Below are 114,158 nucleotides of genomic sequence, written 5' to 3' on the forward strand. Positions count from 1 at the left end.
TCGGAGTCATCCATCGCACTGGACGTTACATTCGCATTATACTCGGTTCCCAACTGGAGACTCGCTCCAGGGGTAAACACCATTACGTTCATGGCCCAACTAATGGCCCCGGCCACGGGTGTCCATGTTGTAGTATCATTGAGGGAGAAGGAAGCCTCGGTGGCTATCCGGTTCATGCCTTCATCGAACCCCACGCGAATAATTGCAGAAGGAACGACATCCGTTCCGACTGGTTGATTGCTCACGATTATCGGTGGTGCGGAGTCGATCTCGAAATCCGCGGCACTCGTGTCAGAGCCCATCGCCCCGTTGAGATCCTTGACCTCAACGAAGACCCTTGCCTGCGCCGTATTCTCCATTGGCAAGGTCCAAGTATAGACATTGGGACTAGCGAATGTCCCGGGAATCCCTTGTGCACCTAGAATCGGCAGGATGTTCACTCCTCCGTCCACTGAGTAGTTTATCCATATCAGCAGTTGGTCTTTCGGAAATCCCGCGCTTGCGGGTTCGTATTCAATATCGTGAACCGACCCCCCTGTGAGATCCTCTCCACCATCTGGATAAGTCAGGTCGACAGTAGGAGGCGGCACGGGGCCAGTCTCTGGGATTATGTAGGTGCGAACGACCCAGGCGTCACCGAGGGCACTGCCATCACCATCCACTGCAATCGCAGCCACAGTGAAGTTCACGTCTCCCAATCCTACAGGTGGCGCCGTCCACTCGATATCCCACGACCTCTGGTCATTTCCCTGGGCCGTATGCCACGCTTGACTACCTGCGACCTCCACGCGAGGCGGACCGGGCATCGGAGCGAGAGTTCCCGCTGAAACGTTGAGATTGAACCCTCCTTCGGCATTGTTGCCTCCGATTCCTGGGTCCGGACCTCCGGTAACGGTGACCGTTATCACGTAGACCATATCGGGCACATACTGTATAGGCAGGCCGGTGATCTCGACCTGCGCTTCGGGCGTAGCAGGAAGGGTTGGGTGACATGTACAGCCATCGCCATACTGATCCCAAATCCCAATTTCGTTCGCGTCTGCGACATAACCCACGATCCCCACAAGCGCGAGGACCAAAACAGTAACTAGCATAGCTCTGAACCTATCTCTCTTCGAAGTCCCATCTCTTTTCAAAGTCCCACCTCGCGAACTAGAATACTTCGGTCGTAATTGAGTCTTTCTGTGCGGACCAAACCCCTTAGATTTTTAAACGACGCGGCTATATGACCCCCAGGGGAGGACCCAAATGATAGTCATAAGCGAAAGGATAAACGGGCTTTTCAAATCTGTATCGAAGGCAATTGACAGCAGGGACACTCAGTTCCTTCAGAACCTGGCAAGAGAGCAGGTCGCCGCCGGCGCGGACGTGCTCGACATAAACACCGGACCGGGGGTAGACGACCCGTCTGGAATAATGAAATGGATGGTAGAGACCGTTCAGGACGCGGTGGATGCACAGCTCTCGATAGACACGCCCAACGTGCAGGCAATGGAGGCGGGGATAACAGCCGCTAAGAACAGGGTCATAATGAACTCGACCACGGCAGAGGCAGCCAAGATGGACGCGCTCTTCCCGCTCGCGCAGAAGTACGATTCCGAGATTATCTGCCTGACCCTTGATGAGAAGGGAATCCCCAATGACGCCAACAGCAGAGCCGAGCTGGCCATGGTGATGGTCGCGAAGGCAGTGGAGCTCGGGATAAGCACGGACAAGCTTTACCTGGACCCCCTCGTGCTACCAGTGGGCGCGGCGCAGGACCAGGGGATGAAGGTCCTCGATGCCCTTGGGATGTTCAAGGCGATCGCGGACCCGGCGCCCAAGACGGTCGTCGGGCTCAGCAACGTGTCCAATAACACAAAGGAGAGACCGCTGCTGAACAGAACCTACCTCGTCATGCTTCTCGCATATGGACTCGACGCTGCCATAATGGACCCGAGCGATCAGGACCTCATGTACGCGGCCAAGGCCGGAGAGATCCTCCTCAACAAGAAGCTCTACGCGGACGACTTCCTGAGGGTCTAGGCAACGCCCGGTCTCGGAAGGAGCCCAGCGCCCTCCGCGATCTCGGGAACCTTCTCCTCCCACTCGATGGCCATTATGTGGACACCGTGGACGCCCTTCATCTCCTTGAGCGCCTCCACCGTCTCGATGGCTATCTGCACGCCCTCTTTCTTCGCGTCGGAGGCGTTCTTCATCCTCTCGGTGATCTCATCGGGCACGCTCATCCCGGGGACCCTGAACTTGATGTACTTCGCGGCTCCGAGCGACTTGAACGGAATGACACCACCCAGGATGTGCGCCTTCTTGTCCAGACCCCTCTCGCAAACGCCGTCCATCCATTTCTCGAACCGCTCGATGTCGTAGATCCCCTGCGTCTGGATGAAGTCCACTCCGGCGGCGATCTTCTTCGCCAGCCGTGCGACGCGGAACTCGAACGGGTCGCCGAACGGGTTGGCGGCCGCCCCGATGAAGATGCGCGGCTCGACGTCCATGTCGTCCCCGCACTGGAACTTCTTCTCGTCCCTCATCACCTTCACCAGCTGGATGAGCTGTATTGAATCGAGGTCGAAGACGTTCTTCGAGCCGGGGTGATTACCGAACGTCTGGTGGTCGCCCGTGAGGCAGAGCAGGTTCTTTATGCCCAGGCTGGCGGCTCCCAGTATGTCGGACTGGATGGCGAGCCTGTTCCGGTCGCGGCAGGTCATCTGCATTATGGGCTCGAGCCCCTCGCCGAGCATGATGACGCCCGCCGCCATGCTGCAGAGTCTGGCGATGGCCGTCTGATTGTCCGTGATGTTGGCAGCGTCGACTGACCCCCTGAGCAGGTCGATCTTCTTCCGTATGACGCCGGGGTCCGCGCTCTGTGGCGGGCCGCACTCTCCCGTGACCGCGAACTCGCCCTTCTCGAGCAGCTTCTCGAGGTGGCTCTCCGCCTTCACCTAATCCCTCCTCGGGCGGTCCATGAACATCATCTCCTTCGGCGTCCTTCTCGTACCGCCGTGCGTGCTCGTCGACCAGTCCTTGGCGGGCATGATCTCCTCCATCTGCTCCAGCCTGCCGAGGGCCTTCAGGCGGTCGTATATGAGCTGCCACGCGCAGTCGAGCTCCTTGTCCACCTCGCACTTCCCGTCCTGGGACCCGCCGCAGGGTCCGTTGAGCAGGCTCTTGGAGCATCTGGCTATCGGGCATATCCCCGCGGTGAGGTCGAGAATGCAGTCCCCGCACGCGGCGCACCTCTCGGAGACCGTTCCCATCTCCCGCTCCTCCGAGCCCATGAACATCGTGTTCTGCCCGGGGAACACGGGAGCGTCCTCGAGCACGTCGCTGAGGACCTGAACGCCGATTCCGCAAGAGAGCGAAACTACGGCGTCCACACTCTCCATGAGCGGGCTCAGCGTCGAGTGTGCGATCTTGTCGTCGCACTGCTTGATGACCGTCGTGTATGTAGTCTCGACCTTCTCGCCCTTGAGCTCGGAGGCCATCTCGATGAGCAATGCCAGGCTCTTCGCCTCCCTCAGCCCGCGCGGGGGCTGGTCGCAGCCGTCGCACCCGGCGATGAGTATCTTCTTGTGCCCGCCCAGGAAGCTCATGATCTCCTCGAGCGGTTTCTCCTCTGTGACTATCATCCTGTTCCCTCCTCCACCTTCTCGGCGGTGCCAAGCTCCTTCATGTTCTGCTTGAAGTGCTCCAGGGCGTTGGCGAAGCTGCCTATGATGCGCGGCGTGGCCTCCGTCAGCTGAAGCCTCTCCGGGTCTATCCCCGTCTCCTCGAGAAGCGCCTTCAGGCTCTCGGCCCGCCTGTGCGCGTGCTTGCTCCCCTCCTCGAGCCTGCAGAGGTCCTCCGGGCAGGTGACGATGAGGACGCCCTCGGCTCCGTTCTTGAACGCCTCTAGCACGTGCAGCGGGTCTATCCTCCCGGAGCAAGGCAGTTCGATGAACCCGATGTCCTCGGGAAGGTGCTCCTCGTAGATGTCGTCGAGAAGCCTGAACTCGCTCCACTGGCATCCGAAGACCACCAGCTTGGGCTCTGTCCTCTCGACCTCCGCCTCGACCTTCTTCGACAGGGGCTCGTACTCGGACTTCTTGAGCTCAATCGCCATCCCGGTGCAGTAGGGGACGCATATCCCGCAGCCGCGGCACTTCTCAGGGTCTATGTTCGAGATGCCAGGGCTCTCCATCGTGACGGCGTCGAACGGACAGAGCGCGAAGCAGTTGCCGCAGCCGACGCAGGCGTCCCTGTCGACGTCGGCCACGAGCGTGTTCCTCAGCAGAGTGACCGTGTCCTCCGGGTAGCCGATGTCCTCCAGCATCATCTGGGCGGTGAGCATCTTGGTCGTGTTCGTCTCCGCACCCTCTATGAAGCGGCAGAAATCCTCCTCGCATGCGATGACGAAGATGCGCTCGATGCCCATGTTGACGGCGTCCATGTACGTGTCCAGAGGCATCCTGCCTATGCACGGTATCGCCATGGGTATGAACTCCTTCACCCCGACCATCTCGACGAGCTCCTCGTCCGAGGGCGCGCTTCCCCGACAGTATATGACAAGCGTGTCCGCACCGTCGGTCATCTTGCTCTCCAGGTAACCCCTGAGCGCGTCCTTGTCGTAGTAGTACGTGTCGATCGCGTTTATGGGACAGGCGGGCGCGCAGATACCGCAGATCATGCACTTCTCCTGGTCAAGGACGGCGACGTTCCTCTCCGTGTCGATCTCGATCGCCTCGTACGGGCAGGCGGCAGGACATATCCGGCACTCCCCGCAGTCATCGGCGTGAATGTCTATTGGAAAATCCATCTCCGACTCCTCCTCGGTCATACGCCAGTATCATGAAGGCTCGATTTATAAAGCTTGTTAGCGTTATCTACTTATCCAACCTGGAAGTATCCATATCGACCCTGGTGGAGATATGTGGGATGTAGTCATCGTCGGTTCTGGCCCTGCAGGCCTCTTCGCGGCCAACGAGCTAGCGGACGGCAAGAGAATCCTCGTCATCGACATGGGCAAGGGCGTGAAGGAGAGGGAGTGCCCGCTCAAGTACGACTGGGGGTGCGAGAAGTGCAAACCCTGCGACATCATGTGCGGTCTTGGCGGGGCGGGAACGTTCTCTGGCGGGCGGCTGAACCTGAGACCCGACATCGGCGGGGACCTGACGGAGTTGGTGGAGACCGCCGAGCAGGCCTGGCAGCTCATTGAGGATGTTGACAGGGTCTTCCTGAAGCACGGAGCACCGCAGGAGCTCCACACGCCGGACCAGGGCGACGTGGAGAGGCTCAGCCACAAAGCCGCGTCCGCAGGGGTCAAGTTCATCAACATCCCGCAGAGGCACATCGGCTCGGACAACGCCCCGAAGGTGATAGAGGCCTTCGCCGAGGACCTGAGAGGCCGAGGCGTCGAGTTCCTCTTGGACACGAGAGTCACCGATCTGCTGATAGAGGACGGCGTGTGCCGAGGAGTCCGGACGGGTGACAAGGAGATCCTCGCCAAGGCAGTGATCCTGTGCCCCGGTCGAGTGGGTGCGCCGTGGGTGGAGGACCTCGTGGCAAGAGAAGTAATGACTGCGCGTTTCGGCCCCATCGACGTCGGCGTGAGGATCGAGGTCCCCGCGATAGTCATGGACCCCGTCACGAAGGTGAACATGGATCCGAAGTTCCATATCCACACGAAGACGTACGACGACTTCGCCAGGACGTTCTGCACGAACGCACGAGGATACGTCGTCAGGGAAAGGTACGACAGCTTCATCGGCGTGAACGGGCACTCCATGGTCTCAGAGCACTCGAAGAACACGAACTTCGCCCTGCTCGTAAGGGTGGAACTGACCGAGCCCGTGGAGAACACGACCATCTACGGCAGGTCCATCGCCGAGCTCGCGACAACGATCGGCGGCGGGAAGCCCATCATACAGAGGATGGGGGACCTGAGAAGGGGAAGGAGGTCGAACCGGGAGCGGTTGAAGTCCAACCTCGTCGTGGGAACGCTCAAGGACGTCGCACCGGGAGACATCTCCATGGCCCTCCCCGGTCGCATAGTGACCGATATCATCGAGGCGCTGGAGAAGCTCAACGAGATCATACCCGGTGTCGCGGCGAACTCCACGCTGATCTACGCGCCCGAAATCAAGTTCTACGCGATGGAGGTCGAGGTCGACGAGAGGATGCAGACGAGCGTGCGGAACTTGTTCGCGGCAGGCGACGGCGTGGGCCTCTCAGGGGACATCGTTAACGCTTCTGCCACAGGAATCCTGGCGGGAAGGGGAGTCAAGGAGACTCTGAGCTGATGCCCGACCTTCTGGAAAGGAAGAAACCGAGCTCGTTGGACGAGGTCATTGAGGAGGCGTGGAAGGAGCTCGAGTCGAGGGACCGAGCGACCGTGGCCAAGCACTCGCTCGGAGAGCTGAAGGACGGGGTCCTCGAGATACTGTTTCTCGGGGAACGATATCTCCTGGACTTCGATGAGCGTGTGGTTAAGAACGTCGACGGTTCGACCGCCAACCGTTTCTTCGCGACTCTCGTTCTCCACTACGTCGTCGGCGTTGACGAGTCGATGCCCACGGGTGAACTGGTTTCCTTCAGGGAATTCTGGGGCGGGGAATCATATCACGGCGCCTTCGTGAGCAGGGCGATACAGCCCGTCAAGGACGCATTCGCGGAGGCCCCGGAAGAGCTGAAGGCACGCGCGGAGAAGCTGGGAGGGAGGAGAGTTGACCACGGCGATGTCTCCTACGAGATCCCCGTCTTCCCGAAGGTCGCGCTGACGATCATCATCTGGAGGGGGGATGAGGAGATACCGGGGTCCGCGAACATGCTCTTTGACCACCAGGCAGGGCGGATCCTGCACACCGAGGACCTGGCGGCCTTGGGAGAGCTGGTCGCGAGGATGCTTGTCCGGTAGTGTAGGTGAGCGTGGAGGGGAACATTTATGAGCGGACGGACGATTCATCTTTCGGAGTGGATATCTTGTATGGACAAACACAACCGCCGTCACAGTATATGGGACCGCCCCCGATGGTGAGGAGACTTCACACGCCAGCGGGTCTGAAGTACGGAAGTTACGGGATGTTGCTCGGGATAATTGTCTCGATCCTGTCCCTCATCACCGTGGTTCCATTGGCGGCTTCACCGGACATGACGGACATGAGCTTGCCCACTGTCGCCTTCATAGCGGGCATGGGTTGCCTTGTTCTCATACTCGCGCTAGTGATGGTCATCTTCTGGATTCTTCTCCTGTACGAGATGCACGTGGGGAGGCGGGAGTTCGGGCCCAGACACACATCAAGGGTATCGGCGGGCATCATCCTCATAATCCTGGGCATTGTCCTGATGATTATCGGGCTCATCGCGATCTTCGCCGCTGCACTCACCGGCTTCGATCCCTCTGGAGGCATGACCGACATAGATGCTGCACAGTTCAGGACGAGCATGGCCATCGGTCTGGTCTTCACGATCGCGAGCGCCGTCGCAATCAATCTGGCGCTTGTCTATTTCGCGCGGGAGATCATCGAGCCAGAGAAGATGAACCTCCTCTGGGCAGCCTTTGCCCTCGCCGTCGTCGCGCCCATAATCTCGTCACTCATCACGATAACCAGCATCCCTACGTCCGGAGTCATAGACATGGCGGAGGTCGATACCATTGCTCCGTGGGCGAATGTGGCCGAGATCTTCAGTCTGATTGGGACCGCGCTCTTCTTCGTCGCCTACAGAGCGGCAAGACAGAGGATACTGGATGGTAGGTTACAGCCTGTTTTTGTGCAGCCAATGCAGCCGCCACCGCAATACCCACAGCAGCCGCCCGCATGGGGTCAGCCGCCTCCCCCGCAGTCTGAGGAACCACCCAGCTGGGAGGATCTCAAACCGGTCGACAAGCCAGAGGAGTAGCTACTCCCTCTTCATGTACACGTCCCGAGACGGGAACGGGACCACGATTCCCTCGCGCCTGAAGGCCTTGCTTATCAGCTCCCGGATCTGGCCGGCGTACCTGTTGCGCTTGTCGGCGTCGTCTATCCAGAGCTTCATCTTCATGACTACTGCCGAGTCGCCGAACTCCTCGACCCGGGCGTAGGGGGCCTTCCGACCCCCCTGGAGGACGTGAGCATGGCTCAGGGCGGCACCGACCATGGTCTCCTTCACCTTGTCGATATCCGAGTCGTAGTCGACGCCGATCGTCAGGCTCAGGCGATACTCGAGGTCGGGTTCCACTATGTTGACTATCGTCTCCCGCGCGAGCTGGTTGTTCGGGACGACGAGCGTCTTGTGAGCGGACCTGTGATAGAGCGTCGTTGACCTCAGCCCGATCTTCTCGATCCTGCACCGCTTACCGCCAATCTCGATCAGGTCGCCCTCCACGAAGGGCCTGTCGAGAAGCAGGAACATGCCGCTGAAGAAGTTGGACAGGCTCTCCTGCGCCGCGAAGGCTATCGCGATGCCGAGCACACCCATACCCGCCAGGAACGCGGTTATGTCTATCCCGAAGAGGGAGACCAGAGTCGCTATGCCTATGACGAATATCAGTATCCCGCCGATCTTCTTGATCACGGGCACGAGCACGTCATCCAGATTCGTCTGGGTCTTCTGGGCCACCGTTTGACCATAGTACGTCAGGACTCCTGAGAAGATTCTGTACGCGAGCCATGTGAGGATGAGCACAACGACGATGCTCTGGACCAGGGAAACGGGGTCCGTGTACTCGTGAGGTAGGCCCAAGATGACGAGCGAGTTGGTGAAGCCCAAGAGAACGATTATCACGAAGAGGGGCAATCGAATGATGTTCCAGACGATGTCATCCAGCTCGTTCTTGGACTTCTTCGCGAGGCGCTTCACATATGGGTCGATTATCCCTATCACCAGGCCCGCGATTCCCGCCCAGATGAGTATGGTGATGATGAACGTCATCCATCGCTCGTTGAAGGGCTCTGGAAGTGGGTTGTCCCAGAATCCGAATATCTTGTTCTCCGGCTCCGGCACTATCGGGGCCACGAGGAAGTTGACCGTGGCGTTCATCGAATGTGATTCCACTATCACCGGGTCCGCGGCGAGCGTCTCGTTCAGCCACACGTTGAAGGGAACGGTCATTGCGTCCACGTCCGTCGTGGACTCGACGTCAAGCGTGACGTTCGCGGACTCGTCCGGCTTTATGATGAAATACGTATGGCTGAGGGATGCGGACCAATCCTCCCCGCTCAAGGGGGTCCCCTCGACCGTCACAAGGATGCTCGAATTGGCCTTGCTGTAGATCAGCCATTTGAAGGTCACCTTCTCCCCCGCTTCGAGGTCTTTGTCATAGACATCCACCTCGTGGACCTCCGCGAGGTCTTGAGCGGTGACCTGCGCGCAAAGGGACACGGCAATCAGCATTACCAAGGACAACAGCAGAAGCTTCCTGGCCAAGATACTCCACCTCAGTTGAACAAGTGATTTCCGTATAAAACCTATTTGCCCTGTCCCGGACGCGAATGCCGCAGGGATTCGATAACCCTAAATGCAAGAACGGCTATCCCACAAAGGTCATCCAATGAGAGGGTTCCTGGTACTCGAAGACGGAACGGTCCTCGAGGGTGTCTCTTTTGGTGCAAACGGGACGGCGTACGGGGAGATCGTCTTCAACACGAACATGACGGGCTACTGCGAGGCCCTGACGGACCCGTCCTATCGCGGCCAGATCCTCATGATGACGTACCCGCTGATAGGGAACTACGGCGTGGACGCCTCCACGTTCGAGTCGCCCAGGATCCAGCCCAGGGCGTTCGTCGTGAGAGAGAACTGCACGACGCCCTCGCACCGCACGTCGAGGATGAGCTTGCACCAGTTCCTGCTCAGGCACGGCATCCCGGGCATTTCCGGCGTCGACACCAGGATGTTGACTATCAAGATACGGGAGCACGGGACGCTGAAGGCGGCCGTCTGCACCGCCAAGAACGCGAGACCGAAGGACGTCCTTGAGCGGGTCAGAGAGATGGAGCACCCCGCGGAGTCCAATCTGGTCGCGGAAGTGAGCTGCAGGCGGGCGCACCGCTACGGTTCCGGGGGCAAGAGGGTCGTCCTGATGGACTGCGGGACGAAGAGGAGCATAATCAGCAACCTCGCGTCGCAGGCTGAGGTGATCAGAGTGCCCTACGCCACCACCGCCGAGCGTGTCCTGGAGCTCGAGCCCGATGGCGTTCTGATCTCGAACGGCCCCGGGGACCCCGCCCATCCCGTCATGATGGAGAGGACCGCTCAAACCATCAAGCGCCTCGTCGGAGAGCTCCCGATAATGGGGATTTGCCTGGGGCACCAGCTCCTCGCGCTCTCCCTGGGCGCGGAGACGTTCAAGCTCAAGTTCGGGCACAGGGGCGGCAACCACCCCGTCATCGATTCGAGGAAGAAGGTGAGGATAACCTCCCAGAACCACGGGTTCGCGGTGACCGACGGGGTGCCGAAGCAGCTGAAGGTGACGGAGAGGAACCTCAACGACGGGACCATCGAGGGACTCCGCCACAGGAGCCTACCAGTGTTCTCGGTCCAGTACCATCCTGAAGCGTCACCGGGCCCGCATGACAGCCTGAGCCTGTTCGACCGGTTCATGGAAATGATGGAGGCGCACCGTGCCTAGCAAGCTCAGAAGGATCCTGGTCATCGGCTCCGGCCCGATAGTCATAGGACAGGCCGCCGAGTTCGACTACTCGGGCTCCCAGGCGGTCCGCTCCCTGCGGGAAGAGGGGTATGAGACGATACTTGTCAACTCGAACCCCGCCACGATACAGACGGAGGCGGACATGGCGGACACCGTCTACATCGAGCCGCTGACGCCCGAGTTCCTGACGATGATCATCGAGAAGGAGAAGCCGGACGGGCTCTTGGCGGGGATGGGCGGGCAGACCGCCCTGAACATGTGCTCGGAGCTGGCCGAGCTGGGGGTTCTTAAGAAGCACGGCGTCCGCGTCCTTGGGACGAGCGTCGAGGCGATCCGCATATCCGAGGACAGGGACGCCTTCCGCGGCCTCATGAAGGCCCTGGAGGAGCCCGTCCCGGACAGTCAGGCATGCGAATCCATCGAGGAGGCTCTGCGGGTCGCGGACAGGTTGGGCTACCCTCTGATCATAAGGCCCGCCTACACGCTCGGCGGCACGGGGAGCGGGATCGCGAGGGATGGGGACGAGCTCCAACGGACGGTGGCGCTGGGTCTGCACTACTCAAGGATCAAGCAGGTCCTCGTGGAGGAGGGCGTCTTCGGATGGAAGGAGTTCGAGTACGAGGTCATGAGGGACTCCGCCGACAACTGCATCATCGTCTGCAACATGGAGAACTTCGACCCGATGGGATACCACACGGGAGAGAGCATCGTCGTGGCGCCCGCACAAACGCTCACGGACGTGGAGCACCAGATGCTCAGGACATCGGCGCTCAAGATAATCAGGGGACTGGACATCGAGGGCGGCTGCAACATCCAGTTCGCGGTTAGCCCGGAAACGAGCGACTACAGGGTCATCGAGGTGAACCCGCGAGTTTCGCGGTCCTCGGCGCTCGCCTCCAAAGCGACGGGCTATCCTATAGCGAAGGTCGCGGCGAAGATCGCCCTCGGGATGACGCTCGACAGGATCGAGAACCCCGTCACGGGGAGGACGTACGCCGCCTTCGAGCCGACACTGGACTACGTGGTCACGAAGATCCCCCGCTGGCCCTTTGACAAGTTCAGCTCGGCGGACCCGCACATAGGAACGCAGATGAAGTCCACGGGCGAAGTGATGGCCATCGGAAGGTGCATGGAGGAGTCGATCCTCAAGGCCGTGCGCTCCCTGGACATAGGGCTGGACGGGTTCGAAAGGCTCGACATGAGCAGGGAGGAGCTGGAGGAGGAGCTCGGCAACCCGACGGACAAACGCCTGTTCGCCATCGCGGAGGCTCTGAGGAGGCGCATCCCCGTCAAGAGGATCCTGGAGCTCACGAAGTGGGACGACTTCTTTGTCCAGAAGATCAGGAACATCGTGAGGATGGAATCGCGTCTCCGCAAGGGAACGACCGAGGCCATCTCCAAGGCGAAGAGGCTCGGGTTCAGCGACGCGGCGATAGCGCGGTTCTCAGGTATTTCGGAGAGGAACGTGCGCAAGAGAAGGGGCGCTGCCACGTACAAGATGGTCGACACGTGCGGGGGAGAGTTCCAGGCGGCAACGCCCTACTTCTACTCGACATACGACAGCGAGTGCGAGCTGAGCTCGCTCAAGAAGGACAAGGTCCTCGTGATCGGGAGCGGACCAATAAGGATAGGGCAGGGGATCGAGTTCGACACCTGCTGCGTGCAGGCGATAATGGCGCTGAGGGAAGAGGGGATCACGGCGGTGATAATGAACAACAACCCGGAGACCGTCTCGACGGACTATGACATCTCGGACAGGCTCTTCTTCGAGCCGCTCACGCTCGAGGACGTCGTCAATGTCGTGGAGAAGGAGGAGCCCGACGGGATCATCCTCCAGTTCGGCGGCCAGACCTCCGTGAACCTTGCCATTCCATTGGAGGGCTACTTGAAGAAGAGCGGGCTGAAGACGAAGATCCTGGGCACCTCACCGAAGGACGTGAACATAAGCGAGGACAGAGAGCTCTTTCGTGCCCTCATGAGAAAGGTGGGGATAACGCAGCCGGACGCCGCCACGGGGTTCTCCTTCGACGAGGTAAAAGACATCGCGCGGAAGATGGGCTATCCCGTCCTCGTGAGACCGAGCTACGTCCTTGGCGGGAGAGGCATGGAGATAGTCCACGACGAGGACGAGTTGCGGGGCTTCATGCGGGAGGCGGTGAAGATAACGAAGAACCACCCGGTGATAGTGGATAGGTTCCTGGACAACGCGATCGAGGTCGACGTGGATGCCGTCTCGGACGGGAAGGACGTCTTCATCTCCGGCATTCAGGAGCACATAGAGGAGGCGGGAGTCCATTCGGGCGATGCCATGTGCGTCATTCCCCCGCACACGCTGCCGAAGCGCGTGCAGGAGGACATAATCAAGATGACGAGGAAGATATGCAAGGCGCTCAAGGTCATCGGCCTCATCAACCTCCAGCTCGCGGTGAGGAGCGGTATCGTCTACGTCCTGGAGGCCAACCTGCGGGCGAGCAGGTCCGTCCCGTACGTCTCCAAGGCGATCGGTGTCCCGCTCTCGAAGATAGCCACGAGGGTCATGGTGGGCAGGAGCCTGAGGGAGCTCGGTCACGTGGGCGTTGCCCAGACAACGGGGGTGGCGGTGAAGGCCCCCGTCTTCCCGTTCCAGAAGCTGATAGGCATCGATTCGATACTCGGTCCGGAGATGAGGTCCACGGGGGAAGTGATGGGCATGGACAGGTCTCCCGGACTGGCGTTCTACAAGGCGATAGTCGCGGCGGGGAACGACCTGCCCGCCAATGGGAGCGTGTACATCACGGTCAGGGACGAGGACAAGCCCAAGATCGTCCCCATCGCCAGGAAGCTGAGCGGGCTGGGATGGAAGATATTCGCGACCCGCGGGACCTCGTCCGTCCTGAGAGCGTCCGGCGTGGAGGCGGAGACTGTGTATCGGATCAGAGAGAGCAAGAGCCCGACGGCGATAGGCCTGATGAGGGACGGCAAGGTCGACCTCGTGATCAACACGCCCTCGAAGGAGTCCGGTGCGAGGCGGGACGGGTACATGATGAGAAGGCTCGCGGTGGATCTCAACATCCCTTTCACGACGCGGATCGAGGGGGCCGGGATAATTGTCGATGCCGTGGAGTCGGTATCGCGCGAGCGGGTTGGTGTGATCTCACTGCAGGAATTTCACCATTAACAAATAGGATTCTGACAGAAAAAAAGTGGCCGTCCAGAGAGAGACTGAACGGCCCTGTTGTGGAGGGATGCTTAGCTAAGCAACGAGTAATACTCCAACACTCTACATAAACCTTTCCCGCGAGAAATCGTACACCAGAAATGCTGCATTTCACTACGTCTCAAAGGGCATTGAGAAAAATCGAGAACTCTTTCGTGTCGGATTCGCCAATGCAATCGTTTGCTTGCCATTTCGTTAGAACAATGTTCAGAGCTTCTCACGGACGATGCAAACGGGAGCGTACGCTCGGACTATGCGATCGCATAGAAAAGGAGGAGTGTGGAACCCCGGGATTCTACTTCTTGGGTGGGGTCTCCTCGGCGGGCTCCTCGGCGGGTTTTTCCTCAGCAGGCTCTTCCGTAGGTTCCTCTGCGGGTTCCTCTGCTGGAGCTTCCTCGGCGGGTTCTTCCTCTGCGGGTTCCTCAGCAGGCTCTTCCGTAGGTTCCTCTGCCGGTTCCTCTGCTGGAGCTTCTTCCGCGGGTTCTTCCTCGGCGGGCGGCTCTGCCTCTCCACCTTCGGAGACGACCTCACCAAATGCAACGCGCCGCATCACCCTCACTATCTTGATCTTGACCTTCTGACCCACAGTAGTATTCGGAACGAAGACCACGAAGTTGTTTATTCTGGTCATGCCGTCGCCTTCACGTCCTAGATCCTCTATCTCACATTCGTATTCCTTGCCTTCCTCCACAGGGGATTGCGGAGGCCTGAAACCAAATTCTCCAATCAACGTATTCAACCCCAATTCTTGGATTCGAATCTTGTGCGTTCTATATAACACTTCTTCTTATGCCAGAAAACGAAGAATGGGTCACCACGCCCGTCTTTTTGGCTTGTTTCCAGGGACCAGAGGGACGAAAAAGCCTCCCCAGATGCCCCAGCATGGGCTATGGAGCACCCACTTCGTAGTCCTCCTCACTGACGACCTTGGTGAGCCTCAGGGAGAGAATGAGGAAGACTATTCCGATTATGAGGACGATCAGGCCCACTGTCGAAAAGATCCTGTTGACCCATCCGAACTCGTCAAAGGCCTGGCCTATGATAGGGATGCTGAACCAATCGTGAGCGAACGAGCCGAGCGAGAAGAACCCGCCAGCGCCTATGAGCACCAGGCCGAGCCAGAAAAGGATGCGCTCCCTTCTCCCCTCTTCGTACGCGACCTCTTCCTCTTCCAGCACCTTCACTTCTCCGGTGAATGTCTCACCGCACTCCGGACACTCTTCGGAGTCGAGAGGGAGGGACGCGCTGCACGTGGGGCATTTGCCGGTCTCTGAAGCCATGATATACCTGTTTAGAGTTATTTTGTGCTCTCTAATAATCTTTTCTACACGACTATCGAATGCGCCATTCAGCCAAGGTTCTCTTCGATCTCGTCCATGAGCGGGTTGATGTCCAGGCCAGAGAAGCCGATCATCTGGGCCAGCTCGACAACGTCGTACTTCTGGCCATAGGCCCAGAGGTCCTTGATGTAATCCCCGGAGCGAGAGTCGAGGAACCATTCGTCGCCGTACTTCTCCCGCAGGACAGAGCGCAGCTGAGCCTCGAAGATCCATGCCCTGAGATACTGAGCGGTGTAGAAGCCGTCGTCCATGTCTGCCAGGTAGTGATTCGGCGGGTGCCTGTAGATGAGGGTCTCCTCGAGGGTCTTGGCGTAGACATCGTCCATGCCGGGCAGCCCCTTGCTGTGGATCTGCATCTCGTACTTCAGCTTCGCTCCGTACCGCCTCAAGAAGAACAGCTTCGTGAGGTATCCGAACTGGAGATAGGACGAGTAATCGTCCATCTGGATGTTCTTCTTCAGCCAGTTCCTGTCGATGTTGAGGTACTCCAACAGGAACGCGTAGGTCTCGGAGACGGACTTGTCGCCCAGCCACTTGTACTCCACGAAGCAGTCCTCTTCGACGAAGCCATGATGCTCCGCGTGTCCCGCCTCGTGGAAGAGCGAGTGGAAGTCCTGAACGCCTCCCTGGGGCATGATCACGAGCATGATCTTCTGCGGGATCTTTATCGGAGCGCAGAACGCCCTGGGGGACTTCTTCTCCCTCTCCTCCGTATCCAAATGGATGTTGGGCTGCTGGTCCAGGTCTATTCCGATGCCGAGGAGCGTCCGCTTGAGCGCCGGGACGGCCTCCTCCTTCTTGAAGTACGGGTCGAACTCCTTCGCTCTGAATAGGTAAGCGATGTCGTGCTTCTCGGCCTCGGCAAGAGGCACTCCTATCGGCGAGAGAAGCTCCTCCATCTTCTCCTTGTAGAGGTTCGAGGTCTGTGATATGAGGACATCCAGGCTGTCCATCAAGGACTCGAGGTCCAGGTTCCTGATGTCCCTTATGAAGTCCATGTATGTGGGATGACCCATGCTGACCGCGAGATTATGGAACTCCTCCACCCTCCCCTTGAGGACCGGGTTCAGCTCATCGAGGACCTGGTTTCTGGAATCGAAGATCGCCTGGCGGTAGTTCCGGTCGTCGGAGTTGAGCATCTTGACCACGGAGAAGCGGTAGGGCATCTCCTCGTCTCCGACCTTGATCACCTTGGAGGCCTCGATCTGCTCCTTCTTGTCCGTGAGTTCCTTCACGGCGTTCTGCAGGAGGCCGCCGGAAGACGCCGCGTACAGTTGCTTCAACCTTCTCTCGTCCTCCCCGCTCGCTTCCTGGGCCTCGGACTTCAGGAACTTGACAGTGTCCATCGTGAAGAGGTGCTCGTACTCCTTGAATATCGATGAGATATCCATGTCGTCCTTCTGCCCTGACCAGTTCATGTAGTACTCTTCATCTTCCTTCTCGTTGAAGGCTTCCAAGTCGGCCCTTATCTTCTCAATGTCCATGTCATCGACCCCTTCGCCCGATAGCCTTTCCAGATATTATCCTTTCCTATGGGCCTGACCTCAGTTTTAAATCCTATGACCATTATCGGCGAGATGTGGCAAGGATATTCATCGGCGTCGCTTGGCCATATGCCAACGGCGTCATTCACGTCGGAGGAATGGCGGGGTGCTATCTCCCGCCCGACATATTCGCTAGATATCACAGGATGAAGGGAAACGACGTCCTGATGGTCTCCGGTTCTGACATGCACGGAACGCCCACCACCGTCCGCGCGGAAGAGGAGGGAGTGGAGCCCAAGGTGATAGCGGATCGCTTTCATGAGATCAACATGAGGAGCCTAGAGAGGTTCGGGCTAAGCTTCGATCTCTTCCTGAACACGGAGCATCCGACGCACTTGGAGGTGGTCAAGGACTTCATGCTGGACCTCTGGGAGAAGGGGCACATCTACGAGAGCGATATGACGCTGCCCTTCTGCGAGAACTGCAGCCGGTACCTCCCGGACAGGTACGTGGAGGGGACCTGCCCGCACTGCGGGCATGTGGGCGCCAGGGGGGACCAGTGCGATGAGTGCGGAAAGATACTCGACCCCGAGGACCTCGTTGATCGGTACTGCGTGTTCTGCAAAGGCGCTCCGGAGATGAGGACGCGCGGCCATCTCTTCTTCAGGCTCACGGCCTTCGAGGACCAGCTCAAGGAGTACATCAAGGACAAGAACCATTGGAGGCCCAACGTTCTGAATTTCACGAGGAACTGGCTGGAGAACGGGCTCGTGGACAGACCGGTCTCGCGGGACATCAAGTGGGGGATACCTATCCCGATCAAGGGCCACGAGGACAAGATGGTGTACGTCTGGTTCGAGGCCTTCATGGGATACTTCTCCATGGCCGTGGAGTGGGCGAGGAGGCAGGGGGACCCCGACGCGTGGAAGGAATACTGGCAGAATCCCGAAGCCAGGCATTACTACTTCCTGGGGAAGGACAACATACCTTTCCACGCCATCTTCTGGCCGGCCGTCCTGATGGCCCGCGGGGGCCTGAACCTGCCCTATGATATCCCCGCGAACGAGTTCATGAGGTTCGAGGGCGCACAGTTCTCGAAGTCCAGGGGCGTGACGCTTGAGATCGACAAGGTTCTGGAGAGCTTCCCCGCGGACGCGGTGAGGTACTATCTTACGGTCAACATGCCGGAGAACAGGGATTCGGACTTCACGTGGAAAGAATTCGTCACGAGGAACAACACCGAGCTGCTGGCGACCTACGGGAACTTCGCGCACAGGGTGCTGACGTTCGTCAACAAGCACTTCGGAGAGGTCCCCCCGGTCGTCAAGACGACAACGAAGGACGACGAGGCATTGGAGAGAATCGAGGGGACGTGGAAGGAGGTGGACGACAACCTCGAGCGGGTCAAGTTGAAGGACTCGATGAAGAAGATCATGTCCCTTGCGCGATTCGGGAACCAGTACTTCGACGCGGTCGGCCCGTGGACCCTCGTGAAGGTGGACAAGGAAGCTTGCGGGACGTCACTGCACGTCGCCTTGCGGATAGTGAAGGCCCTGTGCGTGCTCTCGGCTCCGTTCCTTCCGTTCTCGTCAGCCCGACTGTGGAAGATGCTCGGGTACGAATCGGACCTGAACAGCCAGAGCTGGGAGGAGGCGGTGAGCGACGTAGAGGCGGGCCAGAAGATAGGGAAACCCTCGCCGCTCTTCAAGAAGATCGAGCTTCCGGAAGGGGAGGCCTCTGTGGAGAACCTGCTCGACATCAGGGTCGGAAAGGTCATCTCGATCGAGGACCATCCTGACGCGGAGAAGCTGTACGTGATGTCCATTGACCTGGGTGACGAGAAGAGACAGATCGTTGCGGGCCTGAAGGGCTACTACACGAGCGAAGAGCTCATGGGAAAGGACCTGGTCATGCTCTGCAACCTTCAACCCGCCAAGCTCAGGGGCGTGGAATCCAACGCGATGCTCATGGCCGCGGAGGACAAGGAGATCGTGTCCGTTCTTCTCGCGGAGGGGTCTGCCCCGGGAACCCAAGTTCTGGGGAGCAAGGGTCTTCCGGTGATCTCGTTCGAGGACTTCAAGAAGCTCAAGATCGTCGTGGCCGAGGGAGAAGGCGGGAAGAAGACCGCAGTTGTCCTCGACGAGGGGAGAACCGTCCCGCTCAAGGCAGAAGGGAGCCCCGTCACGCTGCACAGGGACGTTCCGGCAGGATCTCAGGTCAAGTGATCCAGATGAAGATGGACCTACACATACACTCTGCGTTCTCATCGGACGGCAGGGAGAAGCCCAAGGACATCGTGACCTACGCAAGGAAGATGAGGCTGGATGGGATCGCCATCCTGGACCACAACGAGATCCGCGGGTCCCTGAGGGCCTATGAGATGTGCAAGGGGTTCGACGACTTCCTGGTTGTCAGGGGCATTGAGGTGTCGACCGAGGCGGGTCACATCGTCGCCTACGGCGTGGATGAGCTGATACCCACACATCTGACCATCGAGGAGACGGCGGAGAAGATCAGAGACCTTGGCGGGATCTCGGTCGCACCGCACCCGCATAGATTCTGGTCCGGGATTGGCGGGAAATCCGTCACCGCGGAGAGCTTCGCGGCGGTCGAGGTCCAGAACGCCCGCTGCACTGAGAGGAACAACAAGAGGTCCAGGAGGCTCGCGGACAGGCTCCACCTGGGCCAAACGGGCGGTACGGACTCCCACGCCCTCAGTGAGATCGGAAAGGCGTACACGCTGTTGAAGGGCAACCCTGCAAGCGAGGACGACGTGATCGAGGAGATTGTGAAGCGCAGGACGACCGCTGAGGGGGAGAACAGGCAAATGCGGGAGACACTGGACTACGTCTACTCATCCGTCACAAAGTGGATGAAAAGGGGCATGAAGAAAATCTAGAGGTGCTGCTGAAGCTCCTCGGTCCTCTTGTTCAGCTCGTCGATTATCTTGCTCTCGTCGATGTCCCTGGAGGCGATCACGACATACAGCGCCTTCGGCCCGTCGCTGACGACCAGGACCTGCGTGCTCTCCAAGCAGATCCCGATGTTCCTGAGACCCTCGTTCAGCTCGGAAGTCGCCGTCTCAGCGGCACCGAGAAGGATGGCGAACATGGCGACGAACGTCTCCACGTGCGCACCCTCGGGAAGATCCCCCGCGATGTGCACCCCCGTGCGTGAGACCAGAATCAGGCTCGAGATCCCCTCGAGACTTTTCACTTCGTCCAAAATCTTCTCGATCGCCTCGACGTCTACCATCGAATCCTCAACCCTTGAATCTTCACGAGTCTCGCCGCTGGCTTCCTCCTGAAGGCTCAGAAATGAGAAGGGCAGAATGTAGATAAAGCTTTTCGTCCCCGCCTAGATTTCCTTAAGGCGGCTGTGCAGCTTGACGGCGCTCTCCACGGCCGTCTTCGCCCTCTCTATCCTGGCCTCGGCCTGCAGTCTTCCCATTCCCGGACCTGTGATCCCAAGGCCCACTGGCTTGTCGAACTCAACGGAGAGGTCGGTTATCTTCCTGCTCGCCTGACCCATCACGATCTCGTCGTGCTCCGTCTCCCCCTCGATTACCGCGCCCAACACGACAGCGCCATCGATGTCCTTCCTGGAGAGGAGCTTCTTCAGGGCTATGGGTGTGTCATAGACACCGGGCACCTTCACAACCTTCTTGACCGTGGCCCCAAGAAAGGCCGCGTGGTCCTTGGCTCTCTCCAACATGTCCATGGTGATGTCGAAGTTGAACTCGCTCACGATTATTCCTAGGTTCATTTCATACCTCCAAAGGTCCTGCGTCCTCGAACCCCTGCCTCGCGCCCTTGCCGGCCTTCCGCCTGAGCTTCTCGGGCTTGAAGAGTAGGTTGAAGACGTTCTCGGCATGCTCACGTGTCCTTCTATCGGCGAGCCATGCCAATTCCTTCTCGTTCTTGCCCTCGTCCTCGTGGACGAAGACCTCTATGATGTGGTGATTCGTAAGAAGCTGCGTCTGAATGAGACCCAGCGAGGCCTCATGGGCACACTGCTTGTCGATGGGCTGTGCCCCGGGCATCCCCAGGGCCATTACTATGTCGCAGCTCTGTTCCTCGAACAGCATCTTGGTGGCAACGGGGAGGTCCTTGATCCCCGGGACCGTGTAGCGGATGATCTTATACCCGGCGCCGAGCTGCTTGAGCTCGTCGACCGCGCTCGCGGCCATGTCGAATCGTGCGAACGTCGTGTCCGCTATGCCAATCCGCTTCACATTCGACCCTCGATTGCATCCAGCTTCGCCTTGACCTTGTACCAGGCGACGACCTTCTGGATTATCTTCCGAGTTCCGTCCAGGTCCGTACCGAGCTTGGACAGGCGCACGACCTCGACGCCGAGCCCCCTCTTCTCGAGCTCCGCCCTTATCGCCTCCTCGTCGTGCTTCTGGTCATATCCTAGCGCGATGATGTCGGGCTTGATTCCCTCGACGACATCGAACATGTCGCCTTCCTTTCCCAGGACGGCCTCGTCGACCGGCTTCAATGCGTTGACGAGCTCACACCTCACGTCCTCAGTTGTTATGGGCTCGTGCTTCTCCTTCCTCACGGTCGAGTCCCTTGCCACGACGACGATGAGCTCGTCCCCGAGCTTCTTGGCTTCCTCGAGATAATGCAGATGACCTGTGTGAAGCAGATCGAAAACGCCTGATGCCATTACTCTGACCATTCCTTCCACGCCTCCACTACCTGATGTCCTTCGAGGAAGACCAAATCCCTTTCGTTCGCGTATCGTCTTGCATCTTCCTTGCTGCGCGCCCTTCCCCCGTCGTCCATCATCTCGCATATCGTGGCGCTCGGGGTCAATCCCGCCATCGCTACCAGAGCGGTGCACAGCTCCGTGTGGCCCCTTCGGGACCGGAGTACTGGGTTGGCGACGTTCAGGAGGCTCACGTGGCCCGGCGAGCGGAATTCCCGCCCGAATTCGTTGATTGCCGTCTCCCCGTCGAGCGACTCGACACGCTTGGCGAAATTCGCGAACTTCGATATGGTCAGCGCCCTGTCCGAATCCGTGATCCCAGTGTACGTCTTCCGGTGATTTATCGTGATCCCGAACGCTGACTTCTCATCGTATGGGATGTCGTTCGGTACAAGACTCCTCAGAACTGGAACATCGCTCCCCTCGTTCCACAGCAGGTCCGCGAGAAAGGGCAGACCCAGTCTCTTCTTCGTTTCCGGGGGGACCGTGACGCATATCAGCCCGCCGCCGTCCTTCCTCATCGTCCTTATGATGTCGGGTGTGACGAACTGTGACGCGATCGTGAGGTCGGTCTCTTCTTCCCGCCCCTCGGCATCGAACACGAGAACCACCTTCCCGCACTGCAGGTCCTCGATCGCCTTCTCGACTTCTGGATGCGTCATACTAGGCTCTAATTCCCTCCGTCCATATTAGCTTTGTTGTAGCTACCAATCTCATGGTAGGAAATCGTCAAGCATTATCTATTGGGTGGCGATACAGAACGGGATGAGCGTCGACGCAGACATCGAGAAGATTGACCGATCTGACATGCTCCAGGTCATCTACTCGCTCCCTGACCAGATCGAGAAGGGGCTGGACATCGAAGTGGAGTTCAGCGCACCCGGGAACGTCATCGTGGCTGGCGTGGGCGGCTCCGCGATCGCCGCCGACATCCTCCGCACTTGGCTGGAGCCTTCGGGAAGGTTCCTCCACGTCGTAAGGGGCGCCACCCTGCCGAAATGGGTTGGCGAGGAAGATGTGCTCATCTGCATCAGTTTTTCCGGCAACACGAGGGAGACACTTGCCTGCCTGGACGAAGGCATCAGCAGAGGATGCAGGATTCTCTGCATAACATCGGGCGGGAAGATGGAGGATGTCTGCAGGTCGAAAGGTCTGCCCGTGGCTCACGTCCCTGGTAGCCTGCCGCCAAGAGGTGCGATAGGGTACCTATTCACAGCGCTGGCGAAGGCGGTTGCGGATGAGCAGACCCTCAGATCCGAAATGGAGGTCGTCATTCGTTCCCTCAGGACCCTCAGGGAGAAGCTCGTTCCCGAGTCGGAGGAGAATGTGGCTCATAGCGTTGCGGAGCAGATCGTCTCCCTCTACCCTCTGGTCTACGCGGATGAGAGGTTCCTTCCTATCGCACGCAGGTGGAAGACCCAGCTCAATGAGAACTCGAAAAAGCACGCGTGGTCCGGCTGCTTCCCGGAGATAAATCACAACGAGGTCGTCGGGTGGGATCTGGAGGATGGCGTTGACCGCTTCTGCGCGATCATGCTGAGGGACGAGGAAACGAGCGGGCGAATGGACGTGACCATTGAAGAGCTCAAGGGCAAGACTATGGTCATTGTGGTCGAGGCCGAGGGGGAGAATCTGCTCTCGCGGATGTTCCAGGAGCTCATGATCGGGGACTTCGTCAGCTACTACTGCGCGCTCCTGCGCGGGATCGATCCCACGCCGGTCGAGGCGATACAGCGGATCAAGATGCGCTGAGGGCCCTCTACGATACGGATGTGTTGCAGTGTGCATGGGCCGGGTCGTGACATATCATAGGCAAATCCTAAGCTCCGCCCTAGGTTTCCTGTGACATCCTAGGGACCTACTAGGGACTTACTAGGGTTCTGCTTGTGAGATCCTTGTCAGATCCTTGTGGAATCCTTGCCGAACGCTTGTCAGATCCTTGTGGGAACCTTGCTCCTCCCTTGCTGCTCCTTGTCGGATCCTTGCTCTTCTCCGTGTCTCCGGGTATCGCGCAGAATTGCCCTACTTAAAGGTATGCCTCCGCTCGTCCTCCGTTCTCTCTCCTATGTCTCACTAGGGACCCTCCGCTTCTCCTCCGCTTCTCCTCCACACCCACTCCGTTTCAACTCCGCATAGGAGCCTTCGGCAGATCGCCTTCGAGCGCGTAGGCCTTGAGCTCCCGTCATACTCTCGCCCCGAACCCCACGAGGATCATGGGCGGGCCCGCCAATCCGAGGAAAAGAGCGCCGAGGGGGAGATTCGAACTCCCGAGGCGCAAAGCACCACGAGCTCTCCAGGCTCGCGCCTTACCAGACTGGGCCACCTCGGCATCGGGCTCCGCCAGTCCACCTATTCGAAGCGGGAATAAAAAGATAACTGATTCGCCCGCTCAGCTCTTCCACATCTTCGGATACGTCCCCGGCGACATGAAGACCCGCTGCACGTTGATGGCGACTCCGCGGTCCTTCTCGACTATCTTGCTCGATTTCAACCTTGCCTCCCCGATCGCGATGCCTTCTCCTTTCCGCGTGAACATCGCAACGATATCCCCGGACACGAATGTTGTGTCCAGTCTCGAGACCCCCGGGACAGCAAGGTCCGCCCCGTGGCACAGTGCGTCCACCGCCGAGTCCTTGACAGTAACGCGTGCGAGATGCGAGAGAAGGCTCTCCATGGGAAGTATCACTTCTCTCAGATGCGAGGAATCTCGATCCTCCTTCCAGAATACGTAAGCATCGAGAACGTCCTGCAGCGTGACGCTCTCATCCTCGGAGAATCCCGCGGACCTCGTCCTTCTCAGGTCGGCCATGTGGGCCCCCACGCCGAGGGCTTCGCCGATGTCCACGCAGAGCGTGCGGATGTAGGTCCCCGACTCGCTCCGGACCCTGAAGAGAGCATTCCTTCCCTGGAACTCGAGCGGCTCGAGCTCGTATATCCGCCTTGTCCGCCTCCTCCTCTTCACGGCCGCCCGAACCGGCGGAACCTGGTATATCTCACCCACGAAATCCTTCATGACGTCTCTGACCCTCTCCTCCTTGACATCCTGATGGAGGTGAAGGACGCCAACGTACTCCTTGTCGCCGTACAGCAACGCGCCTAGGGCCTTTGTCGCGCGGTTGAGTGCGATCGGCAGGACCCCGGTCACGCGGGGGTCGAGCGTCCCGCCGTGTCCCGCCCGCTCAGCGTCCAGCATCTTCCTGGTCCATGCGGACACCTGATGCGACGTCGGTCCCTGCGGCTTGTCCACATTGATAACCCCGGAACCCAAGAGCCGCTCCACTTCCTCGGCGGGGTCCTCTTCGCTCATATTCCCGCACATTCCTTCAGACCGTCCACGATTTGCTCCAAGACCTCCCCCGGCGTCAGGTCGGAAGAGTCTATCACGAGATCGTACGCCGAAAGGTCGTCGAGGTCGATACCGTAGATCGAGGAGTACCGCTTCCTCTCAACCTCTTCCCGCTTCTCAATGCGGCGCAGGGCCACGTCCGCGCCGACGCGGTCCCGCCCCGCAATCCGTTGGGACCTGACACCGATGTCGGCATCGATCCAGACCTTGAACGCCTGGACGCCTTCTCGTGAGAGCATCTGACCTGTAAGTCGACCGTCCGCGACGACGTTCATCCCCTGAGAGGATGTCGCCCGGATCCTGTCAAGGACCAGCGAGTCGAGCGTCTTGTCGATGCTGTCGTCCTCGAGCGCCCGCCTGCCGTACTCCTCGAGGTCCACGCCCACCTTCCTTGCCTGGCTTCGGAAGATTTCACCGGCGCAAACCAGCTCAAAACCCAGCTTCTCGGCGACCTTCCGTGCAACTGTCGTCTTGCCGCTCCCCGGTCTGCCGCCGATAGTTACGATCATCAATCCACCGCTGATTCGTCCTCCCACCCCTCGTCCTCATACTCCTCGGCCTCGAGCTTCTTCTTGTAGGAGTAGTACTTCAAAATCCTCGGCAGGAGGAGCGTGAGAGGAGAGGACAACACGGCGTAGAGGAGGACCCATTGCGGTATGAATATCACCACGGCCCTCATGTCCGCATCGTGGCTCCACGGGACCGAGAACTTCGAGCTGACGACTCCTGAGCTGATGAAACTCATGAGCCACGCGAAGATGATTATGACAGCGAACATCGTGACGGCGAGCGTCTTGAGCTGAGCCATCTGTATGCCGCTGAACTCCGCCATGGTCTCCTGGCGGACCTTTTGGAGCTTCTCGACCTTATCGCGGTTGCCGGACATCACCGTCGCCCGATACACCTTGTTGAACTCGCTCATGGCCTTCTGGGACTTCGCCACCGCGATCCAGTCCGTCGTGAAATGCCTGATCAGTATGGATATCGTTCCTGTTATGAATCCGGCGAACATCATCGACACGACGGCCAACTGCCCGTTGAATCCGATGAGCGGCTCGAGAACCAGCCCCACCATGTCCCCGAAGGCCATCCTCAGACTGGGCTGGAGCATGATCATGATGAGGAGTATCACGACCATGATCAGCAATGACCTCTTTATGCTGCTTCCACCGGAACATTGATCGTCAGCCATGCAACCATCAGAAAGAAGCCAGGGATTTAAGGGTTTTCGTGCGGCCTACCCGGAACGCGTGATGGCCTCGCTTATCGTCTTCTGGAGCTCCTGGAACCTGTCCTGCAGGGACTTCTCCTGCTTCTTCAGCCCCTCCAGCCGGATGCCGAGGGTCTCCTTGTGCTCCTCCAGCTCCTTCGCGATGGCCCCTCTGTCGTCGGCCTCCACCAGGAGCGTGCCGATGCTCTTGAAGATCGTCGCGCCCTCCTTGGCGTTCTTCAGCTCCTCGAGGGTGACGTCGATCTCGCGAAGCTTCGCCTCGTACTGGACCCTCTGAGCGGCATGGATCTGCAGTTGCTGCTGAATCTGCTGGAACTGGACCATCTGGTTCTGCAGCTCGGGTGATATCTCTTGTGCCATCCTAACCAACCTCTTCTCCTATACTCTCCGAAATCGCCGCCCATCTCAGATAGGCGTTCATGGCTGCTCTGAGAGCCCCGGTGTCGTCGGCCTCGATGATTATCTCGAGTGCATCGTCGTCACCTTCGAGCCTGACCCTGGCCCTCGGGATCTCCTTCGAGGCTTCGGGGAGCAGCGACTCCCTGATCATGGATGCGTTCGGCCCGTGCAGCGTGATCCTGGTGGACCTCATGCTATCTCGCCTTTATGACCTTCTTGACGTTCGGTCTCTCCTTGTAGAAGATCCTGGACCCGCACTTCTCACACTGGATCCCGATCGTGCTCACGTTCGAGCGGATGGGTTCCTTGCATCGAGCGCACTTGTACATCGTCACTCCTCTTCTGCTTCCTCATCAGGCTCCCCGAATACTGGCTTCTGCGTGGTCCTTCGGAAGTTGCGGGACCCCATGGGCCTGTAAGCACCGCCAGCGAACGTCGTACCGCACCTCCGGCACCGCCAGATGCCAGTATCGACCCGCTTGACGGCCTTGTGGTTGCAGCTCGGGCACAGGTGCTTCTTCACCTTCTCCCGCTCGACGTCCCGTATCCTCTTCCTTATCGTGACTCCGTAGCGGGCTCCGAACCTTCCCGAGATGCCGGTCTTCTTCGTCTTTCGCGCCATCATCCCACAACTTTGGGCCTGATCTCATCTGCCAGTCTTCTCGCTGTCTTGACCACGTGGTCGACTTCATCCAAAGTGAAACTGCCCTTTAAACCTTTTTGCATGGCTCTGATATGGCCATTCTCATCCGTGGCGATCGTCAAGCGCGCATCCGCGACCCTGTCCTCGTCCAGGGACGCGTCAAAGACGATCACGTCCCGGATCTTGGTGGCGGTGATCGATATCGGATAGTGCTCGACCTCGAGCGGGTAGTCCTCCCCGTTGATCTTGGACGCTGGAACGACAGCGTTCGTGAGCGCCGCCAGAGCTCCGAATGAGCTGGCATCGAATAGGTTGCCGCCGTAGTCCAGTACGTGGACGTCGATGAATACGATCCAGACCTTCTCACCCTCGATTATGCAAAGCTTGCCCAGATCGATCGCCTTGGACTCCCGTATCCCTCGGTCGACGACCCGAGCGAGTTCGATCGCCTTCTCTCTCGGGGGGCCCGCCTCGAACGTGGGGCTTGCCATCGGTATGAGCTCCATGGTTGTCACGATGGAGCCATCCTTGGGCCTGTCAGGGTAGGGCTCACCAAGGATCATCTTCACGCCCACGAGCACTTCTGTCTTGCCCAGATTGACGCGGGCAGAGCCTTCCGCGTTCCCAGCGTAGCCCTTCCGAACCTTGATCTCTCTGTACTCCTCGGGTGCCCTTCCGTCGACTCTCTTGCCGCTGGCGGCCATCTTGTAGATGTGATCCCTGAGGAGCTCTGAGACTGCGTCTTTCATCAAGGTCACACCCCCTCCGAGATCGCCTTGACGGCCTCGCGCGTGTCGGTCGTGACGGAGTACCTTCTCCTTAGGGCGTCCCTCTGCATTTCATTGATCCTGTGGCATGCGTCGACGGCCATCTTCAGACCACTGTCGAACTCCTCCTTCGTGATGTGCCCGTCCATCTGCAGCAGGACGACCTCGTTCGTTCGCGGGACGATCGCAATCGGCACGTCCGCCTCGCCATCATTGTCCTCTTCCTTGTTCAGGTCCAGGATCACCTGTCCATCCGCCTTGCCGAATGCGCAAGACGAGATGATGTCCCTCATGGGTATCCCAGCGTCGGCCAGGGCCACCGCGGCAACGGTGAGCGCCGTGCATCGAGTGCCGGCGTTCGCCTGCAGGACCTCCATGAAGACATCGACGGTCGCTCTGGGGAACTGCTCTCTGAGAACCACATGAGAAAAGGCCTCGGAGATCACCTTCGATATCTCGACCGATCTTCGGTCCGGTCCGGGCCTCTTCCTGTCGGAGACAGAGAACGGGGCCATGTTGTACCTGCACTGGACAAGCGCCCTTGCGGGGTCCTGTCGGTGCCTGGGATGGGCCTCTCTCGGCCCGTAAACAGCAGCAAGAACCTTGTTCTCCCCCCACTCGATATATGCACTCCCATCAGCGCGGTTGAGGACTCCAGCCTCCAGCTTGATGGGCCTAAGCTCGTCGACTCTTCTTCCGTCGACCCTGATACCCTTTTCATTCACCATTTTACCTTCTTCCATTATAATCCTCCTTACATACTGCACCTAGGCCTTCTTGGCGGTTCCTTCACGGAGCATAATTTCAATCGACTCCGTGAGACCAAGTACCTGTGCGTCTTCTTCTATTCTCCTAATCGCCTTCACGGCGAGATACATTCCATCCATAGATCCATCCAACCATATTCTTCCATTCTGACCGACAAACATTCTACACTCCGTATACTTCTTGATCAAGCCGATCATGCTTCCTTTTCTTCCAATGATCCTCGGGACCTTGGCGTGTGAGACGTCGATTATCCGCCCGCCCCTGAGCCTTCTTAGATCCCGTTCCTTCATCGTCACCTGGACCCGCTTCGCCTCGTCGACGGAGAGGACTTTGAGCAGAACGACGTCCTCGACATTGAGGAAGCGGGAAGTGTCCCCGAAATCGACCTTCCACGGCACTTCCGAGGCGTGAAGCGGGGCTGGGTAAGGGGCGTTTATGTCCACCAGCCAGTATGAAGCCGCAATGTCGGTGATCTCACCGATGACGGTATCGCCTGGTCGCGGCATGTACCTCCCGCTCAGTGGGATTATGTTGACGTGGTCCCCTCTCACCTTCTTTATTCCGAGCTGGAAAGCGTATGTCTTCTCTCCCACGCTGAACGTGCCCGGGCCGGGCTTGAGCCCAGTCCCCAAGAAATCTCCTGGTACAACTACCTCCCGTTTCGGAGGCCCATGTCCTCTCAAATTATCAGGTCCTTCTCCTCACTTAGCCTGAGGGATTTGAAATATTCAATCCCAGGAATCTTTCAACAAGTTTCCTCAGGGCTTCCTGAATCAAATCCTTTGTCGCTAGTTCGCCCTCTCAATCAACAACTCGGTTATAAAGCTTTTGCGTTCCAGCTACCCATCCTTGAGTATCTTCATTTCGACGTTCCCGCGAGTGCGCTGGTTCACCCGCTCAAGGAATTCCGTCTGCATGCCCGCGGGCATCTCGACAACGCCAATCCAAGACCCGTCCTTCTGATACTCCTCCTGAATGATGTCACCGAAGGCTTTGATGTCGCCGTAGCACCGGGGGCAGTCCTCGGCAAGAAGCTTCACCGCGACCTTGACCTTTTCGATGCTGATCGGGATGATGGGCCGGAGAGCGTCGAGGATGCTCTTCAGCTGACCATCGACGCTCTTGAACGGGTCGATGTGCACTCCTGCCTCTGACATGGCGTTCTCGATCCTCTGGGGCGGATGGGGCGTTCTCGTCTGGGGGTTGACAGCGTTGCGCGAGATGTGGTTGACAATCGCTTTTCTCTTCTCCTCGGTCATGGCCCTCCGCTGGTCCGTCGTGACCTGGATATCGCCCTTTCGCACAATCGTGCCTGCGACCTCCTCGGGGTCCTCGGTCCCGAAGATCTCCAACATCTTCTCCTCGGAGGCCCTCGCTCCTTTTTTCACATCCCGAAAGATCTTGTCTATGGCGATGTATTCGGAAACGCTCGCCTCAGGGTTGCCCCTGATCTCGTCCACGCAGTCCGGGTCGATGAGGATCTCGAACGTCTCCCCGCCCTTCTCCAATCGGGCGATAACCATTTCTTTGAGGATATCGGTGGTATGCTCCTTCTGGAAATCCCTCTTTCCCATCACTCCACTCCTAGGATGCGTTTGGAATCTTCTCGAGGTAGACGCCGACCTCGTCATCTGTGAGTCTCTTGAACTTCTCGCCTTTCTTGACGATGCCTATCTCAACGGCCTGATTGTTGAGCTTCTCTTCGGTTGACTTCGAGAGCCCTTCCAATCCGAGAATGATGGCCGCGTCCATGAGCATGTCCTCTTCGAACTTCTCCTCGAAGAGCTCCATGACGGTGTTACGGCCAGAGCCTATGCTACCGGCCTTATAGGAGACAAGTGCGCCGCTGGGGTCCGTCTCGAAGAGATGATTCCCCTGAGTGTCCACTCCCGCCACGAGAAGCGCCGTACCGAACGGCCTGACGCCTCCGTACTGAGTGTAGTTCTGCTTGTAGTCGCATATCTTCTTGACAAGAAGGTCGATCGAGATCCTCTCGTCATAGGTCACCTTGTTTATCTGGGCCACAATCCTCGCGAAGTCGACTAGAGCCCTCGCATCGGCGACGAGGCCCGAGGTGGCACAGCCCACGTGCTCGTCTATCTGGAAGATCTTCTCAACGGATGAGGGCTCCATCAGCTTGCTCGCGATCTTCTTGTCTGCCATCAGCACGATTCCGTCCTTGAACTTGAGCCCTGCGGTCGTCGTTCCACGAGTGACTGCCACCCTTGCATACTCTACCTGAAACAATCTCCCATCGGGAGAGAAGACCGTGATTGCCCGATCATAAGCCATCTGTCCTGGTTGCATAAATTCACCTTTTTACGGTTAACGCTAGTTGGTGTTATAAACTTTGTGAGATTGTCCTCACCCGCTGGCCAGGCCTTTCGCGATTGTCCTTGCCTTGCGCAGAGTCCCTGAGGTTTTGACTGTCTCCACGGTCACCTTTGCGCCCGCTACGACTGTCAGGGCATTGAGAGTGCCTATCGCCTCGTCCTTTCCCGTGTGAGCACATCTCAGTATGCCCGCTCGACCGTCGAAGTCGATGAGCTTTGGTCGGACTGAGCGGAGCGCTCCCTTCTCTCTCAATAGCAGGACGGCTGCCCGTTCGAAATCGCCGTGAGATAGCTCACTCTCTGTGTGAACACTGAAAACGATATACCTCTTCCTTCCGACCTTATCCCGGACGACCATGTGCGATCGCTGTCAAAGACCCTCTACTGGACCACGTCTATGTCGTGCTCCTCGACGGCCTGGGGACCTTCCCTGCTCAGGATCTGTTCGGACTTCACGCCCGTGATGACTATCAGCACTCTGACCGTCTTCTGCAGCGACGGATCGACGGAGCATCCCCAGATTATCTGGGCATTCGGGTTGACCTTTTCACCGATTATCCTCGCGGCACTCTCTGCCTCGGACACGGTCATGTCTGGGCTACCGATGATCCGCACAAGGGCGCCCCTCGCATGCGAAAGATCGACCTCGCCAAGAAGTGGAGACTCAAGAGCTTCGCCCACCGCGAGCGCCACCCTGTCCCGATCCTCATCGTTCTCGCCGATTCCGATCATCGCCACGCCGCCGTTCTTCATGATGGTCATCAGGTCGCTGTAATCCAGATTGACGAGCCCGGGTTTCGTGATTATCTCCGTCATCCCCTTGATGGACTCCATGAGGACCTCATCGGCGACCTTGAATGCCGCATCGATGGGCAACCTCGGAACCAGGTCAAGTAGCCTGTCGTTGTATATCACGATGGTCGTATCGCAGTGCGTTCTGAGCCTGTCGAGACCTCTCCTGGCCACTTCCAATCTCTGCTTCCCCTCGGCCTGGAAGGGCATCGTCACTATGCCCAGCGTCAAGCAGCCCTGAGCCCTCGCGAGTCTTGCCACATAGTGCGCTGATCCGGTTCCTGTGCCTCCGCCCATTCCTGCAGTGATGAAGCATATGTGTGCTCCTTTCAGGAACTGACGTAGCTCTTCCTCGTTCTCTGCCGCGGCTTGCTCACCGACCTCTGGGATGGCGCCAGCGCCAAGGCCTTTGGTCAGTCTCTTTCCTATGAGCAGCTTCTTCGGCGCGTGAATCGAGAGAAGATGTTTCGCGTCCGTGTTCAGAGCCATCAGCTGAGCTCCGACAATACCGGCCTCGTTGAGCCTGTTGATGGTATTGGACCCTCCACCACCGCAACCAAGGATCTTGATGCTTACATGAAGGGACTTCACTATCTCTTCAAGCTCTTTGTCATCTCCCGCAGGGACCGGTGCTACGATCTCCTCCGGCAATTCTTCCTCGCGCTTCTTTTCGTCTTCGTGTCTAGACAAAGCAGTATCTACAATCGACTTCATTTTTCCATCCCATCCTGCTCTGGGTGAATATGATTATGGCTATTTAAAAGTGTGGATGGCTCGGAATATGGCGTCCGTCGAGAGGGCAGTCCGAGTCCTCACGAGAAGCTCGCACCGCACGTCGGGCAGTCCGCAAGATCCTCGCGGAAGGTCTCACCGCAGCTCGCGCATTGATAGAGCACGGCCTCTTCCTCGACGAATCGAACGCCGCAGGACGTGCATCGATCGTTGTCTTGCACCTGGAACTCCCCGCACTGTGGGCAGTGGAACCCGAGCACGACCTCGTCAGAGAACTTCGCCCCGCACTCGCACGTTCCCGTATCCAGATCGAGCTCCCTCGAGCAGATGGGGCAGACGAACGTCCCGTCCTCGACGAACCTGACACCGCAGGACTCGCAGAACTGGGCGTCCTTTGGGACAAGCGAGCTGCATTCCGGACAGACCAGGGCGTTGCCTATCTCCTCGTCAGAGAAGATCGCCCCGCACTCGCACGATTCGTCCTCCACGTCGATGAAGCGACCGCAGCAGGGGCACTGATATCTGACGGCCTCTAGCTCGGTCACGAGCTTCTCCCTCAGCTCTCGGAAGGTCCCCTCGGATATCTCCCCCAACAGAAGCCTCTCCTCGAGCAGTTCGAGCTTCTCCTCGGATGTCAGCCTGAGCTTTGGGATGGGGATGTTCTCGAAGTCGACCTCGGGCTCCTCCTCGGACCTGAGCCCTGGGACCATCATGCGGTCCTCGATTCGAGCCCCGCAGTTCGGGCAGTCCTCCAGCCTCGAGGCGCAGCTCACGTGGAAGACCTTCCCGCAATCGCACTTAGTAGACGCCAGACCCTGCTTCAGGTGGCCCAGGCAGGCGCTGCACATGATGATCTCCTCTGTGTCCATCCTGAGGACCTGTGGTTTCCCGCATTGCTGGACTGGTCTGACGCTGGTGTCATTCAGACGTGTCATTCTCTCCCCCGAGGCCTGCAGAAGTCGGCGGGCCTTCCGCACGATATGTGCGTAGAATAGCGGGGCCTGGATTTTCAGTGCTCGTGCCCTACGACACCGAGCGCCTTTGAACCAGGGATCTCCGGGTTATGAGCCCGACGGGATTTCCTAGCTACCCCACCCCGCTATCGAGGGTAGAAAACATTCGAGAGAAATAAAGCTATCGTCTTGTGCTAGAAGAACTTCCGCAACCTGAACATATCCTCCAAGGACGCTTTCATCTTCAGCTTCCTCGTGGCGATGGCCTTCATCGGACCCATCTCCTTTGTCAGAAGCGCCGTGAACGTCTCGGTGCTCGCCGCGATCACGATGTCGGGAGACTCGATCTCGCCTTCACGAAGATCCGAGACGCGCGTGTCCTCGAGGACGAAGTTGTAGCCCTCGCCGTCGGTCACGTCGACCTGAATCTTCCTCGTTATCCCTTTGAGCTCCTTCTTGAGTTTCTCATCGATCTCTGCCTTCTCGTTGAACTTCCTGATCGCATCCATGAGAAGCATCTTCACCATTCCACCTCACTGGAATTCATCGAGTTTCTTCACCTTCGATTCGGCGAGCATTCTTCGTGCGGTCTCCCAGCTCCTCCGAGTATATGGCGGCAAATCCCCTTTCTCGCTTATCCACTTTTTCATGAACTCGACCGTGATGGGGTCCGCAGGATAGCCGCTCCCGGTCTCCTCGCCCAGCTCCTCCCGGATCCTCCGCATCTCCTCCTCTCTCCTCTCCTTCGCAATCACGGACGCCGCGCTGACGACCGGGTAGGCCTCATCCGCCTTGTGCTCGCTGACTATCTTGAGATCGAAATCCAACTCATTCCTCACGAGGCGTTCGAACGTCTCGCAGTTCGCGTCAGCTGAGTCCAAGTACGCGAGTTCGGGCCTCAGCTTCCTGACCACGGAGGCGAATACCCTCGCCTCGAGCTCATTGATCGTCATCAGCTTCCGCGTCTCATCGATGTCCTCGGCGGGGACGACCTGGATCTCGCATTCCGCCACCTTTAGAATCTTTCCGGCGAGCTCCTCACGCCTTCTCGGGGACAACTTCTTGGAGTCCCTCACGCCCATCTCCCGGAGCGCCTGATCATCCTCCACGAGGACACCAGCAACGACCATCGGTCCGATCACCGGACCTCGACCCGCTTCATCCACCCCGCAGATTCTAGTCATCGCCCTCACCGAAGATCTCGTCCGCGTGCTCCTGAAGACTCCTGACAACCTCATCCTCGTCGACGTTCTTCGGTCGCGAGCCCTCCATGACGATCCTCCCGTTCACGATCGTGTGGGACACGTCGCCCCCGTTGCAGGAGTAGACCAGATGTGACGGGATTCTCGACCTGAACAGCGGAGTTGACTTGGCCTTCTTCATGTCCACGACTATGATGTCGGCCTTCTTCCCGACCTCGATCGACCCGAGCGACCGCTCCATCCCCAGGGCACGGGCGCCCTCGATGGTGGCCATGTCAAGGGCCTTCTGTGCGGGCACGACCGTGGCATCCCAGCGGGACGCCTTGTGCATGAGCGAGCAGAACTTCATCTCCTCGAACATGTCGAGGCTGTTGTTCGACAGGGGGCTGTCCGTACCGAGGCTGACGGTCATCCCGTTCTCGAACATCTCGGCGAGCGGGGCGAACCCGCCCGATGCGAGCTTCATGTTGGACACGGGACAGTGGACCGCGCTGACCCCTCTTTTCGCGAGCGTCCTGATCTCGTTTATCGTGAGCCAGACGCAGTGCGCGGCGATGCCCCTTTCACTGAGGAAACCTATCTTCTCCAGCCACTCCGGCGGGCGCAGACCGTACTTCTCGACGTGGTCGTAGACCTCCTTCCTCGTCTCCGAGAGGTGGAAGTGTACGGGGACGTCCTCCCGCTCGGCGAGGTCCCTGGCACCGAGGAACGTCTCCTCAGAGCACGTGTACACGCCGTGAACCGCCACGAGAGGCCTGACCAGCTCCTCGCCCTTGAGGTCGCGTATGAAGCCCGCGCAATTCTTGAGCGGGTCTCCCTTCTGGGTCGAGATCTCCCTGTCTAGGACCACCCATCCGAGGAAGCCTCTCATCCCGGTCTGCCGGACCGCCCGGGCGACCTCGTTCTCCCAGTAGAACATGTCCAGGAAGGAGGTCGTGCCTGTCCTTATCATCTCCACGCAACCCGCCAGACTGGCGACCTGCATGTCCCTGGTCGTGATCTTGTCGTCCACCGCGAAGGCCTTCTCCAACATCTGCTCGAGATGGACGTCGTCCGCGTAGCCCCTCATGATCGTGTTCGCCACGTGGTTGTGGTTGTTTATCAGCCCGGGCATGATCACGGAGCCGCTGCAGTCGATCTCGCGGTCCGCCTCGGCGGTGACCTTCCCGACCTCGGCTATCCTGTCGTCATCGACGAGAACGTCGCCCGCGAGTATCTCCCGCTCGTCATTCTGTGTGAGAACATAGCCGCCCCTCAGCAGTATGGACATCCAATTCGCGGGAAGGAGGTGTCGCTATTTCATTTTATTGATAAGCTACTTAACCGCCCCGCCAATATCAAACAACAGGGGCAGCGGTTCCATGAGGTTCAGTCACGAACTGGAGGAGGTCCTCTCCCAGATTCCTGAAGGCCGTGTGACAACGTTCGGTGAGGTGGCGAAAGCCCTTGGGGACGTGAGAGCCTCGAGGGCGGTCTCCGACTTCCTCGCGAGGAACCGCCAACGATCCCACCGCGTTGTCAACGCCCAAGGGAAGGCGAGACCGTGGCAGATCGAGTCCCTCAAGAACGAGGGTATCGCTGTCATTGATGGGAGGATCCGCGACCTGGACCACGTGGTCTTCCGCGATTTCCGGGCCGAATGCCCGCTCAAGCTCCTCCGCAAAGAGCAGAGAGAGGTTGCGGATGGCGTGGTGCTCGAAGACGGCTTCGAGGACGTCAAGAACGTCTGCGGGTTCGACCTCGCATACGAAGATGACCGTGCCGTGTGTGCATTCGCAGTGGTCGACGTCAAGAACCTGGACGTCATCGAGAAGGATGTGGTGGTCAGGGAGATCGACTTCCCCTACATCCCGAGCTATCTGACATACAGGGAGTATCCTGCGATCAGAGCCGCATACGAGAGGGTGAGGAGCGATGTGGACGTCCTTCTGATTGACGGACATGGGTACTCGCATCCGCGAAGGGCGGGGATTGGCTGCCATGTCGGCGTGAAGCTGGGGAAGCCGACGATAGGCGTGGCCAAGAGCCTCCTCGTGGGAAAGACCAGGACCCCCTCCAAAGTGGGCGATTCCGAGCGGGTGCTGCACAATGACGAGACAATCGGATACGCGCTGAGGAGTTCGAGCTCCAAGAAACCGATCTACGTATCGCCGGGCCATCTTGTCTCATTTGAGTCGTCCGTACGGATCGTGAAGAGCCTGTGCAAGACCAGAATCCCAGAGCCGCTGAGGCAGGCGCACCTGGCCGCGACGGCGGGAAAGCGAGGATAAGCATAAGAATCTGGAGGCGATTCTCGCTGTGATGAGAGTCCTCATCTTCGGGGCGGGAGCACTCGGTAGCCTGATAGGAGCACTCCTTTCAAAGCGGAATGAGGTCACCCTCGTTGGAAGGAAGGAGCACATGTCCAGCATCCAAGCGAAAGGGCTCGGGATTTCTGGTCACACTGAGATGCTGGCCAGACCGAGTGCCGTGGAGAGCGTAGAGGATCTCTCGGGCTATGACTACGTTATCCTGACAGTGAAGTCCTACGATACGAGGAGCGCGATGAAGTCGCTGACCGAGCTGCCAGGATCGAGCACGGTCGTGACGATGCAGAACGGCCTCGGCAATCTCGAGACAATCGGGGAATACGCGAACAGCGTCATCGGCGGGACGACGAGTCACGGGGCCACGCTGAGGGGGCCAGGAGACGTTGTTCACGCGGGAACGGGAGACACCGTGGCGGGAATCTACAAGGGCGTTTCAGAGGAGAACCTCGAGTCTCTTGCGGGAGAGCTGACCGCCTGCGGGATGACGACGAACATCACCGAGAACTTGAGCGGAGAGGTCTGGGCGAAGGCGATAGTGAACGCTGGCATCAATCCGCTCACCGCCATCCTCGGAGCAAGGAACGGATATCTTCTGGACAACGCACACGTCACACGGATGCTGGAGAACGCCTGCAAGGAGGCGATCGAGGTGGCGACGACGTGTGAGATCCCGCTCCCTGAGGAGGACCTGGTGGAGAGGACGAAGAGGGTCGCGAGGATGACCGCGCAGAACATGTCGAGCATGCTGCAGGACGTCGTGAGTAAGAGGAGGACGGAGATCGGTTCCATCACGGGGGTATTCGTCAGCCGGGGGGACGACAGAGGCGTTCCGACTCCCCTCAATTCCGCACTGCTGGCAATAGTCAAGGGCATGGAGAACTCGTACGGCGTCTAGCACGTTCTCGACCGCGATAGCTTTATAAGGGGGTATTTAAATACCATCGGATAAGAGAGGCAGTTTTTCCACTGTCTGGGTAGAGGGAGGAATTCTACTGGCAAAAATAAAAATCGAGAATGTTGTTGCATCGACTTCTCTCGGAGAGGAGTTGGACCTGCAGGCGATTGCCCTGGCGCTCACCGGTTCCGAGTACGAGCCCGAGCAGTTCCCGGGTCTAATCTATAGATTGAAGGAGCCCAAGACCGCTACCCTGCTTTTCCGTAGCGGCAAGGTTGTATGCACTGGAGCGAAGAGCCTGGATGACGTTCACAAGGCCATAAGGAAAGTCGCAAAGCAGATCGAGGGCGCTGGAATCAAGGTCAATACGAAGCCAGACGTTACGGTCCAGAACATCGTGGCCTCTTCCGACCTTGAGACGGAGATCAACCTCAACGCCATCGCGATCAGCCTAGGGCTGGAGAAGGTGGAGTATGAACCCGAGCAGTTCCCAGGACTCGTGTACAGGATCGACGACCCGAAGGTCGTGGTTCTTCTTTTCGGATCTGGTAAGCTCGTCTGCACGGGGGCGAAGAAACCGGACGACGTGAAGAGAGCGGTGGAGAAGATAACCGAGGAACTCCAGGCGGCAGGCCTTCTTCACTGACCCAGTGAGATAATGCAGATCTTGGACAATCACTTCCACATCAGGGCAGCTGGCAGAAACGTGGAGGCGGCAAAGGAGTTCGAGCGGGCCGGTGGAACGCATCTGATCATCGCTCATCTTCCCCACAAGGAGCACAGGATTGAGAAGGACCGGGACCATGGACCCGCCTTCGAGCTAACGCTGTCCTTGGCGGAGGGAGTCGGGCGGGGAACGGGGTTGAGTGTCTTCGTCACGGTTGGACCCTACCCGGTGGAGCTGATACGTCTCGTGGAGCACATGCCCCTGCCCGATGCCGTCGAGATAATGAAGAGCGGTATGGAGACGGCCGCCCATCTGGTCGAGGAGAGGAGGACAATCGCCATAGGAGAGATCGGGAGACCGCACTTCCCGGTTGACTCGGAGATCCTGGAAGCCTCGAACGAGATTCTGAGCTATGGGATGAAGCTCGCGGCGGAAGTCGGATGTCCGGCCGTCCTGCACACCGAGAGCGCCACGCCAGAGGTGTTCAGGGAGCTCGCTCTGATGGCGGACGCGTCGGGCTTGGAAAGGGGGAAGGTTGTCAAGCACTTCTCCACCCCCTTTGTGGACACGGATAGGAACTCGGGGCTGTTCCCCTCCATAGTCTCAAGCCGCAGGAACATCGCGGAGGCGATCTCTCAGGGCAACAGGTTCCTGATGGAAACGGACTACCTGGATGACCTCAAGAGACCGGGCGCGGTGCTGGGTCCGGCGACTGTCCCGAAGAGGACCAAGGCCTTCCTCGGGAACGGCACGTTCACTGAAGAGGACGTTCTCAAGATCCACAAGGACAATCCAGAGCTCGTGTACGGTGAGAGGTTCGACTAGTACCTGACCTCGAAGGAGGAGAACTCTCCCTTGTAGTCCTCCCAGTGGATGTCGGCATCGGTCACCTTTCCGTACGGCTGGGAGGTCTTGCACCATTCGATCGCTTCCTCGATTGCCTCCCGAGGCCCTTCGAAAACGGACTCGACTGATCCGTCGGGAAGATTCTTCACCCATCCCACGAGACCGAGCTCTCGGGCCCTGCTCTCCGTGTTTGCCCGGAAGAAAACGCCTTGGACTCTCCCGCGAAAAACCACACGAGCCCTGGCTTCATCGACCAAACCGTCACCCTTCCAGACCCTAATGACTTCCGTTTACTAAAAGCTTTTAACAATGGCAGACCTTACTCCTGAGAGCACGATGAAGGACGTCGACATCAACGAACTCAAGGCAAAGGACATCATGTCAAGCGAGCCGGTCGTGGCCTCCCCAGAGGACAGCCTCTCCGAGGTCCTGGGTAGGATGAAGAAGCACAATGTTCACGAGGTCCCTGTCGTCCAGAAAAAGAAGCTGGTCGGGATCGTCAGCTACAACACGCTAACGAAGAGAAGGAGCCTCCCGATGAGCACGAAGGTCGAGAGGATAATGGTCGCCCCGCCCAGAATCAGGGAGACGGACTCCGTTCCAGAAGTCGCGGAGATGATGATGTCCACAGGATCGAGGGCCATTCCAGTCACGTCGAAGAGGAAGCTTCTCGGGATCATCTCGAGAATCGACCTGATAGAATCCATCCGCGGAATGAAGATGTTGTTGGATGTGGATGTGAGCGGCATCATGTCCCACTCACCGCAGTGCGTGTTGGAGACACATACGCTACACGATGCCCGTGACTTGATGAAGGACTTGGATGAGAGGTCAGTCCCCGTTTGTGAGAGCAGCGGGCATCTCGTCGGTGTTGTTGGAATCAAGGACCTCGCCTACTACTTCGCCCGAGAAAGGGAGAGCGAGACTAGAGGAGAGGTCGTTGGCGAGAAGGAGGCTCTCGAGATCGAGGTGGGCAGCCTGATGAGGACCCCTCCTATCACTGTCCCGCCAGATGCCAGGTTGTCCGAGGCTGTCGACCTGATGGTTGAGAAGGACGTATCCAGCATCCTTGTCGTGGACAATAGGGAGCCTGTGGGTATTGTCACCCAAGTGGACATCATAGAGTTCATCGCCTCATTTGGGAAGGCCGAGGAGGTCTTCGTCCAGATCACGGGGCTTGAGGAAGAACCCGAGATATACGACGCCATGTACGAGCGCATCCAGAAGACGATGGACAAGACAGGCGAGATTCTCACGCCCAAGATTCTGAACATACACGTCGCGCAACACCACTCGAAAGGGGACACGAGAAAGTACACGATGAGGGCAAGACTGGCGACCGACAGGGGGTTGTTCTACGCACGGCACTTCGACTGGAACATACACAAGACACTGGACGGTCTGATGGACCAGATCGAGGATTTCGTCAGAGAGGACAAGGAAAGACGGTTGGATGCGAGGAAGCACTCCCGCAGACTCTGAGGAAAACGCGTTAATAGTCGCGGACGGATTACGTATCGCATGGCAGATATCAAGATATCACTGGATATTGTGAGCGTGATCCTCTTCGTTGTCACAGTGCTCATCGTGATGCTGTTTCTGTACATAGCGACAAGATTGGTGACAAGGGAGGAGGTCCTGACCGCGAGCTATGCGCTCAGGCTTTTCATCACGGCCGTCATGGCTGTCGTCATCGTGCCACTTCTTGCCGGCCTCCTCACGGATGCGGTCATAGGGATCCTCGTCGCCTTTCTGGCGCTGATGATCGTGGTCAGATTCCTAATAATCTCGGAAGCAAGCCTAGGTGACGAGTGGCTGGAATCGTTCATAGTCACATTTCTGATCATCCTGTTTGTGTACATCTTCAACCTGGTGCTTGTGAAGGTCATAGGGATATCGCCCTTCATCGACATCGGTGTTTGATGATGAGCCGCTTCGAGCTGGTGTCGGGGGACATCACGCTGGAGGGAAGAATCACGGACGAGAATCCGCAGACGTCGGAGGTCGTCCTCGACAGCCTGCCAATCGAGGGCGAGGCGATCAGGTGGGGGGACGAGTTCTATTTCGCCACGGCCCTGGAGATTCCGGAGGAGAACGGTCGTCAGGACATCGAGGTCGGAGAGGTCGCCTTCTGGCCCGCTGGAAAGGCGATAGCCGTATTCTTCGGAAGGACCCCGGTCAGCGTCTCGGACAAGCCCAGAGCGTACGAGAACGTGAATGTCTTCGGCAAACTCGAAGGGGACACTGGGTCCCTGGGCAAGGTCCTGAGCGGGAATCGCATCCTCATGCGAGCGGTCTGACCAACGGTCATATGTAGAAAAGCTTATCACTCACGAATCCGATAGGTTAAAGGGGTACTGGGGGAACCGCATGAAGAAAATCGCCACGATGTCGGTGTTCGCGATACTGCTGCTTTCGTCCGCGATTGCAGTGTCGGAACCCGCAACCGAACCGAGTGCGAGACTGGAGGATCCATTGATACCACAGCCTATGCCTGACATGATCAAGATCTGGGAAGCTTACGCCAAAGGATGGGCCCAAATCACATCGGAGCCCGATCCGACGATATTTAGGGTGACCAATTCCGGAAGCTTCAAGGTCAACATAAACGAGATGATAATGCTCTTGAGCCCTCATCCTCTGGAGTCTGGAAACCCTCAGTCGACTCAGGATGGAACTCTGACAAATGGACTTGTGAGTCCTTATTCATACGAGGACTACTACTATGGCCTGAACACCATTCCACCCGGCCCAAATCAGGGCGAGAAGCCGTGGTGGTGCACGGAGGCTAATCAAGTCACACAGTCCGGAGCTACAGTAGTCCTTGGAGGAGAGATAGCGCCTTATGCGATCGAGGACCTCACCAATAATCCAAACCAGCAAACGAATTACGACGTCTGGGACTACCTTGAGGAGAATCCCACGCTCGTTGTGGGCAAAACCCCTCTGTGGAAGAGCGTCGAGGATGCAACAAACCACGACATCGCCATCACGCTTGCCGTCACCAACTTGGCAATCTACGACGGCCCCGGCGCCACGAATCCCCCGCACGCCATAAACTCAGTGATTGAGGACACTATCCCAAGGTACTACTCCTACGTTCCGGGGTCCATCGTTCCGGCACCTGACGCAGTTCTGGACAACCTAGATGGATCGCAGACAATCAGATGGAAGGTCAACGTGCCCGCAGCAGACGTCAGCGGTCACTACAATATCCAAGATCCCACGCCATACAACACTGTCGTGCTGAGCTACACGCTTGTCACTCCCAAGCTGTTCGCTGGAAGGTACTTCCTCCCGCGAGCATATGCGGATGTGGACCACGATGGGTCGGATGACTCTCATTCGGCGAAACCGCTGATCGAGGTGTATAGAGTGAACAAGCCGCCCGCCGCCACCGCGGGAGGTCCGTATGAGGTGGATGAAGGGACGGACATACTCCTGGATGCGAGCGGCAGCTCAGACCCGAACGGCGACGCACTCAAGTACCGGTGGGATCTAAACGATGATGGTGCTTGGGACACGAGTTGGTCCTCTTCTCCCATGATTACGATGATGTGCGGGGACGGCGACTACGAGACGGATGTCACGGTGGAGGCTTCCGACGGCGAGATGAGCGATGTGGACACGACGCACTACCGGTGCCTCAATGTCGCACCGATCATAGACACAATCACTCTGCAACCGTCGATGGTCGATGAAGGGCAATCATTCTCCGTCCACGTGACCTTCTACGACCCTGGATGGCTTGACACGCATACGGCCCTTATTGACTGGAATGACGTTCAGACCAGTGCACCGGCAGTCAGTGAAGAGAACCAGAAACCTGATGCAACGGGCGACTTCGTGGATTCGCATGTCTACGGAGACGACTTCGCCCTCGGAATCCAGATCACGGTCGTGGACGATGACGGGGGCTTGGACATAGTGGATGTGCCTCTGGTGGTGCGGAACGTAGATCCGACGGTTGGTAACTTCGCCTATTCTGTCACGGTGCTCGAGCCCAGGACGCAGGGATACTGGAACCATCAGTGCACCGTGATCGATCCTTACGGCGACCACCCGGGCATTACGGACGACCAGATACTCTTCATAAGCTCGAACTCCGCCCTCTTCGCGTACGTCAGTACGGGGGACGATGTCTGCACGGTGCTCGAATGGGCGTCCGAGGAGGAGATCTACTACCGGGCCCAGGGTCAGCTGATGGCCCTGTGGTTGAACACAGCGTCCGGAAAGCTGAACTTCACGACCCGAGTGAAGCTCCCGGGTCAGAACGAGACGACCCTCGGGGACATCCTTGCGTGGGCGGAAGACGTCCTCCTGAGCTCGACGAACGAGAGCGAGTTGGAGGGTGTGAAGACGGTGGCTGACGAGATCAACAACGGGAATTACATTGCGATTGGCGAGATCCTCCTTTCAGCTGACGTTCACGATCCCGGAAGCGACGACATAGTCGTCTCTGTTGACTGGGGCGATGGATCGAGCTACGCTGACACATACTTCAATGATGGTTTGGCGCCAGACCCGCCGAACAGCCCGTACGGCAGCTACCCGTTCGAAGTTCACATGAGCGCCCGTCACTCCTACTGGTCAGAGGGATCGTACAGCTTGATCATCACGGTCACGGACGATGACGGCGGTGAGACGCTCATAAACGTCACGGTGGACGTTTACGCACCCTAGCCTCGCGGAATGGCCGTTAGGTTTTTAATGCGTGTTGCCAATCCGATTTCGGAAGTTTATGGTCAAGAGGGGAGAGTGGCTCACTCGGAATGGCCTGACCGCCAAGGAGAAGATAATGCTTCATCTGAGGGAGACCCCTCAGCCGAGAGATCTCCTGGATGTGCATGCAGGACTCACGCAGGAGGGCATCGGGAGCTCCACGGGCATCCGTGTCAATCACGTTTCGAGGGCGGTCTCCCAGCTGAAGAATGAGAACCTGGTCACCGAGGCCATGGGAAGAGTGAGAGGACAGCTGAGGAAGCGAAAGGTCTACGGCTACACGGAGGACGGATACAGTCTGGCCGAGCGAGTTAGGGATGAGGTCCTGAAGAAGAAGGTGAAGATACGGAAGGGCGATGACTCCATCACGGAAGTGTCTCTCCGCAACATCGGCAAGCACGTCGGGGTTCGTCACACGCTCACGGAAGTCATCTGCAAGATGGATGACAGCGGCATAGTGGACCTGAAGGACCTAGAGATGAGACCTTCAGAGAGGAGGGAGAGGTTCTTGTCCTTTGCGGAGGGTCTTGTTCTCACAGAACCGTTCTATGGAAGAAAGAAGGAGATGGAGGAGATTGATGGCTGGGCGAAGGCGTCCGAGAACAAGATACTAGCTATCCGCGGAGCTGAGGGGATGGGCAAGTCATCGCTTGCGGCTCGTTTCTATGCCGCGTCCAAGAACCGAACGAACCTGTTCTGGTACTCCTTCAGGCAGTGGGACACGCCCGAGACGCTTCTGGGCGCTCTCTCTTCGTTCCTCGGACAACTGGGAAAACCCGGCTTGGGCGACTATCTTACTGGCGAGGCAAAAGACTTGAGGAGTGCTTTGGGCGCACTCGCAACGAGGCTCAAGGACACACCTGCCATGCTGTTCTTCGATGATATTGCCGAGATGTCCCCTGAACTGGCAACGGTGTTCTACCATGTCCTCGAGGTTGTCGAGAGGAGCTCGGATGCAAGAACGGTAGTGGTCTCCGACAACGGGGACATACCGAAGGAAAGGGAGCTCCTTGCGAGGGGGGCGCTCTACGAGATCGTCCTTGACGGACTTGACAAGGGGAGCTGCAGGAAGCTCCTCACAAGGAAGGTCGAGAAGAAGCAGTTCGAGAGGATTTTCCGATTGACGGAGGGGCATCCGCTGTCGTTCAAACTGATTTCGACAAAGGGCCTGGAAGGGCTCGAGAAGAAGAAGGACTACACGCCTGAGGAGCTCGCCGTGATAAGGTACATGAAGCTCTTCGAGGAGCCCTAGATCACCTGAGAGACCTGGAACCTGTCCTGCTTGTACTCGAGCGTGAAGAACCCTGTGTTGTGGTTCACTCCCCTGAGCTTCACGACCCTAATCCGCCGGTAGACGTCGATATCTCCGACTTTCTCCATGATTACATGAATGACCCCGTCAGCGAGATAGTCCTCGTCGTGGACCTCGCCCATCTGAGGCGATGTCTCTGTGATGACTAGCGTGGTCAGCCCTAGGTCCCTGAGCCACTCGAAGAAGTGGAAGAGCTGAATCCTCCTGTCCTTGAGCTTTGAGATGATCTCGAGGATGGGCAGAGAGTCTATTGCGAGGAGTTCGTACTTCTCAGTCTCTCTCATGTCTTCGAGGATCTTCTTCAGAACCTCCAACCAGGGGCGCTCGGTCTCTCTGCCGAACCTGGGCCTTCCCCTGACCTCGTCGATCCCTTTTCTTATCCTAGACAGGTCCTGTACCCTGAGAGTGTCCGTGACCGTCTTTGGATCCATGTTCAGACGCGACATCTGGAACTCCAAACTCTTCCTGCTCTGTTCGAGCGTGAAGTACATGCCACGAATCTTCTTCTTGGCGGCGTTGTGGAAGAGCATGCTGTACGCCAAGCTCGACTTCATGGTCCCTGGAGGACCCGAGATTAGAATCACATGGCCTTGGGGGATGCCTCCTTCGATCTCCTCATCGAGACCTTTGATGAAGGTTCTGTAGGATTTCATGCCGTCCATCAGCTAATCGTGTGCGGATATTAAACCCTTCACTCTATTAGCTCCAGGTCGCGGGTCAGCAACGCCTGCCTGGATTCCTCCAGCGCGACCAAGTTGAAGGGGATGAGGAGTTTGGACCCGGCCACGGAAATCGTATCCTTCAAGGTCTGAACGAACTTGATGACCTTGGAGAAGTCGTTCTGGACGATGAGGTACTCGAGGCCATCGAGCATCATGATCGTATCCTTGCCCTCTTCCTTCTTGAGAAACCTCTGCGCCTCAAGGACTATCGCGCCCAGGTTCGTGGGGCTTATGTTGGCCCGCCTGGAGTCTCGTGAGAGCCACAGGATCGGGGCATCTGCGACGTCGTATTTTTCGGAGACTTCGTCAGGATACGTTCTCGTGACGCACAGTCCGCTGGCTCCGTCTTTGATAGCATTCGAGAATATGCCGAAGGCCAGGTCGGGTTTCTCCCCCGCGACGAGATAGCTCGTGCCCTTCTTGAGAGTATAGTCAGAGGGCTTTCGGACCTTCTCTTCGAGGGCGGGTTCCTCTTCCTCCTTTCCCCTCCTTCGGACTAGGATGGCGGCAGCGACCACGGTCGCGATGACGATCAAGAGGATCATTAGGAGAAATGGATCGAGAACCTGCTCCCATATGTCTTGAATGGTTTCCGTAGCGAGGAAAACCTCCAGACGGGACATGGACATATTGACGGTCCTCTCGGGCTCCACGACGTCGTATCCATCCTTTCTGATCTTGATCGTTATGTTGTGCTTTGTTGGCGTGTCGGTTCCGTCGAATATCCTGTCAGTGACGGGAATCCATCTGACCCTGCCGCTCGAAGGTGTCCTCGAAGAGAAGACACTGGAGCCATCATCCAGGATCTCCACAAAGGCGTTCCCGATTGGATCCCCGGTGCCCTCGTCTGCAACCTGCACATCCAGGAAGTACTTCACGGTGAGCCGCGAAGCTGGAAGCACCTGGACCTTGCTGTCATTGAGCGTGCAGTTGAGCGCGATCACTGAGCTTCCACCTTCCAACGTGAAGTCGAAGTCCACGGAGTTGAGGATGCTCGTGTTGACTAGGTCTCCCTGCCCGTCGTTCGCCCTGACAGCGTTGTCGTTCATGAGTAGGCTGCTCTCGTTCAAGTAGAAGGTTGATGAGAAGGCATCGACGCCGTACCAGCTATTCTCAATGACAGATGATTCGATGATCGCATGCGACTGGGACTGCAGTCTGATCGCGCTACCGCCGGAGAGCGAGATGTTGATCTGGGAAGCGGAAATAGAGCTGTTGAATGCGTGGATTCCGAATGATGTCGAATTGAAGATGGTGTCTCCGTGTAGCGTGGCGCTGGAGTCGATCAGGGCCAAACCCATCATGACGTTGGAGAATGTATTGAACCTCATCTCGATGTCCGAAGCCGATGCGGATATCCCTCTGCCAACGTTGTCGAACGAGTTGAACTCAGCATTCGCAGTGGCGTTATCGAACTGGATGGCCGCTATGCTCGTATTCTCGAACGAGCTTCTCTCGATGGTTGGGCTTGCAGAGGTTATCAGCATGCCGATTGATGCGAAGCTCACGCGGGAGTGGGTGAGGCTACTGGAGGTTCCGCTGGAGGGGTTCACGATGATGCCATCCCAGTAACCCCTTGGCGGGAAGAAGCCGAATGCGGTGAAGTTCACGAAAGAATCCAGAGATCCATCGGAGACCAGCGCGCCGTCCACGGTCATGTGAGTGTCTTCGCAGAACCTCACGGTGACGCCCGCTTCAATCGTGAGCGTCAATCCCGCCTCGATTGTGATGTTCTCACAGACACCGTACGGCTCTCCAGCCAAGTCCCAGACCTCATCCACGACGACACTGAAATTGTGCCAGGTCCTCACCCTCGTGGGAAAGACCTGGAAACTGACGAACTTCGAGACAGGGTCGTCTCCCGTGTAGTTGGCGTACACGATAAAGGAATCGCCTTCGATGTCGGATTGCCAAGTGTCAAATGCAACGCCTGTGGAATTAGGGATGACAGCCGTCTCCAACACAATCGCACCCAACGGATCGATCCATGTGAAGTTAACCGGCTTGAGGATGCTCACATTGCCCGCGTAATCAAGCAAGGCGGTTGCGACAACAACCTCCGTGAGTTCGAAATAAGGGGCATTCAGCCCTAGAATCATGTCCGTCACAATGACGACGTCCCCCGCGCTCTGAACCTCAAAGTATGTAATATTGGACTGATCTGGCTGATCCACATACGTAGCATTGACAGTCCAATTGCCAACCATGTCTACAACCAACGAGTTAGTGGCATTTCCATCGACGACTGCCGAATCTAACCCTACAGCCGCTATGCTCAAGTCTGGTCTATACCAAGTGAAGCTTACATTATCAAGGTCGAACTTGTTCCCATTGTATTCCAGCACTGCTGTTGCGGTGGCGACAGACTCGTTGACGAATGTGGAACGATCCATGGACACTGTGACGTTTGTCACATCCACCGCCGCTGACACATTCACGGCATGATTGGAAAGGATGAAGAGGACCGTCAGGACTAGAAGTGCTCTGTATCTCATGCCCACACTTGGCTAATGATTGGCTAGGCTGAATATATTACTTTCGCATTGCCGGAAGGGCGAGGCTGGGCTTCTATGCCGCAATCCAGATTTCAACCGCGTGGTACGTGGCCTGGTATGTGGTATCATTCAGGATGGTTTCCAGTCCGCATTTATATACCTCCCAGGTCAATTCGTGAACTACATAAACTTCCAAAAAAGGGGGAGGCCGCCCAACGAGGCGTCGAGGAGGGGCGTCTTTTTGCCCACACGCGCGCTCCAACTCGGCGCGGACACGGCCTCTTGGGGTTTGGAGGAAGGTGGAAAAATGCGAGAGTACGCGAAGAGAACTCTAGCTCTAGCCTGCGCTTCTATGATGATTGTATCCCTGCTCCCGGCAGCTCTTGCGGGCGGTGGTGCCCACATCTGGCTGAACGCTGATCCTGGAGAGAGAGCGAAAGGTGGAGGATGGAAAGCTGGTGGATGGGTCACCCATTGTGATTTTGGCCCAGACGTTGTGTGCACATTTGAGATGATTGTCGAGAACAGAGGAAATGATGATCTCACCGACCTGAGAATCGCCATTGCCATTCACAACTGGACGACATCGGACGACTTTGTGAGCATCGACATTGAGGGTGAAACCTCATACCTCCCTGACTTCGGGAACACGGAGTTCAATCCGTTTGATGAGGACTGGGGAGGGAAGCATCATGTATACTCAGGAGACGAAGCAATCTGGGACATATACTTCTACGAGCCTGAGGTACTTCCTGGCAAGACCACGGTAAGACTCGACACGACAGTAACGCTGGGCCCGGACCCGGATGATTACTTCGAGATCCACTTCGACGCGTTCGACCCGATTGCCGACTACAAGACCCCGAACGGTCATGATCTGACATTCATTTCCTCGGCAATGATACCCGAGGATGAGGAGCCGCCAATACCGGATATCGTCATAACCCCTGAGACAATCTACGAGGGCGATCTGGTCACTCTTGACGGGTCCGGTTCGTCCGACCCTGACGGCACGATAGTCAGCTACGAATGGGACCTTGACGTGTTTGTCGACAGTGATGGTGATGGCATCTATGACAATGATGTCGATGCGACTGGCCCGATCGTGACATTCATCTGGTACGATGACTACTACACCGAAGTGAAACTCACCGTGACGGATGATGATGGCCTGACAGGGACGGCCTTTGGCTACGTGGAGGTACTGAATGTGGACCCGACCCCGACGATAGAAGGGGCGTACATCGAGGTCACGCTCTTCTTGAGAGTCGCTGGAGAGAAGTGGCACAACGTGGAGCTAACTCTCTACGAGAACTACGACAAGGAGACCGGCCAGTACGATGACATAGCCGCCTACATCGAGGTAGAGAGGTGGCCTGGGGACCCGTCGCTCAATCCGAGCTCTGGGGATCAGGGCATCACGATCCGCCTAGATGCGGCTGACTCCGTCAACTACACTGCGGTGGTCACATACGATCCGTACGAGGACCTCGCCGACGCGATAATGGGCGATCAGCCCATCAACGGACAGCTGTGGGGAGCCAATCCCATCTGGATAATCCTGGACTACGCGGAGGGTGGACAGTGCAAAATCCACCACACCTTCAACGTGCAGCAGTCCATCGAGCGGGACAGCGAGCACTTCATTCACGTGGAGCCCTGGATTGTCGACATAAACATCGGGGCACTCGTGGGTGCGCCTTTGACCTTCGTCGGGTCAGCAACGGACCCGGGTAGCGATGACCTGACATTCACGTGGGATTGGGGAGACGGCAGCAACGTCACGACCACGACCTACTACTACGATCCCTCCAGAGTGCCGCCTAACGATCCAGATCCGAGCCCGTACGAGCCCTACTTCGGAGGAACTACTCCGCCACTCAGTGTCCAGGACACTCAGACTCATATCTACAGCTCACCTGGAACTTACGTCGTGACCCTCACTGTAACCGATGATGATGGGGGAACGACAACCGTAACGACCACGCTTACGGTCGGGGAAGGAAATATCTGTCCCAAGGGGGGAGGAGGGGGAGGCAGAGGCGCCAACCAGGGGGAGTTGGCCCTGCTTCAGATCACAGCTTGGGAATACAACATCGACAGCGGGACTGTAGGTTCCGATGATGTTGTTACCTTCCCCGACGGCACTTCGATGACGGCCTCGGAAGCGCTAGACCATCTGATGGACCTGTACGATAATGGCGAGTACGCGACTGCGACGGAGATAGCTGACCACCTGAACAACGAGTACGGGTACAGCATTGGCTACTGGGGACTCGTTCCAGGGCGAAAGTAGGCCTGACCTCTAGCTGTTAGTGGCCATTCAGGAAACGAATATATAGTGCAATCCATGGTCTTGGTCACATGAAGAACCGCGTTGCCATCACCATCATGGCAATCCTCGTTACAAGTACGCTCGCCGGCGTGAACGTGAGAGCAGCTGTTACTGTGAACGACGTCGTGACCGTCGTCTCAGATTATGTGAACGAATCCAAGGTCGTGGCGGGTGCGCTGCTGAACTTCACGGGATCCCCGCCAGATGCGCTCTTGGATGTGGATTTCCAGTGGTACGACCCTGGCGGTTCGCTCGTCTATACAGTGGCATCCGATCCTGACGATGGCGGACTCGCAAGAAGCAATTACACCGTTAACCAGACGGGGACATGGTGGGTCAACGCGAGCTATACGCAACCTCCTGATGTGTTCTACCACAATGTGTCCTTCGAGGTCGTTGACGACCACTGGAACTCTTCCGCGAGGGTCATCAAGCGGGATTTGGTCGTCGGTGCTAACGCGACGCTCACCATCGATCCGGGAGCGACTATCGCGTTTGACAATGGAACCAGGCTCTCTGTTGCAGGAACCTTGGTTGCTCAGGGCTCGTGGAACCAGATGATAGCCTTCACCTCGAACTCCTCGGCGCCCCAGAAGGGGGACTGGGAAGGCGTGTACTTCGACACGGGCAGTGAATCGTCAGCATTCAACTACGCGAGGATCGAGTACACGGAAAACGGTGCATACATCCGGAACACGAACGTTACAATCCAGAACAGCACTTTCATGAACAACACTCACGGGATACGACTGGAAGCCTCAACTTCGCTTGTCTACAACAACACGCTGGAGAACAACACATATGGACTGCGGTCCTTTGCTTCGCAGCCCGTCCTGATCTCGAACACCGCCATCAACAACGTAGCTGGATACTACTCCTATGGCAGCGGCCTCTTGATCAGCAGGATGAATGTCGCCCGGGGAAACGAGCAGGTGGGCTTCCACCTGGATTTCACCAATGTTCAGTCCCAAGGTGATGTCTCGGAAGGCAGCATTGTTGGCCTGAGACTCGGAGTTTCGTCTGGCACCATCGAAGGTGCAAACATATCGGGTGTGGATGATGGCGTGTACGCCTACGAAGGTGACGCGACTTTCTACAACTCGACGATTAGTGGGGGGTTGAGGGACTTCTTCCTCGAGTCGGGTTCTGCTCTGGTCGTGGTCAACTCCACTTTTGGCGGGAAGGTCTCCGCGGGATCTGGTTGTCCAGTCTGTCATCTTCTCGTTAGGAACTACTTGACCGTCCACACCATCGAGCACCAGACGTCGGATCCAGTCGAGAATGTCACCGTTGAGATTACAGACAACGGTGTATCCGTTTTCTCCAACGTCACCGACGTCCAGGGATACTTGCAAGACATCACGGTTGCCCACGAGACCTACGAAGACGGTGTGAGAGTGCACAATACCACGATGGTGACGGTTACTCACCCCACTCTGTTCTTCGCGTACCACAACAGGAGCGTCGACATGAGCCTCTCACATACGGAGGTCTTTGAGGGAGATACCCTGGACACTGACGGAGACGGTGAGCCAGACTTCAGCGATCTGGATGATGACGGTGATGGGTTGTCCGATGAGATGGAGAATGGACTCGGGACGAATCCGCTGTCCAACGACACCGATGAGGACACTATGCCCGACGGCTGGGAGCACTCGAATTCTCTTGATCCCTTGGATCCCTCCGATGCCGATGAAGATCTGGATGGGGATGGATTCTCCAACCTCGTCGAGTATCAGAACGAGACCGACCCCGACGATCCGCACAGCCATCCGCCCGTGGAAGATGAAGGAGATGACAAGTGGTTCGACTACGTCCTGTATGCGGCGATAGCGCTCATGGTGGTTGCGGCCCTCGTGGTTGTGCTCCTGCTCGTCAGGCGCAGGAAGAAGGAAGAACCACCGGTCGAGTAGTTATAGCCGGGAATGCGTTGGTGGGTCGTGCTTGTCAGAGTGATCAGGCCCCACGGCGAGACATTCGATTACGAACAGGAACTGGTCGAGGACCGAGGGGACCTTGTCATAACGCGGTTCGACTTCGTCGATTTCAGAAGGCCGTTGATCATACACGGTCAGGAAGTCGTGGCAGAGGGCTATCGTGCCCTGTTGTTCGAGTTCTTCCACCCTCCACTTGAGATCATCGTAGTCACAGACAAGGATGGGAACCTCACGGGCTACTTCTGCAACGTGAACACTGAGCCTTCTCGCGTCGAGGGAGGGTATGAGATCGTCGATCTGTACCTCGACGTGTTTGTCCTGCCTGACATGCGGTACGAGGTTCTTGATGAGGACGAGTTTCAAGAGGCTATCGAGAAGGGTTGGATAACTGAGGAGCAGGTGTCGCTGGCAAGGGAGACCGTCGCCCGAGTAATCAAGGATGTCGAGACGGGGCGCTTCCCGCCAAGAATCGTGCAGGAGTTCCGGGCCTAGATCTCGATGAAATCGCGGTCGGCCGTCGTAAGAGACTCGCAGCCACCCTTCGTTACGACGATATCGTCTTCGATCCTAACGCCACCATATCCGCGAACGTATATCCCTGGTTCGACTGTGAAGACCATGCCCTTCTCGAGCTTGAAGTCCGAGAACGGACCAAGACCCATCCCATCATGGACAGACAGCCCGATGCTGTGACCGAGCCCGTGGGTGAACTTGCCTCTGAATCTCGTCTTGTCTATCATCCTCGCCGCTGCGTTGTGCACCGTTGACGCCTTCACACCTGGCCGTATTCTCCTCATGGCGCTTCTCTGGGTCTTCAGGACGATCTCGTACATCTCCTTCTGCTTCTTCTTCGCCTTTCCCAGGACGTAGGTCCTGGTCAGATCCGAGACGTATTTCTTGTAGCGGGCGCCGAAATCGAAGAGGACGAAGTCCCGCTTCTGAAGCGTCCTGTCCGCCGCCGTGTAGTGCGCCTCCGCCGAGTTCGGCCCCGAGGCGGGTATAGTCTCGAACGCGGGTTCAGACGCTCCCTTCTTCTGCATCAGGAAGTTTATCCTCGCCGAAAGTTCGTACTCCTTCACTCCGACGTCTATGTAGGGAATAATCTCCTTGGCGACCTCGGATGAGATCTTGCACGCCCTCCTTATTGTCGCGATCTCCTTCCTGTCCTTCACGACCCTGGCTTTCATCACGGCTTCGGATACGTCAATGAGCTCCGCTTTGGGGGCGAGCTTCTTGAGAAGCAGGTAGTTCCGATACGTGAGCTCTGGCGGGTTCACTCCGATTCTCTTGCAGCCTCGAAGCGAGGACTTGAACATCTTCTCCCTCTCCTGGATGCTCTTGAATATCCTCACTGGGAAATCCGCCCTTCTCGCACTCTCCTGCTCAAGGAGCGATGTCACCAATCTCAGCGATTTGTCTGGATAAGTGAAAACGGCGCTGCCCTCGAAGAGGCCTGATGTGAACCCAGTAACATAGAAGAACGTCATGTCGTGCAACGGCTCGGTTCCGTTCATGAACACAATGCAGTCGATGCCCTTCCCGGCATTTCGGAATATCTTCCCCACTCTCGATTTCATCATAGTCGGTAATATCTCATAGCCTAAATCATATTTGCTAGTAAGTGTTCATCCCTAGCTGACGATGGCAAGAAGAAGAAAGAAGGGTCTCGAGCGGAGAATCGCGCGGGAGAGGATTCTGATCCTGTTCCAGCAGGCCGAGAAGGAGTCCCTCCGGGGCAACTTGAGGAGGTCGAACAGGTACGTCCAGCTGGCCAGGCGCATCGGCATGAGGTACAACACGCCCTTCCCTTCGGCCCTGAAGAGAAGGTTCTGCCGGAAATGTGGCTCCTTCCTGCTCCCGTCCGAGAACAGCAGGGTGCGGCTCCGGAGTTCAAGGATAACGATAACGTGCGGAGAATGTGGCCATATAATGAGGATGCCCTATCTGAGAGAGAAGTCTAGTAGGCGGTAGTCATATCGATTTTTCCCGCCCGCCTGGCGAGGTAGTCGCCCAGTCTGAAAATGAGTATTGACAGGAAGTAGAAGAATAGGGCTGAAACCGCCAGCAGCGCAACCAGCCAGAAGTTCTCGATGCCCTGGAGCCCTGTGCCTTCCAGCTGCTGTGCGGGGAGCAGGGCCTTTCTCATCGCTTCCAGCCAGTATGTCACTGGAATGGCATATCCGAGGGATTGGCCCCACGCGGGGAGTTGAGTTATGGGGAAAACGACGCCGCAGAAGACGTAGAATAGACCCGCGATGCCTTCGTTGATTCCCCCACTGTGCTTGGCGGTCAGGAAGGTTATCCCCGCCAGAGCGATACCGATAGAGACCAAACATGCCATGCCCACAGTCAAGCAGAGGATAAGAAGGCCCCAGTCCATCGTGAACGCGTCCACGGGAATGCCCAGGACAAAGACACCGAAGAGCAGTGTGACCACGACAGCTATCGTCGCGATGAGAATCTTGCTTCCCGCTCGACCTATGATGTAGTAGTAGAAGCTGATCGGTGAAATGTATATCAACTTCAGAGTCTGGAAGTGCTCCCTGTCCTCGTGGATGACCCAGGTCACACCGAAGAGCACCTGCCCTACATAGATGAAGAAAGCGTTGCCCAGGAATATGAAAGCGAATGCATCTCTTTGAGCAGCGACCCCGCCGAGTATGACGATGTACATGAAGACAAGGATCAAGGCACCAGAGACAGGCTTCGCTACAGAGTAAACCAAGAACAGGAACGGATCGGTCCAGTTGGCTTCCATCTGCCAGCCGAGCCATCCGGCCCCAAGAAGGGTCCTGAGGTTCTCCTTCATTGCCATCTCATCGTCAACCTCCCGGTCTTTCGGCCCAAGTTCTCCATGAAGCGGAGAGAGTGTCTAGCAAGGAAAAGGAAGAGAACGGACAGAACCGCAAGTGCGACCAGCTCCACTTCCACAGGAAGGAAGCCGTGGATGTCGGCGGTTTCGGTGAACATGAGCTGCCTGAGAGCGTCAAGCCCGAGTGTGATGGGAATGATGGATGCGGACAACGCGACAATGGATCCCAGGTACCTCACAGGGAAGTAGAACCCCGAGACGAGGTAGATGGGCTCGGTGAGAAGACTGGACATGTGCCAAGCTTCTCTTCCGTAGATCATGTAGAGCGATGCGAAGAGCATCCCCATCCCGTACAGAGCTATCAGAGTGAGGAGGAACACGAGAACCAAGTATATCGGCGGGCCGAGGGAGAAGGTCACTCCGAATATGAGCACACCTATGACTATCGTGGAGACCGCCCGCACGGTAGTGTAGAACATCCCGCCGACCGCCATGCCTCCGAGAACCGCCATCCTCGACATCGGAGCGATCATATAGAGCTGAAGGTTGCCTATCTCCTTCTCCCAGTAGAACTGAGCTGCCATGCTCCACAGGACGTTCATCCAGTAGGCTGTCATAGCACCTCCGAGGATGACATAGCCGACGAACTGACCGATGTATTCCTTCTGTGGCCCTTGAGCAAGGCTGCCGAGATATTGATAGACGAAGACGTAAGCAGCGACGGTGAGCAGTGGCAGGATCGTATCGAAGAATATCCAGCTGAGTTCCCGGGTGCCTCCAACTACCCTTGGGTACGCTCGGCCCTTCAGGGCCCTCAGGTTGAGCAGCACGTAGTCCTTCATGCCAGCCCCCTGCCCACGAGAGAGACGAAAACATCCTCGAGCGTGGGCTCTCTCTTTTCAAGCGAGTGGATTTTGGCGCCCTGTTCCACGATCCTGGAGACGATGTCGGCAACCGCGGATTCGTCCTGTACTATGAAGGTGAGCAACGTCCTGTTCATCTGACCGTCGTGCTTGTAGGTGAAGTTCTGGATGCCTTCGATTCCTTTGAGCTTGTCAGGATCCCTAAGGTAATCCGTCTCGAACGAGAGTGATGAGGCCTTGCTGACCGTCTTCTTCAGATTCCGAGGCGTGTCGCACGCCACTATTCCGCCCTCGTCTATGATCGCTAGCCTGTCGCAGAGCTCATCCGCCTCCATCATGTAATGGGTCGTGAGGAGAACCGTCCTTCCGCTCACCTCCCTCACCCAGTTGCTGATGAACTTCCTGATTATCCGACTCGCGTTCACATCAAGCCCTAGAGTGGGCTCATCGAGGAAGATTATGCTCGGGTCCGTCATGAATCCCCTAATTACGTTCGCCTTCTGCCTCTCGCCCGTCGAGAGCGTCCTGACCTTCGCGTTCCTCTTGTCCCAGATCCCGAAGGCCTCCAACATCTCATCTATCCGTTTCTTGGCCTCCTTGGAGGGGATTCCGTAGAACTGGGAGAACATCCACAGGTTCTCACGGGTCGTGAGCAGTCCGTAGCCAGATGTTTCCCCGCCAGAGACCATGTTGATGATCCTTCTAATCGGATACGGGTCCTTCTCAACGTCGTTCCCGGCGACATATGCCTTTCCAGAAGTGGGAAGAAGAAGCGTGCAGAGGATCTTTATCAGTGTTGTTTTTCCTGCGCCGTTGGGACCTAGGAGACCGAAGAGCTCGCCCTCTTTGATGCGCAGGTTCACGTCCTTCAGCGCTGTGACGTCCGGCTCCGCTCCCTTGCTCCCGCTACGCCTCCTCCTCCTCCGCTTCTTCACGCGGAAGATCCTCGTCAGATCCTTCGTCTCGACAGCGTAGTTCATCTCTCGCCACCACGTTGAGATGCCCACCTCGTTCATACTTCGGGGGCTATAAGCCTAACGGCAGGGGGTTGATGAAGGTAGGACGCTTGCCATGGGGTCTTCCCCGGCAAGCCAAAAAAAACTTGCCAGGAATCAGGCCTCGTAGTGCTTCCTGAATGTTGTGAGGTATCCCGCGATTCTGTTTCTCAATTTTAACGTGGTCACGTCCGTCAACTCCTGGACTTTCTTCTTGTTGTGCTCGAAGTCATCGGTGAACTCTTCCGGATATCTCTTGATGAGTTCCACGGCAATCCTCTTGATGTACGTCGGTCTTATGTTACCCAAGCGTTTCACTCCAAGGTGATTTCATCTCGGCGTTCGACTTTCAATGTGGCCATCACTAATAAATGTTGCCCTGACTGTTCTGCCTTCGGTGTCACTTCCAGGAACGTCGAGGAATCCGGGATTCTCTCTAGTTCGATCCCTCAGAGGCCATTCCATACAGGTTCTCACTGCGGAAGATTCAAATACAGAATCTGTTTACGCCACTTCTGAAAGGGGACAGAAGATGGAAGAATCGCTCTGTAATGTCGAGTTCCTCAAGGACGCATCCACGTATCTGGCCCGTGTTCAAAGCGAGCTGGGAGGAGTGAGAGAGTACAGGAGTCCCACTTTCGAAGAGGTTTTGGAGCAGGTCATAATCGACTTGCAGGAAGAGTTCGAGGGCGCGGTCTAGACGAGCTTCCCGTCCTTCATAATCGTTTCTTCAGAGTCGTCAGGATGAATCGCGGTTATCGTCGGGTACCAGACCAGCCCGTCGAGATGTGTGAAAGACTTCACGTCCTCGTCGTAGTTGGATCCGATGGCAATGTGGCACGTCCCGTAGACCTTCTCGTCCTCCAGCATGTTGCCAACGATCTCGGCCTTCTTGTTCAGCCCTATCCCGAGCTCGCCGAGACACCTGGCTCCTTTGACGTATTCCTCAGATTTCTCTTTCGTCATAGAACCCTTTTCCGCCATCTCGAGTGCGGTCTCCTTGCTTATGTTCAGCGTGTTCTCCAAGGCCGTGGCCTCGGTCCCGCCCTTGATCTTCGTGACCGAGTTGCTCTCGACCTTCACCTTGATTGGATCGCGGATTATGATCACGCCCTTGTGGGCGGATATGCTTCCGTCGTAGACGATGGTTCCTTCTGAGGACTCCAGCTCGGGTGATATGTAGACCTCGCCTGCGGGGAGGTTCCCGCCCGTGCCTGGCTTCGTGAAGTCTCCGTCATCCAAGTGGGTAGTCCTGCCCTTCAGTCCGATCCTCACGTCCGTTCCGGCCTTGGCGGTAATGTGAACGGCATCGGCCTTGTCCAGGATTCCCTTCAACTTCCGGGCGTTGCTCCTGAGCTCCCCGTAATCTATCGGAACCGTCTCGATGAACATCTTGGCTGTGATGCTAGGGGACCAGAACGACCTCAGCTTCTTCGTCTTCCAGAGGTACGTGAAGATGTGATCGAACTCCTTCCCGCCCTCGCTGATGGGGTCCTTCAACCTGAACCTGTCCTTTCCGAGTTTGTGGCGGCTAATCGATATGAAAACGTCTGGATTCGATTCGATCGCTCTAATCACGGCGTCCTCGGCGAAATCCACCTGCGTCTTGGGCTCCTGAAAGACCAGCGACGTCTTCCCGCCAGAGTCGACCGACGCGTTGAAGACCACTTCGGATATCCTCCGAACATCGTCATCTGGATTCGAGACGATGAGAACGTTCTCCCCCTCCTTCACAGCTATGACGTCCTCAATCGCCACTTTCGCGGCCCGCTTGAGGTCTTCGTCGTAGGCGATGGATTCCATGAATTTCGACATCAGACTCCTCCCTGGTCACAGGACCTGAAAGAGAAAAGGATCCGAGAATAAGAACTTGGCGGGAGCCGCGGAAGGCTCAGTCTGAGACCCTGCCCTTCCGCTCGAACTGCTTCTCATAGAGATTCTTGAGCGTGGAGAACGTATCCACGTCCTCAGGAGACTTGTCCTCTCTGATGCGCTTTATCCTCGCGAAGCGGAGGGCGAATCCCGAGTTGTAGTGAGGGCTCTTCTGGATCTCGTTGTATGCTACCTCGACAACGGTCTCGGGGCGGACAAGGACCGTATGTCCCTCTTCAGATGTCTTCAGCGAAAGGAGGCGGTCCGTCATCCACTGGAACTCCTCGTCCGTCAGCCCCTTGAACGTCTTCCCGATCATCTCGAACCCGCCCGTCTCCTCATTCCTCACGGCGAGATGGTAGTTGCTCAGCCAGCCCTCCCTTCGTCCGTAGCCCCACTCGGCTGCAACTATGACGAGGTCGAGCATCTCCGCGGGCTTGACCTTGAACCACCTCTTGCCCCTGTGACCAGGGCGATAGGGGCTGTCCAGGGCCTTTGCCATCAGGCCTTCATGTCCCGCCTCAAGCGCCCTTTCCAGGAACTCGGCGGCTTCCCTGGGCTTAGATGAAACGATGCGTTCCGCAAGATAGTCTGGCGCGAGTTCGGACAGCTTACGCCACCTCGATTCATATGGCTCGTCAATCAACATCTCCCCATCGACATACAGAACGTCGAAGAGGTAGAGCTTGAGCGGCATCTGCTTCCTCATTTCATCCACATCGTGCACCCGCCTGAACCTCCTCATCAGGTCCTGGAATGGCAGCGGCTTCCCTTCGCTGTCCACGGCGACGACCTCACCGTCCAAGAGGAACTCCTTCGCGGGGAGGTCGAGAGCGATCTCCCGCACCTCAGGGAGCGATGCCGTCACGTCCGTTAGTCGGCGGGTGAATATTCCGACCTCGTCCCCCTTGCGGTGTATCTGGATTCTTGCACCGTCGTACTTGAACTCCAGCGCGGTTCCCGCCGAATGCTCCTCGAAGACGCCCTCGAGGTTCTCCGCCAACTCACCGAGCATGGGCTTGACGGGTTTCAGGAGGCTCAGTCCGAACCTCTCGAGTCCCGAGGGGCCCGCGGTGAGCGCGACCTGAGCTACGCTACCGATGTCACCGCTCAACATATGAGCCCGCCTGACGAGGTTGACGTCCGCGCAGGATGCGTCGGCGATCGCCTCGAGCATGATGCCCTCACTCACGCCGTGCCTCATCTCTTGGAACAGCTCCCTCAGGATCATCTCCCGCTCGTCGTCACTTGCCCGACCGAGCAGGGCCTTCATCAGGTTCGTCCTTCGGCTAATGGAGTCCCTGCCAGAGACCTTGGCAATCTCATCGAACGACCTCTGGACATCCAGAATGCTGAGAGGCTTCTCGAAAAGTGTGGCCTGCTTCCCCGGACCGAGGGCCTTCCTGACGGTCCTCCATCCTACATGAAGGGCTTTTGACTCCGTCTCCGGAAAGATCCTGCCTATGACTAGCAGTACCGCAGGAGAGATCTCATCGGGGTTGACTCCCTGGAGGAACTGCCCCAAGACCCTCCTCTTCTCCAACCTCTTGGTCGTGGACTCAAGAGCCTTGCACACCTGAACGAGCTCGGAGAAAGGGGTCTCCATCGGTCTTGATACGGCTTGTGGGTTTAAAAACAGTAACCTCGAAACAGGAGGGGAATCGAGAGCGGGAATCTACTTCTGGCAGAGGGGATGCTCCTCAAGAAACCTCGACATCGCTCGCGAGAAGGCCTTCTCGCTGTGGCCTAGATGAGCCGCGTGGCCCGCCCCCTCGAGAACGATGAGTTCTGATCCCTCCACCAGCTCGTGCATCTTCTCGAACTCCCAGATGCGGATGTGCTCGTCTCCGTCGCCTATCAGGAAAACGACAGGACAGCGGACCTCACCGAGCCTGTTGTCGTAGAAGTCGTCCGTCGAGCGATTGAACGCCAGCCACCGCTCAGCCCAGATCCGCAGAAGCGTCTTCCAGTACGGGTCGCCGTGCAGTCTCAAGAAAGACCTTGTCTCTCGCTCGGTCAGATCGTCCGGTCTCAGGAATCTCTCGAACAGGGCATTCGTCTCCTTGACCGGACAGTAATGCCCTGCCTCCGCCACGATGGCCGAAACGAGGTCGGGTCGCCTGAGAGCGAGGTTGAGGGCAATGACCGTGCCATCGCTCCATCCCCAGAAGGTGGTCTTCTCGACCCCCAGCATGTCCATGAACTCGATAAGATCGTCCACCTGCTTCAGGAAGAACGGCTCGGGGAAACTCTCGACGTGTGTCGACCTTCCATAGCCGATCCTGTCCGGGAGAATGAACCTGTACCTGGCGGACATGAGCGGGATGTACTTCCTGAAGTCCCCCATGCCCGTCCCGAGACCTGCGTGCAGAGCGATCAGTGGATGGCCCTCCCCGTGCGCTGTGTAGTAGATGTCCCCGGAGCTGATTCGGATGAGAGGCATCAGGTCCCCTCGAGGAAATCGACAACGCTCCGGACGAAATCGTCATTCTCCTCGATGAGGGGCCAGTGCCCGCTGTCCTCGAACACCATCAGCTTCGATTCCGGGATCGCGTCGTCCATTACCTGGGAGAACTTAGGCGGGCAAATGGAATCGTGCCTACCCGCCAGAATCAGAACGGGACAAGATATCTTCGGGAGATCGTCGAGGACGTCGTACTTCCGCAGGTCAACTTGCTGATGATATCTAAGGTGGTCGGGGGACATCTTGGAGGCCGAGAGGAGCTCCTCGAACTCCCCTCTGAAGGGTTCGTAGTCCTTGAAGTAAACGGAGAACATGAGGATGAGGTTCCGTCTCATCAGCTCTTCCTTCGTCATCTTCTCGTTCCCGGGGCTCGCCATCTCCTTGTGGATGCTGGCAATCCTCTTGTCCGTCCTGAGGAGGTCGTCGAACTCCGCCTCGTACCGAGTGTCCGCCGCGGTTGCGATCAGAACGAGGGCACTGACGTTCTCCGGCCTTCTGATGGCATACTTGAGTGCGGAGAACCCGCCCGCCGAATGGCCCATGACCGCAATCTTCTCGAATCCCAGGTGCTTCCTCAGCCGTTCCATGTCCGACACGGTGGAATCCATGGAGAAGTCGGATGGTGACGTGATCTTGGATGACTCGCCGATCCCCCTTGGGTTGAGGTACACCATCGTGAGCTTCTTCTCCAGGCCCGTGAGGTAGTGGGCCCACAGCGTGTAGTCGATTCCCCAGCCGATAGGAGCGAGAAGGCACGGAGGTCCGCTGCCTCTGACCTCGTACTCGATTGCCCGATCATGAATCCTCGCCACGCTGGAACCCATCAAGTCACCTTTCTAGCGGGAGGAGAGATGAACCTCCCCTGAATGAATCTTTTTATATTCGGCATTTCTTATCTTTGTGTGCCAATGTCCAGGATATCCAGGAACCACTACTACATGAACATCGCTGTGGACGTCTCCAAGAGAAGCACATGCACGCGCCACAAGATCGGCGCGATAGTTGTGACCGGGGACGAGATAGAGAGCAGCGGGTACAACGGGAACCCGAGGGGGCTCCCACACTGTGATGAGGTCGGCTGCATAAGGGACCAGGAGAACATACCCTCTGGACAGAGGATGGAGGTCTGCACTGGCGTCCACGCGGAGATGAACGCCCTCCTTCAGGCGGGAAAGGGCGCGAAGGGCGGGACGCTGTATTCCACGATTGTCCCGTGCAATACTTGCGCCAAGATGATCATCAACGCGGGAATCAAGCGGGTCGTCTACCTGGAGGACTACCCTGAGAGCATGGGGAGGGATTTGCTCACGCAGGCGGGAGTGGAGGTTGACAGGGTCGAGCTTCCAGATGACTAGCTCTGGTGGGCCTTTTTTCTCATAATCAGTTATGCTTAGGGAGAACGTGAGGGCCGCGATATCCAAGAGCTCCTCTTCTCGACTATGAAGTCCAGCCTGTCCACTGCAACGAGGTCACCATATCTCCGGACAAGGCCTCTTGCTTCGACGACGTAGTCCGCCATCCCGCCATAAATAGGTGATTTCTAATTAAAGTCTAATCCATGATAGGGGAACACAGATTTCTTCACATCCCCAACGAGCGCCCGCACGTCCGCAGCGACCTCTGTCTCCTCCAGCTCATCGTGGAGTTTGTCTGAAGGAATCTCTCCGGCCAGCTTCTTGCACTGTGACTTCCAGCCTTCGGGGACCTCGTCAGGGAGCTCTATCTCGGCCATCTTACTGAAGACTATCGTCCATATCCTGGGCACTACGGCCGGGTCGTAGCCTCCACCTCCCACTCCGACCCACTTGCCATCGCAGATCTCGTGGGCGAGGTCATGGATGGTTCCCGCAATCCATTCGTACGTCCTCGTGCCAATCATGAGATGCGTCAAGGGATCCGACTGATGGGCGTCAGTTCCCAACTGGGTGAGTATCAGATCGGGTTTGAAGGATTCCAGGAGAGGCGGGACAATCTCATTGAAGGCGAAGATGTAGGACGAGTCCCTCGTGTAGGTTGGGAGCGGGACGTTCACGGAGAACCCCTTGCCGTCGCCAGTCCCGACCTCGTTCTCGAAGCCAGTACCAGGGAAAAGGTACCTACCGCTCTCGTGGAGGGATATCGTCAGAACTTCAGGGCTATCGTAGAAGAGCGCCTGAACGCCATCACCGTGATGGGCGTCTATGTCCACGTAGGCGGCCCTCTTCACCTTGCCCTCGACGAGAAGCTTCTTAATCGCGATCGCAGGGTCGTTGAAAACGCAGAACCCGGATGCTCTCGACCGCGAGGCGTGGTGAAGCCCACCCGCCGGCGTGAAGGCGTGATTGACCTGTCCGTTCGTGACTATGTCCGTGGCGTGTATCGCCGCACCGGTGTGCACCGCACTGGCGTAGTACATGTCCTCGAAGATCGGGTTGTCCCCGGAGCCCAGACCGAACAGAAAAGCGCCTTGCTTGGACTTCCCATCGCTGACGTTCCTGACCATCTCAACATAGTCCTTGCTGTGGATCAGTTGGATCTGCTCTGAAGTCGCGACCTCGGGTTCCGAGACCATGACCTCTTCTCTGTCGAGTATCCCCAGCTCCTTCATCAGTTCGTAGGTGAGCTTGATCCTGATTTGGTTCATCGGATGAAAGGGTCCAAAATCGTATTTCATGAACTCCTCGGAGTACACGAATCCCGTCTTTGCAGTCACTTGATTTCCCCCCTGGAGGGTTTGGAAAGCGATTGGGTGGACGATATTTAACCATTGGCAACGCCACCGTTTTATACCGTTCCTCACTTCTCTAGACGGAGGGGAAGAATGAGACACAGACTCGATCCTGTCTTCAATCCGAGGTCCATAGCCGTCATTGGCGCGTCCAGAAACCCGAAGAAGTTGGGCGCCCAGATAACGCACAAACTGATAACATACGGATTCCGGGGCACGCTCTATCCGGTGAACAGAAAGGCCAAGGATGTCCACTCGATAAGGGCGTATCCATCGGTCCTTGAGATCCCTGACGAGGTGGACCTGGCGATTGTTGTTGTACCGTCCGAACACGTCATGAGCACGATGGAGGAGTGTGCTGAGAAGGGGATTCGCGGGGCCGTCGTGATAACGGCGGGATTCAAGGAAGTCGGCGGGGAGGGAACCAATCGCGAGGAGGAGCTCCTGCGGTTCGTCAGAAAGCACGACATCGCGACAATAGGACCGAATTGCATGGGCATCATAAACACGAGCCCGGGGGTAATGATGGACTCGACATTCGCTCCCACCTACCCACTCAATGGAAGGACTGCCTTCATGTCCCAGAGCGGTGCTCTTGGCGTTGCGGTCCTCGGTCATGCTAGGAACATAAACATCGGTTTCTCCAAGTTTGTGAGCTTGGGCAACAAGATGGACATCTCTGGCAACGACCTGCTTGAGTACTGGGGGAAGGACCCTGAGACGGATGTCATACTGATGTACATTGAGAGCTTCGGCAATCCGCGCAACTTCGTGAGGATAGCCAGGGAAGTGACCCCGCGGAAGCCCGTCATTGCGCTGAAATCGGGGCGGACGGAGGCGGGGAAGAGGGCTGCTGCGAGTCACACTGGCTCCTTGGCGGGATTGGACGAAGCGACAGACGCACTCTTCGAACAATGTGGCGTCCTGCGGGTTGGATCGATAGAGGAGCTCTTCGACCTCGCGACTGCATTCTCCATGCAGCCGACACCAAAAGGCCGGCAAGTTGGCATAGTGACCAACGCTGGCGGTCCCGCAATCATGGCAACGGACGCCCTGGTGAGCGTCGGTCTTGACGTCCCTCCACTCGGGCGGAGGACCCAAGAGAAACTGAGAGCCGCTCTGATGGATGAAGCGATTACGACAAACCCTGTCGATATGACCGCCCACGGCGACCCGAAAGGATACGAAGCGGCCCTCAGGGCCGTGCTGAACGATTCGAGAGTGGATTCCGTCCTTGTGATATTCGTCCCGCCTGCAATGGTGGACGAGCTGGCGGTTGCAAACAGCATCCTGAAAGTGGCCAAGAGGCACAAGAAGAAGACCATACTGTCCTGCTTTCTCGGTAGCACGGAAGAGTCGCCGGGGTTCGTTGCGCTCACGACGAACGGCATTCCCGCCTACCTCTTCCCAGAGTCCGCCGCAAAGGCGCTGACCTCGATGTATGCCTACGGCCAATACCTCCAGAGGGACAGGGGGACCGTGAAGGAGTTCAAGGTCGACCGCAAGAGGGTGGCCAGGATATTCGATGCGTGCAGACAGAATGACCGATGCAGGCTCAACGAGGTCGAGGTCCTGCAGGTTCTCGAGGCCTACGGCTTCTCCCTGGCCAAGTATGGTGTGGCAAAGGACCTCGAAGAGACGAAGAAGCTCGCAGCGGAGATCGAGTATCCCGTTGCCCTGAAGGCAATGTCCCCTCAGATAGTCCACAAGTCGGACTTCGGCGGAATAGCCTTGGACATCGAGGACGAGAGGGACCTGGCTCGGAGGCTGAAGAAGATCACGAGAAGGATCAAGCGGTCTGGATTCTCGATCTCGGGCTATCTCGTACAGGAGTTCGTCACAGACGGGAAGGAGGTCATCCTCGGGATGAAGAACGACCCTAAGTTCGGGCCTCTGATCATGTTCGGTCTGGGGGGGATCTACGTCGAGATACTGAAGGACGTGGCGTTCAGGCTGACCCCTCTCACGGACTCGGAGGCTGACAGGATGATCAAGTCGATAAGGGGATATCCGCTCCTCACGGGCGTCAGGGGGGAGAAGGCCTCCGATGTCAACATCATCGTGGACCATCTCCAGCGGATCTCACAGCTGGTGAACGACTTCTACCGGATCGAGGAGCTCGACATCAATCCGATGATGGTCTTCGGCAAGAAGAAGGGCGCGAAGATAGTCGATGCGAGGATGACGATCGGGGAGAAGGTCAGACCTAAATGATGTGGCTTGTGAAGTAGTAGTATATCAGATAGACGCCCACGGCTATGAGCACGACCGCGCTCACCTTCTTTATGAGGTCCGTGTACTGGCTGAGCTTCCTCACGCTTTCCTGACCAAAGGCGGAGAGCATGAACGTGATGGCGACCATCAGGAGCACGATCACGAGGGAGAACACGAGGAGGATGAACAGGCTCTCGGTCGGACCCCCTGTTATGGATGACTGCGCGAGCACGGCTATGAAGAGAGGGGCGGTGCAGGCTGACGCCGCGGCCCCGTACCCGACGCCGTAGCCGAAGAGCTTCGGGTAGTAACCTCCGGTCTCCTTGCTCTTTCCCTTCGTTATCGCCTCTTTGAGTCGAGTGAACGGCCTCAGCAGAGCGTGGTACTGGAGGTTCGTGAACATCAGCAATCCTAGGGCAATCAGGACTGCCCCGACGATGGGTCCCAGAATAGGCGTGTACTCCTCCACGTTGGCAGCCGTTCCCGCCGCTATCCAGACGAACCCTATGACAAGGAAGACGAGGATGATTCCTATGCCGGCGACGAGCCCGCTGCCGAGCACTTTGAGTGTGCTCTTCTTCTCCTGCTCCGCTTCTGCGGACAGGTAATACGCCACGAACCCCGGGAGCATCGGGAAAGAGCATGGCGAGAAGAAGGTGGCGAATCCCGCGAAGACTGCGAGGAGGATACCGCCCACCGCCTGGATTCCTATGGCTTGCGATCTCCCCGCCAGAGCACTGTCGATCATGCCACGAATGCTGCTCGCGGAGGCGTAGGCATCCGTGACCACGTTGACCGCGTACCCCTCCCTGTCGATTACCACCAGCTTCGGAATGGAACTCACGGCGTAGTCGTTCACGAGACCGCCAGGATCCATGGCCATCCGCCAAGGATATCCCTTGTCCTCTTTGAATGCCCTAAGAGAATCGAGATCATCGAGCACATCTATCGATATCACCTCGAGCTCTGATTCGTCGAAATGGGGGTAGACGTCATCGATAATCGTCCCGGCGATGATTTCACAGCCCCCGCAGCTGATGGACATAAAATCGAGGATCACGACCTCCCCGCGGAAGTCGGAGAGGTTGAAGGTGTAACCGTCCGTATCGACGGCCTGGAAATCCTTGGCAAGCTCCACCTCAGTGGGCCGAGTGAGGATGGTCACGGCTCCGTAGACTACGGCCAGGATGATGAGGATGACTACCCCCATGGCGGCCACCTTGCTCGTCTCCAGGCCATTCATCTTCCTCCATGCCAAGATGCCTAGCAGGGCCACTGTGATGCCTATGAGAAGGGCTTCGACAAGCACGAGTTCGAGAGTGATCAGCGGTGGTGCGGGTTTCGCTGGAGGGGAGGGGCCCACGTAAGTGATGTTGACGTACTTGGTCGCCTCTGGGTAATAGTCCCTGTGCCCCGTCGTGTTCTCAACTGTGACGTTGTATCCGATCACGGTACCATTGATGATGTTCTCTTCTCCACCGATACCCCTCCAATAGGTGTCGTTCCCTCCGTAGTACATATCGTTCGGATAACATGATCCCGAATCGAAATTGCACCAGAAGATCTGCACGAAGGAGATGTTCGAAGGATCAGCCACTCTCACTGTCACATTGACCATCACACCAGGAAGCGGAACCTCTGGCGAGTGCGATACGTCGAGTATGAGTTCCGCCTTTGCAGGAAGAGAGGAGAATATCAGGGCCCCGATCAGGAGCAACGATATCCCTGCAAGATGACGACTACATCTGTGTATCAATACCACCGTCCTGCTGGCTTACATTGATAGACGTTCACCATTTATACATTTTTGGCTTCGGGAGGCTGGCGGAAGCAAATCCCTTATGTATGGCCCTGCATTGACATTGATGATGAAGACGAAACTGTTCTTCACTTCCAATGGTTGCCTACAAATCTTCGAGAGCGATGACCGCCTCTACGAGATACTGCTTGATGGAGATCCTCTAGCCGAGGGAGACAACTCGGAGCTGCTGGAGGAGACCAAGGGACTTCTCAAGGATTACTTCAACGGCAATCCCGTCGATTTCGGCAGGCTGAAGCTGGATCTTTCCGGTTACACCGAGTTCCAAAGAGACGTGCTCGAGGCCGTGGCGGGCATCCCTTCGGGTGAAGTGAGAAGCTACAAACAGGTGGCTGAGATGGTGGGCAGACCGAGAGCATACAGAGCCGTCGGGAACGCGGTCGGGAACAACCGCACGCCGATCGTCATCCCCTGCCACAGGGTGATCAGGAGCGACGGTTCGATCGGCCACTTCGGCGGTGGAGCGAGGTTGAAGAGGTTCCTCCTCAGGCTGGAGGGCGCCCTGGATTGATTCACTAGGTTTTTCTATCGCCATCCCATTCGAGTCCGCGGGATACTATGTCAGGCAATTCCACGGTTTGTGTGCACGCGGGGGAGAGGAAGGACGCGACTGGGTCTCTCGTCACGCCGATATACCAGACGTCCACGTTCTATTACCCCGAATGGCAGAAGGAATACGTCTACACGAGGCTGTCCAACCCCACGATAGAGGCCGCGGAGAGCAAGCTCGCCGCGCTCGAGGGCGGGGACGGATGTCTCGTCTTTTCATCGGGCATGGCGGCCATAACCGCCACGCTTCTCTCCGTTCTCGAAAAGGGAGACCACCTCGTCTCGATCCCGGACCTGTATGGAGGGACCCGTGTCCTCTTGGACAAGGAGCTTCCCCGCCACGGGATCGGGGTGAGCCTTGTGGATTGCGAGGATTCTTCCGCCATTGAAAACGCTCTCACACAGGAGACGAGGGCCATCCTAATCGAGACTCCGACGAATCCGCTACTGAGAGTCCTCGACATGAAGAAGATCGCCGAGGTGGCTCATCGGAACTCTGCCATACTTGTTGTGGATAACACCTTCGCCACGCCGATCAATCAGAGACCCCTGGAACTGGGCGCCGATGTTGTCGTTCACAGCGCATCCAAGTACCTCAATGGACACAGTGACGTCGTCGCGGGATTCGCCGTGTCCTCGGAGGAATGGATCGAGAGCATCGAGCAGAGACGGAGGCTCTTCGGCGGGTCAACCGATCCGCTTGCCGCCTTCCTCATTGCGAGAGGGATGAAGACCTTGGACCTCAGGATGAGGGTCCACAATGAGAACGGGATGGCCGTGGCGGACGCCCTGGAAGACATGAAACAAGTCGGAAAGGTCCACTATCCTGGCCTCAGGTCATTCGGGCAACATGCGCTGGCAAAGAGACAGATGGCGGGCTTTGGCGGGATGGTCAGCTTTGAGGTGGGGCGGGCAGCGAAAGACGCAAGGCAGGTTTCCAGGAGGTTCGATCTGGTAAAACTGGCCTCGAGCTTGGGAGGAGTGGAGAGCCTCGCATCCCTTCCACTGGAAACCTCACACAAGTACATCAGCGCGAAGGAGAGAAGGGAATCCGGAATCCCTGACAACCTGATCCGCCTGTCGATCGGTATCGAGAACTCCGAGGACATAATCGAGGATCTTGAGCGGGCGATTTCTGGCGGCAACCGCTAGTCCGTCCAGCCCTCGGGGACCATCGGGGAGATTGCCCTGAGTTCCTTCACTATCTGCGGGAGCGTCTCGATCACGTAGTCGATGTCATCCCCCTTCGTCCATCTGCCCAGAGTGAACGCAATCGACCCGTGCGCGTGTTCTGGCGGAATTCCCATCGCGGTGAGTACATGTGACGGCTCGAGCGTCTCGGACGTGCACGCGGAGCCCGTTGCGGCCTGGATTCCTTTCATGTCCAGGTTCAGAACGATTGATTCCCCTTCTATGTAGCTGAGCCGGAGGTTCGCGTTGTTCGGAAGCCTCTTCTCGAGCCTGCCATTTAGGTGGCACTCCTTCACGGTCGAGGTCAGGCCCTTGACCAGCTGGTCTCTCATCTTGCTCAACCTTTCTGATTCGACGCCCATCTCCTGCGCCGCGATCTCGGCGGCCCTTCCCATGCCCACGATGAGCGGGACGCTCTCGGTTCCTGGACGGAGCTTCCTCTCTTGACGCCCACCATGGAGGAGGGGCACGATCGACGTTCCCTTTCTCACGTACAGAGCCGCGACGCCCTTTGGGCCATACAGGTCCTGTGACGATAACGATAGCAGGTCGATATTGTCCTTGGTCACGTCTATCGGTATCTTCCCCGCTGCAGCGACCGCATCTGTGTGGAACGGAATCCCCTTCTCCCTTGCGATGTCCCCGATCTCTCTGACCGGCTGGATGGCGCCGACCTCGTTGTTCGCGGACATCACCGAGATGAGTATCGTCTTGCCCGTTATCGCATCCCTTACCTTGTCTGCATCCACGATTGCGCTGTCATCAACGGGCAGACGAGAGACCGAGAATCCGACCCTCTCGAGCTCATCGACCGCTGAGAGGGCAGCGGGGTGCTCGATGCTTGAGGTGACCACATGACCCCCTTCGCTCTTCCTCTTCTGGGCCATGCCCTTGAGCGCTAGGTTGATCGACTCTGTGCCAGTGGAGGTGAATATGATCTCCCTCGCTTCCGCCCCGATGAGGTTCGCCACCCTCTCACGGGCCTCCTCGACCGCCGAGTTCGCTTCGAAACCCAGTGAATAGACGCTCGAAGGGTTGCCGTATTTCTCAGTGAAGTAAGGCAGCATCTCCTCCATCACGCGAGGATCGACGGGAGACGCGGCAGCATAATCCAGATAGACTCGCCTCATTCAACACCTCCGCCAAGGTTCAGGAACGACCGCTGGCATATTTATCACTTGGGAAAGCTCTTTCCCAGAATCCTTGCCGTGTGATAGCCAGCGTCCATGATCATGATCACGTCCTCATCAGAAACACTGCTCAGAATCCTCTCGCGAGCACGCGTGAGCTTCTCGAGGTTCTCGTGCTCGGATTCGAAGAAGGTCGTGAGACATTCGGAGACGAACTCGGGAATGCCCGTGAGGGTCTCGTGGCCATTCTTCCCGCTCAGGTCGATGAGCGCCTCCAGGCCAGTGAGCATGTTAAGAGCTACCCCATGGAGGAGGAAGCCCAAGCCCGCATGAAAGCCGTTGTCGGTCTCGATGATGAAGGATGTTGCCAGCCGTCCAGCCTCGACGCAGTGCGCCCTGACCTCGTTCTCCAGCCTCGCCAGACCCTCCTTCCCACGGGAGAGCATTTCGGTGAGCTCTGCCAGCTTCTCCCCCGCCTGTCTGAGATTGTGAGCGGCGGAGCGGTACGTGTCGCCGTGTTCCAGCGATTGGGCGAAGTCCAGAACCTCCCATCCCTTGAGCCGTCCTTCTGACTCCCTGCCTTCCATTGGCGGTTCGAGCTGACACCCGCACACATCATCCAGGCAGTCATCGCACGCACCAGAGAGACAATGGACCATCGCATGCTCGCAATCGCACTTCACGGACCCCCACATAACGCGCGCGAGCGCTCTGAGGATCCGTCGAGCGTCCGCCTCATCCTCTGCTCTGCGCACGATTATCTTCCCGCCTTGAAAGGCGTGAATGCGTCTGCCGCCGGATTCCCCGTAGGCATAGCCCATCTCATCTGAGCACCTGAAGCGGTCGAAGAACTCGATGGTACGCATCAGATAGCACATCTGTTTCGGGTCGATGTACTCGCCGAATGTGCATCCTGATATCTTGCTCAGGTCGAATCTAGCTTCGAGAGTCACGAATCCGTCTTCGGTGCAGGGGTTGATTTCGACTATGTCCTCGGGCGTTCCTCTCCCTCGACCGAGCGATTGCCCGGTCGTTATATAAGGGCATTCATGGAGGGGGCAAGGACAGTGAGAGGCTCAGCAGGCGACTCAAGGAGATACATATTAAATCGGCGTGTTCCATCTGCATCGTGGTTCCCCGAACGAAGGGATGATGCGAATCGATGGGTCAGTCGCCCACGTGATGGAGAGGAATCTGTGGACTTGGAACTGGAGACAATCGTTCTCATAATCATACTGGCGTTCGTATTCCAGTACACGGATGCCTCTCTCGGCATGGGCTACGGGACCAGCCTCACTCCGCTCCTGTTGGTCATTGGCTTCGGCCTGTTCGAGATAGTCCCCGCTCTCCTGCTCAGCCAATTCATAACTGGGATGGTGGGGGGGCTGTTCCATCACTACTTCGGGAACGTGGACCTTAGCGTCGGTTCAAGAGATTTGAGGATTACAGGCGTCCTCACCTTGTTCAGCATCATCGGTGTGGCAATCTCAGTGGTCGCCTTCGTCAGCGTTCCCGAGGTGTACATCCAGCTCTACATCGGAATCCTTGTTCTCTGTATCGGCGCCGTCATTCTCCTCACATTCGAGAGGACGTTCGTCCTGACCATGAAGAAAATCATGGGGCTCGGCCTTTTCGCGGCTTTCAACAAGGGTCTGAGCGGCGGTGGCTACGGTCCGATCGCGACCGGTGGGCAGATCCTGTCGGGTGTGCACAGCAAAAGCGCGATTGGCATAGCCTCCGTGGCGGAGGGGCTGACCTCTGCTGTCGGGGCGGTTCTCTTCTTCTTCTTTGTACCTACTGCACAATGGGGACTGGTACCATGGCTCCTTCTTGGTGGATTGGTCTCCGTACCCGCAGCCGCATTCACTGTGAAGAAGATCCACGCAAGGAATCTGAGGGTCATGGTTGGCATTGCCATCTGCGCCCTGGGAATCGTGACGCTCGTAAAGGTGGCATTTGGATGGGTAGGGTGAAGAAATGACAGGTGATATCGAGAGAATGTTGGTGGCTGTTGACGAGAACATAGAAGGGAACATCGCGCTCCATTATGGGATCAACCTCGCACGCGTCCTAGGGGCGAAGGTCGAGGTCATCCATGTTGTGGAGGACGCCCTTGTCTACGCGGGCTGGGGCGCCATAGTCACCAAGACCAAGAAAGAGGTCGACAGACAATTGCATAGAATGGACACGGAGATCTCGAAGTACCGAGAGAAATGGAAGATGGACATCGGTGTCAAGATCTGTGAGGGGACGTCCGCCTCGGCAGAGATACTCAGAGAACTCCACGAGGAGGAGTTCGACCTCCTCGTTGTCGGCTCCCACGGCGCTTCGGCGGTGATGGAGTTCCTGCTCGGAGGCATCTCATCGCAGATAGTCCATCATACGAAGAAGCCCATCGTCGTCGTCAAGAAGATGAGAGATGTCGCCAACATTCTAATGTGCACGGCAGGGTCGAAATGCTCGTTCAGGGCCATCAGGTACGCGGCGAGCATAGCGAAGGCGGCAGGAGCGGAAGTGACCGTACTCTCCATCTCGCCGTGGAAGTCGAGCGAAGCCGTGAATCAAGCCTGGGAGTTCGCGCATGCGGGTGTCGAGATACTCAAGGAACACGGGGTGACCGCTGGAGAAACGGTCAGAATCGGCAAGCCCGCCGAAGAGATACTGGCCGAGGCGAGGAAGCAGGACTTCGATCTGATCGTGATGGGCTACCGGGGGACGTCGGCGGTTGCAGACATGCTTCTAGGAGAGGTGGCCTCCAAGGTGATGCATCACTCGCTCAGGCCCACGCTGATTTTCCGGAAGTGATCGCCACATCAGATGCTAACAGTGAATGTGATGATAGTGGAGCCACCATCATCGTCGGTCACGGTGAGAGTGACTACATACGTGCCTCCGCCCGGGAATGAGTGAGTCGCGACATCATCTACTGAGATCGGATTCACGTCCGGGGACGGATATGGGTCAGGACCAATTCCGTTGTTGAAGTAGGTTCGCGCCTCTGTGCTGTTGTCGCCCCAGTCCCACATGAAGGTGAGGTCATCGCTTCCTGGGTCATACGCGGATGCGTGGAACGTGAGGTTGTGACCCCCGAAGTACTCGTTCAGCCTCTCTATCTCCCATGTCCAAGTCCCGTTGTGCCTGACGTTGAACGTGTGATGTATCCTCGTGTCGTTACCGTCATCGAAGTCCAGGATTACCCAGGCGGGAGTGGAGCCCCATATCTGTCCGTTTATGGGATCGTCCATGGGCTTGTATAGTGCGAGGACGGAGTACTCGCTGGATAGGGATATGTTGAGACCGGACAAGGTGACGGCCTGATCGTCCGGACTACCTGGATAACGCACAATCTGCGCGTATGCGACCTCGGTTCCGTCCTCGTAGAGGAAGAACTCGACGTCGTGCCACTTCTCCCCTGCGATCCGGAAGGTGATTCCGGTAAGGATGCGCAGGTCGAGGTAGCCCAGCACAGACGGGGCGACGTTCGCTATCGTCACATCCGCCAACGCCTCCACCTCATACGTGCCATCAGTTACCCTCAATCTCACTGTCCCAGTGTAGTCATCGCCGAATACATGGCTGTATGTCGGGCTGCTCGAGTAGTTGGTCTCGAAAACCCCATCGTCATCGATGTCCCACATGTATTGCAGGGGATCTCCGTCTAAATCATACGAGCCGCTAGCGTCGAATGCCACCGTATCGCCCTCGTCCGCAAGGTAGGGACCTCCTGCATGCGGATCAGGCGGTTGATTTATCCTTATCTCATCGCCGGCTGAGTCCTGAACAGCCCATTCTATTCTAGAAGACGCCGTAAGTGAGATCGCATCGGTGGTTCCCGGCGGACCCCCAGGAACGTCCACGGCGACTAGGACGTAGTAGGTTCCGTTTGTGTCCAAATCTGGTGTTATGTCGACCTCGGGCTCACCTGCGTCGTAGACGCCATTTGCGTTGGAATCTTCATATATCCCAGCAAACCATCCGAGAGTAGATTCACCAGTGAGGTCGTAGGCCTGAGTGACCCCCCTGTTAGTAACTGTGTGCGAGTAATGGTAGGTTGCGCCTCCAGGCACGTCTTCGTCGTGGTCTGGCTCTACCTCAGGTGGAGGATTCACAGGAAGTGGAGGCGTTGAACCGCATACGAAGACCTCGTATGTCGTTTCCAGGAAATTGGCGTTGTGAGCATCCATCCCTTTGACCTCATACTTCCAGAGGCCAGGAGACAAAGAGTAGTTGACAGTGTAGTCATCGTCAGCGAGATCTCCTATGCTGAAAATCTCCCATTCCTGGTTGCCGGAGGGGTTGGAGTTCAAGTAAGTGTTACCGTCTGGATCTGTGACAACAACGTGAATGTTCGGACTGATTCGATACTTTGAATCTGGATTGTCGTCCTTAGGCTCCCCCCAATTCTGCCCTTCATCATAAGGGGGAGTGTTGGGAGTGTTGGGATCGTCGGTATCGTAAATGTGGTCAGCGTCACCGTCGAGGAAGAAAACTCTGGATTTCGCTATTGGAACGTAAAAGTTGTAGCACCATTCGCCGTCGTAGGTGTTGTCCGGTGTTCCAAAATTCGGATCGATACCAGCCTGAGGACCCCCAGCAAATCCGAACTCGTGACCAGCTGCAAGGCTAATCTGACCGGTCGTCCTGACCTTGAAGTCGTTCAGCCCAATTGAAGGGGTCCCGCCTTCCCACTCAGCAACGAACCTGTAGAAGTAGTTCCCGCTGGGAGCCTGAGCGTCGGGAGAGACCGAGAAAGACTCGGTGAACCAATCATCATCTGGCAGAACACCGCTACTGCTACTCCAACTCTCGACGAATAAGGCGGTCGTTCCATTCTTCAACGGGTCCATGTAAAGGGTGAAGGTTGTTGGCAAGTCACCAACATAATCCCAATGTTGCCCAACATCGCCGTCGAATATACCCACCTCGAACGTCGACTCGTTCGCGGGAACGCCTATATAGGCCACGACCTTTGACTCTATTGTTTTATGTCCGGCTGACGCTATCAAGACAAACTTCCCATCGTTAGGATCGACTGATGGAATGCCTTCGTAGCTGCCCGACTGGATGATGATTCCATCATCCGCGCTATCATCGGCGATGTTTCCCACACAAGCAAGCAGACTCCCTGTCAGTAACAAAGCCCCTATTGCTGTAACGAAGATCTTCTCATACAAAGGAATACGCACGTTCCCCTCCCCCTCCTTTCTAACTATATGAGCCTGGCTAAGTATTAATGTTTTCCCCTGGACCGTTGTGGACTTCGTAATCCAGATCGAAAAAAGGGGAAAGGTGGGGACTTGCGTCCCCTTCTAGAGTGGGTGAGCTTGCGTTGTTCTACGGTCCGTCAGGTCCTGGCCCTGGCCTCTCGTGATCCTGATCGCGGTGCCTAAACCTATCCTGACTCTGGTCGCAGTCCGGATCGTTGGGATTCTCCCCCTCGTTCTTGTACTGATGCTTGAACTGGTTTCCGTCGTTGTCGCAGGTCTCGTTGTACTTGTACTGGTACTGGAACCTGTTCTGGCTCATGTCCTGGTTCTGCGACTCTTGGGCACCGTCCTCGTTGTGCTGGTACTGCGGTTTGTATTGGTGTTTCCACTCGTTACCGTTCGCGCAGTTGTTCTGCTCCCCCAGGTCTGATATCTGGTCGTCTGCGTTGCTCCCCGTGACCGAGGCGGAATCGAGCGCAAAGGCCGTCCCTACTGTTCCCAACAGGGCGATTGCCGCAAAGGCCGCTATTATTTTTGCCTTCATTCTTTCACCTCCTGGTTGGAGGTCCTCCTCGCAACCATTGTCCTCTTCATCGGCTGAAACGACCTATCATACCTTCGTGGAACCGGTTTCAAAAAGTGAAAAGCTCGTGAAATCGGGCAGATTACTGCGTCTTAGCGAGCGTGATCTTGTTGGTGTAGCCGTGCCTTACTTTCGAGATGAGCCCCCTTTCCTCCAACTTGTCGATGATCCTCGAGACCTTGGCCTTGGAGAACGGCACCGCTGAGACGATGTCCTTCTGAAGGATTTCCCCTCCACCATCAACGACCTTGCGATATACTCTCCTTTCATCCCCCTCGAGTAACCTCAAGGCCATCTGCTCAAAGGACACGGAAGGCTCCTCGTCGGGGGGGGAAGGGATTTCTGGCGGGATGTCGCTCCTGAGAGCTTCCTTTCCCTTGATGCTTATGACCGCAAGATCCGGGTAGAGCTTGGTCACGCTCCTCTTCTCCGGTGCCCTGGTGGGCATGACAAGATAGACAAGAGAGAGGACGATAAGTATGACTCCGACCGTGATCGTAACCCATCCGACGCTCGTGAGAGAATCCTCCCCGGTCATCCAATGACCGCGGCCGCTACCGGTCTCGGTCACGAAATACGTGAGGGCTATCAAGATGAGGACTATGCCGACAACTATTCCAATCCCGGAGACGGCCAACTTCCTCTTGAGAGCCATGTCACTTCGTTAATATCTCTGGGACGTATATCAAACTTCCCGGCCTTGTGTGTTCGAGAGAGCCGACAACGATGGGTTTCCGGTGCCAAGAAAAGGTATTTGTAGGGACTCGGCAATACCTTGTCTCCCTTCTCGCATCCGGCGCGGAAGGGCGTTTTCGCATTCTCAGGGGGAGAGGCATGGAAGACAGCATATTCGAGCCGTACCTGGCAACGAAGGCCATCTTCAAGAAGGACAGGGACATCCTTAGACCTTCCTATATCCCAGAGAAACTGCCTCATAGGGAGAGACAAATCAAGCAGCTGGCTTCCATTCTTGTAATGGCCTTGAGGGGCGAGAGACCTTCTAACGTCCTGATTTTTGGGAAGACAGGAACGGGAAAGACCGCGACGGTGAAGTACCTGCAGAAGGAGGTGGAGAAGGCGAAGAAGTGGTCGCGCGTCGACTACCTCTACATGAACTGCGAGGTGACCGACACACGGTACAGTGTTCTCCAGAACCTGGGAAACAGGTTCATCGAGGACTTCGACGAGAGGATCCCCTTCACGGGTTGGTCGACGGAGAGGGTCTACAACATCCTGAGGGAGAAGCTCGATGAGGAGAGGCGCGTGGTGGTCGTCGTGCTCGATGAGATCGACAAGCTCATCTACAAGAGCGGGGACGACGTGCTCTATCACCTGACGCAGATAAACGAGGACCTGAAGAAGGCTAAGGTCAGCATCCTCGGCATATCCAACGATCTCAAGTTCACGGAGTTCCTCGATCCCAGGGTCAGAAGCAGACTGAGCGATGAGAAGATGGTCTTCCCTCCGTACAACGCCGAGGAGCTGAAGGACATACTCAGCCAGAGAGCGGATCTGGCCTTTGACGACGGTGTCATCGATGAAAGCGTCACGTCGCTGTGCGCGGCCCTCGCGGCGCAAGAGCACGGGGACGCGCGGAGAGCCCTTGATCTTCTCAGGGTCGCGGCCGAGATCGCCGAGAGGAACAATGAGGACAAGATCACGGACGAGCACGTGCTTCGGGCGAAGAACCAGCTCGAGCTGGACTGCGTCATCGAGGCCGTCAAGTCGCTTCCCACACAGTCGAAGCTCATCCTTCTCGGGATAATCATGAACGAGGAGATGGGGGCCACGAGGATGACGACCGGTGATGTGTACAACATGTACAAGCAGCTCTGCCGGAGGACCGGCATGAGCGTTCTGACGCAGAGACGCATAACGGACCTCATATCCGAGCTCGATATGCTCGGGCTCGTGAGTGCCCGTGTGAAATCCTTTGGGAGGGGAGGTAGGACGAAGGAGATCCAGTCGAGTGTCCCTGCGCTCGAGACGAGGCGGGTGTTGGAAAGGGATGAGCTCCTCTCGAATGTCAGGAACTTCCGATTGAAGTTCCAGACGACCCTTGTATGAGGTCTACTCGGGTTCCCTCTCGTCCGTTTCGGACTCCTGAGCGCTGCGAGAACCTTCCATCTGTTCCTCGAGTTCTTCGATGTCCGCATCGAGATCTTCGAGTTCGTCGAGCGTCTCCGCCTCTTCTTCCAGCGGCGTTTCGCGCTCGGTCACTTCCGGCTCAGTGGTCTCATCTGTTATCTCAGGGGGCGCTTCTTCCGCCTCCTCCTTGCGTTTCCTACGGAAATCCAGAGCGTAGCTGATTCCGAAATCCAGGGCAATCGGAACAGCGATTATCAGTACTATCGCAATCAGAAGCGCATCCCAGCTGTTCCGCGGGGCAGCAGAATCGTATATCTCGCTGCAGCACGGAGCTCCTGAGTCTCGGAAAAGAGTGAGCTTCAGCAACCCGAACCAGGGGATCTCGCCCCTTGCCCTTCCCTCAATCCACTCCTGCCTGATTATGTCGAGATCGGTGCGGCCTCCGTTGTTGTCTCCCAAGGCAACAAACGCACTCCCACTGGGGTCGCCGCTTCGGTTGAACTGGGAGATGTAACCACTGATTGAAAGGGTGACGGTCACATCGGCAAAGCCAACATGGTTGAGGGTTATCGTGCCGTCAAGTCCATAGGGCGATGTGACGGTCTCACCGCCCGACATCTTCCCGGACCAGTCCGCGCCGAGCTCCAATCTGTCCAGATCGGGGATGTCGATTGTCCCGCTCGATTCATTCCAATCCAAGCGGATTAGTGCACGATGTATGATGCTCTTGGCTTCGTAGTTCCCGCCCTGTTTGTATATGATGACATCGCCGAACTCGCCGTACGTGCCGTATCCCGTGGCTCGACCCTCCACGTAGGTGATTATGTCCGACTTCGAAGGCGCATTCTGGACAAGGACAAGGTCGCCGGTATCTATGACTCCAACGAAGCTCTCCGTGTGGCTGTGCTGCATGCTCTTGCTCTCGACGACGACCATTGGAGGCCAGTTACCCGTGTAAAGAAACAGAGAGAGAAGGATAATCCCCACGATAAGGGCAGCGACGCCCAGGTCCCGGAGCAGGAAGAGGATGGAACGGATCCATTTTCTCTTCCGGTCCTTCTTCTCCTTGTCCTCGGGTTCTGACTCCATGCGCACCTTCAGCGGATAAGATACCAGGGATTTCACTTAAACCTTTCTCGCAGCGCTCTCTGGAAGGACGTCTGAGCATCAGTCTCAACGACGGTGACCTGCCTGACGAGCGGGACGGGAAGAGTGTGAGGTATCACATGCGCAAGCGGGGGAAAGACTGCTAGGTTGATGTGCGTGAGTGCGCCAGGTCGATGTGCTTCCAGGTCTGCGCTCCCTTGGTGAGGACGAGCCCGTCCTTGCTCTTCCGTTGTTGGGGATTTCGGGACAACACGGCCTAGAACTCTAGCATCGTGTACGCGCCGCTCTCGAGATTGACTATCGGAACGCGGCAGACAATGGGGTTCATGTTGTGCATCCTCTGAAATGCCGTCTGTGACTGCCAGGTCGAGCAGTTGATCATCACAACTCCCTTGTATTCCTCGATACCCGCCCAGTGGACGTGTCCCGTGGCAAAGACGTCAGGAACCCTGGCGATCGCCAGATAGTCCTCTCTCTCGGGGGCAATCGGGGTCTTCCCGCCGTATATGGGTGCGAGGTGACGCCGGATGAGCATCTCCCTCATCCCCGTCAGCGGTTTCTCGTACGAGACCTCGGGGAAAGCTCCGACGAAGTCATCGAGGCTCCTGCCGTGATAGGACAGAATCTCGACGCCATGAAGGCTGAGCAGGCACGGGTTTCCGACGAAGGTCACGTTGTCCTGAAAGACCTTCCTCACATCGGAGGGAAGAGCTGGCTGAGGCTCTGCGGGTCGGACGGCGTCGTGGTTCCCGGGTTGGAGGATTATCTCCACGTGATCGGGAAGCTGGGAGAGAAGGCCCGCAAGGCTCTCGTACTGCCCGTATATGTCATCGATCTCAAGGTCCTTGTCCTGGCCGGGATAGATCCCTATTCCGTCGACCGCGTCGCCCGGAACGACGACATACTTCACCCTTCTCGCCAGGTCGTCCGAGTTCCCAAGCCACTCCACGAGCTTCGCCCAGCGGTCGGGAAGGAATGTCTTGCTTCCCACATGGATGTCACCGAGGAAGGCCACGGACACGGGAACGTCGGCCTCGTTGAACCGCTTGCCTGGCGGCACGTCGGGCCTGAACACCCTCTTAGCGATCATCAAATCGTTCTTGCCTGTCTTTCCCATGATCCCGAGGACCTCGTCCGCGATGAAGTTATCCGAGTGCATCTCGGGGGGTATCAGAACCGACACGGTGTCTGTCTCGTCCTCCACATCAAGGATGAGATGGCCCGAGCGGGTCCTGTTCACCTTGCGAACCATGCAGACAAAACTGATCTCCCTCATCAGCCGCTTTGCCTTCGAGATGTCCTCGCATCCCCTCAGCTCTCTCCTTTGCTTGAGCATCTCAGAGAGCTGGTGAAACCTGTTCTTGAAATGGCAGTGGAAGTCATCTATCGAGCCCTGGCATGTCGATTCTCCCGTGATGTCCTTCAGAATGCGGATGTCGCTCTCACAGTCCTTGGCGGAAGATCCCACGTCGCGGGTCCTCGGTCTCGGAGGTTTCGATGCCGCCATTGGTTTCCTCTTTACCTTGTCTGCCGCAAGGATGGCGATGCCCTCCGCCTTGGCGATCTCTTCCATCGTAATCATGAAGGGCTTGTCCTGGAAACGAGTGAACAGGTCCTCGACATAGGATATCGGGTCCTCCTTCTCCAGGATATAGCTGGCAGCCTCGGGCTCAAGCAGGGTTCCCTTGTCGAGAAGTAGGCTCAAAAGCTTGCTCCGCATTCCACGGCTTATTGTCCTTACAAATCTAAATATGTTTCCACCGCGCAACTCTTATCTCGATGTTCGCGTTCTTCCGGGCGATGAGGATTGACGTGAGGACTCCCTGTAATCCGACAGAGAACGCGCGGAAGGTCGAGCGGGCGATGAAGAATGTCTTTCCGGACCTGGATATCAAGAAGGAGGCGGTGTACCTCGTCGGGACAGGATCCTCTACGGAGAGGTTAGGTGACCTTCTCAAGAACCAGAGGATCAGGTCCGCGGCAAGGGGGGTCTTCCTCTCCTCCTGCTCGGACAACGAGGTCTCCTTCGCCCTCAACAAGCAGGTCGCGTTCATCGGCAAGGTGAGCTTTGGGTCAGGCTCCCCGCTGGGAGACATCGAAGTGAAGATCACTGACGACAACATCGAAGCCCTCATAGATTCCATAGCACCCAGGATAGGAGATGTCAACGAGTGATCTCGATAAGTTGTCCCCCGCTATCCCTGCTTCCCCTTGAGGAAGCCCTGCGGATGGTGGAAGGGAAGTTCGACGGTTGGGAGATAGTGGCGGAGGGGAGGCACCTCCTCCCTGCGATCGAGGGCGATCTGGAAGAGATCGTATCCAGCCATCCCATGAAGTTCACGGTGCACGCCCCCCTCAGCGACATCAATATAGGCACCCTCAACCCGGGGATCAAGAGGGAAGCGATCAATCAGCTGGTCGAGGTGGTGGAGATAGCGCATCGTCTTGGGATAGGGAGAGTGACGATGCATCCGGGATTCCTCTCGCCCATAACGTTCGGCAGGAGGAGGCTCGCCGAAGAGGCGGTCCGGGACTCGGTGGAGGAGATTGAGCGAAGAACGGATGGGACGGATGTGGTCAAGTGCATCGAGAACATGCCGCGTCTGTTCATCACACTCTTCTCGGAGCCCGAAGAGATGCTCGAACTCATCGAAGGAACTTCTTTCGAGCTCTGCCTCGACGTGGGGCATGCGAATACGACGGGCAATCTGTCTGCATTCCTTGAGCACTGGGAGAGGTTCGGTACCGTACACGTGCATGACAATATAGGGAAGTTCGACGAGCACCTTCCGCTGGGCGAGGGAGAGATAGACTTCGAGATGGTGTTCGGTATGCTGCGGGACTATAGAGGCGACTTCGTGGTGGAGTCGAGAAGCGTGGAGGAGGGTTTGGCGGGAAAGCGGTTCATCGAGTCATTGCAGATAGCCGCACCTTAGGCACTGGAACCTCCCCTCGAAGTATCTGGCCTCTTGGAAGCCGCACTGGGAGCACACAAAGCCGAACTGCTGCGGTCCCGCTGTCTGCAGCGGCACTTCCCCTGCCATCTGGACGCCTCCGGCGGGAACTGGAACAGGCTTCTGTAAGCGGAAGAACGCCCCCAGAGCGTCCAGGGCCTTCTTGGAGTAGTAGATGAAGAAGAGAAAGCCAGCGATTAGGAAGACGATGAGCACCAAGCCAAGGAACACCTCCATGCCCGTGTTGCCGCTTGCAATTGCGACGAGCACGGAAGCAGCGAAGTAGTCCACGACGAAGTGAAAGAGAATGGAGGCCCAGATGCCCTTCTTCACATACACATACCCGAGGATGAGGCCTGCGAACAGGGTTGGAGCCAGCTTGTATACATCCCAGGAAGGGATGTGGGCGATTCCGAATATCGTCGCAGAGGCGATTATCAAACCCCAGGTGTATGACTTCATCCTCCCGCTCCCGCCAAAGAGCTCCTTGAGAAGCGGTCTGCCACGGACACCGGATCCCAGCGCGATTAGGAACAAGGGGACGCCAAGGAAGACCAGGCGGGTGGCAATCTCCTCGTATACGGACGCGTTCAGCAGCTCGAACAGCAGGAACCATTGTGGATAGCTTTGAGTCGAGGGTGAGGCCGTCTCCACTCCGAGCATCCACAAGAAGAGGAGGTATGCTGTACTGAAGAATAGGTAGGTGCAAAACAGCTGAGCGATCATCGCCCAGGAGGTGTTAGTGGACAGCCTGAGCCTCCCGTCCCTCACCGAGGAGACCATGTCAGAAATGAGCTTCTTGCCGTCAAGACCAACGGCCAGCGATATGGAAACGACGACGGCGACCACCAAGCCGAGATAGTAGAGGAGGAACCAGCCGGGATCGCTGAAACTGAATAGGCCGATGGGGATCGGAGCCAACACGTAGATTACGACACCGCACTCTGTGCACTCCTGACCCGTTATGCCGGGAATGACCTCGCTCATCCCCCAGAACAAGTATCCAGAGATGACGACAAGAAGAACGAGGAACACGATCATGACCCCAATCCAGACGAAGGACCCGAGGATGTGAATCGTCCTCATCATGGACTCGTGAATGGACACTTCCCGATACGACGGATAGTAGGTGGGCGCTCGATCGCAGACGGGGCAGTAGTTCCCTTGGAAGGGAGTCCCGCAGTAGATGCACTGCATGACGGCAGGAGCCATCTGAGGCGCCCCTGCCCCGCAATATGGACAGAAACTCCCGGAGAAGGACTGACCGCAGAAGAGACACGCAATGGGTCCTCGGGGCGCAGGTTCCGCGCCGACGTCAAGACCGCACCGAGGACAGAACCGCAGTGGGATTCCTGCTCCACATCTGGGACAGTTCACATCCGTGCTACGAGAATCTGTCTATTTAAGGGATACGGTGAGGGTTTGGCACATCAACTTAAATACCCCCAATGCTTTCGTGTGTTTCGCCCTGAACCTCCAAGCCAGAAGGCCAAGGGAACAGTTGTGCGGAGGTCGCAGCCATCGCACGAACACCGGAGGAAAAACGATGGAGAACCAAAGGAGATCGAAGGTGCATTTCGAAACGCTAGACTCTGAGAAGATCGGTTTTGGAAAAAGCAATTTCCTCGAGGTCGCCCGAAAGAAGGCGACGACAGAGGAGGGAGAGGAGAACGAGTTCATCTCCCTTTCGAGAGGGTACTACCTTGACGACGGAACGGCGAGATTCAAGAAATCCCTCACCATTCCGGACGATCCCGAGATAAGGGAATTCGTGGCTGAGAAGATAAGGACGCTGTAGTGGCCTTTTCGGGAGGCGAGACGCCGCCTGAGAATCTGCTATCATTCTTGATAACGAGTCCGTAGAATGAGGATCGGCCCGTGTGCCGAAGAAATCCAGATCACCAGTTATCCGAAAAGGAAGCCGACCCCGTTGGCGACTGTGTCCTCTTCCGCCTTGAACTTGTCGTAGGCCGATTCCGCCTCGTCGTCCTGCAGTGCCTTCCCGAGTTCCTCGAAAATCTCCTTGGCCCTCCCTATAGCTTCTTCGGTGCCCTCGACAAGCAGGAGCGTTCCCTCCATGTCCTCCCCGAGCACCTTCGCTTCCCTAATCACAATGCTCTGCCTGCTTACTAGATCGTCCTTCAGAGCCTCGTTCATCTTTCCCGTTTTTTCCTTGTCGATGCTGAAGATGACATACATGATGAATCACTGGGTCATGATTAGGCTCAGGATATAAAAAGACTCGCAGTTTCCGTCAGGTCCACTTGTCTGGATTCGCGTAGTAGTTGAACGTCTCGGACAAAATGCGGCTCGCCAACTCTGGTCTGTGGGGCAACGAGACCCACCTCCTTCGCCAGGCGAACCGCTTGCGACGCTTTCTCCACGGTGATTCGCTTCTTCATGTTCCTGAGGACAACGGGATTCGCGGATTCCATGCCTGAGCCTATTCTCGTGCACCCGCTTTCTTTCATCGGATTCATCTATCATCTCGGGGGCATTAGTTCTTAAATAGCCATGACATTTTCGCTTCGAGGCAAGTGATAATAAGGCCCCCCGAGCCAGAGGACAACGACGAGCTCATCCAACTCGACAGGGTGGCTCCTGAGGAGGGTCTGATTTCGTACTACGTGGACAGGAGGCCGAAGTACATCCACGAGCCAGATGCGAAAGGGTTCTTTCCATACATAGCGGAGGTGAACGGCAAGATCGTAGGCGTTGTCTTCAGTTCCATCGACGAACTCTACGTGAATGGCGAGCCCAAGGCCTGCGACTATGTCTCCAGCCTGCGCGTACACCCCGAGTACCGAAGAAGAGGGATTGGGCGTGCCTTGATAGATCGCGCCGTTGAGAAGGGCAGGGAAGAGAGGGCGGACATATTCTGGGCGGTCATCATGGGAAAGAACTTGGCCTCTTCCAGGACGTTCGAAAAATGCGGCTTCGACAGAGTTGGCGGGCATGGATTCAGGGTCATCATCTCGAAAGGGAGGAGGAGGTTCTCTGATGCGTCGCTGAGAGAGGCCACCGAGGAGGATTTCGACGATATGGCCACTCTGTTCTCGTCGTTCTACAAGAGCCACAACTTCAGGCCGAAGGACACACGGAAGTGGCTGACGAGCCGTTGCAGAGTCAAGGGGACGAGGCTCGGTGTGGTTTGCGTCGCGGAAAGGGACGGGAGAGTCGTCGCAACGGTCAGGGCTGTGAGGCAATGGCTAACGACCAAGATGGTCATCACGAAGCTACCTTTGAGCATGAGATTTCTGAGCTCGCTCCTTCGACTGGGAATAGAAGAAGGCTCCCTGCTCAAGATGATTGACGTCGGTGCCATATCCTTTTCCCAAGGAGAAGAGATGGCCGCCACCGATCTGATCAACTTCGCGAGGAGGAGGTTGAGGGATGAGTGCAGGATCGCCTTCATCCAATACGTGCGGGGGGGAGAAGAGGAGAAGTTCATGACCAAGGCCAGGGGCTTTTCCGGGTACTCCGACGTGTTGGCGATGAGCCCTGATCGTAAGCTGGAGGAGCTGGACCCCATATTCCCGTCGAGATAGTGTCCGGGACGAACGAAACAGGTTAAATAGAGACACACGGATTGGATGCACGTGAGTGACCTCGGGTTGATACAGGTCTACACTGGGACGGGGAAGGGCAAGACAACTGCGGCCCTCGGTCTGGCGATGAGGGCATGCGGCCACGGTCTGAGAGCCTATATGGTCCAGTTCATGAAGGGAAGGATAGATTACGGGGAGCTGAAGGTCGCCGAGAAGATTGAGGGTCTTACGATTGAGCAGTTCGGGAGACCGGATTTCGTGGACAAGGACAATCCCGCCGAGGAGGACATCGAGCTGGCAAGAGAGGCGCTCGCGAAATCAAAGGAGGTCGTTCTGAGCGGGGAATACGATCTGGTCATCCTCGACGAGATCAACGTCGCCATAGAATGGAACCTGATCGACGTCGGCGAGGTCGTGGATCTCCTAGAGATGAAACCGAAGGATGTCGAGGTCGTTCTTACGGGAAGATACGCCAGGCAGGAAATAATCGACCTAGCGGATCTGGTCAGCGAGGTAAAGGAGGTCAAGCATCCATTCACGCGGGGAATGCATTCGCGGGTCGGAGTGGACTACTAGCCTTCCACCGTCTTGGAGAACATCAAGAGTTGGATCTCTGGCGTTGTGAACCTAGACCTCTTCTTGAGCTCCTCGGCATTCCCTTCCCGCATTAGGGTCAGGAAAAGCGGATTCCCCTTTGTCAGGAGGTATATCCGCCGCATCGCCTCGTCCTCGATTCTCGGGTTTCCCAACACGAGCTTGGAGCCCTCCTGGCTGAGGCCCTTGAGATGCATCTCATCGACGACTCCGCCCTCGGTCATCTTCCTGTCGTAGAAGCGGCAGTAGGCGGGGGTCGCCTCCTGCGCGACCACGATCATCTTCGCCTTCTCGATCCCGGATAGCAGATGCGCGAGGGCATTGAATGCATCCACGAGATCCTCGCCCACGATGCTGTAGTTGTCAAAGACGAGTAGGGAACCGGAGTCGCGGAGTTCTTCTCCGAGCGCGGTCATCGTGCCATCGAAGTTTCCCTCTTCGAGCAGCTTTCTCACGCTGCTGCCACGTTTCCCAGTCGCGAAGTGCACGAGCGGCTTGAGCACGTCCGTGGCATCGTCGTCCTCGGAAAGGTCCTTCCAGAACACTCGCCAGCCCTCGGCCCCATCCAGCAAGGTCCTGACGAGGGATGACTTCCCATAACCGACGTGTCCGTACAAGGCCAGAACGGGCGCCTTGCCCGCCAACCACTCCCGCATGTGAAGGAGCTCCGCCTGTCTGTTCACGAGCTCCCTCTTCCCAGTCGCGGGCTTGGGCGGCATCTGGATAGTGTCAAGGACATCCTCTGGACCCAGGTTCTTGAGGATCTCAGTGTAACTCATCTCGTAGAGCCCGGACGCCTCCGAGACCGGGAGCTCGGTCTCGCCCGAGCTGGAGCGGACCGTGATCTTTCTCCTTCCAATCTGCTTCCTGATGTTGGCGGCCCGCCTGTATCCCTTCTCGGTCAGGAAGTACATCTTGAGACGCCTTCCGGCCCCATGGACGCGCTCCCTCCTCTCCTCGATCGCCCCCTCCTCCATGAGCGTCTTCATGGATCGCGGGATGTGGCTCCTTCGGATGCCAACGGAGGTCGCGATCCCGGCCTGCGTGATGTCGGGCGGGAGGTCGTTCTGGACATTCCTGTAGTCAAAAAGGTGAACCAGCATCCTGTCGTTGACAGTTAGACTCGCCACGCGATATCATCAGGCAGTGGTTATTTAACCATGACGGTAGCGCACTCGCGTGGTGCAAACCATGGTAACTACCACACAAGGCTTATATAAACTCAGGCTCTTCTTTCAGAACCACAGGAGGACGAAGGATGTCACTCTATAGGAAGCGTTTCTCCAGAGACAATAATGGCGTGGCCGAGGTCGTTGGAACGATATTGATATTGCTCATCACAGTGGTCATCTTCTCGACCATATTCATATGGGTGTACTCTATCCCAACGCCAGAGGCTTCAACGAAGCTCCAGATGGAAGGAGCACTGGACCCGATTTATGATACTGGTGTGTGGGACGGGGCGATAATAAACATCACCCACCAGGGCGGGGAGAATCTGTATGGCTGGAGAACGCAGGTTTACATTCGAGTGAACAATGAGTTCGAGATACTTGAGACCCAGGGAACGATCTCGTACGGACCCAACTCTGGGGACCCATACGGACTGAGAGAGGATGGTGACTGGTTCATCGGCGAGGTCTGGAGCATTCTGAACCACACGATTCAGCCTGATGACAGGGTCGAGGTCGGTGTGGTCGAATCCATAAAGGGCGAGGTGATCTGGAGCTCTTTGCTCTTGGGAGCCGCGGGCGAGCATCCCCCGCTCTTCGTCCAGAAGTGGTATGACGGCAATCTGGATACGATTGCGAGGGAGGATCTGAGAGGGAACGAGTCGTTCGCGATCTACGTCCAGATAGTGGACAATGACGGGGATTTCGATTCGGGCAACCCTGTTTACGCCAACGTGACCGTGCTCTACGCTGACTACGGCGCCTTCAAGATGTACGACAACGGCTCCATGGGAGATGCTCTGGCAGATGATGGCATCTGGACTGCGAACTATACGGCGTTCGAAGCGGACGAATCCATGGACGGCTCGCTGGTGATTATCACGGCCGAGGATGATGCTGGTCACAACACGACCGCCAGGCTAATCCTCAAGCTTCGAGAGACGACGACGATCTACATCCCAACGCCACCGCCGGATTACAATATCACCACACCGAGGTTTGGCCCTGAACTGCTTCCTGGAAGCGGCCTCCAGCACTATCAGATATTCAACGAGACAGAGTGGGATAAGTTGAGATGGGTAGGCAACGCGTCACGGACGTTCGTGAAGGGTGAGAGGATCGTCATAGTCATCGCCAGCCATTTCCTTCCTGACACGAATCTGGACAACAAGTTTTGGCTGTTCAAGGCAGAGTCTGGTCTTGGACCACAGCCCGTAGTCTATGGCGGGGGATCGCTGGGTCCGAATTCTATTCCGTCCTCAACAGAGGCGTTCGAACTCGTTGACTACGTGGGCAAGTTCTACGTCTGGGAGTGCAGGTGGAACACCTCGAGCGAGGGTCACGGCTTCAGCGACGGACTGCTGGATTACGGCCACTACTCTCTAAGGATAAAACTGAGATCCAGCTACTATCCTCCACCCGACAATCTCTTCGAGGTCATGGACTTCATCACGGTCACAGATGAGGACGGCAATTTCCCGGACTATCCGATGGTCCAGACCTTCCTTGATGCCAACCACGAGCAACCCTCTGATACGTTCAACTACACAGACATTATGTACGTCAAGGTTGTCGTCCAGGATACTGACGGCTCGTTCGAGTTCGGGAACGTCAAGATACAGGACTTCGGGGCTGGTATCCAAATCTGGGCCAAGCCAGGCAATCCTCCCGTTAGTGCCGCCTCGGTGAACAACTCCGTGAGTTATAAGTTCAACATAGACCTGACCAAGCCGAATTTCGATCCATGGCTCTTCGGAGAGAATGCCTACACGTTGAGGGTTCTGTATCTCAAGGACATCAATGAGGAATACAAGGTCTCGCTCAGTCGTCTTGTGACGATCAGGGGACCCCGATGGTACTTGGACATTGCCCATTCAATCGAGGGTTACGACCACCCGACCCATGACGACAGGGTTTACGCTGTGTTCCTCGAGAACCTTGTCTTCAGATGGGAAGATTACTGGATTGAGTCCTACAACGGTCCTCCAAACCAGAGGGACCCACCGTGGGGAGGCGGTGCTTTCCTCTCCATCGTCTTCGGAGACCTCGATGATGATACCGACTTGGATGTTGTCACGGGTCTCGAAGTGGGCAGATTGTTCATGTACAGGAACCAAGGCGGGAATGGTCACTTCTGGCAACAAAGAGAAGTCGACAACCTGGGGATGCCAGTCACAGCTGTCGATGTCGGCCATGTCGACAAGGACGGTCTCCTCGATATCGTCGCTGGAACAGAGGACGGTCATATCTGGTGGTATGCGAGCGACAACCAATGGACGCCGACACTCATCGTGGATACGGGTTTGGAGATTCACGAGTTGGTGATGGCAGACATGGATGATGACGATGACGATGACTTGGTCGTCGCGACTGGGAACGATCTTCGTGTCTATGAGAACAGCGATGGCGTCTTCGGGACGATCACGACACTGGAATACTTCGCAGAGGCGGACATTGGAGGCAATGGAACCGTCGTGCCATCACCACTTGGCTTCGAGAAAACCAAAATGTCCGATGACGACTATGAGTCCATAACTGAAGTAAGCGGAATCGCGTATAACGTCAGCACATACACTGCACAGGGAGAGGTCGATGCCCAGTACGAAGACCCAAAGAGCGGGGACTACACCAACACAAAGACCGAGGATGGGTCCTACGAGGTCCTCAGAGAGAAGAATTCATACCCACTCAAACTCAATGGGAAGTATCGTTACCTCATTCGCAATTGGACTGGCAATCTAGCAACGCATGGGCACGCCTTCCTGTTTGGAGATGTGCCGAATGGGGATCTCATTAAGCTCTACATCAACAGCTACATAAGCAACGGAACAACCAACGAGCCATTCAATATGGGCTGGTCCAACGATTGGACAGCGAACCCGACTTACATCTCAGATATCTCAAGGACGACAATAGGGACAGATGAATTCAATCTGAAGGCTGCAGGGTTCACTGGCGGACCGCTCATCATCTGGATATGGGATGATGATCACAGCGAGAAAGACATCACTTCCCTTGATGAGGCACTGAGTTGGCTATCCATCGACTACATGGGTGTGAAGGTCTTTACGGCAAACGGAACGACGAGCACTCTGGACCACATCTGGAGAACCGATTCCATCCAGGCCAATGGGCACGCATACAAGTTCTTCTTAGAGGCCTATCACGATGACAACGCTGAGAATGACCACTTCACGTTCCAGTACTCCCAGAACCAAGGAGGTCCCTGGACGGACATGGTGACCATAGTACGCACATCGGATCCTAACGACTATACTGGGGCCACGCTTCCCACAACGGTCGCAGGAAACGCATACATAAAAGTTATCGACACCGACGGCACGAACGGTAGACTCAACAACGACACTGTGTATGTGGACCATATGTTCATCAGGAGATACTATGTCTCGACAACCCCACTCTACTCCATCGACCTCGGTAGCACCGTGAATAGTATCGCCGTCGGTGATGTGGACGGTGATGGTGATAATGACGTTGCTGCGGCGACTTCCAGTGGGAACATCTATGTGAGGTACAATGATGGCCTGGGTGACCTGGGTTTGGTGGACGTGCTTGCGGCAACTGGCTCAGTTCTACAAGTGGATCTTGCCTATATTGATGGCGACGACGCCCTCGATGTCGTCGCGGGAACGGACGACAACAAAGTCTACTGGTTCGAGAATGCCCTTCCACAAACCTCATGGGATAGGGAAAAGATTGCGGACACCGATGGTGACGTCACGGCCCTGAGGGCCGGAGATGTCAATGGTGATTACTGGGACGATATCGTGATAGGAACAGATACAGGGAAGATCGTCTGGTACAAGAATGAGCGTCCTGGCTGGAAGACAGAGATCGTGGATAGCCGCAATTCACCCATCTACGATCTGGACATCGGCGACGTTGACCGAGGAGTGACGATCGAGCTAGAGAGGGACTAGTCGCTCCAGGTGCTTGAGGACGCCATCCGCCCTTTCCACCTCAATCAGGGAAAGGACCCTTGACCATTTGCCCGCCATCTTCGACAGTCTCAGAGCGATATATCGCTCCCTTTCCTGTTCAAGCCGCTCAAAACCATTATGCCTGTTGACGTACGCGTCGAACTCCAGCACGAAGTCCCCCGGTGACTGGGCCTTGAACTTCTTCCCAACGAGTGCGCGAGAATCCCTGGTCTGCTTCATCACGTCGACGACGGAGACAAAATTGCAGTACGCCTCGGTGTACAGGTGTTCATTCATGTCCACGGCCATGCACGGGACCCGCAGGCGTCTCGCAACCGCGATACACTCGGAGTAGCAGGGTGGGGGCTTCCTCACGTCTCCGAACTTCTGCAATCCCTTCATGTAGGCCTCCTCGTGAGCGCTTGACGGCTCTGCCTCTTGATTCCCCAGGGTGCCCAGCGTCCTGAGCTCCTCCTTTGAGATGCAGATGCCCAGTGCGTCCGGTTTGGTCTCTTCAATCGCCCGCTCGACCTCCTCCGCCTCGCTGACGAGGCCCCTGATCACGGGTAACACGAAAATCCTGGAGCCGCCCCTCCCAATGGAATCCATCGAATCACTTCTTCCTTTCCAAAATCAGGTCCAGCATCCCTTCCCTGTCCTTGACCTTCTTGAGCTCCTTCTCGAGGATGATCGGCGTCCCTTCTATGTTCCGCTTCACAGTGAGCTGCCTGACGAAAATCACAGAGTCCTTCTCGACAACGCTGGAGATGTTCGCTACAATCTTCGCCTTGGTCGAGAGATCCGATTGTCTCCTTTCCAGACCCGTGAGCAGAATCACCTTCCTGTCCCTTGTCACGGCATCGAACGGGCATCTGATGGTCGGCACGATGCTGTACCCAAGCATGGACAGATGACCGAAGACATCCCTCTCGAACTGGTCGAGCTGATTCCACGACGTCATGATCTCATCGGCATCCGGTTTCAGGTGGAAGGGGTCCACGGCCTGGACGATAGGCTCCCCCAGGAACTCCTCGAGCCTCAAGGCGACATCTACGGTGGCGCCCATCCCGTCCTCGTACATCTGGATCGTCCGCCTGGACACGCCCGCGATCTCCGCCAGTGCTCCCAAGGAGATGCTCTTCTTCTCCCTTGCACGGCGTATGATCGTCCCGTCGAGCTTCACGTACAGGCCGCCCGGTGCGGAGAACATGAACGGTGGCACGCCCTCGACGAAGATGTCCGTGAAGGTTCCAAGAGAAAGGATCGGGATCCCGAACCGGGAGTATATCGCCCCGTCCTCCAGTTTTCCAGCCCCGCTCTTCCCCGCCAGTATGAGAGGCGTCCCCTCGAGGCAAGATGCAATCATCTTCAGCTCCTGCGAGCGCTTCCTGCCCAGCGAATCGATGTTCAGAAGCACTTTCGTGACCAGCAGCGTGTCGTCCCGCCTGGCGACGAAATCGAAACTAATCCTCCTTGTGTCCAGTCTCTGGGACAGATAGAATCCAGTCTTCGCTAGGATTTCCCGAGATGTATCGATTATCTGCTGGCGGTTCACAATTTCAATAACGTGGACTCTTCTATATAAAGATAATCAGCTGCCTGGGGTCGGTCTTCTTCTCTTTGGACCCTGCCAGTTCACGCGACATCGGCCGTGGCGTTCCGGGAAGGTTTATAGAGGACTGACACTATCGAGACCAGGATGAGCGCCGTTCTCAAGGACGGGGAGATAGAAATCCTTGACGAGTCGGAGGCCAGCCAGATATATAGCAAAGGTTATTTCGGCAAGCCCCAGTCCGGAGGTTCCCTAAGGATGGACCTGATCGAGGGGCTCTACCTGGTTGAGAGTGGAAGGCTAGAGGTGGAGATGGACGGGAAGAACGTGAACGCCAACACCCTCATCCGCCTCGGTCACAAGAGGGAGGGGAATTTCGAAATCAGATACCTTGTTTACAGAGATATGAGGAAGAGAGGATATGTTGTCAAGTCAGGCGTTGGCCCTCTGGATTTCCGCGTCTATCCGAGAGGAGGAGGACCTCCGACTGCGGCCTCGAAATACTGGGTCATCGCGCTCTCCGAGAGAGCGGTATTCGATCTTAAGGGGTTGATCGGACTGGTGGACAGGGCCGTGGCGGCCCGGAAATCGCTACTCGCGGCGGTGGTGGACGAGGAGGGCGACCTGACATACTACAAGGTCTCCCAAGTCAGTCCGAAGGGGCGAGGGAAGAGAAGGAAAGCCAAACACCCCGCTGAAGCGATCTTCTTCGGCGACAGGGTGATGATACTGGACCCCGAGGATGCCAGGAGAATCCACGAGAGCGAGTTCTTTGGACGACTGATCGGAAGCAGGCTCCAACTCTCGCTCATCGAGACAGCGTTCCTGTTGAAGAGGGGCGACATCGGGGTCGTGAACGGCAGAACGGGGAGAAGGATCTCCGGGACCACGTTCCTCAAGGAAGCTGTGAATGTGCAGGCGGATTTCCGAATGAGGCTCAGGGTCTACGAGGACCTGAAGGGGAGGGGGATCGTCGTCAAGACGGGGTTCAAGTACGGCTCGCACTTCCGTGCATACAAGGGGGATCCGGCTACCGGCCACGCGAAGTACTTGGTCCATTCGTTCCCGGCGAGCTACAAGGGCATGTGGCCAGAGGTGAGCAGAGCCGTTAGGTTGGCTCACGGGGTCAAAAAGGACATCCTGTTCGGTCGGGTCGGAAGGGAAATCGACTACATCCGACTGTACAGGATCAGACCCTAGAGCTCGATCTCGATACCCAGCTTGTCGGTCAGCTCCTTGTATCTGTTCCTGATGGTGACTTCTGTCACGCCCGCGACGTCCGCGACCTCTCTCTGCGTCCTTCTCTCGTTGGCCAGTATCGATGATATGTAGATGGCCGCCGCCGCGACACCTGTGGGTCCCCGGCCAGACGTAAGCTCTCTGTCCGATGCGTCCTTCAGGATCTCGATCGCCTTCGACTGGACCTCACCGCTCAGTCTCAACTCGCTGCAGAACCTCGAGACGTAGTCCTGAGGCTTGGTCGGCAAGAGCTTCAGCTTGAGCTGACGCGTCATGAAGCGGTATGTCCTTCCGATCTCCTTCCTTCCCACTCTCGATGACCCAGCGATCTCGTCGAGCGTCCTAGGGACGTTGCACTGCCGGCACGCCGCGTACAGAGAGGCCGCCACCACGCCCTCAATGCTCCTCCCGCGAATCAGGTTCTTATGCACAGCCTTCCTGTATATCATCGCGGCGGTCTCCCGCACGTTTCTGGGGAGTCCCATCCCGCTTGCCATGCGGTCGAGCTCGCTCAGGGCGAACGCGAGGTTCCTCTCCGTGGCGTTTGAGACCCGTATCCTCCTCTGCCACTTCCTCAGCCTGTACAGCTGAGCTCTGTTCCTGGTTGGTATGCTCTTACCATACGAGTCCTTGTTCTTCCACCCGATGGTGGTTGAGAGTCCCTTGTCGTGCATCGTGTACGTCATGGGAGCGCCTGTCCGGGCGCGCTTCTCGCCTTGTTCGACGTCAAATGCCCGCCACTCAGGTCCTTGGTCTATCATCTGATCGTCAAGAACAAGACCGCATTCCTCACAGACGAGCTCTCCCTTCTTGTAGTCCCTTGTGATATGAGAGCTCCCACACTCTGGACACCTTGTGACTTCAACCGTTGTCTCGACTTTCTTCTTTTTCTTTGGCATGTCACGCCCCCATTATTCTAGGTGCAGTTCCTTACCAATCACTCCCAATAGTCTCCGTTTTCCCGATGTCGGTTTCACGGTAACGTAGGGGCGGGAGACTGGGCCGAACACCCTTTCGACCCGACCGATCTGCTGTCCATCACCGGTGAATACCTTATCTCCCAGGCTCGGAGCGGCTTCGGCACGTGTTACCAGCGTTCCTCGATATGAGACGTCCACCACAATTCCCAAACGTTTCATCTACTCTCCAACGTGAGAAACCTGACTGGTCTCGTTGCAATACCCAGTACTGTATTTAAGGCTTTCGCAAATCTTTATTGGTAGAAGACGGACTGCGGACCTGTAAGCTCTCTCGACCCAAGACAATCCTTTTAATATGGTTTGATGATTGAGCGGGCGATGGTCGAAAGACTGGTTCAGCACAAGCACTGCAGGCAATGCGGGCTGGCAACTCCCGCGAAGGACGTCTTCTGTTCGGAGGACTGCGAGAGCGATCACAAGAGGATGTTGAGGAAGAAGAAGAACCAGCTCCTCTTGCTGTATGTGAGCAGCATCGTCGTACTCATACTCATTCTCCTCCTGAGCTGGGGGTTGCCCTTCTGAAGGTCTGCCTGGGCGGGACCTTCGACAGGATTCACAAGGGACACAAGGCTCTGCTCGCGGAGGCGTTCGAGATCGGCGACGAGGTTGTCATAGGCCTCACCTCGGACGAGATGGCGCGGTCTGAGAAGAGCTCCTCGGTGTCCCCATACGATGCAAGAAAGGCAGCGCTCAACAACTACCTCGCGGCCAGCGGACACTCCAACTTCGAGATCGTGAGCATCGATGACAGGTTCGGACCGGCGAAGACAGAGCCGATCGACGCGATAGTGGTCTCGAAGGAGACGAAGGGGACCGCAGAGGAGCTCAATGCGGAGAGGATGAAGTCTGGACTCAGCCCCCTGAAGATCGTCGAGATAGGCATGGTCCTTGCCGACGACTGCGCTCCCGTGTCCTCGAGCAGGATAAGGCTCGGAGAGATGGACGAGGGCGGCAAGATGGTTCGGCCGCTAATCGTCAACGTCGGGTCGAAGAACAGGACGAAGATATGGGCGGTCAGGGATGTCTTCCTGAAGCTCTTCGGCAAGGTGGAGGTTCATGGTGTTCCCGTGTCCTCCGATGTACCCAAGCAGCCCGTTGACGAGGAGGCTATCCGGGGCGCCGTGAACCGCGCCCAGGCAAGCCTCGGGGATGCGGATTTCGGCGTCGGGATAGAATCGGGAGTCGTCTGGAACGAGGAGGCGGGTTCGCATCTCTGCGTCCAGTTCTGCGCGGTCGTGGACAAGCTTGGAGAGGTAACATTGGGGCACAGTGCGGGATTCACGCTGCCTGCCGAAGTTGCGGAGAAGATTCGGGCGGGAAGCGATCTCGCGGAGGCCCTGTCGGGTGTGGAAGGTGTCCGAACGGAGGAGAGCAAAGGTGCTGTTGGGTTCCTGTCCGGTAATCTCATTTCCCGATCGAGTCTCACTGAGTCCGCAGTTCTGATGGCGATGATCCCGCGAATCCGCAGAGACCTCTACTTCCCAGTCTGAGCGATCCTCGGAATCTCCGACTTCTATTCTCTCTGCCCTTCGCGAGGGAGCGTTCTCCTTCCGAGGCAAACATGCGGGCGGGAGTTACTGCCCTGCTCAAGCACTCCGACGGACTACTGAAGGAATCGACGCAGCAGAGCATAGGATTCCTATGGCTCGCGTATAGGATTCGTATAGGATCCCTATGGAAACTGTATAGGATTCATATGGGATTTGTATGGAATTTGTATGCAATCGGTATGAGTATCTCCTGAGCATCCCCTGAGCATCCTATGGTCATCTCCTGCGAAAGGTATAGAAGAGCTATGGGAAGAGTATGGGGAGAATATGGAAGTGGAGAGGAAGAACTTGACCGTTCAGGGCAGTCCTTCGCAAACCTTTATACTCTTTCCATCGATTGCGGAGCGGGGGTTATATTGAGCGTCAAAGTGGCGATCAATGGCTATGGGACGATAGGTAAGAGGATAGCCGACGCGGTAGCTTCGCAGGATGATATGGAAGTGATCGGTGTAACGAAGACCAGACCGACCTACGAGGCGAAGATGGCAATCTTGCGGGGATACCCGTTCTACGCAGCATCCGAGGAATCTGTAGGACGCTTCAAGGACAAGGGAATTGAGGTCCAGGGGACCCTTGACGACCTGCTCGAACAGGCTGACATAGTCGTGGACGGGACCCCCAAGAACATGGGATACAAGGAGACCTACGAGAAGGCGGGCGTGAAGGCCATATGGCAGGGAGGCGAGAAGCACGAGTTGACCGGGCTTTCGTTCAACGCCCAGGCGAACTACGACGAGGCGCTCGGCGCCGACTACGTCAGAGTCGTTTCATGCAACACGACCGGACTCATAAGGACGCTGTACCCCCTTCACAAGGAGTTCGGAGTGGAGTATGTCATGGCCGTGATGATCAGGCGGGGAGCAGATCCCTGGGATACGAAGAGGGGCCCCATAAATGCGGTGGAGCCCGTGCTCAAGGTTCCGTCACACCACGGTCCCGATGTGCAGACGGTCATGCCCTACCTGAACATCCAGACGACCGCGGTGAAGGTCCCGACGACCATAATGCATCTCCATTCCCTCATGGTCAGGCTGAAGCGGGAGGTCAGCAGAGATGATGTCCTCAAAGTGTGGGAGAACTCCCCGAGGATCCTCTTCGTTGAGGGGGAGGAGGGAATCAAATCCACGGCCCAGATCATGGAGATGGCCAAGGACATGTGCAGGAACAGGGCGGACCTGTACGAGATAGCCGTGTGGCGGGACGGCACCCATGTGGTGGGCGATTCGCTCTACTACTACCAGGCGATCCATCAGGAGTCCGATGTCGTGCCCGAGAACGTGGACGCGATCAGGGCCATGATGGAAATCGAGAAGGACAACATGAAGAGCATGAAGAAGACGGACCTCGCATTGGGCATAGAGTGCTAGATTCGATGAGCCAGATGGTGAGGTTCAAAACCTTACATTGTCAGAAACTTGACAGAAGCCCCGCAGGGAAGCGCCGCGAAAATGGGGGTAGCGAGAACGGAGCGCCACCGATTTTGAGGGTAGAGGCGAAGCCGAGCACCGCGAGTTTCGAGGTCAGTTGGAGCGCCGTACGGCTTCGAGGATTTCCGAGATACGATCTGCGATATCATCCTCTACACCAGACTGCAAGAGTGAATACATCGCTTCTCGTATCTTTCCGTCAAGCCCATAGTACTTGACGTTGCCCAGCGAAGCATGCGGCTGAAGAGCTAGATATGTTTCATGGTCACTCTCAAGAACCCAGAAGACAAGGAGTTCCACGGCGTCTGGATGTCCTGCGCCTACGAGGACGTTGAACGCCCTCTTCGCAATCTGGCGCGAAGGCATCGACTTCCCGATTTCCCTGATCTTCTCCATCCATCGAGACACCACATTCTTCTCAATGGTTCTCCCTCTGTAACCAAGAATACGGAGGAATTCAAGAGCGCCCTCGATTTCCTTCTCGGATTTGGAGTCCAACGTTTTCCTCACCAGTTCCGGGATTTCCTCGTGCTCGAATATGATGTACGTGTGCACCATGGACTCGAGGTCCATCAACGCCTCAAGACGAAGCGACGGATTCTCGCTCTTGAGCATCTTCACAATCAAAGAGGCTTCTGAATCCGGGATTTGCTTCCTTGGAGGCTCTCTCTGTGCCGGCGTTATTTCTGGCCTTTCTCCATGGAGCAATCCCTTCATTCTCAGACGCATGATTACACCAGCGCTATCAAGGTAGTCTGTCTTATCACCGATACGTATGGGGAACCGGAACTTGTCATCGCAGTGTGGCACGGTGCCCTCCGGTACTTCGAGAACAAGGAACTCCTTGTTTCCCCATGAAATCCGCTTGCTGTTGATAGCAACAGGTGGGCGGCAGTTCCCTGCCTGCTGAGAGATTCTGCTAGGGTCTCTCTCATCTATCTGGCATCCAATAGGATTCTTCTCATCGGTAAAACCGAAGACAATGTGACCTCCTTCGTGATTGGCCAAGGCGGCTATGTCCGTCGACAATCCCCTAATCACCTCATCCGAAATCTCCCTCTTGAGTTCCACGTGAGAACTCTCGGCATCACGAACTAGCTCCTCAAGATCATCCAGCGTCTTAACCATGTCATGTCCCTCCACATAGAACTTCCATCTACCCAAAGAAATCGGATAGCTCCCTTTCTATCCTTTTCCAAACAGGAATACTACAGTCAATTGTCACGTGCACGGTGTTCTCACGGACTTCATAAGTCCCTGATAGAAGACCAGTTGGATGAGAGAAATTCCCCCTCCGAGCGTTGCCAGACAGTGACCATCCATTCTCTTCGGCTCGCTGGTTCACGATTCTGAATAGGTCTTCTGGAGTGTATTTCAAGTCAATATCGTATGTTCTTCTCGCCATTGTCAGAGATATGGCATTGGTTCCTTATCTATGTGTCCCACGACGTGCGACGACGACTATCCAGCGTGTCCGTTGTACCGGACCAGGAGGCTGTAATCTGGAAAGGGAATCTCCCCGTAGGTGAACGGCTGGAATCGTCCACTGCCTTCAATGATCCCCTCTCCTACGTTGAGGGCGTCGATGGTTGGCTGATACACTCTGGACCATCGGGGCCTGCGAGCTGCGGGCAGGTAGGTGAAATACTGGAGCTTCTCGACCAGTCGGTTGTCAATGTCGCTGATGTTGTGGGTCGTTACACAGACGGAGATTGAGCGCCTTCCGATAGTTTTCTTATTTGACTCCGAGCTCTATCATCTTCTTGACCAGAAGTCTCTGAACATCTTCATCTTGGAGTATCGTTGAGAGCTTTCCATCCAGGCTCTCCATTTCGTCCTGCAGTGCTGCCGCAGTCTGAATATCGAGTATGGCCCCACACCCAGTGCAGAACCTACCTGTAGCTTTGGACAAGGCTCAACACGAACTCAGGGAGGACCTCCAACCCATACCTCTCACAAACGAGCATAGAAGAATACTTCCCCTGAAGAAGGGATCATCGTACTGCGTAGCTGTATCACAAAGTCGTCTTACGGTCGCTAGGGATGAGGAATGAATACAGCATTTGGTGTCATATGGAAATGCGTACAGGTTTCTGATCTTGGGAATGATTGTGCAGATGGTGGCGGAGTCTGCTACCCAGGAGAGGTTTCCCACTTCGAGCTTTCCGGAAGGTCCTCAGGGTCCCGCTTCATCTGGCCCTTTCCTTCTATTCACAATCAGCAGTGCAAGCATCACCACGACAATCCCAACTGGAAGACCTACTGCGATCCACATCCAATCTTGAGAACCCTCCTTCGGCAGAGGACCTCTTTCGAGCACTATCTCTCCAATATCAATCGTCGGTGTGCCTTCCGATACAGAGAATATCATTGTCTCATGGCCCACATATCCCTCTCTGGATACAAGCACCGTGTAGCTGCCGAAAGGAACATCGAAAAACTCAAAAACACCATTTGGATCGGCGGTCTCAGCATCCACTATGTTGCCAGTGCCCACATCCTTCAGTTGGACGACTGCGCCTTCCAACGGATTCCCTTCCTTGTCCTGAACCGTCCCTGCTATCGTGCCTGTTGTCGTTAGTTCGGCTTCCGTCGTCCAGGTCCATGCATAAGGAGTAGTTGCCAATGGATTGCCGTTCACATCGTCGGCTCCTGACACAGTGAATGTGTATGTGATGGAGAATGCAAAGTCATCGCGCGTCCCTGTTATCTTGGTGTCTCCAGCATTCCATGTCCACGTCCAACCTCCGACATATGGGTCGATTGTGAAGTCGAAGCTTGTAGTATCCATCGCCTCGCTGAACCTAACAACGACATCTTGGGTGATTTGCACATTTGAATCGGAGCTTGCTGGTGTCGTGGAAAGAATCGATGGTGGCGTGACATCGCCCGACGGAGCAGCAACAGCAATTGTATGCAAGACATCTGCTAACGTGTTAGCAGCTCTATTCAAAGATGCACCCGCACTGTCTTTGAACGCAGGATCTAACCAGTCATAACTACTGTCCATCCAAGTGCAGCTTTTGATATCGGCACCATCCCCGAATGTTGTACTATAGGCAACATCAAGTGCGGCATCGTAAGCATCTATCGAAAAAAGAGCCCCATCGAAAGCAAGATAGGGATCGAACATGCTCGACATATAGCTCGTCGTCCGATCTCTAACGTAGTTCTCATAATCGCTATGGTGCGTCTCCGCACCCCAATCAGTGCTCGAGCCCATAACGTGCCCGAAAACAGCTAGGTCGACTATGTAGTGGCTCATAACACCTGCGTATTTGGCTGCCAGGGCATCGTTCCCACTATTGAGATGGTCGATGACATCCTCGTATGCTTGCTGGGCTCTTGTTGCAGAAATACCATCCTGCAGATTACCGGACGAATAGTAGTAGACATGGTGGTTGAAAGAGTCACCGATGCCGTCGGGCGCTCCACCGTTGTCCGGTAGCTCAGTACCGTAGAGATAGTCTTGGAGGTTGCTAAGGATGTATTGCTTCTCATTGCTCGGAAGCCAGTCCAAAGCATGCTCAGCTATCCAGTCGTGTGTGCCGTAATCAGGATTCGAGGGGTCGGCGCTGTATCCGCCATTGGACCACGCGACGGTTTGTGATGCTGCGAGCAATATTGGGAGCATGCCTGCAAGCATGATTGCTGTTATGATGTAGACCTTAGTCCTCCTGAGATTCTCCTCCATTCCGCCGTTTCCCCCGAATGGCTGAGTGTTGAATCCGTTGCGCCGATAAAAGTGTTTCCCAGAAGGCATTTCAGAATCACTTCTCGGGAGCCATTTCAGAGGGAACAGTTTGCCATCGTAACGTCGCTGTTCATATCGAAGGAAATCACTTCTCGTCTGAAGGTAGGCTCTTGGAGGCTTTCTCGTGGATTCTGAGCCACTTTCACTTTGGGATGAGCGGAAGCTGTCAAAAGAGAACCACTGCCAGAGAGCAGTCTGTCTGCCTCTGTGTGCATTTCCTGACTCTCCTTCGCTAGAGTGCATTGGGACGGTCCTCTCAAACCGTTTCCCATCCCGAGAGGGATATGCAAATAGGATGATATGATTATTTTCTGAGCATATGTGATGGAAAGTGTCTAATAGCAGGTATGATATAAAGCTCAGCAAAGCATATAGTCTGATAATCCATGCTTAGCATATCTTGGTATCAGACAAGTCTGCTTTCGGGGATGATGAAGTGGAAAAGAAGATTCTGGAGGCAATTCGCAATAGTCCAAGGGGAACCTATATCGAAGAGCTGGCGAGGGAACTCAAGTTGAATAGAGCGACTATCAAGGATCGGGTAATCAGATTGGAAGCTCAGGGAAAGATAGAGGCCGAGAAGAAAGGAGCTACCAAGATGCTCTACTACAAAGAGGACGGGAACTGAGTTCCAGTGGAAATGACGGGGACGGTGTCTTAGTTGGCCGGCGAAGTGATTTTGGGCGATGCCCTGGAAGGCATGGAGAGACTGGACAAAGAGACCTTCGACTGCGTCTATGCAGATCCAGACTACAATGTGGGAGTGAACTACAATGGCAAGAGGTACAAGAGATCTTTTGAGGAATACATCGAATGGTGCTCTGAGTGGTCAAGGGAAGCCCACAGGCTACTCAAACCCACCGGTAATTTCTTTGTGGTGAACTACCCAAGGAACAATGCCTATCTTTGGGCAAGCACTCTGGACGAATTGTACCACGATGTGCAGGAATATGTGTGGGTCTATAACACCAATGTGGGGCATTCACCGAAGAGATTCACTACAGCTCATAGGTCAGTTCTCCACTGTCGAAAGACCAATGACAACAACTGGTTCAAGGATCAAGTGGCTCAACCGTACAAGAATCCCACGGACAAACGCATAAGAAGGAACATCGCCAACGGATCTAAGGGAAGAATGCCGTATTCTTGGCTCTATTACAACCTCGTGAAGAATGTCTCAAGGGAAAAGACAAATCACGTATGTCAAATCCCACAGAAGCTTTCGGAACTGCTATTCAAGGCCTCCATGAAAAAGGGTGACAAGGTCCTGGTGATGTTCGGGGGCTCGGGTAGTGAAGTCTTGGTGGCAACTCGTCTTGGGCTGGAATACACGACCTTCGAAATAGACCCCAAGTATCACAAGCTCATTCTCAAGCGAATCAAGAGAGTAGAGACGGCGGTCAGAGAGGGAGAGTTGAAGCCCCTAACATATTATACTGAACCGCTCTCACAAACTCAATAGAATTGAAGTCCAGAGAGTTCTTGAACCTATACTCATGAAGCCTTACATAGCTCTGCTTCTTCGACTTAACCATGTTAGCGTAGATGTATCTGAGGCTGAACTTCGGTGGGATGACTTTCTCCCTCTGGAACTTCTCGAAATACTTCATCGCTGTGAATAGCTGTCTGATCTCGAAGTTCGTCCTTGTCCCTCTCTTCACTTCTATTGGAGCGATAACGTCTTTGCCCTCCACAAATCCATCGATCTCCAATTGAAGTTGGTCTGGGTAGAAATCGTACTTGCCTATCTTGAAGTGAAATGAGAACTTCGAGCGTCTGGAATTGTGGATACGCAAGTCAGCGTCTCTCCGTCCGCATAGGAAATCGTGGAGTATCCTCTCGTTGTAGAGTGTCGAGAATGCCGAAGCCTCACTCGCTCCAATCTCGTCCAACATGCTACCCCTCAACTTCCAGGGTTTGACTTCGTCCACATCCTCCAAGTAGTGATAACCGGTACCGCTGACGAAGGCATGGTTTCCCCTTCCGAGATGGATGATAAAATAGCCCTCATCTTTCAAGGCTTCGGGCAACCTCTCATAGGTGTCAAACTTCGTCGCATCGAACTGATTGACAAAGGCATACTTGACACAAATCTCCCTCACTTGGGGCGTGTTGAAATTGATGACATCGAGTCTTTCATCTTCGGGTTTCAGTCTTGTGAATAGCTCCGTAATGATTCGCCGTTTCTTACCCTCTTTCTTTGCCATCTTTTCAGACAAAGAGGCAGTGGACTATTAACCTTTGGTGAGTGAGTCAATGTCCGACAGCTGCCATCCAGTATTCCGAGGAATATCCTAACTAACGGGAAGGGACCCCGTCCGACTTCTGTCAGCCAGCATTTCGAAGGAGTGTATCACTTAACGGCACGGAATCTCTGAACCGAAACCAGCAAGTATGTCTAGTAGGTTAGGAAGGTCGATTCCTGCGAAAGGAAGGAGTGTAGACCATGCCTCGGAATCACCTGGAGCAACTGGTTCATGAATGGTATGAGTACAATGGATACTCTGTGCGGAGTAACGTCAAAGTGGGCCCACGTCCCCATGGCGGGTACGAAGGCGAATTGGACATTGTTGCTTTCAACCCAGAGTCAGGAGAGATTGTCCACGTTTGAATCTTCTAACGACGCTCTTTCTTGGATCAAGAGAGAGATGCGGTATGAGAGAAAGTTCAGCCTTGGAAAGAGATTCATTCCTGGACTATTTCCAAAGAGCCAGTCAAGACTAGATCAGATAGCTCTCCTCGTCTATGCAAGCAAGGATGCCCAAGGAAAGGAGTTGGGTGGAGGGTATGCACCATCGGTGGTTTTCTGGATGAGATATGTGCCAAACTCCTTGTGAAGCCCCCCCGAAGTGAGGCAGTTCCTGAGAACTACCCGTTGTTGAGGACCATTCAGTTTGTGTTGCACTTCACAGAGTTGGGAAGATCTAATCCTGATCGAAGCCTGAAAAATGAGAACCAAGTCGAAAAGCCCCGTTTCGAACCCATTTGGGCCCGAATCCCCGTGAGCCCGTACCTCTCTTGCTGGCTGAAAATCAATTCGCGGTTTCTTCAATCTTGCTATCTGATCCTACGGACTTCTTCTCGACAACATCCCTTACCCTCTCCCCAAGGGATGCCTTCGCGTTGGCTACTGCGGGCGAAAGGATTATAGAACCCGAGCCATATGTGAAGCTCCAGAGGGGAGGAATGTGAAAGTGTCCTGGAGGGCTCAATCATGGTGAAGTGCAAGAAGTGCAACAGAGAGATTCCGGTCGCGTCGAACTTCTGTCCACGCTGCGGGTCCAAGCTCGGATTGGAGGCGAGGATCAAGAAGTGGAACCCGACGCAGAGGAAGGCGACGAACCTTGCGAAGACGCTCCAAGGACTGCGCCTGCAGAGGAAGGGAATCAAGAACGAGGCGGATGTCGAGAAGCAGATCATCTCGCTCCTTGCCGATGAGAGGGGCTTCCGGCACCGGTGGGGAGAGAGATCCGACGTCAAGCCCGTGTACGCCCTGGGATTCAAGCACGGTCCGGACGCTGAGGTCAGGGGGATAGCCCTCGAGGTGAAGTACGCCACGGGCTCGAGACACATCCAGCAGGCGATCGGACAGGGGTTCCTGTACCACACCCAATATCCCTACGTCATGCTGTTCCTAGTCGATGGGACGAAGTCGAAGAAGATCAAGAAGAGCCTGGATTCCAAGGACGCCCAGCGGTTCGTGAGGAAGCTCAAGGAGATGGGGCTGTATCTGATCGTGAAGTGAGGGAGATGAAGAAGAAGGTTCTACTGGCGGCCAGCATCACCGTGGCACTCATCGCCGGTGGTGCTGGGGCATACTACGTGAGCGAGCTACTCGCAGACGAGACCTCGACAATCATCTTCGAGTATGACGGAACGGTAGGTGGATCTGGAACGTTTCTGGGCGAGTTTCAGGCATACAGGGATATGGAGATATCCTGGAATTCGACGCCGCACATAGAGGTCCGAGTCCGATGGGTCTCAGATGGTGAGACAGTCTGGTGGGGAAGCGGAAGAGACAACACGGATCCCCGTGCAGCCAACAATACCATTCAGATAAACCACGCGGATGAAGGACGCCTTCTCGAGGTCTGGACGCGTCAATATGGTCTTGAAGAGGGAGAACGGTTTAGCGTGCATCTCGTAGTCCGGGCCATCGGATGAGCTGGAAGTGATTATAAGATTCCCCAAGGCTGAATGTCAACTGCTCAGAACCTCGCTCAGCAGCTTGTTGCTAGAGGCGAGTGTCAGTTTTGTGTTGCACGTTGCCGGAGAGAAGGCGAACTCGACCTCCGTGATCGTGTAGTCCCCTGAGAGGCCATACTGGGCGTTGTCGAGACTCACGAACTCGCCCACGGTGAATATGCCCCGGGGGATTCCGGATCGCCACAGCCACGGCGAAAACGGGCCCTCGGTGCAACGCCACGTATGTCTGGGCCCGCCTGAGCAGGACGTCCCTGTTCGTTGTCGGGAGCGAACACTGGCGACCTCTGCGACAACTGCAACAAGAAGGTCGTGGAGCTCTGCGAGATGCTGAGGGGGGGAATTTTCTGCCGTTCCGAGAAGCGAATATGGGTCATCGCCAACGAAGTGATGCTGGACGCTGTCCCCGTGGTCCGAGAGAAGGTTGCTGAGGGTGCGGATTTCAAGCTCGTAATCGACCAGACCTTCAAGGCTCCTCCGTCGTTCGAGCCCTCCTTACCTGAGCTTTGGCGGCAGGTGCCAAGAATCCCCGTTGCCACGGCGGTTACGGAGAAGGAAGGGATGGTCTGCTTCCTCGATCGCGAGCTAATGGTGGATTACACCGTCGCGTTCACGTCTGATGAGCCACCGTTCTTGAAGCGGTGCGAGAACCTCGTTGACAACCTTTGGAAAGAAGGCGTCCCGCTTCAATGATAGTACTCTCGAAACCGCTCGGCTAGAGGTCACGGGCGAACATGAATCCTTCATTCATAGGAGTGATGTTCCCCTGCAGAAGCGGGGAATAGTAAGGCATTATTAGGCAGATACGCAGATAGCCCAAGAGGTGCAGTCCATGAACGAAGAGAAATCCACGGAGGAAGAGGGCCACAGGAAGTTCGCGGTTGACGCTTTCAACCTGGTCTGGGATCTTCTCGACAAGGAAGAGAGAACGGAGGGAGAGGATGACAAGATGGTTCATGCAGTTCATACGTCTCGCTTCCACTGGGGCGAGATAGGAACGCCTCTGGAGTTCGAGAGAGGCGAGTGGCAGATCTCCCGGGTCTACTCGGTTCTGAACAAGCCAGAGTCAGCACTTCACCACGCAAAGAAGTGCTTGAGCATCTGCAAGGAGAGCGACATCGGAGACTTCGACATCGCCTTCGCGTATGAAGCCACGGCGAGAGCCAACGCCGTTGCGGGTGAGCAGGCCGAGGCTGAGAAGTACATCAAGTTGGGGAAGGAGGCTGGAGAGCAGATCGCCGAGAAGGGCAACAAGGACTACTTCTTCAGCGAACTGAAGACGATCCCTGGCTATCAGGAATGACGCTCGTCAGGGAATCATCGGCAAGGGCCGCACTACCTGGGCAACTCGAATAGCTGTATCCAGTTGCCATCAGGATCCTCGATGTATGCCCAGTTTGCGTCTGGCTCCTCGGCCACGTCCGAGACAGGCTCATGACCCTTCTTCTTGAGGTACTTGAGCGCCTTGTCCAGATTTCGGACTTCGAAGGTGAGATAGTCCAGCTCGTCCCCCTTCTTGAACGGCCCAGCCACCGGACTTCTGTCCGAATACCAATTGAGCGTCAGGACATGCCCGGTGCTTTCGCTCTGCAGGCCAGCGGTCTCGCCCTTGGTGAACGGAATCTCCGAGCGGCCCAAGAACTTCATACCCAGGACCTCCGTGTAGAAACGGATCGAACGGTCGAGGTCCTGAACGCGAATTCCCGTGAACGAGAACATGAACTTCATGGCCGACCGAATGGCTATGGATGATTAAGTCCTAACGATGGAACGGGAACCTTGTCCCGCCTCGCGATTGGCGATAATCGTCATTCCCATGCTTCAATCGGCCGTCTTTCTCAAATAACCTTTTAATAAGGTCACGGATTCACACACGGGGGTAGGACATGGAAGAAGTTGTACTGGCAAGTGCAGTTCGGACAGCCGTCGGTAAGTTCGGCGGGACGCTGAAGGATATCAATGCGCCTCAACTTGGCGGGTATGCAATCGCAGAGTCCATCAAGCGGGCAGGAATCGAGGGCAAGGACATCCAGGAAGTGATAATGGGCAACGTGGTCTCCGCGGGTCTCGGTCAGAATCCAGCAAGGAGGGCTATGATATTTGCGGGCCTTCCGTACGAGATTGGCGCCTTCACGATCAACAAGGTCTGCGGCTCGGGACTCAAGGCGGTGATGATCGCGGCGGACGCGATCAAGTCGGGGAGCTATGGCATCATCGTGGCCGGCGGAATGGAGAACATGAATCAATGCCCGTATCTGCTGACAAAAGCGAGGTACGGTTATCGCCTTTTCCACGGAGAGCTCGTCGACGCGATGGTCCACGACGGACTCTGGGACATCCACAACGACTTCCACATGGGATTGACAGGCGAGATAGTGGCCGAGAGGTTCAACATCACGCGCGAAGAAATGGACACGCTCGCATATGAGAGTCACTTGAAGGCCGCCAAAGCAACCGAGGAGGGCAGATTCAAGGACGAGATTCTCCCGCTTGAGATTCCACAGAGGAAGGGGGACCCGATCACATTCGATAAGGACGAGGGCGTTCGTCCCAATACAACACGTGAGAGGCTCGCCAAGCTCAAGCCAGCGTTCAAGAAAGATGGGATGATTACGGCAGGAAACGCATCACAGATCAGCGACGGCGCATCAGCCCTTGTCGTCATGGCGAAGAGCGAGGCTGAGAAGAGAGGCGTCGAGCCTCTCGCGAAAGTTGTCGCATACAACACGAGCGGCGTGGAACCAAAGCATGTCATGTCCGCACCGATTCCCTCTGTGAAGGCACTGCTCAAGGACAATGGCTTCATAATTGATGACATCGACATCTTCGAGCACAATGAGGCATTCGCGTCCGCGAGCGTGGCCGTGAGGAGGGAGATAGGAGTTCCTGACGAGAAGTTCAATGTCAATGGCGGTGCCGTCGCTCTCGGACATCCGATCGGGTGCAGTGGTGCGCGGGTCCTCACGACACTTCTCTACGCGATGAAGGACAGAAATGCGGGAAGGGGACTGGCCACCCTGTGCCTCGGAGGCGGGAACGCGGTCAGCATGATTGTGGAGATGTGATCATGGAAATCAAGCGGATTGGCGTCCTCGGTGCCGGCACCATGGGGAACGGAATCGCCCAAGTAGCCGCGCAGAGCGGCCACGAGGTTGTCATGCGGGACATCGAGCAGAGGTTCATCGACGGCGGGATGGAGAGCATCAGGAAGAACCTCTCTAGGGGTGTGAAGAAGGGCAGAATCACCGAAGAGCAGATGGAGACAACTCTGTCCAGAATCAAGCCGACGTTGGATATGGGGGACCTGAGCGGGTCAGACCTGGTCATCGAGGCGGTCATCGAAGACGCGGAACTGAAGAAGAGCGCGTTCAGGGAGATTGACGAACTCTGTGGGGATCATGTCATCATCGCAACGAACACCTCGAGCATATCAATCACTGATCTCGCATCGGCGATGGAGAGGCCTGAGAAGTTCATCGGAATGCACTTCATGAACCCTGTGCCTCTTATGAAGCTCGTGGAGGTCATAAGGGGGCTCCAGACAAGCGATGAGACAACGAGTGTGATATTGGACCTTGCGGAGAAGATGGGAAAGACGCCCGTGGAAGTGAACGACTACCCAGGTTTCATCTCGAACAGGCTGCTCATGCCGATGATAAACGAGGCCGCCTTCTGTTTGATGGAGGGAGTGGCGACGAGGGAGAGCATAGACACAGTGATGAAGCTGGGCATGAATCACCCAATGGGGCCGCTCGAACTCGCTGATTTGATCGGCTTGGATGTGTGTCTCTTCATCATGGAAGTCCTGTACAACGACTTCAACGACTCGAAGTACAGGCCCTGCCCGCTCCTGAAGAAGATGGTGAGGGCTGGATATCTGGGCAGAAAAACGAAGAGAGGCTTCTACGATTACTGATCCGGTATGCGGTCCTCTTCGGCGTCGATATCATCCGGCTCTGAGATTTCTGGCGGCGGCTCTGGCGGCGGCTCCACATAGGCAAAGTCCGCAGCGCCAGGCCACGTCTGGGCTCTCCTCTTTCTCCACCAGAGGAGCATGACGAGGACCACGACGAGAATCACAATCAGGAGGATCATCCACCATAGGTCGAAGAGGGTCAGAGTGTGCGTCAAGGTCACGTTCAGCTCTCTTACCTGATTGGGCTCCAGATCCACCGTTCTCGTCGCACCGTTGAGTCCTTCCTTCGAGAACCTGACGGTGTAGCTTCCCGCAGGTATGTCCTCGAAGATGTACGAGCCATTGGAGGACGTATGGACACTCATATCCAATGCCTGGATAGTGATGACTACGTCACGGAGGTCGACCCCGTTCTCGTCCCTCACCGTTCCGCGTATGGTGCCCGAACCGACATCGGTTGTGAAGCTCCAGCTGTGGTCGCTCGTCATATGATTGCTGGACCGGTCCATAGCGGACTGCGTTATGGTGACAGTGTAGTTCGCCCCGTAGCGAAGGTCGGAGTCGGGAATGAACGTCACCTCCTCGCCATTCCAGACGAAGATGCCGTCCCCCTCCTGCCATACCGTTGTCCCGTCGGTGAAGTGGAAGGCGCTCTGCACGGAGCTCTCGTCCATAAGCTCGCTGAACCCGATGACTATGTTCTCCGTCACTGGAACGCTGGACCCTGTGGGAGACTCGTCCACCACGGTCGGAGGAATGTTGTCAGGAATAATCTCCGTTGTGAAGCTCAGGCTGTAGTCATCGCCCCCGACGCCGTTACGGTCACCGTCGAGCGAGATTCCAGAGGCGTCGGTTGCCACCGATGCATCGAGCGTGACAGTGTACGTTCTTCCGTAGTAGAGGCTCATCGTGGGTTTGAACGTGAACTTGTCCTTTCCCATGTTCCACGTGACGTTGCCATCGGACTTGTCCCACGTTGTGGTGGAGTCCGTGTAGCTGAACGAATTGTTGACGGAATCCATATCCATGTTCTCGTTGAACCTCATCTCGATTTCCGTATTGATATCCACATCGGTCTGCCCAGATTGCGGGATGTTCCCGATGACCTGTGGCGGGTCGTCGTCCACGGGCTCCGTCGTGAAGTTCCAGATGAAGTCCACGCCGCCCGAGAGATACGAGCCACAGTTGTCTTTGGCCACCGTACCGTTGATCGTGACGTTGTAGTCCGTGCTCGTGTTGAAGTTATCGAACGGATTGAAAATCATCGTGTCGGAGATGTGATTGGTTGAATTCCACACGATTTCACCGTGGGACCTGTTCCAGATGTCGATTCCGTCCGTGTAGGAGAACGCGGTGGCGACCGAACTCTTGTCCATCGGTCTGTCGAATGTCACGATGATGTTGGAGGAGACAGAGACAAACGGCTCCCCGTCTGAGGGGCGCGTGTGGTTGACGACAGGTGGTGGCCCTAGCTCGGTCGTGAAGTTCCACAGGAAATCTGGCCCGCTATTCCCGTCGTTGTCCCCGTCGAGGTACTGCCCAGTCTCGTCCTTCGCGGTCGAGGAAAGTAGCGTCACGTTGTACTGCGTGCAGCAGGCATACGGCTCATCAGGCGTGAAGACGAACGAGACGTTCGTGGGCCAGGTGAAACTCCCGTGCATCGAGTCTCTCTTGATTTTCCCATCCTTGTAGCTCAGCGACTCCTCAACCGATGTCGTATTCATCAGTTTGCTGAACGTGACGTCAATGGCGGTGCCCACCGGTATGCCGCCGCCTTCCGGGCTCCAGGCAGTGACAATCGGCGGCTCGGACGGACCCATCGCGATGAACGTCTCAGTGTGCGACGAGTCCATTGGGACGAATCTTGGATTATTTAAGAAATCCTTCCCGGGATAGTATATCTCGACCCTCGTCCGATTGTCAAACGCGCCCGCGTTGGTGTACATCCTGTCCGTCACAACTATCCACCTGGCGTCACCAGAGGAATTGGTTTGCGGGTCCACCCCGCCAAAATGGGAAGAGGAGTATGCTGTCTGGTTCGGACCCACAAACGGAATGTCCGTGACGTTTATGTCGGCACCTTGGATCGGACTCATGGTCTCGTTCAGGACGAGTATGTCCAGGAAGTTCTTGACGGTCAGATCCGAAGTAGCATCAGCAACAGTGACGCTCCCGCCAAAGGGGGTGTTCAGCGTCGAGACGTGCGAGCTGTTGTCCAAAAGGAAATCGTTGGCCGCGCCAGTGAGAGTGCTGTTCTCCAGGACCGCAACGGAGTTGCTCGTCACAACAGAGTGTGAGGTGGAAGAGCTCACCGTTAGCTGACTGATGAGCGGGTCAGACTGGCTCACCATAAGTCCGATTCCCGTTCCGTAGATTGTGGTGCCCGTGAGCAAGACCGGCTGAGTGGTGCCGTTGATGAAAACGCCCACCGTCGAGTCAGATATGTTGCTCGAGATTATCGCCGAGTTGGAGCTGGTATCGTTGAACTGTATCCCCTCCCAGGGACCCACGCCCCACCCGCTGTGGTTGAACAAAGCGTCTACCGCAGCAAGTTGCCCCTCGACGTAGAGGGCGAAGCTATCGTTGAAACGGACATTGGTTCCCGATTGTATCGTCAGGGAGCCAGTGACGTTGAGATTACCGGCGGCTATGTACGGACTCCCCGTCGAGTCCCAGATCTGAGGCCCTGAGATCTCACCCTTGACGTATGTCTGCGCCTCCGCCGTCTGAGCGATAAGCACGAACGACGTCAGAAGTAGCGTTACCGTAGCGCCCACACCAAACAGGCCGAATCTAGTGTTTCCCATCCTCTTCACCTGGCCCTCTGGTCCATGCATTAGGGCGGTTCCTAATAATCTTTTTGCAGAATCCCGCCCGGAGACCCTGACCAGAAGTATTTTTATCTCCTACGCTGATAAGTCATGATTTCTCCACGGTGAAAAGATGTTACGGAAGGTGAAGAGACAGCACACGAGG

The 114,158-nt window shown here is 56.5% G+C and carries 116 protein-coding genes, 2 tRNA genes and 1 pseudogene (1 of these 119 running past the window's edge); 50 read left to right on the top strand and 69 right to left on the bottom strand.

The features are described 5' to 3' along the window. On the bottom strand, positions 1–917 hold a 917-nt coding region (locus LN415_00005; protein ID MCJ2555484.1), incomplete at its 3' end, for an Ig-like domain-containing protein. 331 nt (positions 918–1,248) lie between these two features. On the opposite strand from LN415_00005, the gene LN415_00010 reads away from it, so the two are divergent. After that, on the top strand, positions 1,249–2,025 hold the full coding sequence (locus LN415_00010; GenBank protein MCJ2555485.1) for a dihydropteroate synthase: 777 nt from the start codon (positions 1,249–1,251) through the stop codon (positions 2,023–2,025). Here the strand turns inward: LN415_00010 and LN415_00015 are convergent. Genes LN415_00015 through LN415_00025 form a run of 3 tightly spaced genes read right to left on the bottom strand, consistent with a single transcriptional unit; the run spans position 2,022 to position 4,795 of the window. Further along, a complete protein-coding gene (locus LN415_00015; protein MCJ2555486.1) occupies positions 2,022–2,942 on the bottom strand; it encodes a methylenetetrahydrofolate reductase in 921 nt (306 codons plus the stop codon). The genes LN415_00010 and LN415_00015 overlap by 4 nt on opposite strands. Continuing rightward, positions 2,943–3,629: a methylenetetrahydrofolate reductase C-terminal domain-containing protein gene (locus LN415_00020; GenBank protein ID MCJ2555487.1), complete on the bottom strand. Its 687-nt coding sequence runs from the start codon at positions 3,627–3,629 to the stop codon at positions 2,943–2,945. Then, positions 3,626–4,795: a hydrogenase iron-sulfur subunit gene (locus tag LN415_00025; GenBank protein ID MCJ2555488.1), complete on the bottom strand. Its 1,170-nt coding sequence runs from the start codon at positions 4,793–4,795 to the stop codon at positions 3,626–3,628. The genes LN415_00020 and LN415_00025 overlap by 4 nt, the downstream gene beginning before the upstream one ends. A 112-nt stretch (positions 4,796–4,907) precedes the next feature. On the opposite strand from LN415_00025, the gene LN415_00030 reads away from it, so the two are divergent. From LN415_00030 to LN415_00040, 3 genes are all read left to right on the top strand, one after another. Continuing rightward, complete coding sequence (locus LN415_00030; protein ID MCJ2555489.1) at positions 4,908–6,278, top strand: NAD(P)/FAD-dependent oxidoreductase; 1,371 nt, start codon at positions 4,908–4,910, stop codon at positions 6,276–6,278. Beyond that, positions 6,278–6,892: a DUF3786 domain-containing protein gene (locus LN415_00035; GenBank protein MCJ2555490.1), complete on the top strand. Its 615-nt coding sequence runs from the start codon at positions 6,278–6,280 to the stop codon at positions 6,890–6,892. Before LN415_00030 ends, LN415_00035 begins: the two co-directional genes overlap by 1 nt. 65 nt (positions 6,893–6,957) lie before the next feature. After that, positions 6,958–7,875, top strand: coding sequence for a hypothetical protein (locus LN415_00040; protein MCJ2555491.1), 918 nt, complete (start codon positions 6,958–6,960; stop codon positions 7,873–7,875). Here the strand turns inward: LN415_00040 and LN415_00045 are convergent, their stop codons facing one another. Then, positions 7,876–9,384 carry a mechanosensitive ion channel family protein gene (locus LN415_00045; protein MCJ2555492.1) on the bottom strand — a complete coding sequence of 503 codons (1,509 nt, stop codon included), beginning with the start codon at positions 9,382–9,384 and terminating at the stop codon, positions 7,876–7,878. A 124-nt stretch (positions 9,385–9,508) separates the two neighbouring features. Here LN415_00045 and carA point away from each other — a divergent pair, with 124 nt between their 5' ends. After that, positions 9,509–10,588: a glutamine-hydrolyzing carbamoyl-phosphate synthase small subunit gene (gene carA, locus LN415_00050; GenBank protein ID MCJ2555493.1), complete on the top strand. Its 1,080-nt coding sequence runs from the start codon at positions 9,509–9,511 to the stop codon at positions 10,586–10,588. Then, positions 10,581–13,766 carry a carbamoyl-phosphate synthase large subunit gene (gene carB / locus LN415_00055; GenBank protein ID MCJ2555494.1) on the top strand — a complete coding sequence of 1,062 codons (3,186 nt, stop codon included), beginning with the start codon at positions 10,581–10,583 and terminating at the stop codon, positions 13,764–13,766. Before carA ends, carB begins: the two co-directional genes overlap by 8 nt. Positions 13,767–14,325: 559 nt before the next feature. Here carB and LN415_00060 read toward each other — a convergent pair. From LN415_00060 to LN415_00070, 3 genes and pseudogenes are all read right to left on the bottom strand, one after another. Next, positions 14,326–14,532, bottom strand: a pseudogene (locus tag LN415_00060) (TRAM domain-containing protein). Between the two features lie 160 nt (positions 14,533–14,692). After that, a complete protein-coding gene (locus LN415_00065; GenBank protein MCJ2555495.1) occupies positions 14,693–15,085 on the bottom strand; it encodes a hypothetical protein in 393 nt (130 codons plus the stop codon). Between the two features lie 68 nt (positions 15,086–15,153). After that, positions 15,154–16,629, bottom strand: a complete 1,476-nt coding sequence (locus LN415_00070) for a hypothetical protein (GenBank protein MCJ2555496.1) — start codon at positions 16,627–16,629, stop codon at positions 15,154–15,156. Between the two features lie 95 nt (positions 16,630–16,724). Between LN415_00070 and metG the strand changes: the two genes are divergently transcribed. After that, positions 16,725–18,854 carry a methionine--tRNA ligase gene (gene metG / locus LN415_00075; protein ID MCJ2555497.1) on the top strand — a complete coding sequence of 710 codons (2,130 nt, stop codon included), beginning with the start codon at positions 16,725–16,727 and terminating at the stop codon, positions 18,852–18,854. A gap of 5 nt (positions 18,855–18,859) precedes the next feature. Then, positions 18,860–19,528: a CehA/McbA family metallohydrolase gene (locus LN415_00080; GenBank protein ID MCJ2555498.1), complete on the top strand. Its 669-nt coding sequence runs from the start codon at positions 18,860–18,862 to the stop codon at positions 19,526–19,528. Here LN415_00080 and LN415_00085 read toward each other — a convergent pair. The 5 genes from LN415_00085 to ribB all read right to left on the bottom strand — a co-directional run bounded on the left by LN415_00085 (position 19,525) and on the right by ribB (position 22,007). Then, positions 19,525–19,884 carry a roadblock/LC7 domain-containing protein gene (locus tag LN415_00085; protein MCJ2555499.1) on the bottom strand — a complete coding sequence of 120 codons (360 nt, stop codon included), beginning with the start codon at positions 19,882–19,884 and terminating at the stop codon, positions 19,525–19,527. The genes LN415_00080 and LN415_00085 overlap by 4 nt on opposite strands. A gap of 102 nt (positions 19,885–19,986) precedes the next feature. Further along, the gene (gene ribH, locus LN415_00090) at positions 19,987–20,394 is read right to left on the bottom strand and encodes a 6,7-dimethyl-8-ribityllumazine synthase (GenBank protein MCJ2555500.1); all 408 of its coding nucleotides are present in this window, start codon (positions 20,392–20,394) and stop codon (positions 19,987–19,989) included. Between the two features lies 1 nt (position 20,395). Continuing rightward, positions 20,396–20,863: a riboflavin synthase gene (gene ribC, locus LN415_00095; GenBank protein MCJ2555501.1), complete on the bottom strand. Its 468-nt coding sequence runs from the start codon at positions 20,861–20,863 to the stop codon at positions 20,396–20,398. Next, positions 20,860–21,315 carry an FAD synthase gene (locus LN415_00100; protein MCJ2555502.1) on the bottom strand — a complete coding sequence of 152 codons (456 nt, stop codon included), beginning with the start codon at positions 21,313–21,315 and terminating at the stop codon, positions 20,860–20,862. The genes ribC and LN415_00100 overlap by 4 nt, the downstream gene beginning before the upstream one ends. After that, positions 21,303–22,007, bottom strand: a complete 705-nt coding sequence (gene ribB, locus LN415_00105; protein ID MCJ2555503.1) for a 3,4-dihydroxy-2-butanone-4-phosphate synthase — start codon at positions 22,005–22,007, stop codon at positions 21,303–21,305. The genes LN415_00100 and ribB overlap by 13 nt, the downstream gene beginning before the upstream one ends. Positions 22,008–22,110: 103 nt before the next feature. On the opposite strand from ribB, the gene LN415_00110 reads away from it, so the two are divergent. Next, on the top strand, positions 22,111–23,097 hold the full coding sequence (locus LN415_00110) for a bifunctional phosphoglucose/phosphomannose isomerase (GenBank protein MCJ2555504.1): 987 nt from the start codon (positions 22,111–22,113) through the stop codon (positions 23,095–23,097). Between the two features lie 492 nt (positions 23,098–23,589). Here the strand turns inward: LN415_00110 and LN415_00115 are convergent. From LN415_00115 to LN415_00210, 20 genes are all read right to left on the bottom strand, one after another. Further along, positions 23,590–23,674, bottom strand: a tRNA-Ser gene (locus tag LN415_00115). A gap of 60 nt (positions 23,675–23,734) precedes the next feature. Beyond that, positions 23,735–24,652 carry an RNA-guided pseudouridylation complex pseudouridine synthase subunit Cbf5 gene (locus tag LN415_00120; protein ID MCJ2555505.1) on the bottom strand — a complete coding sequence of 306 codons (918 nt, stop codon included), beginning with the start codon at positions 24,650–24,652 and terminating at the stop codon, positions 23,735–23,737. Further along, entirely contained in the window at positions 24,649–25,200 is a 552-nt protein-coding gene (locus tag LN415_00125; protein MCJ2555506.1) for a cytidylate kinase family protein, read from the bottom strand. The genes LN415_00120 and LN415_00125 overlap by 4 nt, the downstream gene beginning before the upstream one ends. Further along, positions 25,200–25,883 carry an EMC3/TMCO1 family protein gene (locus tag LN415_00130; GenBank protein ID MCJ2555507.1) on the bottom strand — a complete coding sequence of 228 codons (684 nt, stop codon included), beginning with the start codon at positions 25,881–25,883 and terminating at the stop codon, positions 25,200–25,202. Before LN415_00130 ends, LN415_00125 begins: the two co-directional genes overlap by 1 nt. A gap of 45 nt (positions 25,884–25,928) precedes the next feature. Next, the gene (locus tag LN415_00135; GenBank protein MCJ2555508.1) at positions 25,929–26,282 is read right to left on the bottom strand and encodes a prefoldin subunit beta; all 354 of its coding nucleotides are present in this window, start codon (positions 26,280–26,282) and stop codon (positions 25,929–25,931) included. A gap of 1 nt (position 26,283) precedes the next feature. Further along, complete coding sequence (locus LN415_00140; protein MCJ2555509.1) at positions 26,284–26,514, bottom strand: hypothetical protein; 231 nt, start codon at positions 26,512–26,514, stop codon at positions 26,284–26,286. A gap of 1 nt (position 26,515) precedes the next feature. Beyond that, the gene (locus LN415_00145) at positions 26,516–26,650 is read right to left on the bottom strand and encodes a DNA-directed RNA polymerase subunit P (GenBank protein ID MCJ2555510.1); all 135 of its coding nucleotides are present in this window, start codon (positions 26,648–26,650) and stop codon (positions 26,516–26,518) included. Positions 26,651–26,652: 2 nt separating this feature from the next. Next, complete coding sequence (locus LN415_00150; protein MCJ2555511.1) at positions 26,653–26,943, bottom strand: 50S ribosomal protein L37ae; 291 nt, start codon at positions 26,941–26,943, stop codon at positions 26,653–26,655. Then, positions 26,943–27,713, bottom strand: coding sequence for an exosome complex protein Rrp42 (locus LN415_00155; GenBank protein MCJ2555512.1), 771 nt, complete (start codon positions 27,711–27,713; stop codon positions 26,943–26,945). Before LN415_00155 ends, LN415_00150 begins: the two co-directional genes overlap by 1 nt. A gap of 5 nt (positions 27,714–27,718) precedes the next feature. Further along, entirely contained in the window at positions 27,719–28,474 is a 756-nt protein-coding gene (locus LN415_00160; GenBank protein MCJ2555513.1) for an exosome complex exonuclease Rrp41, read from the bottom strand. 24 nt (positions 28,475–28,498) lie between these two features. Further along, positions 28,499–29,182 (bottom strand): exosome complex protein Rrp4, encoded by a 684-nt coding sequence (locus LN415_00165; GenBank protein ID MCJ2555514.1) that lies wholly within the window; start codon positions 29,180–29,182, stop codon positions 28,499–28,501. 156 nt (positions 29,183–29,338) lie between these two features. Continuing rightward, positions 29,339–30,073, bottom strand: coding sequence for a ribosome assembly factor SBDS (locus tag LN415_00170; protein MCJ2555515.1), 735 nt, complete (start codon positions 30,071–30,073; stop codon positions 29,339–29,341). A gap of 10 nt (positions 30,074–30,083) precedes the next feature. Next, positions 30,084–30,806: an archaeal proteasome endopeptidase complex subunit alpha gene (psmA, locus tag LN415_00175; GenBank protein ID MCJ2555516.1), complete on the bottom strand. Its 723-nt coding sequence runs from the start codon at positions 30,804–30,806 to the stop codon at positions 30,084–30,086. Between the two features lie 57 nt (positions 30,807–30,863). After that, positions 30,864–31,190: a hypothetical protein gene (locus LN415_00180; protein ID MCJ2555517.1), complete on the bottom strand. Its 327-nt coding sequence runs from the start codon at positions 31,188–31,190 to the stop codon at positions 30,864–30,866. A gap of 23 nt (positions 31,191–31,213) precedes the next feature. Beyond that, positions 31,214–32,338: a cell division protein FtsZ gene (gene ftsZ / locus LN415_00185; GenBank protein MCJ2555518.1), complete on the bottom strand. Its 1,125-nt coding sequence runs from the start codon at positions 32,336–32,338 to the stop codon at positions 31,214–31,216. A 98-nt stretch (positions 32,339–32,436) separates the two neighbouring features. After that, a complete protein-coding gene (locus LN415_00190) occupies positions 32,437–33,291 on the bottom strand; it encodes a hypothetical protein (GenBank protein MCJ2555519.1) in 855 nt (284 codons plus the stop codon). Positions 33,292–33,348: 57 nt separating this feature from the next. After that, positions 33,349–33,457 (bottom strand) — tRNA-Met (locus LN415_00195). Between the two features lie 46 nt (positions 33,458–33,503). Continuing rightward, positions 33,504–33,836 carry an SCP2 sterol-binding domain-containing protein gene (locus tag LN415_00200; GenBank protein ID MCJ2555520.1) on the bottom strand — a complete coding sequence of 111 codons (333 nt, stop codon included), beginning with the start codon at positions 33,834–33,836 and terminating at the stop codon, positions 33,504–33,506. 6 nt (positions 33,837–33,842) lie between these two features. Next, entirely contained in the window at positions 33,843–34,493 is a 651-nt protein-coding gene (rnhB, locus tag LN415_00205; protein MCJ2555521.1) for a ribonuclease HII, read from the bottom strand. After that, positions 34,486–35,781, bottom strand: coding sequence for an amidohydrolase family protein (locus LN415_00210; protein MCJ2555522.1), 1,296 nt, complete (start codon positions 35,779–35,781; stop codon positions 34,486–34,488). The genes rnhB and LN415_00210 overlap by 8 nt, the downstream gene beginning before the upstream one ends. A gap of 91 nt (positions 35,782–35,872) precedes the next feature. Between LN415_00210 and LN415_00215 the strand changes: the two genes are divergently transcribed. The 4 genes from LN415_00215 (at position 35,873) to LN415_00230 (ending at position 39,207) form a co-directional block, all read left to right on the top strand. Next, positions 35,873–36,781 (top strand): endonuclease V, encoded by a 909-nt coding sequence (locus LN415_00215; protein MCJ2555523.1) that lies wholly within the window; start codon positions 35,873–35,875, stop codon positions 36,779–36,781. A gap of 31 nt (positions 36,782–36,812) precedes the next feature. Then, positions 36,813–37,715 (top strand): ketopantoate reductase family protein, encoded by a 903-nt coding sequence (locus LN415_00220; GenBank protein MCJ2555524.1) that lies wholly within the window; start codon positions 36,813–36,815, stop codon positions 37,713–37,715. Between the two features lie 91 nt (positions 37,716–37,806). Beyond that, complete coding sequence (locus tag LN415_00225; protein MCJ2555525.1) at positions 37,807–38,361, top strand: TATA-box-binding protein; 555 nt, start codon at positions 37,807–37,809, stop codon at positions 38,359–38,361. Positions 38,362–38,373: 12 nt separating this feature from the next. Beyond that, positions 38,374–39,207 carry a TatD family hydrolase gene (locus LN415_00230; protein MCJ2555526.1) on the top strand — a complete coding sequence of 278 codons (834 nt, stop codon included), beginning with the start codon at positions 38,374–38,376 and terminating at the stop codon, positions 39,205–39,207. Here the strand turns inward: LN415_00230 and LN415_00235 are convergent. Further along, on the bottom strand, positions 39,204–39,485 hold the full coding sequence (locus LN415_00235) for an acylphosphatase (GenBank protein ID MCJ2555527.1): 282 nt from the start codon (positions 39,483–39,485) through the stop codon (positions 39,204–39,206). The genes LN415_00230 and LN415_00235 overlap by 4 nt on opposite strands. A gap of 79 nt (positions 39,486–39,564) precedes the next feature. Between LN415_00235 and LN415_00240 the strand changes: the two genes are divergently transcribed. From LN415_00240 to LN415_00260, 5 genes are all read left to right on the top strand, one after another. Next, complete coding sequence (locus LN415_00240; GenBank protein MCJ2555528.1) at positions 39,565–40,710, top strand: CBS domain-containing protein; 1,146 nt, start codon at positions 39,565–39,567, stop codon at positions 40,708–40,710. Between the two features lie 39 nt (positions 40,711–40,749). Next, complete coding sequence (locus tag LN415_00245; protein MCJ2555529.1) at positions 40,750–41,151, top strand: hypothetical protein; 402 nt, start codon at positions 40,750–40,752, stop codon at positions 41,149–41,151. Beyond that, the gene (locus tag LN415_00250; GenBank protein ID MCJ2555530.1) at positions 41,151–41,528 is read left to right on the top strand and encodes a hypothetical protein; all 378 of its coding nucleotides are present in this window, start codon (positions 41,151–41,153) and stop codon (positions 41,526–41,528) included. The genes LN415_00245 and LN415_00250 overlap by 1 nt, the downstream gene beginning before the upstream one ends. Positions 41,529–41,598: 70 nt before the next feature. Then, a complete protein-coding gene (locus LN415_00255; protein MCJ2555531.1) occupies positions 41,599–43,911 on the top strand; it encodes a PKD domain-containing protein in 2,313 nt (770 codons plus the stop codon). A 58-nt stretch (positions 43,912–43,969) separates the two neighbouring features. After that, positions 43,970–45,202: an ATP-binding protein gene (locus LN415_00260; GenBank protein MCJ2555532.1), complete on the top strand. Its 1,233-nt coding sequence runs from the start codon at positions 43,970–43,972 to the stop codon at positions 45,200–45,202. Here LN415_00260 and LN415_00265 read toward each other — a convergent pair. Next, positions 45,199–45,915, bottom strand: coding sequence for an AAA family ATPase (locus LN415_00265; protein ID MCJ2555533.1), 717 nt, complete (start codon positions 45,913–45,915; stop codon positions 45,199–45,201). The genes LN415_00260 and LN415_00265 overlap by 4 nt on opposite strands. Positions 45,916–45,953: 38 nt before the next feature. Next, positions 45,954–48,479 carry a DUF835 domain-containing protein gene (locus LN415_00270; GenBank protein MCJ2555534.1) on the bottom strand — a complete coding sequence of 842 codons (2,526 nt, stop codon included), beginning with the start codon at positions 48,477–48,479 and terminating at the stop codon, positions 45,954–45,956. 307 nt (positions 48,480–48,786) lie between these two features. Between LN415_00270 and LN415_00275 the strand changes: the two genes are divergently transcribed. The 3 genes from LN415_00275 to LN415_00285 all read left to right on the top strand — a co-directional run bounded on the left by LN415_00275 (position 48,787) and on the right by LN415_00285 (position 53,243). Beyond that, on the top strand, positions 48,787–50,775 hold the full coding sequence (locus LN415_00275) for a PKD domain-containing protein (protein MCJ2555535.1): 1,989 nt from the start codon (positions 48,787–48,789) through the stop codon (positions 50,773–50,775). Between the two features lie 68 nt (positions 50,776–50,843). Further along, positions 50,844–52,727, top strand: coding sequence for a hypothetical protein (locus tag LN415_00280; GenBank protein ID MCJ2555536.1), 1,884 nt, complete (start codon positions 50,844–50,846; stop codon positions 52,725–52,727). 27 nt (positions 52,728–52,754) lie between these two features. Next, positions 52,755–53,243, top strand: coding sequence for a DUF402 domain-containing protein (locus tag LN415_00285; GenBank protein ID MCJ2555537.1), 489 nt, complete (start codon positions 52,755–52,757; stop codon positions 53,241–53,243). Here the strand turns inward: LN415_00285 and LN415_00290 are convergent. Then, positions 53,240–54,316, bottom strand: a complete 1,077-nt coding sequence (locus LN415_00290; protein ID MCJ2555538.1) for a Xaa-Pro peptidase family protein — start codon at positions 54,314–54,316, stop codon at positions 53,240–53,242. The two genes, LN415_00285 and LN415_00290, sit on opposite strands and share 4 nt — an antisense overlap. Positions 54,317–54,392: 76 nt before the next feature. Here LN415_00290 and LN415_00295 point away from each other — a divergent pair, with 76 nt between their 5' ends. Then, a complete protein-coding gene (locus tag LN415_00295; protein ID MCJ2555539.1) occupies positions 54,393–54,722 on the top strand; it encodes a ribonuclease P in 330 nt (109 codons plus the stop codon). On the opposite strand, the gene LN415_00300 is transcribed toward LN415_00295, so the two are convergent. The 4 genes from LN415_00300 to LN415_00315 form a co-directional block, all read right to left on the bottom strand. Continuing rightward, a complete protein-coding gene (locus tag LN415_00300) occupies positions 54,709–55,566 on the bottom strand; it encodes an ABC transporter permease (GenBank protein ID MCJ2555540.1) in 858 nt (285 codons plus the stop codon). The genes LN415_00295 and LN415_00300 overlap by 14 nt on opposite strands. After that, complete coding sequence (locus LN415_00305) at positions 55,557–56,405, bottom strand: ABC transporter permease (GenBank protein MCJ2555541.1); 849 nt, start codon at positions 56,403–56,405, stop codon at positions 55,557–55,559. The genes LN415_00300 and LN415_00305 overlap by 10 nt, the downstream gene beginning before the upstream one ends. Further along, on the bottom strand, positions 56,402–57,406 hold the full coding sequence (locus tag LN415_00310; protein ID MCJ2555542.1) for an ABC transporter ATP-binding protein: 1,005 nt from the start codon (positions 57,404–57,406) through the stop codon (positions 56,402–56,404). Before LN415_00310 ends, LN415_00305 begins: the two co-directional genes overlap by 4 nt. A 132-nt stretch (positions 57,407–57,538) precedes the next feature. Beyond that, positions 57,539–57,730 carry a 30S ribosomal protein S17e gene (locus LN415_00315; GenBank protein ID MCJ2555543.1) on the bottom strand — a complete coding sequence of 64 codons (192 nt, stop codon included), beginning with the start codon at positions 57,728–57,730 and terminating at the stop codon, positions 57,539–57,541. A 223-nt stretch (positions 57,731–57,953) separates the two neighbouring features. On the opposite strand from LN415_00315, the gene LN415_00320 reads away from it, so the two are divergent. Next, a complete protein-coding gene (locus tag LN415_00320; protein MCJ2555544.1) occupies positions 57,954–58,121 on the top strand; it encodes a hypothetical protein in 168 nt (55 codons plus the stop codon). Here the strand turns inward: LN415_00320 and LN415_00325 are convergent. The 4 genes from LN415_00325 to LN415_00340 all read right to left on the bottom strand — a co-directional run bounded on the left by LN415_00325 (position 58,118) and on the right by LN415_00340 (position 62,581). Next, on the bottom strand, positions 58,118–59,236 hold the full coding sequence (locus tag LN415_00325) for an aminopeptidase (protein MCJ2555545.1): 1,119 nt from the start codon (positions 59,234–59,236) through the stop codon (positions 58,118–58,120). The genes LN415_00320 and LN415_00325 overlap by 4 nt on opposite strands. A 76-nt stretch (positions 59,237–59,312) precedes the next feature. After that, positions 59,313–60,899, bottom strand: a complete 1,587-nt coding sequence (locus LN415_00330) for an ATP-dependent DNA ligase (GenBank protein ID MCJ2555546.1) — start codon at positions 60,897–60,899, stop codon at positions 59,313–59,315. Positions 60,900–60,968: 69 nt separating this feature from the next. Next, a complete protein-coding gene (locus tag LN415_00335) occupies positions 60,969–61,736 on the bottom strand; it encodes an alpha/beta hydrolase (protein MCJ2555547.1) in 768 nt (255 codons plus the stop codon). Continuing rightward, positions 61,736–62,581 (bottom strand): alpha/beta hydrolase, encoded by an 846-nt coding sequence (locus LN415_00340; protein ID MCJ2555548.1) that lies wholly within the window; start codon positions 62,579–62,581, stop codon positions 61,736–61,738. Before LN415_00340 ends, LN415_00335 begins: the two co-directional genes overlap by 1 nt. Positions 62,582–62,665: 84 nt before the next feature. Between LN415_00340 and LN415_00345 the strand changes: the two genes are divergently transcribed. Further along, on the top strand, positions 62,666–63,112 hold the full coding sequence (locus tag LN415_00345; protein MCJ2555549.1) for a cytidine/deoxycytidylate deaminase family protein: 447 nt from the start codon (positions 62,666–62,668) through the stop codon (positions 63,110–63,112). Between the two features lie 185 nt (positions 63,113–63,297). Here the strand turns inward: LN415_00345 and LN415_00350 are convergent, their stop codons facing one another. Beyond that, on the bottom strand, positions 63,298–64,449 hold the full coding sequence (locus LN415_00350; GenBank protein ID MCJ2555550.1) for an acetoin utilization protein AcuC: 1,152 nt from the start codon (positions 64,447–64,449) through the stop codon (positions 63,298–63,300). Between the two features lie 108 nt (positions 64,450–64,557). Here LN415_00350 and LN415_00355 point away from each other — a divergent pair, with 108 nt between their 5' ends. Continuing rightward, the gene (locus tag LN415_00355) at positions 64,558–66,678 is read left to right on the top strand and encodes an acetate--CoA ligase family protein (protein ID MCJ2555551.1); all 2,121 of its coding nucleotides are present in this window, start codon (positions 64,558–64,560) and stop codon (positions 66,676–66,678) included. On the opposite strand, the gene LN415_00360 is transcribed toward LN415_00355, so the two are convergent. Further along, positions 66,671–68,395, bottom strand: coding sequence for a redoxin domain-containing protein (locus LN415_00360; GenBank protein MCJ2555552.1), 1,725 nt, complete (start codon positions 68,393–68,395; stop codon positions 66,671–66,673). The two genes, LN415_00355 and LN415_00360, sit on opposite strands and share 8 nt — an antisense overlap. Positions 68,396–68,543: 148 nt before the next feature. Here LN415_00360 and LN415_00365 point away from each other — a divergent pair, with 148 nt between their 5' ends. Both LN415_00365 and LN415_00370 read left to right on the top strand, forming a co-directional pair. Then, entirely contained in the window at positions 68,544–69,008 is a 465-nt protein-coding gene (locus tag LN415_00365; protein MCJ2555553.1) for an MGMT family protein, read from the top strand. Positions 69,009–69,055: 47 nt separating this feature from the next. Then, a complete protein-coding gene (locus tag LN415_00370) occupies positions 69,056–70,198 on the top strand; it encodes a PLP-dependent aspartate aminotransferase family protein (GenBank protein ID MCJ2555554.1) in 1,143 nt (380 codons plus the stop codon). Here LN415_00370 and nifS read toward each other — a convergent pair. Both nifS and LN415_00380 read right to left on the bottom strand, forming a co-directional pair. Further along, positions 70,195–71,367, bottom strand: a complete 1,173-nt coding sequence (gene nifS, locus LN415_00375; GenBank protein MCJ2555555.1) for a cysteine desulfurase NifS — start codon at positions 71,365–71,367, stop codon at positions 70,195–70,197. The genes LN415_00370 and nifS overlap by 4 nt on opposite strands. A 44-nt stretch (positions 71,368–71,411) precedes the next feature. Further along, positions 71,412–72,320, bottom strand: coding sequence for a hypothetical protein (locus LN415_00380; GenBank protein MCJ2555556.1), 909 nt, complete (start codon positions 72,318–72,320; stop codon positions 71,412–71,414). Between the two features lie 243 nt (positions 72,321–72,563). Here LN415_00380 and LN415_00385 point away from each other — a divergent pair, with 243 nt between their 5' ends. Both LN415_00385 and LN415_00390 read left to right on the top strand, forming a co-directional pair. Next, positions 72,564–73,340: a sulfite exporter TauE/SafE family protein gene (locus LN415_00385; GenBank protein MCJ2555557.1), complete on the top strand. Its 777-nt coding sequence runs from the start codon at positions 72,564–72,566 to the stop codon at positions 73,338–73,340. Between the two features lie 4 nt (positions 73,341–73,344). Then, positions 73,345–74,172: a universal stress protein gene (locus tag LN415_00390; GenBank protein MCJ2555558.1), complete on the top strand. Its 828-nt coding sequence runs from the start codon at positions 73,345–73,347 to the stop codon at positions 74,170–74,172. 8 nt (positions 74,173–74,180) lie between these two features. Here the strand turns inward: LN415_00390 and LN415_00395 are convergent, their stop codons facing one another. The 3 genes from LN415_00395 to LN415_00405 all read right to left on the bottom strand — a co-directional run bounded on the left by LN415_00395 (position 74,181) and on the right by LN415_00405 (position 77,812). Next, positions 74,181–76,331, bottom strand: coding sequence for a PKD domain-containing protein (locus LN415_00395; GenBank protein MCJ2555559.1), 2,151 nt, complete (start codon positions 76,329–76,331; stop codon positions 74,181–74,183). Between the two features lie 370 nt (positions 76,332–76,701). Next, entirely contained in the window at positions 76,702–77,118 is a 417-nt protein-coding gene (locus LN415_00400; GenBank protein MCJ2555560.1) for a hypothetical protein, read from the bottom strand. Positions 77,119–77,239: 121 nt separating this feature from the next. Further along, positions 77,240–77,812: a hypothetical protein gene (locus LN415_00405; GenBank protein MCJ2555561.1), complete on the bottom strand. Its 573-nt coding sequence runs from the start codon at positions 77,810–77,812 to the stop codon at positions 77,240–77,242. A gap of 179 nt (positions 77,813–77,991) precedes the next feature. Here LN415_00405 and LN415_00410 point away from each other — a divergent pair, with 179 nt between their 5' ends. Beyond that, complete coding sequence (locus LN415_00410; GenBank protein MCJ2555562.1) at positions 77,992–79,224, top strand: ORC1-type DNA replication protein; 1,233 nt, start codon at positions 77,992–77,994, stop codon at positions 79,222–79,224. Between the two features lie 3 nt (positions 79,225–79,227). On the opposite strand, the gene LN415_00415 is transcribed toward LN415_00410, so the two are convergent. Next, on the bottom strand, positions 79,228–80,334 hold the full coding sequence (locus LN415_00415) for a hypothetical protein (protein ID MCJ2555563.1): 1,107 nt from the start codon (positions 80,332–80,334) through the stop codon (positions 79,228–79,230). Positions 80,335–80,608: 274 nt separating this feature from the next. Next, the gene (locus LN415_00420) at positions 80,609–82,072 is read right to left on the bottom strand and encodes a DNA-directed DNA polymerase II small subunit (protein MCJ2555564.1); all 1,464 of its coding nucleotides are present in this window, start codon (positions 82,070–82,072) and stop codon (positions 80,609–80,611) included. Between the two features lie 59 nt (positions 82,073–82,131). Between LN415_00420 and LN415_00425 the strand changes: the two genes are divergently transcribed. Both LN415_00425 and LN415_00430 read left to right on the top strand, forming a co-directional pair. After that, on the top strand, positions 82,132–82,527 hold the full coding sequence (locus LN415_00425; protein ID MCJ2555565.1) for a hypothetical protein: 396 nt from the start codon (positions 82,132–82,134) through the stop codon (positions 82,525–82,527). After that, a complete protein-coding gene (locus LN415_00430; protein ID MCJ2555566.1) occupies positions 82,524–83,288 on the top strand; it encodes a sugar phosphate isomerase/epimerase in 765 nt (254 codons plus the stop codon). The genes LN415_00425 and LN415_00430 overlap by 4 nt, the downstream gene beginning before the upstream one ends. Here LN415_00430 and LN415_00435 read toward each other — a convergent pair. Continuing rightward, positions 83,265–84,518 carry a CPBP family intramembrane metalloprotease gene (locus tag LN415_00435; protein ID MCJ2555567.1) on the bottom strand — a complete coding sequence of 418 codons (1,254 nt, stop codon included), beginning with the start codon at positions 84,516–84,518 and terminating at the stop codon, positions 83,265–83,267. The genes LN415_00430 and LN415_00435 overlap by 24 nt on opposite strands. A 334-nt stretch (positions 84,519–84,852) precedes the next feature. On the opposite strand from LN415_00435, the gene LN415_00440 reads away from it, so the two are divergent. Continuing rightward, positions 84,853–85,104: a hypothetical protein gene (locus tag LN415_00440; GenBank protein MCJ2555568.1), complete on the top strand. Its 252-nt coding sequence runs from the start codon at positions 84,853–84,855 to the stop codon at positions 85,102–85,104. Positions 85,105–85,211: 107 nt separating this feature from the next. Here the strand turns inward: LN415_00440 and LN415_00445 are convergent, their stop codons facing one another. After that, positions 85,212–85,505 carry a hypothetical protein gene (locus tag LN415_00445; protein MCJ2555569.1) on the bottom strand — a complete coding sequence of 98 codons (294 nt, stop codon included), beginning with the start codon at positions 85,503–85,505 and terminating at the stop codon, positions 85,212–85,214. Between the two features lie 26 nt (positions 85,506–85,531). Then, on the bottom strand, positions 85,532–85,786 hold the full coding sequence (locus LN415_00450; GenBank protein ID MCJ2555570.1) for a hypothetical protein: 255 nt from the start codon (positions 85,784–85,786) through the stop codon (positions 85,532–85,534). A 57-nt stretch (positions 85,787–85,843) separates the two neighbouring features. On the opposite strand from LN415_00450, the gene LN415_00455 reads away from it, so the two are divergent. Both LN415_00455 and cobO read left to right on the top strand, forming a co-directional pair. Then, positions 85,844–86,854 carry a GNAT family N-acetyltransferase gene (locus tag LN415_00455; protein MCJ2555571.1) on the top strand — a complete coding sequence of 337 codons (1,011 nt, stop codon included), beginning with the start codon at positions 85,844–85,846 and terminating at the stop codon, positions 86,852–86,854. A gap of 45 nt (positions 86,855–86,899) precedes the next feature. Next, positions 86,900–87,430 carry a cob(I)yrinic acid a,c-diamide adenosyltransferase gene (gene cobO / locus LN415_00460; protein ID MCJ2555572.1) on the top strand — a complete coding sequence of 177 codons (531 nt, stop codon included), beginning with the start codon at positions 86,900–86,902 and terminating at the stop codon, positions 87,428–87,430. Here the strand turns inward: cobO and LN415_00465 are convergent. After that, positions 87,427–88,578, bottom strand: coding sequence for a hypothetical protein (locus tag LN415_00465; protein ID MCJ2555573.1), 1,152 nt, complete (start codon positions 88,576–88,578; stop codon positions 87,427–87,429). The two genes, cobO and LN415_00465, sit on opposite strands and share 4 nt — an antisense overlap. Positions 88,579–88,706: 128 nt before the next feature. Between LN415_00465 and LN415_00470 the strand changes: the two genes are divergently transcribed. Then, a complete protein-coding gene (locus LN415_00470; protein ID MCJ2555574.1) occupies positions 88,707–92,561 on the top strand; it encodes a type IV pilin in 3,855 nt (1,284 codons plus the stop codon). Here LN415_00470 and LN415_00475 read toward each other — a convergent pair. Both LN415_00475 and LN415_00480 read right to left on the bottom strand, forming a co-directional pair. Next, positions 92,547–93,170: a hypothetical protein gene (locus LN415_00475; GenBank protein ID MCJ2555575.1), complete on the bottom strand. Its 624-nt coding sequence runs from the start codon at positions 93,168–93,170 to the stop codon at positions 92,547–92,549. The two genes, LN415_00470 and LN415_00475, sit on opposite strands and share 15 nt — an antisense overlap. Before the next feature lie 4 nt (positions 93,171–93,174). Then, positions 93,175–94,116, bottom strand: a complete 942-nt coding sequence (locus LN415_00480; protein ID MCJ2555576.1) for a transcriptional regulator — start codon at positions 94,114–94,116, stop codon at positions 93,175–93,177. Between the two features lie 144 nt (positions 94,117–94,260). Between LN415_00480 and endA the strand changes: the two genes are divergently transcribed. Then, complete coding sequence (gene endA / locus LN415_00485) at positions 94,261–95,313, top strand: tRNA-intron lyase (GenBank protein ID MCJ2555577.1); 1,053 nt, start codon at positions 94,261–94,263, stop codon at positions 95,311–95,313. Here the strand turns inward: endA and LN415_00490 are convergent. Beyond that, complete coding sequence (locus LN415_00490) at positions 95,310–96,251, bottom strand: transcription initiation factor IIB (GenBank protein MCJ2555578.1); 942 nt, start codon at positions 96,249–96,251, stop codon at positions 95,310–95,312. The two genes, endA and LN415_00490, sit on opposite strands and share 4 nt — an antisense overlap. Before the next feature lie 12 nt (positions 96,252–96,263). Beyond that, positions 96,264–96,491, bottom strand: coding sequence for a Gar1/Naf1 family protein (locus LN415_00495; protein ID MCJ2555579.1), 228 nt, complete (start codon positions 96,489–96,491; stop codon positions 96,264–96,266). A gap of 159 nt (positions 96,492–96,650) precedes the next feature. Between LN415_00495 and LN415_00500 the strand changes: the two genes are divergently transcribed. From LN415_00500 to LN415_00510, 3 genes are all read left to right on the top strand, one after another. Further along, positions 96,651–96,854 (top strand): DUF2116 family Zn-ribbon domain-containing protein, encoded by a 204-nt coding sequence (locus tag LN415_00500; GenBank protein MCJ2555580.1) that lies wholly within the window; start codon positions 96,651–96,653, stop codon positions 96,852–96,854. Positions 96,855–96,862: 8 nt separating this feature from the next. Then, positions 96,863–97,822: an inosine/xanthosine triphosphatase gene (gene yjjX, locus LN415_00505; GenBank protein ID MCJ2555581.1), complete on the top strand. Its 960-nt coding sequence runs from the start codon at positions 96,863–96,865 to the stop codon at positions 97,820–97,822. A 416-nt stretch (positions 97,823–98,238) separates the two neighbouring features. Then, complete coding sequence (locus tag LN415_00510; GenBank protein MCJ2555582.1) at positions 98,239–99,249, top strand: type II glyceraldehyde-3-phosphate dehydrogenase; 1,011 nt, start codon at positions 98,239–98,241, stop codon at positions 99,247–99,249. A gap of 153 nt (positions 99,250–99,402) precedes the next feature. On the opposite strand, the gene LN415_00515 is transcribed toward LN415_00510, so the two are convergent. From LN415_00515 to LN415_00525, 3 genes are all read right to left on the bottom strand, one after another. Further along, entirely contained in the window at positions 99,403–100,437 is a 1,035-nt protein-coding gene (locus LN415_00515) for an ATP-binding protein (GenBank protein MCJ2555583.1), read from the bottom strand. Positions 100,438–100,770: 333 nt separating this feature from the next. Beyond that, complete coding sequence (locus tag LN415_00520) at positions 100,771–100,911, bottom strand: hypothetical protein (GenBank protein MCJ2555584.1); 141 nt, start codon at positions 100,909–100,911, stop codon at positions 100,771–100,773. Positions 100,912–101,485: 574 nt separating this feature from the next. Further along, positions 101,486–103,003 (bottom strand): carboxypeptidase regulatory-like domain-containing protein, encoded by a 1,518-nt coding sequence (locus LN415_00525; GenBank protein ID MCJ2555585.1) that lies wholly within the window; start codon positions 103,001–103,003, stop codon positions 101,486–101,488. A gap of 496 nt (positions 103,004–103,499) precedes the next feature. Between LN415_00525 and LN415_00530 the strand changes: the two genes are divergently transcribed. Together LN415_00530 and LN415_00535 are read left to right on the top strand one after the other, a co-directional pair. Next, positions 103,500–103,691 (top strand): HTH domain-containing protein, encoded by a 192-nt coding sequence (locus LN415_00530; GenBank protein MCJ2555586.1) that lies wholly within the window; start codon positions 103,500–103,502, stop codon positions 103,689–103,691. 33 nt (positions 103,692–103,724) lie between these two features. Next, positions 103,725–104,525: a site-specific DNA-methyltransferase gene (locus LN415_00535; protein ID MCJ2555587.1), complete on the top strand. Its 801-nt coding sequence runs from the start codon at positions 103,725–103,727 to the stop codon at positions 104,523–104,525. On the opposite strand, the gene LN415_00540 is transcribed toward LN415_00535, so the two are convergent. Next, positions 104,464–105,270 (bottom strand): hypothetical protein, encoded by an 807-nt coding sequence (locus LN415_00540; protein ID MCJ2555588.1) that lies wholly within the window; start codon positions 105,268–105,270, stop codon positions 104,464–104,466. The genes LN415_00535 and LN415_00540 overlap by 62 nt on opposite strands. Before the next feature lie 333 nt (positions 105,271–105,603). On the opposite strand from LN415_00540, the gene LN415_00545 reads away from it, so the two are divergent. From LN415_00545 to LN415_00555, 3 genes are all read left to right on the top strand, one after another. Further along, a complete protein-coding gene (locus LN415_00545) occupies positions 105,604–105,900 on the top strand; it encodes a hypothetical protein (protein MCJ2555589.1) in 297 nt (98 codons plus the stop codon). A 377-nt stretch (positions 105,901–106,277) separates the two neighbouring features. Continuing rightward, positions 106,278–106,808 carry a zinc ribbon domain-containing protein gene (locus tag LN415_00550; GenBank protein ID MCJ2555590.1) on the top strand — a complete coding sequence of 177 codons (531 nt, stop codon included), beginning with the start codon at positions 106,278–106,280 and terminating at the stop codon, positions 106,806–106,808. Between the two features lie 5 nt (positions 106,809–106,813). After that, on the top strand, positions 106,814–107,227 hold the full coding sequence (locus LN415_00555) for a hypothetical protein (protein MCJ2555591.1): 414 nt from the start codon (positions 106,814–106,816) through the stop codon (positions 107,225–107,227). 36 nt (positions 107,228–107,263) lie between these two features. On the opposite strand, the gene LN415_00560 is transcribed toward LN415_00555, so the two are convergent. Beyond that, on the bottom strand, positions 107,264–107,419 hold the full coding sequence (locus LN415_00560; GenBank protein ID MCJ2555592.1) for a hypothetical protein: 156 nt from the start codon (positions 107,417–107,419) through the stop codon (positions 107,264–107,266). A gap of 108 nt (positions 107,420–107,527) precedes the next feature. Between LN415_00560 and LN415_00565 the strand changes: the two genes are divergently transcribed. Both LN415_00565 and LN415_00570 read left to right on the top strand, forming a co-directional pair. After that, positions 107,528–107,959: a hypothetical protein gene (locus LN415_00565; GenBank protein ID MCJ2555593.1), complete on the top strand. Its 432-nt coding sequence runs from the start codon at positions 107,528–107,530 to the stop codon at positions 107,957–107,959. 139 nt (positions 107,960–108,098) lie between these two features. After that, the gene (locus tag LN415_00570) at positions 108,099–108,569 is read left to right on the top strand and encodes a hypothetical protein (GenBank protein ID MCJ2555594.1); all 471 of its coding nucleotides are present in this window, start codon (positions 108,099–108,101) and stop codon (positions 108,567–108,569) included. A gap of 32 nt (positions 108,570–108,601) precedes the next feature. Here LN415_00570 and LN415_00575 read toward each other — a convergent pair whose 3' ends face one another. Beyond that, positions 108,602–108,994 (bottom strand): VOC family protein, encoded by a 393-nt coding sequence (locus LN415_00575; protein ID MCJ2555595.1) that lies wholly within the window; start codon positions 108,992–108,994, stop codon positions 108,602–108,604. A 158-nt stretch (positions 108,995–109,152) separates the two neighbouring features. Here LN415_00575 and LN415_00580 point away from each other — a divergent pair, with 158 nt between their 5' ends. Both LN415_00580 and LN415_00585 read left to right on the top strand, forming a co-directional pair. Continuing rightward, positions 109,153–110,331, top strand: coding sequence for an acetyl-CoA C-acetyltransferase (locus LN415_00580; GenBank protein MCJ2555596.1), 1,179 nt, complete (start codon positions 109,153–109,155; stop codon positions 110,329–110,331). A 2-nt stretch (positions 110,332–110,333) separates the two neighbouring features. Then, on the top strand, positions 110,334–111,182 hold the full coding sequence (locus LN415_00585; protein MCJ2555597.1) for a 3-hydroxybutyryl-CoA dehydrogenase: 849 nt from the start codon (positions 110,334–110,336) through the stop codon (positions 111,180–111,182). Here the strand turns inward: LN415_00585 and LN415_00590 are convergent. Continuing rightward, a complete protein-coding gene (locus tag LN415_00590) occupies positions 111,176–113,989 on the bottom strand; it encodes an Ig-like domain-containing protein (GenBank protein MCJ2555598.1) in 2,814 nt (937 codons plus the stop codon). The two genes, LN415_00585 and LN415_00590, sit on opposite strands and share 7 nt — an antisense overlap. 136 nt (positions 113,990–114,125) lie before the next feature. On the opposite strand from LN415_00590, the gene LN415_00595 reads away from it, so the two are divergent. After that, on the top strand, positions 114,126–114,158 hold part of the coding region annotated (locus LN415_00595; protein ID MCJ2555599.1) for an ATP-dependent helicase (this coding region is incomplete at its 3' end). The annotated region continues 5,287 nt past the right edge of the window; 33 of 5,320 annotated nt are visible.

The sequence above is a fragment of the Candidatus Thermoplasmatota archaeon genome, assembly GCA_022848865.1.
Lineage (GTDB): Archaea > Thermoplasmatota > Thermoplasmata > RBG-16-68-12 > JAGMCJ01 > JAGMCJ01.

Coding starts and splice junctions, on each gene's coding strand:
- LN415_00320 (MCJ2555544.1), top strand. CDS start 57,954: ATGGAAGAATCGCTCTGTAATGTCGAGTTCCTCAAGGACGCATCCACG.
- LN415_00145 (MCJ2555510.1), bottom strand. CDS start 26,650: ATGTACAAGTGCGCTCGATGCAAGGAACCCATCCGCTCGAACGTGAGC.
- LN415_00540 (MCJ2555588.1), bottom strand. CDS start 105,270: ATGGCAAAGAAAGAGGGTAAGAAACGGCGAATCATTACGGAGCTATTC.
- LN415_00490 (MCJ2555578.1), bottom strand. CDS start 96,251: ATGCCAAAGAAAAAGAAGAAAGTCGAGACAACGGTTGAAGTCACAAGG.
- LN415_00255 (MCJ2555531.1), top strand. CDS start 41,599: ATGAAGAAAATCGCCACGATGTCGGTGTTCGCGATACTGCTGCTTTCG.
- LN415_00525 (MCJ2555585.1), bottom strand. CDS start 103,003: ATGGAGGAGAATCTCAGGAGGACTAAGGTCTACATCATAACAGCAATC.
- LN415_00140 (MCJ2555509.1), bottom strand. CDS start 26,514: ATGAGGTCCACCAGGATCACGCTGCACGGGCCGAACGCATCCATGATC.
- LN415_00250 (MCJ2555530.1), top strand. CDS start 41,151: ATGATGAGCCGCTTCGAGCTGGTGTCGGGGGACATCACGCTGGAGGGA.
- endA (MCJ2555577.1), top strand. CDS start 94,261: ATGAGCGCCGTTCTCAAGGACGGGGAGATAGAAATCCTTGACGAGTCG.
- nifS (MCJ2555555.1), bottom strand. CDS start 71,367: ATGAGGCGAGTCTATCTGGATTATGCTGCCGCGTCTCCCGTCGATCCT.
- LN415_00365 (MCJ2555553.1), top strand. CDS start 68,544: ATGATGAAGACGAAACTGTTCTTCACTTCCAATGGTTGCCTACAAATC.
- LN415_00580 (MCJ2555596.1), top strand. CDS start 109,153: ATGGAAGAAGTTGTACTGGCAAGTGCAGTTCGGACAGCCGTCGGTAAG.
- LN415_00475 (MCJ2555575.1), bottom strand. CDS start 93,170: ATGGATTCCATTGGGAGGGGCGGCTCCAGGATTTTCGTGTTACCCGTG.
- LN415_00160 (MCJ2555513.1), bottom strand. CDS start 28,474: ATGGAAGAAGGTAAAATGGTGAATGAAAAGGGTATCAGGGTCGACGGA.
- LN415_00280 (MCJ2555536.1), top strand. CDS start 50,844: ATGAAGAACCGCGTTGCCATCACCATCATGGCAATCCTCGTTACAAGT.
- LN415_00405 (MCJ2555561.1), bottom strand. CDS start 77,812: ATGGCTCTCAAGAGGAAGTTGGCCGTCTCCGGGATTGGAATAGTTGTC.
- LN415_00010 (MCJ2555485.1), top strand. CDS start 1,249: ATGATAGTCATAAGCGAAAGGATAAACGGGCTTTTCAAATCTGTATCG.
- LN415_00265 (MCJ2555533.1), bottom strand. CDS start 45,915: ATGAAATCCTACAGAACCTTCATCAAAGGTCTCGATGAGGAGATCGAA.
- LN415_00100 (MCJ2555502.1), bottom strand. CDS start 21,315: ATGGTCAGAGTAATGGCATCAGGCGTTTTCGATCTGCTTCACACAGGT.
- LN415_00550 (MCJ2555590.1), top strand. CDS start 106,278: ATGGTGAAGTGCAAGAAGTGCAACAGAGAGATTCCGGTCGCGTCGAAC.
- LN415_00085 (MCJ2555499.1), bottom strand. CDS start 19,884: ATGGTAGACGTCGAGGCGATCGAGAAGATTTTGGACGAAGTGAAAAGT.
- LN415_00180 (MCJ2555517.1), bottom strand. CDS start 31,190: ATGGTCGTCCGGGATAAGGTCGGAAGGAAGAGGTATATCGTTTTCAGT.
- LN415_00415 (MCJ2555563.1), bottom strand. CDS start 80,334: ATGGAGTCAGAACCCGAGGACAAGGAGAAGAAGGACCGGAAGAGAAAA.
- LN415_00425 (MCJ2555565.1), top strand. CDS start 82,132: ATGTTCGCGTTCTTCCGGGCGATGAGGATTGACGTGAGGACTCCCTGT.
- LN415_00310 (MCJ2555542.1), bottom strand. CDS start 57,406: ATGAACTACGCTGTCGAGACGAAGGATCTGACGAGGATCTTCCGCGTG.
- LN415_00190 (MCJ2555519.1), bottom strand. CDS start 33,291: ATGACACGTCTGAATGACACCAGCGTCAGACCAGTCCAGCAATGCGGG.
- LN415_00325 (MCJ2555545.1), bottom strand. CDS start 59,236: ATGTCGAAATTCATGGAATCCATCGCCTACGACGAAGACCTCAAGCGG.
- LN415_00120 (MCJ2555505.1), bottom strand. CDS start 24,652: ATGAGCGAAGAGGACCCCGCCGAGGAAGTGGAGCGGCTCTTGGGTTCC.
- LN415_00570 (MCJ2555594.1), top strand. CDS start 108,099: ATGAACGAAGAGAAATCCACGGAGGAAGAGGGCCACAGGAAGTTCGCG.
- LN415_00545 (MCJ2555589.1), top strand. CDS start 105,604: ATGGCGGGTACGAAGGCGAATTGGACATTGTTGCTTTCAACCCAGAGT.
- LN415_00200 (MCJ2555520.1), bottom strand. CDS start 33,836: ATGGTGAAGATGCTTCTCATGGATGCGATCAGGAAGTTCAACGAGAAG.
- LN415_00110 (MCJ2555504.1), top strand. CDS start 22,111: ATGAGCGTCGACGCAGACATCGAGAAGATTGACCGATCTGACATGCTC.
- LN415_00435 (MCJ2555567.1), bottom strand. CDS start 84,518: ATGGCTCCTGCCGTCATGCAGTGCATCTACTGCGGGACTCCCTTCCAA.
- LN415_00440 (MCJ2555568.1), top strand. CDS start 84,853: ATGGAGAACCAAAGGAGATCGAAGGTGCATTTCGAAACGCTAGACTCT.
- LN415_00340 (MCJ2555548.1), bottom strand. CDS start 62,581: ATGGGTTCCAGCGTGGCGAGGATTCATGATCGGGCAATCGAGTACGAG.
- ftsZ (MCJ2555518.1), bottom strand. CDS start 32,338: ATGAAGTCGATTGTAGATACTGCTTTGTCTAGACACGAAGACGAAAAG.
- LN415_00130 (MCJ2555507.1), bottom strand. CDS start 25,883: ATGGCTGACGATCAATGTTCCGGTGGAAGCAGCATAAAGAGGTCATTG.
- rnhB (MCJ2555521.1), bottom strand. CDS start 34,493: ATGACTAGAATCTGCGGGGTGGATGAAGCGGGTCGAGGTCCGGTGATC.
- LN415_00070 (MCJ2555496.1), bottom strand. CDS start 16,629: ATGGACATTGAGAAGATAAGGGCCGACTTGGAAGCCTTCAACGAGAAG.
- LN415_00410 (MCJ2555562.1), top strand. CDS start 77,992: ATGGAAGACAGCATATTCGAGCCGTACCTGGCAACGAAGGCCATCTTC.
- LN415_00335 (MCJ2555547.1), bottom strand. CDS start 61,736: ATGCCTCTCATCCGAATCAGCTCCGGGGACATCTACTACACAGCGCAC.
- LN415_00300 (MCJ2555540.1), bottom strand. CDS start 55,566: ATGGCAATGAAGGAGAACCTCAGGACCCTTCTTGGGGCCGGATGGCTC.
- carA (MCJ2555493.1), top strand. CDS start 9,509: ATGAGAGGGTTCCTGGTACTCGAAGACGGAACGGTCCTCGAGGGTGTC.
- cobO (MCJ2555572.1), top strand. CDS start 86,900: ATGCACGTGAGTGACCTCGGGTTGATACAGGTCTACACTGGGACGGGG.
- LN415_00220 (MCJ2555524.1), top strand. CDS start 36,813: ATGAGAGTCCTCATCTTCGGGGCGGGAGCACTCGGTAGCCTGATAGGA.
- LN415_00025 (MCJ2555488.1), bottom strand. CDS start 4,795: ATGGATTTTCCAATAGACATTCACGCCGATGACTGCGGGGAGTGCCGG.
- LN415_00330 (MCJ2555546.1), bottom strand. CDS start 60,899: ATGGAGACCCCTTTCTCCGAGCTCGTTCAGGTGTGCAAGGCTCTTGAG.
- LN415_00270 (MCJ2555534.1), bottom strand. CDS start 48,479: ATGAGATACAGAGCACTTCTAGTCCTGACGGTCCTCTTCATCCTTTCC.
- LN415_00035 (MCJ2555490.1), top strand. CDS start 6,278: ATGCCCGACCTTCTGGAAAGGAAGAAACCGAGCTCGTTGGACGAGGTC.
- LN415_00230 (MCJ2555526.1), top strand. CDS start 38,374: ATGCAGATCTTGGACAATCACTTCCACATCAGGGCAGCTGGCAGAAAC.
- LN415_00150 (MCJ2555511.1), bottom strand. CDS start 26,943: ATGGCGCGAAAGACGAAGAAGACCGGCATCTCGGGAAGGTTCGGAGCC.
- LN415_00445 (MCJ2555569.1), bottom strand. CDS start 85,505: ATGTATGTCATCTTCAGCATCGACAAGGAAAAAACGGGAAAGATGAAC.
- LN415_00575 (MCJ2555595.1), bottom strand. CDS start 108,994: ATGAAGTTCATGTTCTCGTTCACGGGAATTCGCGTTCAGGACCTCGAC.
- LN415_00370 (MCJ2555554.1), top strand. CDS start 69,056: ATGTCAGGCAATTCCACGGTTTGTGTGCACGCGGGGGAGAGGAAGGAC.
- LN415_00125 (MCJ2555506.1), bottom strand. CDS start 25,200: ATGATCGTAACTATCGGCGGCAGACCGGGGAGCGGCAAGACGACAGTT.
- psmA (MCJ2555516.1), bottom strand. CDS start 30,806: ATGCAACCAGGACAGATGGCTTATGATCGGGCAATCACGGTCTTCTCT.
- LN415_00155 (MCJ2555512.1), bottom strand. CDS start 27,713: ATGAAAGACGCAGTCTCAGAGCTCCTCAGGGATCACATCTACAAGATG.
- LN415_00590 (MCJ2555598.1), bottom strand. CDS start 113,989: ATGGGAAACACTAGATTCGGCCTGTTTGGTGTGGGCGCTACGGTAACG.
- LN415_00245 (MCJ2555529.1), top strand. CDS start 40,750: ATGGCAGATATCAAGATATCACTGGATATTGTGAGCGTGATCCTCTTC.
- LN415_00215 (MCJ2555523.1), top strand. CDS start 35,873: ATGAGGTTCAGTCACGAACTGGAGGAGGTCCTCTCCCAGATTCCTGAA.
- LN415_00295 (MCJ2555539.1), top strand. CDS start 54,393: ATGGCAAGAAGAAGAAAGAAGGGTCTCGAGCGGAGAATCGCGCGGGAG.
- LN415_00450 (MCJ2555570.1), bottom strand. CDS start 85,786: ATGAATCCGATGAAAGAAAGCGGGTGCACGAGAATAGGCTCAGGCATG.
- LN415_00555 (MCJ2555591.1), top strand. CDS start 106,814: ATGAAGAAGAAGGTTCTACTGGCGGCCAGCATCACCGTGGCACTCATC.
- LN415_00515 (MCJ2555583.1), bottom strand. CDS start 100,437: ATGGTTAAGACGCTGGATGATCTTGAGGAGCTAGTTCGTGATGCCGAG.
- LN415_00135 (MCJ2555508.1), bottom strand. CDS start 26,282: ATGGCACAAGAGATATCACCCGAGCTGCAGAACCAGATGGTCCAGTTC.
- LN415_00260 (MCJ2555532.1), top strand. CDS start 43,970: ATGGTCAAGAGGGGAGAGTGGCTCACTCGGAATGGCCTGACCGCCAAG.
- LN415_00495 (MCJ2555579.1), bottom strand. CDS start 96,491: ATGAAACGTTTGGGAATTGTGGTGGACGTCTCATATCGAGGAACGCTG.
- LN415_00275 (MCJ2555535.1), top strand. CDS start 48,787: ATGCGAGAGTACGCGAAGAGAACTCTAGCTCTAGCCTGCGCTTCTATG.
- LN415_00470 (MCJ2555574.1), top strand. CDS start 88,707: ATGTCACTCTATAGGAAGCGTTTCTCCAGAGACAATAATGGCGTGGCC.
- ribB (MCJ2555503.1), bottom strand. CDS start 22,007: ATGACGCATCCAGAAGTCGAGAAGGCGATCGAGGACCTGCAGTGCGGG.
- LN415_00305 (MCJ2555541.1), bottom strand. CDS start 56,405: ATGAAGGACTACGTGCTGCTCAACCTGAGGGCCCTGAAGGGCCGAGCG.
- LN415_00585 (MCJ2555597.1), top strand. CDS start 110,334: ATGGAAATCAAGCGGATTGGCGTCCTCGGTGCCGGCACCATGGGGAAC.
- ribH (MCJ2555500.1), bottom strand. CDS start 20,394: ATGAACCTAGGAATAATCGTGAGCGAGTTCAACTTCGACATCACCATG.
- LN415_00500 (MCJ2555580.1), top strand. CDS start 96,651: ATGGTCGAAAGACTGGTTCAGCACAAGCACTGCAGGCAATGCGGGCTG.
- LN415_00210 (MCJ2555522.1), bottom strand. CDS start 35,781: ATGTCCATACTGCTGAGGGGCGGCTATGTTCTCACACAGAATGACGAG.
- LN415_00080 (MCJ2555498.1), top strand. CDS start 18,860: ATGAAGATGGACCTACACATACACTCTGCGTTCTCATCGGACGGCAGG.
- LN415_00345 (MCJ2555549.1), top strand. CDS start 62,666: ATGTCCAGGATATCCAGGAACCACTACTACATGAACATCGCTGTGGAC.
- LN415_00020 (MCJ2555487.1), bottom strand. CDS start 3,629: ATGATAGTCACAGAGGAGAAACCGCTCGAGGAGATCATGAGCTTCCTG.
- LN415_00390 (MCJ2555558.1), top strand. CDS start 73,345: ATGACAGGTGATATCGAGAGAATGTTGGTGGCTGTTGACGAGAACATA.
- LN415_00030 (MCJ2555489.1), top strand. CDS start 4,908: ATGTGGGATGTAGTCATCGTCGGTTCTGGCCCTGCAGGCCTCTTCGCG.
- LN415_00170 (MCJ2555515.1), bottom strand. CDS start 30,073: ATGGGAAAGAGGGATTTCCAGAAGGAGCATACCACCGATATCCTCAAA.
- LN415_00355 (MCJ2555551.1), top strand. CDS start 64,558: ATGAGACACAGACTCGATCCTGTCTTCAATCCGAGGTCCATAGCCGTC.
- LN415_00240 (MCJ2555528.1), top strand. CDS start 39,565: ATGAAGGACGTCGACATCAACGAACTCAAGGCAAAGGACATCATGTCA.
- LN415_00065 (MCJ2555495.1), bottom strand. CDS start 15,085: ATGGCTTCAGAGACCGGCAAATGCCCCACGTGCAGCGCGTCCCTCCCT.
- LN415_00420 (MCJ2555564.1), bottom strand. CDS start 82,072: ATGCGGAGCAAGCTTTTGAGCCTACTTCTCGACAAGGGAACCCTGCTT.
- LN415_00400 (MCJ2555560.1), bottom strand. CDS start 77,118: ATGAAGGCAAAAATAATAGCGGCCTTTGCGGCAATCGCCCTGTTGGGA.